This window comes from Psychrobacter sp. ASPA161_6, from assembly GCF_051970285.1.
Lineage (GTDB): Bacteria > Pseudomonadota > Gammaproteobacteria > Pseudomonadales > Moraxellaceae > Psychrobacter > Psychrobacter glaciei.
Genome location: NZ_JBEFNJ010000002.1, coordinates 519,042 through 634,384, shown reverse-complemented (window position 1 = coordinate 634,384; position 115,343 = coordinate 519,042). Strand labels below are relative to the sequence as shown.

The following is a 115,343-nucleotide window of genomic DNA, read 5'->3' as shown; positions in this document are numbered from 1 at the left end:
TTCTTTTTACGAGAAACATCACCACCATAACACTTGGCCAATACATCTTTACGCATGGCTTTGACAGTGCTACGTCCAATGATTTGACTGCCAATAGCAGCCTGAATCGCAACGTCAAACATTTGGCGTGGTATCAATTCTTTCATTTTAGTAACAAGCGCATTACCACGGTAACGAGACTGGGTTTCGTGCACAATCATGGCTAGGGCGTCGACTTTGTCGCCGTTAATCAACACATCTATTTTAACCAGTTTGTCGACTTGGTAACGTTCAAAATTATAATCAAGCGAGGCAAATCCACGTGATACAGACTTTAGGCGATCAAAGAAATCCATCACCACCTCGCCCATCGGAATATCAAATATCAGCTGAACTTGACGTCCCATAAAGCGCATATCAACTTGGACGCCGCGACGCTCAATACATAGCGTCATAACGTTACCCAAATAATCTTGCGGTACTAAAATCTGACAGCGGGCGATCGGCTCGCGAAACTCTTCAATGTTATTAGGTTCAGGCAGTCTTGATGGGTTATCGACATAAATAATACTGCCATCTTTTTTTACAATCTCATAAATAACCGACGGTGCCGTGGTGATGAGATCCAAGTCATACTCACGCTCTAGGCGCTCTTGGATAATTTCCATGTGTAGCATACCCAAAAAGCCACAACGGAAACCAAAACCAAGCGCATCTGAGGTATCTGGCTCAAAAAACAACGAGGCATCGTTAATTTGCAATTTTTGCAACGCTTCACGAAATTTTTCGAAGTCAGTAGATTCGACAGGGAACATACCAGCATAGACTTGCGGCGTTACCTGCTTAAATCCAGGAATACGATCGACATCAGGCGTTTTGGCGTGGGTAATCGTATCACCAACGGGCGCACCAGCAATATCTTTAATACCAGCAATAATAAAGCCAACTTCACCGGCTTCCAAAACACCCGTATCTAGAGGTTTCGGTGTGAAAACACCAATAGAGCCGACCAAGTGCGCCTCTTTGGTGGACTTGATATAGAGCTTGTCACCTTTACGTATGGTTCCTTGACGTACGCGTACTAAAGAGACCACACCCAAATAATTGTCAAACCATGAGTCAATAATCAACGCTTGTAGCGGGGCTTCACGGTCGCCAGTGGGTGCAGGAATAAAAGCAACCAAAGCCTCTAGTAATTTATCCACACCAAGACCGGATTTCGCTGACACACGTGGGGCATCGACAGCATCGATACCAATGATGTCTTCAATCTCTTGAATAACACGCTCAGGCTCAACTTGTGGTAGGTCAATTTTGTTTAAAACTGCCATCACCTCTAAGCCTTGATCGACTGCGGTATAGCAGTTAGCGACCGATTGTGCTTCCACGCCTTGCGCCGCATCTACGACCAATAGCGCCCCTTCACAGGCAGCCAATGAACGCGAGACTTCGTAAGAGAAATCAACGTGGCCTGGCGTATCAATAAAGTTGAGCTGATAGCGCTCGCCATTTGGGTGGTCATAGAACAAAGTCACTGACTGCGCTTTGATGGTGATACCGCGCTCACGCTCAATATCCATTGAGTCGAGTACTTGCGCCTGCATTTCACGGTCTTGCAAGGCACCGCACATTTGAATGAAACGATCGGCAAGGGTCGATTTGCCATGATCAATGTGGGCAATGATAGAAAAGTTACGAATATTGGCTAATGCAGTCACAAAGCGCCTACTAAATTAAGGGTGATAGAATAATGATCGGTTCGCAAAAAGGGCAATAACATCCATTGCTGCGACGTACCGATATATGCAGGTATTCTAGCAGTTTTCCACTGTAAAGTAAGGCGATTTTATTAGTAGGAATTAGAATGGCTGCTGACACTAACGACTGAATAGCGTTAATGGTTAAATAAGCGCTTAATTTAGCATTTTATAATGCAACGTTAAACGCTGTAATGAATCAAAGAACATTGATAGCCAACTCCTGCTTGATGAGCTATTTAGCCGTATCAGAGATTGCGCTGGTGTCTCTATTTGTTTGCTTTAGATATTTGTACATCCATGGCGATCGACCATAAAAAGCCCCATTGATTTGTGTCTGCTCGATCAGATACTCACGGAATCTTAAATAGAACTCATTATCTGGGTCTTTAGGATGCTGCCAAAAATCATCAAGCGGCTTTGGGTCGGTCAGTTTTGGGGTGTCGTAAATCGCCCGACCCATCACCTTAGTAGGTTTTTTGTGGTATACCGACTGCAATCCTGTTGTACTGTTAATCGTCACCATGCCGATACTATGCTTCATCAAGGTTGGTAGATGCATATCGCAGCCATAAAAGACGCGGTGACTGACCTGATAGCGTGTGGCTAAACTGGAGACCAATTCACGATAGTCTCGATGACCACGATCTAAGGGATGGTGTTTAAATACCAATAGCTGTGTTTGATTCGCATGACCTGCAAAGCTTGCAATGGCTTCATCAATAAACTGTACTATGTCATGATAATCACTATGATGGGTAATCTGCGAGTCATTATGGACTTGTAAGCTGATCAAGAAATAATTATCACTTTCTTGTTTGGTCAGCCTCTTTTGTAGTTGTTTATCAGGTAAATACCCTCGCAATTTACGCCATGGCGCTTTGAGCCACGCGATTGCCTCTTGCCATGCCGTCATGCCACGGTAATGTGAATAATGCGGATAGCGGCTTTTGTATAGCCAAGCGATAACATAATAAACAATAGCGGCAATACTTAGCCGATAAAAGCGATTGTGCGTATAGATTGGATGGTCATTGGCCTTTTTGAGCGCTTTAATATCTTCAGTATTTAGGCGTGAATAGCCATTAATACCATACTCTTGCAAGGTAATATAATCGGGTCGTAAATAGCCTTCTTCGAACACGAAAAATGAGGTGCCTAATTTTTCACTGATACAGGACGCTTGCGTATGATGTGGGCGACAGTCACCAAAACATACAATCGCATCAATATTATGCTCAGTAATAAAAACCTGCAACCAAGATGAAAAGTGCGCCAAAGTACCCGTATATTCATGCGTATTGGGGTGGCTATAAAAAAAAGCATCGCCTGCATTAAAGTTTACTTTACTCACTTGAATATTTTGAGTTTGCAAAAATGTAGAAAAACGGTCAAAAAATCCGCCCATCTTTCCCTGTAACAGCAAAACGTGTCGATGAGTAAGCAAATGAGACATCGAAGCTGCCATAGTATTGAATTACCATTAATTGAAGGATAAAAGATCAAAGCAAGAGTGGTCGTTAGACCGCGTGAATAGACATTAATTATCAATGATTATACCGAAAAAGCCCATACTTGTCGCAGTGGTTTTACATCACGCGTTCAAAGAAAACTAACGAAGCACGCTACGTAGACGCTGCTGCCATTGATGACGCTGCTGCATAAAACGGGTGGCAGCTTGGCGCTTCAACTGACTGGGTACGGCTGAAAGTTTTTTGGAAATAGAGATTGTTTTGACCGAATTATTATTTATTTCATTTTGAGTTGTGGCAAAAGCGTTATTTTTTGGCGGGTACAAGTAATCAATGACTTGCTCAACTTGCGCCAGCCCATAACCATTGGGAAGTCGATATAAAGGATAGTCTATCAACGTGCAATGCAGCAGTTGTTCAAGTGTCAATGCTGTTTCTCGTTTACGCCTGCTTAGATACTCAGCTTTTAATGGTAGCTGTGCATCAATATCAGTCGTTAGGCCCCAGCCTGCATAAAATGGTAAACCGTAGCAAGTCACTTTTAGACCACGCAACAAGGCTTCAAATCCCGTCAATGAACTCATGGTATGCACCTCGTCGACACCCTCTAAACAGTCCGGCATCGCTGTATCATAAGCGACCGCTTGAACTTGTTTTAGATGCGCCTCTCCTACCTTACCTACACGCAATCCCGCCTCAACATCTGGATGAGGTTTATAAATCAGATAAGCATCTGGATTGTCTCGCTGTACACGCTCAATCAAGCCGCTATTGGTCTTAATTTCTGAACCACAATATTGCACCGATAAATCATCTTCGACTTGTCCAACGATAAGAATGCGGCGTTTTCCAGATACCTTTGCATTATGTACCCAAGAAGTATGCTGGCTATCAGCACTGCCGATATCGGTCCCAACATTGTATTTACTTACCCGCTGATTAAGCAACTTATCTTGAAGTTGTTTTATACGCCTACTTTGCTGTGGGCTCATCGCCTGACAATGACGTAATAACGTTTCCAAATCTGACGGCTGCGTCGCGTCATAGTAGATACCTTGCTTGTCTATAACCACTGACAATGGCGCCAGCAAGGTCGCACCCAAACCGTTTGAGCGAATAAACCCATCTTCCATACAGTAAATAGATGGCATCTGTAAATGCTGCTTGGAAATCTTGGTCTGTAGTTTTTTTTGTACCTGTTGACGCTTGGCTAGACCCCATACCAATAGCGGCTGCTGATAATTGACGCGTAAGTGATCAGGATGCAGCAAATTCTTGAGGCGTGGTTTGGGTTTTATAAACAGAGTGGTACGGGGCAGATGAACGAAAGCCTTCACAAACGGCAGCTTCCAGCGGCTAAACTCATATACCGTCAAATTACCCTCAAGGCGTCCTTGCCAATAGCGATTAGTCACTAGCCATTCTATCGCTGTATCAATGTCACAGGTTTGCTTGGTGGCTGGATCTACATAGCGGCTGTAATCGATATAGCCGCTATAAAATAACGTTTCTAACGTCGCAGATGTTTTTTTAGCAAATGATGTAGGAAACAACGCAGGATTTGAATGTTCCCGAGCCTCTAGCAGTTTGCTGACAAGTTTTTGACGACGTTTCTCGACCGCTTTAAGCAGATTTTTGGGTGCACCGCTGTCATCGGTCAGTCCCCAGCCACTATACCAATTAACACCAAAGCAATGCACTGTTTTACCGAGCATCAATGCTTCAAAGCCCATATGCGAGCTAACGGTATAAACATCGCTAACTTGCGTTAATAATTCGATAGGGTTGAGCGTTTGAATTAATAGTCGGACGTTTTTTGGCAGCTTTAAATTGGTTAGATATCCTGATTTTGAGGCAGGGTGAGCCTTGATCCAAATATGAGCATTTGGATGACTGCGGCATGCAGATTTTAACATCTTCTTAAACTGACGTTTGTTCGCACCAGCACCTTTAATAGACGCGTCGCCAACCACTTGGTCAATCAATAAAATATGCGATGTTGAAGCGCTTTCTTTTGGATTTGTATTTTCTTCATCAGCCAACTTGTCCAATGATGGACAATCGATAACTGAGTTGTACTTGCTAAGCTTTTCGTCGCATATACGTACCATCAGTTGTCGAGCGCGTTCTTCATCTATACTTTTATTATTGGTCGTAATAGCATATTTAGTACGCTCAATAATCAGTTGCTCAAGGCGTGAGTGCTGCGTTAAATCAAAGTAAATACCAATATGATCAGTGACGACGCTCAGCCCATAGCGGCTACTGAGCCCTGAATCTAACGACCGTAAAAAACCATCCTCGATACTTAATGTAGGAATATCTTGGCGTTTGGCAGCATGCTTTGCTCGTTGATAGCTTTTTTTATGACCCCAACCGATAAAGGCATCAGGGGTTTCAATGCCTATATTAAGACGTTGTTGCAAGCTTGACCAAGGATACCATCGCTGAATGTCTGCTCGTAGGACGCTCGATAATAAAAGGTTATTACGGCGCATACCTTTACCGACTACCGCCAGACGTTTTGGTACTTTGGGTTTTAATGCCTCAGGTTCCAATACCTCAGGCTTCAATAATGGCGAAAATAGTGCGTCATCAAAGGTAGACATTCCTTGCATCTCATCCTTATGCTTTACACTTTTTGCCATTCTCGATACCTTTATTAGTCATTGATGTCTCAATCTACCTAGCCAGTATGAACCGTTATAGATCTAATACAACCTTAGCCGCAATTGCCAATTGATAGATAATTTGCGATAAGCCACGAGCAATTTCCACACGCTTGGTTTTGACTTTCGGGAGCACCATAATCTCATCACCCTGCTGAATACGGTAGGCAGTGTTGACCACTTCGCTGGCGCCATTTTGATGAATAATCAAAATTTCTTTAACGTCGGCATTATCAGAGAAACCACCAGAATTGGCAACATAATCACCAACGGTATAATCAGGATTAAAGGTAAGTGCGCCTTGTGCTCGTACTTGACCATTAACTGTAATGACTGATGTTTGCGCTGGTATCTCAATAATATCGCCTTGTTGCAGAATAATATCCTGCCACGAGTTTGGCACAACAACAATCTGACCATCAGTCTGTACATTACGAGCCTTAGCGACGAACTGCTTAACCAGTGCAGCATCATCTTGGCGTAGTGCCGCTTCTTCACGAGTCGTTGACTGAGTGGCTAGTGTTAACTCTTCCAAACGATCAAGCGATTCATTAATCATGCGTTTTTGTTGTTCAGCAACAGATTGACGATATATGGTGAGATGCGTCAGTTTCGCCAGTGGACTCGGCTGCAATTGCGGGACGATATCTTTTAGGCGAGCACCGTATGGTACAACCATTGCGCCATTACCCGTATGCGCACCTTTCACCTGTACAGCAATTGTGCCTGCATAGCGATCTGAGGTCACTACCATTTGATCGCCATTATAGACAGGGACATTCTGCGCTTCTGCAAGAGAATAATACTCTGCCGTTTGCGCTCGTCCTGCACTGCGAGTAATACTAACGTTGGTAGCATTCGCTGCTGGACTGGCCACTTGCAATACGTCACCAATGGTCAAATCATTCACATCAAATTCAAAGGTGTATTCATTCTGAACTTGTCCACCCACTACAAACGTTTTTTTCTGCGGCGCAACCGTAATCACATCGCCGTCACGAAACGCAAATGATTGTAATTTGCCCGCTAATAAAAAATCATATAAATTGACTTGCTGTAGCATCTGACCATTGCGTTTGATTTGGATATCAATGTAACTACCACGTGTTGGGTCGACACCACCTGCACGATCTAAATAAGACAACACCGAATCTGCGGCAAGCCCACCGTAGTAACCAGGTTGTTTGACAAAGCCAGTCACGAAAACTTTAACCGGTTGTGCTTGCTCTAAAGATGCATAAACACCAACGTTCGAGCGGTAAATGCGACTGACAGCACTCTTGACCACGTTTTGTAGACTGCCATTTTGCACACCAGAAATACGGACTGGACCAACATTAGGCAAAAAGATATTGCCTTGCGGATCAACAGTTGTCGTTGCCGCATATTGATAGGCACCCCACATCCGCACCTGTACATTATCACCAGGGTTGATCACATAGCTGTCGTTAAAGGTAGAGCCAGAAGTCGTCGAGAACGCACCACGAAATAACTGTTCGCCAAACATCAAATCTTGGGTATTGATGTCTTGATAAGGGCGTGTGGTGTTAATAACCGACTGACTCGGTAAGCTTGCTGCAGCGACTGCCTCTTGAGTCGTTGCTTGACCTGGCACACCGCCAGCAAAAGCTTGCGTGGAGACATTGATATTGCTGCGGTTTTGGTCTTGACTCATGCTATTGCTACTAGTGCCAAAGCTAGATCCTGATATTTGATCCGCATAACTGGTCGCTGCGAGTGCTGAGATGCTGGTCGCAGCCATCGTCAAGCTCATTACCTTAATCATCGTCACGATAGGACGTGGTTTCATGTTCATGCGTTGTATTCCTTTGCAGATCTGTCGATCATTACTGGTATCTGGTTTGTCAAAACTGCCTTGATCAAATCTAGCTACGATGGTCACGAACCACTGCCATCACTAAACGTACGAAGCCATAAAGCATCAAAAGCAATGCAAGCGATGTCCAAATGATATAAATGTGACGTGGATATGATGACTCTTCAGCTTCATAAGGGGTTGAAATCACAATCAAGTTTTTCATCTTTTTAAAGGCTTCTAAACGTGCCTTTTCAAGCGATGATAGTGACAACTTGTATAGTTCAGTGGCAAACTCAACGTCGGCTTTAATCGTCTCAAACTGTACCGCTTGACGGTTCAATTTGGTAGTGTTTGGTGACGTCAATTTAGTTTGCTCTTGATTGATTTGTTCTTCAACCGCTTTTATCTGACTTCTTAATGACACCACTTGCGGTGCATCTGGATTCAAATAGCTGAGCAGTTGTCGCTCTTCTGTGCGCAATGAGCTAAGCTGCGCTTGTAAGCTACCAATCAGCTGATTGACAATTTGCGCATTGGCTTGCGGATCATAAATCTCATTTTCGTTTTGATAGTTAAGTAGCTGCTCTTTGGCATCATTCAAGCGATCTTGTGACTCATCGAGTTGCGTCTCTGCAAATACTAGCTGATCACGAGCAACTTCTTGTGAGATACGGTTTACGAACTGCTCAGACTCACTCAAAATCGCTTTATTAAGCTCAAAAGCATAATCCGAATCAAAGGCTTCTGTCGATACCGAAAGCACATAGCTTTGTTCGTCAAGATTGATATGGACACGACTTTTAAAATATTCGAGTAAATCTTCTTGCGAGGCGTCAGGGTCAATTTCATTGAGCGGATCTGAGCCATCAACATGATAAGCTTCTCGGAACTTGAACTTGTTATCGAGGCGCTTCACCATATCGTTAGACAAGATATATTCAGTCAGATAGGTGGCATCTTCTTTACTGGTGCTATTCACACCCAATAAGGCCGATAAACCGCCACCAGAGGGCACACTAGACTCGCTTACTTGTTTCACAACCACGTCAGCGGTCGAGATGAAGCGCGGATGTGCAAGTGTCATGACATAAAATATCACTAGCACCCAAGGAATGATCACTAAGCCGATAAATAACGAGATGTTAGCTATCTTACTTTTTTGCTTTGTGGATATGCTTTTCATAAACCTCAATCGCTTCTGTTGTATCGTCAAACACGTGTGCTGTCTGATCCATTAAAACAATGCCAATATCGCAATTACGCTTAATATCACCAATATTGTGTGACACTATTAAAAACCCTGCTTGTGCGCGTCGCGCTGCCAAAATCTCTTCACTACGCTTACGAAAAGCCGCATCACCAACCGCACCTGCCTCATCGAGCATATAGTAATCAAAATCAAACGCTAAGCTTAAGCCGAACGTTAGACGTGACTTCATTCCTGACGAATAACTCTTAACTGGCATATCAAAATAGCTGCCAATATCAGCAAACTCTTCTACGAAACGAATTTTTTCATCAATATAAGATCCACTTGAATAAAGACGACAAACGAAACGGACATTTTGACGACCGGTCAAGCTACCCTGAAAACCACCTGCCACACCTACGGGCCATGAAATCGTCGAGTCAGTTATGATTTCTCCGTGATCAGGCTGATCTAGTCCACATATAATACGTAATAAAGTTGACTTTCCCGCACCGTTGCGACCGAGCAATCCGACATTCTGTTTATCACCAATAGTCAGGTTCAAATCTTTAAATAGATAATGCCGACCTTGCTTGGTCATAAATGACTTAGAAACATTCTTAATTTCAATCACTTATTTACCTTTTCTTCTGTCTTACATAGCCATATTTAACGCGAACGAATCATGTCACGCTCAGCATACTTATAGAGTAAAAGTCCTAAAAAATTCACAACAAACATCCACTCTAAAAAATACCAAATATTTATATGAGTGTCCGGATAATTGGGCGCGAAGGCGTGTCTTATAAGTTCAATGTTATGAATAAAAGGATTATATAATAAATAACTAAAGTATGGTTCGGGCACTACGTGAATAGGAAAAACAATACCCGATGCAAAGTATAATATGGTAAAAAATATAGTTATTACCTTGCTAATTTCGCCACCATAATAGCCAACAACCATCATGATTAAAGCAACACCAAAGCTAAATATAAAAAGCGTAATCCAACAAAATAGCACAATATGTAAATTTTCTAAGCTGGCATAAATGTCAAAGAAAGCTAAGCCAAGCAATAATAATATTGACGTAAAAAAATAAATAACCAACTCTAAAAATGAGCGCGCAATAATCACATCGATATGCTTGATTGAACGATACATCAACAAGCCTTTATTGGCCTCAACAGCCCCTAATGCTCTCGTCGCTATTTTCTGAAACATGCGAAAGGGAACCATCCCAGCTACTAAGAACAAGGAAAAATCCATTCCAGGCACTAAACGCTCACGAATAGCACCAAAAATCACTAAAAATATCAATACTTGAAAAAGAACTTCAAGCGGTGCCCACAGATAACCCAAACGGTAGCCACCAAAGCGAGTTTGTAGCTCACGCATCAATAATGCATGAAATGCTGCACCCATGACTTTAAGGCCACTGCGATGCTTAATCGGACGATAAGGAGGTAATTGTACAGACATGGCGTTACAGGACTTTACCGAAAACAGCCCCTATGATAAGTAAGCGCGACATAAGTTACAACAATTAATCTGTGTCTAGACAGATAAACCTATGATTTAGCAAGAAAACAGTAAGTAAATATAATTAAGCATTCTATTTACATTCGTGCAAATTACCGTTTTCACTGATTTATTTTAGGCAAAAAAAAACCAATCACAAAGGATTGGCTTTTTTAATGTTACTAGTTTTGCTATAAATGGTGGCGATGAAGAGACTTGAACTCTTGACCTCACGATTATGAGTCATGCGCTCTAACCAGCTGAGCTACATCGCCATTTTAGGCTCGGTATTATGCCCAAGTTGACTAACCTCGTCAACCCCCAAAAGGCATTTTTTCGAAAAAACATGGCTTTTTCTGCAAATAAGTACTCACCAACACACAGTAAGCATTTTATAAATACAATTTCAGCCATTAAAAAGGTTTGGTAAACCGATAAGCCGGGTTCTGTCGTGGACAATCATTCCTCTAGGCGTACAATCGCTCGTACGCTCAAGCAACCTACCCGCATCGAACGCGGGCCGCGCCATGCCGATGCCTATTTGGTCTTGCTACGCGTGGAGTTTACCATGCCGTGAACTGTTGCCAGCCACGCGGTGCGCTCTTACCGCACCCTTTCACCCTTACCGATGACATGAATATCTTGCGATACCCATATAAGCCAAAGGCGGTCTACTCTCTGCTGCACTGGTCGTCAAGTTACCCTGCCCAGCCGTTAGCTGGCACGCTGCCCTATGTAGCCCGGACTTTCCTCCCCTACTCATCTGTTGCCAGTGTGCAGCGGCGATTGCCTAGTCTACCAAGCGCGCTAGTATAGCAAATCTAATCGCCGTCTAGGAATATCTTTTACGCTTATTTGCATTCACAAAGATATTATTCATAAACTACTTAAATAAAGTCCTTTGGCAAAGACAATGTCTGATGCTTAAACGCTGTTTTAGTATCAGACATTGCATGGTTTTCTAATTGGGGTAACTGTAGCCAGTGTGTCGTTGGATAATGTTGCTGTAGATGGTTCTGTAAAAACTCAATCGTGCTATCAGCTATCTCGACGTCAGTATTATCGGTATCGTCATGAATATGATTATAGACAACAGTATGAACCTGTAAGCCGCGCTGGGTAATAGCTTCGAGACTAAGTAAGGTATGGTTGATACTACCCAAGCGACCCGAAGTAACTAAAATAATCGGATAGCCTTGAGCAGCAATGTAATCTAAGACGAATAGCTGCTCAGTAATGGGCACTAGCAGTCCGCCTGCGCCTTCTAGTAGCACTACTTCATAATCAGCTTGTAAGCTTTTTGTAGCGCTCGTAATAACCTCAGGATCGAGTGTTTGTTTGGATAGTCGACTCGCAAGATGCGGTGAAGCAGGTTTTTTATAACGATAAAGACAAGTAATAAAATCCAAATCACACGGCTGTAGCGGTATGTCCATCAACGCGCGGTGCGTGATAATATCGTCAGCAATACCCATTTCACCGGTCATTGGATTGACACTAACGCCCGTTTGGACTAACTTTTGAGTGATAACGCTTGTGCCTTGCTCCATTAAGGCTTTTGCAAGCATTCCAGTGGCATAGGTTTTGCCAATATCGGTATCGATACCAGAGATAAATAGCACGCTCATAGGATAACTCTATCGGTCGTAGAAATTTGACCCAAGTAAGCAGTGACGACGGTTAGTAATGACTGGCATAACGTTACCAGCTCATCATCAGTGATGATGTAAGGCGGCATAATATAGACCAACTTACCAAAGGGTCTGACCCAAATACCATTTTCAATCAGCAATGTTTGAAAGGTCGGCATATCAACGGCTTCTTGCAGCTCAATCACTGCTACCGCGCCTAGACAACGCACCTCGGCAACACCATTTAAACTCGCAGCTGGAGCAAGCTGTTGCTCCATGACAGATTGCATATTGGCTGTACGCGCTTCGATATCATAGGACAGTATTAAATCAATTGAGGCACAAGCAACAGCACATGCCAACGGATTACCCATAAAAGTTGGGCCATGCATCAGAGCTGGATAATCGCTTTGGCTAATGGTATCAGCAATATGGCGCGTACATAAAGTCGCGGCAAAGGTCATATAGCCGCCAGTCAAGGCTTTACCAATCGTCATGATATCAGGGCTGATACCCGCATGCTCACAAGCAAATAACTTGCCACTACGCCCAAAACCAGTGGCAATTTCATCAGCAATCAGCAGCACCTCATGCTCATCACATAGCTGACGTAACAGTTGCAGATATTCAGGACTATAGAAACGCATGCCACCAGCGCCTTGGATAATCGGCTCGATAATAAAGCCTGCCAGCTTATCGCTATACTCATCAAAAAACGTTGTCAGTGCGGTGCGTTCTTCTTTCACTAAAACACGCTCAAACCCTAATGGTGGGGCAGGAACGAAGTGCTGCATAGGTAATTGTTTGCCATACAAGCTGTGCATACCATTAATAGGGTCGCAAACACTCATCGCGTGCCACGTGTCGCCATAATAACCAGAGTGTGTTGAAGCAAACTGGCATTTTTGTGGACGCTTGGCGGCAATCTGATATTGCAATGCCATCTTAAGCGCAACTTCTACCGCAATACTGCCGCTGTCGGCATAGAAAATAGCCTCTAAACCAGTAGGCACAATATCGAGCAGTTTTTTGCCCAAATCTATCGCTGGCTGGTGCGTCAAACCACCAAACATGACATGCGCCATTTTGCCTAACTGCTCAATCATCGCCGCATTTAGTTTGGGATGATTATAGCCATGTGCACTCGCCCACCACGACGACATGCCATCGATCAGGCGCGTGCCATCTTGGGTGATGATATAAATGCCCTCAGCACGATCAATAACGATATTGGGATAGGTCGGTGGTAGGCTGGCATACGGGTGCCAAAGGTGCTGCTGGTCAAAGTCGCTCATTATCTGGCTTGCATTTATCGTCATTACATTGTCCCTAAAGCGCTTTAAATCCAGATGTTATCAATAGTATATGAGTCACTTATTGACCAGTAATGCGTTTGTATTTAGACATCAAATCACTTTCAGTTTCGACATGGTTAGGATCATGAGGAATACAGTCAACCGGACAAATAACCACGCATTGCGGCTCATCGAAATGACCGACGCATTCCGTGCATAAATCAGGATCGATGACATAGATATCATCGCCTTCTGAGATGGCTTCGTTTGGGCAGGCAGGCTCACACACATCACAATTGATGCATTCATCAGTAATTAATAGCGCCATAAACTGCTCCTTATTGTTTATTATTAGCCTATATGCTGTAGCTATGAGCTTATTAAAGGGCTAGCTGTCTTTAATAGCCAGTTTTTTTGTAAAAGCCTGTGCCACACACGGAGGGACGAATTTATTGACATCGCCGCCAAGTCTGGCAATTTCGCGAATCATCGTCGACGAGATAAATGAATAGTTCTGAGAAGGGGTCAAAAACACCGCTTCAAAGTTTTCATCGAGCTCGCGATTCATATTAGCGAGCTGAAACTCATATTCAAAATCCGACATCGCCCGTAGACCACGCAATACCGCAGTGGCGTTTTTTTCACGCATAAAATCTACCAGCAAGCCTTCGAAACCAATGACCGAGACTTGGGGTAAATCTTCAAACACGGTCTCTACTAAAGTGACGCGTTCTTCGAAATTAAATAACGGTTTTTTATGATGCCCTGAGGCAACGGCGATGACGACCTCATCAAACAGCTTGGTTGCGCGCTTGACCAAGTCCACATGACCATTGGTAATCGGGTCAAAGGTGCCAGGATATAAAATTTTTGTGTGCAGCTTTGAAGAATTAGAAGTAATAGAGTGGCTCATAACATGGCTAATATAGTCGGTAATATTACGCCATATGCTAGCAAATTTTGCCCGAACTTAATACTTATCTGCTACATTTGTCCTAACAGCTGACTTACATTTTTGTGAGGTGCTTTGCTACAATAGGCGGTTCGACTCATCCGTCTTATCATTCAAATGTAAGATAATCCAATTAAACGGGTTAGGATGAGGAATTAGTAGGACTGGTCAGATAAGAACACGATACTTTTGAGTGATTCTTATGGAGAAATTATGTCAAAAAAATCAAAAAAACCGGAAAATCAAATTTGTGCGAACAAAAAAGCTCGACACGAGTACTTCATTGAAGAAACGTTTGAGGCAGGATTGTCGTTACAAGGTTGGGAAGTAAAAGCCATTCGCGCGGGCAAAATGACCATTACCGAAGCTTATATCATCTTCCGTAATAACGAGGCTTTTATATTTGGTGCGCATATTCAGCCGCTACTATCCAGCTCGACGCATGTCAGCCCTGATAGTATCCGTACCCGTAAACTGCTGCTCAATCGCCGCGAAATCGAAAAATTGATGGGTGCAGTCAACCAAAAAGGCTATGCCTGTGTGCCCTTATCCTGCTATTGGAAAAACTCGCTGGTGAAATGTCAAATTGGCTTAGCATTGGGTAAAAAGCAGCACGACAAACGCAAAACGCTTAAAGATCGTGATTGGGAACGTGATAAGCAACGTGGCTTTAAACAGCATTTAGATTAATGAGCGAATGAAACGATTCACTTTAATCTAAGGTAAAAAGGACGGCTCAGTAAATTGAGCCGTCCTTTTTTATCGCTTATCCATATTGTCAATCGTAACTCCTACGCAACTTGTTTTTTGACCGAAGATGATAGGTTTTTACGAGCGCGGCGCAGTTGGCGAATGCCATGAGTGACCAAACAAGCAATACCCAGCCAAATCAAACCATAGCTATAAATCATCGCTGATTCAAACGGGTTGCCCAATACGGTGATTGCCAATATGAATAATAATGCAGGCTCCAAATAACTCATCATACCGTAGACATTTACCGGCAGCATTTGACTGGCATCCACGTTGGTTTTCATGGCTAACACACTCATGACACCGAGTCCCGCCAGCATAATGATAAAAAATCCAGAGCCGCTAACGAGCATTAAACTACTAGGTGCTACCAAAAACAAATAAGCCAAAGCAAATGGTGCGAATATCGTCAAATCGACCAAGAGTCCAGTCACTGCACCAATTCCTTGCAGACGACGCAAGATATAATAAATAGGATACGTGCCGCAGACCCAAAGCGTTGCCCAAGAGATACTTTGCGTACGGATAATTTCACTGCCGACCCCTAATGCGGCAAAGCCAACCGCCAGCCATTGCAGACGGCTTAACTTTTCGCCAAAAAAGACACAGCCAAATATAACCATCATTAGTGGGAATAAGAAATAACCCATCGCGGTTTGTACACCTTGCCCATTCACGGGTGCCCACATAAATAACCAAAACTGGCTTAAGAATATCGGCGTTGGTAATAACAACCACACCCATTGCTTCACAGTACCTAGCGCTTTTAACTTATCAATATGAACACCTAAGCGCCCACTAATCAGCAAATATCCTATCAGTGCCGCCCACATCGCTAGCATACGCCAGATAAACACTTGCGTACCTGACAATGGCGCTAAAAAGCTGCTGTAAGCATAAAGTACACCAAATAACAAATTCGACAGCACGGCCAATGCTACGCCTAACATTAATGTGCGCTGCTGTGCGCTACCTGCTGTCCAAATAGTAGGCAGTGGCAAGCGCGAAACAGTCGTTGCGAGCGTATTTGCAAAGACAGTAGAAAGGATGGAAGTAGACATAAAAGCACCGTACATTTAAATAGATATTAGGAAACCAGCTATTAGCTTTGATTTGTCATGAATAAGCTTTTTTGAGCTCTAGGCTCTGATTGCTAAGCTTTGATTGTTGATCTTGATTAACAGCATCTATTTTACGAATTAATGATGAGATATTATTGCTATAACAACCTATTTATAAATAAATTTATCTTTTTGAGCACTCAAAACTGAATATTTTCTTATCTTTTAATTTATAGTGATAATAATGATAAAAACGGATAATGAAAGCATTTCATAGAAGGGAGAACATAATGAGCCAAATTTTAGATGATATCGATAAAGCGATTTTAAATTTGCTACAGGACGATGCGACCTTGCCATTAAAAACGGTGGCAGAACAAGTGCATGTGTCTATCGCTACTGCCCAGCGCCGTATCCAAGCATTGATAAGCAACGGCGTGATTACTAAGCAGGTCGCTATCGTTGACCCAAATAAGGTGGGTTACGGACTGACTGCCGTGGTGATGATAGAGATGGCGCGCTCAAATACTTCGATGCAACATCGATTTGAGCGCTTGATGAATACACAGCCACAGGTCATGAGCTGCTATGAAGTGTCGGGCGATGCGGATTTTATGTTGATGGTCAATGCCAAAAATATGAGTGATTACCATCGATTCACGACGGGTTTGCTGACCTATGAGAATAATGTGCGCAACTTTAAAAGCCAATTTGTGATGAATTTCACTAAAAGTGGTACAAAGATTTTATTGGATTAGCAATCTCGACAAGCATTGGTTTATTGAGTTAATTAAAAGTAGCTAAGTCGCGCTCAAACAAGGTACGATAACAACGAAAGTTTGGCAAAAAATAGATACCAAATCAATAGCCCGTCGGTATAGTCGATTCAATTTAAAAGTAGTACAAGGCAACCGAGTGTAGATGTATATGTGATACTTCAAGCGAGGTTAACGCTGTAATACTTTTATAGTGGAATGACTATAGTAGACAAGGAAGCCTTAGCATGACTAAAAATACCCGTGCCATTAAAAAAGAAGAAAGTAATAATCCAGCATTAAAAGCATTAAGCTTCAAAACAGTGATAACAGGGGCGTCACTCGCAGCATTGCTCGTCAGCTCTGGCTGTGCAACCAGTTCATTGTTAGAAAACAACAAACATGTCAGCACCACAACGACTAAGAGTGTGTTGTCTGAAGATCAAATTGTGGCTTTTGGTCGTCCTGCACAGGCATTGCCAAAAACGCCAAATGCGACAATGGTGATCGTCGGTGAAAAGAACAGCTATGTGCTGACCCAAGGCGGGACGGAAATGGTCAATTTACTCACCAATCTGACGCCAAAGAACATCCAAGTCGATAATGACATGAGCTTTTCTGTGCCCAATAATGACGGCTATTTTCAGGGAGAAATGAAGCTTTCTTACGCCAAACTAAAAGATGAGTTTAAACGTTCTGATTACCAGTTCTTTTTACAAAACAATGGTCGCGAATGCACCTCAGCAAGCGATCAACGTATCAATGCTCAGCGCTTTTGCTTTAGCGTTCCTGTCAAAGGCGCTATCTATCCGCAAGTCAGTAATTTAAGCCTAATTCAGTCGAACTATCGCGCCTTGACCAAGCCTTATATGGTTAGCTTTCATACAGAAACACAGCAAGACCAAGTCATTCGTAGTGGCGCAAATACGGCGCAAAAACTGGTATTACTACCCTTTGCCCTAGCCTTTGATGTTGTGACTTTCCCATTGCAATTGTTAGACAATTAAAGAACTTGTCAGCCAATGCATTGATCACCTCCTGACTCATACTGACTCATAATCTAAAGCAAGAATGGTTCTGCATTTCCCAAAACCATTCTTGTTGATAGGCTGATAGATTGTCTTACACTATCAATAACTTATCGCCAATTGCCCCTCATAGAATAGGTCGCATAGTGAAGGCAATTCATGTTAAAATGAGCGCTTTTAAATTCGCCTTTATTATCAGTGAGTAATAAGGGACGTATTTTTAGTGCCATTTTCTAATTAACAGGTCCGCCCATGTCTGCCGATACCATTGCCCGCACTGCCTTTAAGCAAGGCACCAAGCCACTTTATGATTATGACAAACATTGGGCGAGCTGCTACGAGCCTGCGCCTTATCTACCGATGAGCCGTAAAGAGATGGACGATCTGGGCTGGGATGCGTGTGATGTCATCATCATCTCGGGCGATGCTTATGTCGATCATCCAAGCTTTGGTATGGCGATTATTGGTCGCTTGTTAGAAGCACAAGGCTTCCGCGTCGGTATCATTGCTCAGCCAGATTGGAAGAGCAAAGATGCCTTTATGGAACTGGGCAAGCCTGTCTATGCCTATGGCGTGACCGCTGGCAACATGGACAGCATGATCAACCGCTATACGGCAGATCGCAAAATCCGTAGTGATGATGCTTACTCACCAGGTAATGTCGCTAATAAACGTCCCGACCGTGCTGCTATCGTTTATAGCCAGCGCTGCCGCGAAGCTTATCCTGATGTACCGATTATCCTAGGCGGTATTGAAGGCAGCTTACGCCGTATCGCGCATTATGACTATTGGTCAGACAAAGTCCGTCGTAGTATTTTGCTGGATGCCCGTGCTGACGTCTTATTGTATGGTAATGCTGAACGCGCTATCGTCGATGTGGTGCATGGCTTATCAAAAGGCTATAGCTTTGAGCAAATGAGTAAATTGCGTGGTACGTCATATCTATTGACACCGACACGCCGCCATTGGCAAGCTGGCATGACCGAAGTTGCCAGTAACGATGTCGATACCGTCGGCCGTGTCGATCCGATTATTAATCCATATGTCATGACCGAAGACATCGATAGCTGCTCAATTGAGCAAGACAAACCAAGCGACTCGCCAGTTGGGCAAGCGATGACTGGAATGTCTGCTCAGTATCAAGGCTTTGTCGCTGAGCCTGTCGCCAATAAAGTCATCAATGCTGAACAAGTCGATGAAGAAACGCAAGTGGTACAAATGCGTGGCTTTAATAAGCCCATGACGGCGCGTAAACATAAACTCAAAATGCCACCGCGCGAGCAAACGGTCATTCGCCTGCCTGACTATGAACATGTCAAATCTGACCCTGTGCTTTATGCCCATGCCAGCCGTATTTTGCACCTTGAGACCAATCCAGGGAACGCTCGTGCGCTGGTACAGCGTCATAGTAGCGGTGCTGGTAACTCGCACACTTCGATTGACGTGTGGCTGAATCCACCACCGATTCCACTCTCAACCGAAGAGATGGATTACGTGTTTGACTTGCCGTATGCCCGCCTGCCACATCCAAGCTATGGCGATGCGCGCATCCCTGCTTATGACATGATTAAGTTTTCGGTCAATATCATGCGCGGCTGTTTTGGTGGTTGTACATTCTGCTCGATTACTGAGCACGAAGGCCGCATTATTCAAAGCCGCTCAGAAGACTCTATCTTGCGCGAAGTGGAAGCGATTCGTGATACTGCACCTAACTTTACTGGCGTGATATCTGATCTTGGTGGCCCAACGGCTAATATGTATCGTCTCAGCTGTAAAGATGAAACGATTGAAAAGAACTGCCGCAAGCCTTCTTGCGTCTATCCTGATGTCTGCGAAAACTTGATTACCGATCACAGTAATTTAACCAAGCTATATCGCAAAGCGCGTGATATCAAAGGCGTGAAAAAAATCCTTATTGCCTCAGGTCTGCGTTATGACTTGGCAGTGAAAGACCCTGAATACGTCAAAGAATTGGTCAGTCATCATGTCGGTGGTTATCTAAAAATCGCCCCTGAGCATTCTGAAGAAGGCGTGCTATCGAAGATGATGAAGCCGGGCATGGGCAGCTATGATAAATTCAAAGCCATGTTTGAGCAGTACAGTCAAGAAGCGGGTAAAGAGCAATATCTGATTCCTTACTTTATTGCCGCGCATCCGGGCACGAAAGATGAAGATATGATGAACCTTGCGCTTTGGCTAAAAAGTCACGGCTACCGTGCTGACCAAGTGCAAGCATTTTATCCAAGCCCGATGGCGACAGCGACCACCATGTATCACACCCATAAAGATCCGCTACATAAGGTCAGTCGTGATGAAGGTGACATGGATATCGTCAAATCTGGCAAGCAGCGTAAATTGCACAAAGCTTTCTTGCGCTTCCATGACCCAAAAAACTGGGTGATGTTGCGTAAAGCATTGCAAGATATGGGTCGTAGCGATTTGATTGGTAAAAATCGTGGTTGCTTGATTCCACCATTTAACGCCAGCTTAGAAGGTCGCGATGCCGCACAAGACAGCTACCAATCGGCGCGCAAAAAGAACAGCCGCTTAGGTAATGATTCGGTGAAGCGCAGCAATGGCTCAACCAATAACAATGTCGTTAGTAAGAATACCAAAAAGAAAGTAAGCAAAGGTAATTTCCAGACACAGCATACGGGTCTGCCACCACGCAAAACTAAGTAACTAATTCCGCTGACCAAACTTATAAAGTGAACTTGGTCAGCGACAGCTTAGGTATCCTTATCAATAAAAATCGCCCATCGGCTCTCAAGCTGATGGGCGATTTTTATTTGCCTAGGTAATTGTGAGTGTCTATAGTCAGTGAAAAGTAATATCGACACATGACGCACTGGTGATATCAATTTTTCTTGCTTGCTGTACCTGTGCAGACAAAGGCTACAAAAAATTAATATCAGCAGCATCGTATTGTTTTTGGGGTATTTTGACTATGGGGCGTCCCCTAAATGACTTATTACCCGAATAAAGTCCCACTTAAATTAGAAATTACATTAGTCATCGGTTAAGTAAGAAAGCTAATAGGTAACAAACAATTTCTAACATCGCTCTGACTATATTTTCGCTACTATGGCGCCATATGCTTAACGCATTATTAAGAACAGTTAAATGAATCAAGTTAATACTTTGGAGAAAACGATGAAAACGATAACTAAAATTGTCACTACCCTACCAGCCCTTGCCCTACTGAGTGCTTGCGCCACTACCGCACCGACTACCCCAGATGCCACTGATACACCTGTTCCAGAAAAAGTGACAGCCGCTTATGATCGTATGGCACCAGCGCCTTATACTTGTACTGATGACAGCAAAATCATGGCAAAGCAGTCTATCAATAAACAACAAGTGATGCTAAACGCGACATTGCCTAAAGTAAATTGGGCAGAGCAACCAATCATCTTAAATGGTAAAGTACAAGGCGATGTAGCAAGTTACGTCAATGAATCAAACCCAGAAGCTGTCTATGCATGGCACATGAAAGGCGACAAAGGTATTTTTGCCATCAAATGGGCAAATGGTAAAGAATACCAAGTAAACTGCCAAATATAGTCAGTAGCCACAAGCAAAAGCTATTATAAATAGTGAACAAAAAAACAGTCATCCTATGGTGGCTGTTTTTTTGTTCGCATTTTTTAAGAATATGCCAGTTGCTTCGATATTTTCATATTCAATATTTTTACAACAGGCGCTTGTTTCCTCCATTTCGCTAGAGAACCGTAAAGAAAGCTGTCAAACTAGGGCATATTAATCATGACCAATAATAAAAAGGATAACTCGATGGCTAAGCGTCTAATAAGTATGATGGCAATTGCAAGTATATGGGCGCTGACAGGCTGCAATAACGCTGCCGATTCTGTTGATGCTACTGACCAAACCCCTGAGGCAGCGGCGACAGCAGCAGATTCATCGACGCCAAAAGGCGAATCAGCAGTCGGTACGATAGACTGGTCATTGGTAGACAGTGGTGAAAAGCCTGCTGACCCCACCAACTATCAGTACCCTTTTGCAATCGATAGTCAAAACGTCCGTGATTATGCGGATTACTTCAAAGTGGATGCTGCGACCGCTCAACACAACCTCACAATAAGTATGGCAAGTAACGAGGCACTATCGAAAGCCTTGGATCAGCTGAGTGAGACCTATGTCTCACACGAGGTAACCGATGGTAATGAGATGACGCTTATCATTCATACCACGCCTGATGTCGCTGCCAGTCGCTATGATTATGTGCTGTCTGATGACTTTGCCAAAGGGTTGATATTACCCATTGAAATCAAACCTGATGGTAAGAAAAGTGATGCGAAGGCGCATGGTGAGATGGTGGAGTAGAGACTAGGATTTATACTAATGTGACGTTCCTAGTCTTTTATTATTTACAATGTAAATCCACATTAATTAGCTAATTTGATGATGCCAATTCCTAAGTGCTCTATCCGCCGAACTCCGATCAATGGCAATATGCCGCTGAATTACATCAATATTTTCATTTATTGAAATACTTGGATTGCAAACGCTGTCTAATACCGCATATAAACTCTGAAAAGGTATTTCTTTAAGTGAATATAAATTGTACTTTCTAAACCAACCTTCTTTTTTAGTATATAGTCGAGCTATAGAGGCATAAAAATATTTAGAGTAACTACTCGAAAACATATAGTTTAGTTCATTTCTAAATATTGAAGGTTCTACAGGCTTATTATATTTTTGTAACAACTTATTAATACCACCTATATATTTATTTAAATCAATATTTGCGTATGCTAGTTCTGGCAATGTATAGAGCATTCTATCTACTTGAACAACTGTACCAGAGTTAATCATTTCATCTAGATAAAACCCTGCATGATTCAGACTTTTACTTTTCAGTAAATTAGCTATTTCTGGCTTAGTTAAAGGCTTCTCATTCCGTCTCATCGTCTCTATGATGACATCTCTTTGAGTAATACTCTTAAAGTCTTTTTTCAACCCTACTGAGTCCGTTTGCGAACGGCCATCAAAGTAGAACCCATAGTCCTCTCCAAAATGCTTTACAAAATGGCGAATTTCATAATAATCATATTTCTGTAGACTATTGGAAGAACGATAACACTCACTTAAATGAAATACATCTCTTGAGACTGCCTCTCCATATTCCATTATTTTAAGAAAAATATCATCTAACACAATATTATCCGTATCAATAAAGTTCGTATGCTTGTAAATGCCTTTACCACTTAAAAATATATAATCTGGTAGCTCAAAAGCTGTTTGTTCTAAGCGTGCTTCTTGTATTGATGTTTTCGAATAGCTATTGCTATTCACAATTTTTGCAACATCTAACCAAGGCAAACCTTTTTCATGGTCAACTAAAACACATGCTGTAGCTTCTGCCTTACCAAGCTGCTTCGGCCATACATACTGGCCTTCAATCATAATCGAATCTTGATTTTGCAAAGTAGCTATAGCATTATCTATATTTCTAATTTCTACTAATTTTAGGTCATCTAAATACTCTCTAATATCATTAATAAGAGCCGGAGCCCCATTTTCTACAAAATAGATATTTAATATAGCTCTATCTATTTCAGGATATACATATTCAATTAACTTTTCTTGACCACAGACCAAGCTCAAAAAGTCATAAAACTCTTTTTCTGAATAAAAACAAAGAAATAAGTCTTTGAAATTAATGCTAATATCTGGATTTAGTTTTGGTTCCAGAAGCTGCCATAGCATTGATTGACCTAAACGCATATTTCGAATAAAGTTATTATTAATTTTAGTTTCTTTTTGACGAATCCTTTCTCTAGTAAGGCCAAATTTTTCAGAAATCTCTTCAAGAGTTTGTTTATCCTCTACGAAACCCCAACGTTTCTGAGCAATCTCTGCTTCTTCAAACGTTAACTTATCGATATACGTATCTATATCTTCTAATAATATTCTTTCTATCTGTGTAAATGGAAGTTGGTCCAATTTCCTAGGTACAATTAAAGTAGACTCAAACTCTTTATAGTTAATACTTTCTAATATAATAGCCTGAAGTTCATCTTGAATTAATCCTCGAAATTCAATTAATTTGTCTACTACACTAGTACCAAAATGAGGTAACGTAATTAAAGTATGTCGATCAAACTTCAAGATCTCATTTATATGTTCACTTAGATCATTAACATTAATGTATCTAGCATATTTTTCCAATGGCTTCGTAAACTTAGAGTCTATACCTAAGAGACTTATACGCATATTGCTAGTATCGCATGATTGCAAACTAGTGCTATTAATAGAAGTTGTATATTCTAGTTTTTCATTTTCAGGTGATAATTGTGTTAATAACTTTAAATCTTCGAAAATTTTAACATAAGATGAACCAACTCCTGGCAGATTCGATATTCTAGAAGTGGGTAAACTCAAAAGTTCACCTAAAGTCTCTCCGAGGCTAAAGTTTTCATTAGATAGACTGACATTTCTAAGCCTTTTAATCAACTTTGAATAACTGTCAGAGAGATGCAAATCATCTAATCTCGTTGACATACTAGGAGCTTTATTCCTATTTATTGTTGAAATTGTAGAATCTTCGTCTTTTACATGTTCGAAGATACCTTCAATATTTTTGTCTTGAGGAATCTCTAGGTTGCAATGTTCTGGTTCTGGTTCTGGTTCTGGTTCTGGTTCTGGTTCTGGTTCTGGTTCTGGTTCTATGATATTAGTATGTAAATTAACATCGTTGACAATATTTATAGAAAATAATCTAAGAAAGTCAGCAAAATAAACATTTTGCTTTAGAGAAATAAAATCCTCGATACTCATTTTTTCACATAAATCCCAAAGACTTAACTGCTGATGAATATCTGTATTCGTGTTTGCAGAAATATTATTTATTAGCTTTTCGATAACAATATCTACATTTTCAAATTGAGCATCAATTTTTAAATATTTCACCTTACTGTACATCCTTCAATTTTTTGAGGAAAACTGAGATCGAACGATACTTATTCTTAATTTCTTCTTGTTCTGACATAGAAAGTTTTTTAATGTCAGATCTAGAAAATATCTTCATTTTAAGGCTATCGATCAAAACACACTCAGTCGTAATAATTTCCGCTCGCTCACTAACTCTTGAGCTATCAGAGGATCCTACTTGCAAATCTTCTATAATCTCATTAAAACTAGGCAACAGTATTTGAACTTCCTTCTCAGTAAACTCATATAATTGTGATTCCATAAAATGATGTGAGATCGCTCTCAAACTAGGCACTAATTTATACTGCTGGAAATACGAATTGACAAAATCACTTATCTTTTTAGTCATTGGTTCTGTGTCAAAATTATTATCCAATGCAGCGTATAAGAAATTATAATACGATCCAAAATGGGTAGAAATTTGATCTAAACTTACATCCATTAGAACTTTATCTAAATCAAAAATAAATGGGATATTTCCATTTACTTGAAAATAACTACGTAATTTTTTTAATAGAATTTCGCGGCTATTAAGCTGCAGATTCATATTTTCAATCAATTCAAGTACTTTTGCAGCTTCTGTACTATACTTAACTTCAAGAGAGCCATCATGGAAGACATCTTGTGTTGAGAGTCCTTCCACATCATCAATTAGACTTTCTCTATCAACTGGCATATTTCTAACTGCCCTTGAAAGTTCTTTAACTTCATTTAGCCGCTCTAAAGAGCCAACAAAATCTAAGACATGAACATATTCTTTATTAGGCGTCTTTCTTAAACCACGACCTAACTGTTGAAGCCATATTGTTCGAGAGCCTGTATAACGCATAAAAATAAGAACATTAGTTTCGGGTATATCAATACCTTCATTAAAAAGATCGCAAACTAGAATATACTTGTACTCACCTTCTCTGAAGTTTCGAATATTTTCTCGTCGTTCTTGGTCTGACATTTTAGAATGAACCAATGTAGCTGTACCAAGTTCGAAAAAGCCTATTAAATGATTCATATGCCGAATACTTCGACAGAAAATTATTCCTTTAATATTTTCAATTTCCTGTTCAGCTACTGTCCTTTCAATAATCCGAACTACTTCTTGATCTTTTTTATGTAGGAATAGTCTTTTATCTAAATCAGCAATAGAAAGGCCACTATCTAACTGGTCAATTTTGTCTTGATCCAGATCATCTAATAAAACTAAATATTTAGGAAATGCAAGTTTTCTATGTTTAAGCGCCCAAACTAAATCAAACTTACCAATATGTCCTTCATCACCCCCAAAAAATCTAATGACATCTTTATTATCAGCACGATATGGTGTCGCAGTCAATCCAATTAAAAGCCTCGGCTTAAAATTTGTGACAACTTCAGAGTAGGTTCTGGCTGGTGTATGATGTGCTTCATCTACAATTACAAAATCAAAAGATTTTTTGTGGAGCTGAGCTATTTGTCCATAGAGAGTATCAAATGATGCAAATACAAAATCTGTATCCTCTGGGTGTGACCCAGAGATACAAGCGGAGAAACTGTAATTTCCTATACCTAGGACATTTTTAAAGGCTGTGACAGATTGGAGTAATATTTCTACTTGATGTGCTAGAAATAACACTCTTGGTATTCGACCGTTTTGTTGAATTAACCTTTTGATTATATGAGCTACCGTATAAGTTTTACCTAGCCCTGTAGCCATCTCGATTAATAACTTTGATTTTCCATTCTCATATTGCGTCAAAGCCTCATCAATAACACTCTGTTGATATTTACGAGGTTTAATATCACGTCCAATTTCTGAATGTTTCACTACCCACAAGTTTTGCAATTCGTCACGATCTATAAGTTCAACACCAAGCCTTAGTGCTCGAACCTTTACTTCAGATGTGAAATATGAGTTTGTAACTAAAATCTTATTTGTTACGTTGGCTAACTTTGCTCCAGTAACTAGTTGATTAAGAGCTTTTACATCTACTGTAGCTTTCAGATTCCTTTGTTTAACTTCAATAGCAAACTTACGCTTGCCTTTATAGGCAAAAATATCAACACCACCATCACCATATTTAAATTCTTTACCTACTTCTGTAATTACAGCATCTGTCCAGCCAGATGCTACAAATAGATCCCTAATAAATATTTCAAAGTCGGTGGGTGAAAGACTATCAATATCTTTAAATTCGTTGATCATGTTTCAATTTACACTCAAATACTTAAAAGTATTACATAATAATTAAACATTTGTTACTTATAAATCCCTGAGACTAAATATTCATTGTTTCAACATAACCAAAAACTCTTCTTCACCCACGATTTTAACACCCAGTTTCTCCGCTTTGGTCAGTTTAGAGCCAGCCTTATCCCCTGCTAGTAGCGCAGTGGTTTTTGCCGAGATACTTCCCGATACTTTTGCACCGAGCGCTTGCAGTTTGGCCTTAGCTTCATCACGTGCCATTTTCTCTAGCGCACCCGTAATCACCCACGTCTGCCCATCAAGTGGCAAGTCTCCAGCAGCTTTTTGCTCGACCTTATCCCAATGCACACCTGCTTCAAGCAGCGAATTGATCACTTCGATATTATGCGGTGCACGGAAGAACTCATAAGCCAGCTCGGCAGTGATAGTACCAACGTCAGGGGTTTTAATCAGGGTTTCGATACTGGCTGCCATTAGGCTATCGAGGTCACCAAATTGCTGTGCAAAGTTTTGCGCCGTGCCCTCACCCACACCGCGAATACCAAGTGCGTAAATAAAGCGAGCCAGTGTTGTGTGCTTGCTAGCTTCGATAGCACTGATAATATTCTGTACAGATTTTTCACCCAATTTTTCTAGCGTAATTAGCTCGTCTTGATGATTGTGCAATTGATAGATATCAGCGACGGTTTTGACCAACCCATGCTCAAAGAAGCTAATGAGCCAACTCGCGCCAAGCCCATCGATATCCATGGCACGACGCGAGACAAAGTGAATCAGCGCTTCTTGCTGCTGTGCGGGACAAAATAGGCCGCCCGTACAACGTGCCAATGCTTCGTCTTCAGGCAGCACCACAGGCGAGTCGCAGACAGGACAGGTAGACGGCAGCGTCACTGGCTTTGAGTCTGCTGAGCGCTGGTCATGCCAAACGCGAGTGACTTTAGGAATGACATCCCCTGCCCGGTGGACGCTGACCATATCGCCTGCACGCACGTCTAAGCGCTGAATCTCACCAAAATTGTGTAGAGTGACATTACTAACCGTGACGCCGCCGACTTTGACGGGTTCGAGCTTACCGACTGGGGTAATAGCGCCGGTGCGTCCGACTTGCCATTCGATATCATTTAGACGTGTCATCACCGTTTCGGCAGGGAATTTATAAGCGGTGGCCCAGCGTGGCTCACGCGATAAAAAACCAAGCTGCTGCTGCAATGACAGGTTATTTACTTTAATCACCATTCCATCGATTTCAAACGGCAAATCAGCACGACCTTCAATCACTGACTCATAGTAAGTCTGTGCCGCGCGTGGGTTTGCGACCACTTCTACCGCACTGACGGTAAAGCCAATGGTTTTTAGCCACGCCAAGCCTGCTGATTGGGTTTCGATGGTTTCAGGCAATCCCTGATTGATGGAGTAAGCATAGAATGCCAGTGGGCGACTGGCTGCTATAGCTGGATCTAACTGACGTAAGCTACCCGCAGCAGCATTACGTGGATTGGCAAAGGTTTTATTTTCACTCTCTTCTGCTAGGCGATTGAGACGATCAAAACCTGCCTTGGGCATCAGCACTTCACCGCGCACTTCTAGCAACTCGATATCAGCAGCATCGGCAAGCCAAAGTGGCAAATTACGAATGGTTTTAGCATTTTGGGTAATATCTTCACCCGTTTGCCCATCACCGCGCGTGACAGCTTGTACAAACTTACCATGCTTATATTTTAGTGACACAGCCAATCCATCGAGCTTTAGCTCCATTTCATACTCGGGATTTTTTTGTGCGTCATTTAGACGGTCGTTGACGCGGCGCATAAACGTATGTAACTCATCATAGTCAAAAACATTTCCCAGTGACAACATAGGGATGTCATGAGTGACTTGGGTAAAGGCAGATAGCGGCATGTCACCGACTTGATTAATCGGACTATCAGGCTGTACCAACTCAGGATGCGACTCTTCTAACGTGACCAAGGAACGACGCAACTGATCGTATTCGCTGTCTTCTAAGATGGGATTGTCGAGCACATAATAGGCATAATTGTGCTGCTTAAGAGCATCTATAAACGTGCGCATTCGGGTGACGATATTATCGCCAGTATCATGAGCCGCATTTTTATTGGTTTCAGTTTGAGCAGCGCTCGGTAAGATAGGGTCAGTCATAGTCGGCGTCTTTTATTTGCAATTCAAGATGTCGATATAATAACAAGTTTGCAGGATACTCGGTATAGCCAATCCTATATAAATCAGATACTGTGTCAGGCTCGCTCAGTCTACTATGTGTAGTACTTTCACTCACCTTCCTTGTATCTAAATTATCTTGAAGCGACTCTAGCATTTTGCAGAAACTAAAGCCCATTAAAAAAGGCAAATAACGTTAATCGCTATTTGCCTTTTTTAATGCTACTCATTTAATGCTACTCACTCATTGTATAAAATGGCGTTTAGCCCTCATAGTCGCGGACTTGATTGCGTAGTTGCTGCTTGTATTCAGAGGTGATTGGTTCGTTCTCTTCATCCAGCATAATGGCGTCCAAATCGCTTGCCATCATATAAGCAATGCTCATCATACTATCGAAGCTGCGCAATGCTTGTGGGTGTGGCAACGATAAAAATACCACCACACCAGTATAGGTATTGGTCGCCACGCTATGCGGATCAAATGGTGCGATACCACTATCGGTGATACCCATCATGCTAAACCAAAGCATACCGGTGCCGTCTTTTTGCTCGTAGCGATGGAACATATTCATCGCGCCATAGCGCAGACCATATTTATCAATCAGCCCCAATAAATCACGGCCACGGATAGTCGCTGTTGGACGGTCACGATATTGGTGCGGCAAGATGGTGATATTGATATTGTCTTTGGCATTGATCAATGGACCGTTTTGCGCGTCGTCGCCTGACTCTGATAGATGCTGATCAAGTATCGGACTGTTGTCATCGAAGCTAGGCTCTTCTGCCGTGTCAATCGATGGCATCAGATTATCCGTTGCCGACATGAGGCTTGAAAACGCATCAGGCTCTTGCTCGATATGCATCTGATCAGCGGCTTCTACAAACTCAGCACTATCGGCACGGCGTTGCTCATCTTGCCAGCGCGCATAGTCAGCTTCATCGATGACGTCATGGTCGTCAGTTACGGTACTGCTATGCTCAGCTGTTAGCTGGGCATCGACATTGGTATGCGCTTGCGTCAAAGGCTCTTCTTCAACGACGGCATCCAAGTAGCTACGATCTGGACCGATGCTCGTCTCGCCAGCGACCGTATCATCAAGGTCTGGCTGATCGACGATATTACGCTCGTGACGCGGTATGATGGGAATACCATTTTTGTCATAATTGACCGCAGCAGCTTCGGTAGCAGCGCGGCGCTTAAAGCTACGAATGACCATAAACAGCCCTGCGAGCACGATAAACGCGGCAATGGCAATCAATATAAACTGAATAACGGTCATGATAAATACATCCTAGTATATATAACAAAAGGGAATACACAAACGAGCATAAATGGCAATATTCTAGCATGGCTGACCTATGTCGTCACCACATTGTGTACTTTATAACCAGTATGCTGGACTGAGGTCAAGCTTATTTGCATTTATGCCAATTGATTGATTATATTTGCATCTCGCTGATTCTCATAGTACTTTTAGTATCAGATTTTTGAGTCTTAGCTCTCTACATAACGCGCGGCTTCATCTAGCGAGACGCTGACTAATGTAGAAATACCTGCGCTTGGCATAGTAATGCCTTTTAGCTCGTCAGCAATCTGCATCGTCAGTTTGTTATGACTGATAAAAATAAACTGTAAATCATCTGCCAGCTCATGAATCAAACTGGTAAAGCGTTCGACGTTGGCATCATCGAGCGGCGCATCGACTTCATCGAGCACACAAAATGGCGCGGGATGCTGCTTAAATATCGCAAAAATCAAGCTCAGCGCGGTGAGCGTTTTTTCACCACCTGACAGCACAGCTAGGCGACTATTACGCTTGCCCTTAGGCTGTGCCATTAAAGTAAGCCCTGCCCGCCACTGCTCTGACTTGTATTTGTCAGCGGGGATATTGGCTGGCATATCGTCTGTGTTCAATGTCAAACTGGCTTGACCACCGCCGAAGACTTTGGCAAATAAATTGGCAAGCTCAGTATTAACAGCATCGAGCGTCTGCATAAACAACGTCTTGGTGGTCTCATCAATAGACTCAATCGCTGCCGTCAACGTCTGCATACTAGCCGCGATATCTGCCGTCTGCTGCGCCAATGGCTCTAGACGTTCATTGACCTCAGCCAACTCTGCCACTGCGGCGAGATTGACTGGGCCGATTTTGCCTAGCTGCTGCTCAAGCGTGGCGTGTTCAGACTCTAATTCAGCGATTTTATCTGGACGCACACGGCGATCATGCGCGATAAAGTCCGCGAGCAAGTTTGAGACGCTCATCACTTGTTGCTGATGCTGCGGGTGCTGTGTTAAATGCGACTCCGATTTATATTTATGGCTCACCTTATAGTACGCTTCTAAAGCGTCATGGGTATGAGTACTCGCATCGTCCAAACGCGCCATGCTTAGTGCCAACTCGGTGGCATGATTCGCAAGCTTACCCTGCTGAACTTGTAGCGTATTTTGCACGCTATCCAACGCCGTCTGCTGCTGAGCATAGTCTTGCTTAAGCATCGACAAAGCCGTATCACGCTCGGTCAGTAGCACCTGCTGCTTATCTCGTGCTGTTTGCGCCGTCTGTAATGCTGCTTGCAAGTCTGGTAGCTTATCCTTCTGCTTCTGATGACTTGCTTTTAGCTGCTGCTCGCTCTGTAGCGATTGGTCATATTGCACAGTTGCTCGTGCAAGGCTGCTAACACTATGCTCTAGGCGCATCTCGCTCTGTTGGATACGCAGCTGCAATGCTTGCCATGCATCATCATCGGCTTGGCGTGTGCGATTTAGCTCACTGCGCTCAGCCTGTAACTGCTGACTGGTCGCACGGGCATCAGATATTTGCGGCGTTAACACTACTATCTGACTTTGAATATCTTGCTGCTCATGAGTGAGCGCTTGTCCCTCTTGAGCTAACTCTTGTTGCTCTTGCTCAAGGGCAGATTTTTCCGCCATAAGACGCTGGCTGTCTGCTTGCAGGCGCTCAGCATTGGCACGCTGAGTCGTTAGCTGCTGCTGATATTTATGTTTATCACGGGTGAGCTGATCTGCTTGTGCGCGGGTTTCTTCTAGATTGACCGTTAACGCATCATAGTCGCGTTGATTCTTTGCAATGGTCTTTTGCGTTTCTTGTATTTTGGTTTCAAACTCATCTAGCAAGTCTTCTAATGCTTGCAAACGGCTGCGCTGCTGCAAACGCTGTGTTAAAAACTGGCTATTACTCTCACCTTGACTATCTTGCTCACCTGTAAACTTACTCAAATTAATCGTACCCTGACGACTGATGAGCCAACCGTCTGCGGTTAACAAAATAGCTGACGATGGCAATGCTTTTAAGATACTAGCAAAGTCTTCAAGAGTCTGCTGATTGCTCGCTTCTGATTGCGCAATATACAAGTAGCACTGCTGCCAGAGCGCCAATGCAGGCTGCTTAATCAGTTGTGATAACGGCAAGACTTTATCAGCAAAGTGGTCTGGTAAACTACTAATCAACGGCTTTGTAGCTGCCGGATTCTTGGCAGCTAACCACAAGCTATGACCACTCTCTATTGAAGACTGACCTTCTGTATTAGCCTGCTCATTCTGCGCTGTTTGATAAGTAACAATATCCGTTAGATCATGCTCAAGCACGTGCCATAAGCTGTTCGCTTCCTGAGAAGCATCGTTCGTATTATCAACGTTTAATTGATTAGATTGGTTAGAGAACAGTACATGACTATCTAGCCATAATGCCAAGACACTATCGAGTAGCGCGGCATGCTGCTGCCCTTTTTCACTCAGCTCAATCTGCTCACGTAAGGTGGTAATAGCCAACTCGTTATAGCGATTGACGACATTGCTTTCCGAGCTATCGTCTAAATTATCCGCTGTAGAGACAGAAGCTTGCTGTTGATTTTGCGGTGTAGGTTTTGGATGCAATATCTGATGCAGGGTATCATATTCACTGGCCAATACCGCGTGACGCTTTTCATGCTCACTCAACTCACGTTGCTGCGTATTCAAGCGCTGCTGTAAATCATGCGCTTGCGGTTGTAGTTCCGACAGACGCTCATCGACGCTGTCTTGTTGGCGTTCTATCTGCTGCAACTGTTTGTTTAGCTCTGCAACTTGCGTCTCTAACGTCTGCTGTAGGTTTTGTGCATCCGTTGGCGCTTGTCCATCAGAGCGCTTATCAGATTCCTTATCAAAACCATCATTATTGCTAGATGCTGATAATGACTGCTGTAATTGCTGCCATAGATTTTGCCAGTTTTGTTGGCGGCGCTGCCATTTGTCATGGTTCTGTTGATGACGTTTTTGCGCTTGGCTATTAATGGCTTGCTGCTGCTCAAGCATGCGCGCATTATCTTGCAAGCGTGATAGTTGGTTTTGCGCATCATGCCATGCGCGTTGTAACGGTTGCTCATTGCGTTTATGCATGTCACGTATACCCGTCAACTCAGTGAGCTGTGGACGTAACGCCTCTAATATATTCTGCTGCTCGGCTTGCTCGGCTTTTAATCGATTAATCTCATCCACTGCTTGCGCGCGCTGCTGATCCAAGCTCGCGAGTTGCTGCTCAATCACGGTCAATTGCGACTTGGCATCGCTCAGCGCGTGCTCAGCTTGTTGATAGCCAAGCTGCTGCTGATAATGAGCGCTTTGGGCATCGTCCTTGAGCCATTGCTCTTGATTAATGTGCGTGGCGAGCTTATCTTGTTGGGCTTTTAGCGTCTCATAGTCGGCTTGCAATGTAGCAACTTCGGCAGTGCTGCGCTCATGGGCGATTTTTTGCTGTTGCTGCGTATGCTTGGCTTGATACAACTGCTGAATAGCCAGTTGCTGCTTGATATCAGCAAGGGTCAAGGCCAGCTCTTCATAACGCTGCGCACTGGCAGCTTGTTTAGACAAGCGTTTTTGTTGGCTGACTAGCTCACTTTGCATGTCATGCAGACGTGCTAGGTTTTCTTGTGTTTTCTCTAGTTTCTTTTGCGTTTCTTCGCGGCGCGCTTGATAACGAGACACCCCTGCGGCCTCTTCAATAAATTCACGCAGCTGCATGGGACTAGATTCGACAATACGTCCAATCATGCCTTGTTCAATCACCGCATAACTACGCGCACCAAGTCCCGTACCCAAAAAAACATCGACCACATCACGGCGACGACAGCGCGTGCCATTGATGAAGTAATCCGAGCGGCCTTCTTTATTGACCTGACGACGTACAGATAGCTCTTGGTACAGGTTAAACTCATGACGAATGCCGGTATGCTCATCTTGCGTATGCTCAAATGTCAGCTCCACACTGGCGACACTTTTGGCAGCCTTATCTTGCGTACCAGCAAAAATGACATCACTCATCGCGCCACCACGCAACTGCTTGGCAGAGGTCTCACCCAGCACCCAGCGAATGGCATCAATCACGTTAGATTTGCCACAGCCGTTCGGCCCGACAATGGCGGTGATGCCATGACGGAAGGTAAAAGTCGTTGGATTGGCAAAGGATTTGAAGCCTGCCAGCTTTAGGGATTTTAGACGCATGAAGAATCAGTAAACTTAGCAAAAACAGGCGGCTATTCTACCTGAAATTGTAGTGGGTTTTTAGGGTTAAACGGCTAACTGCATAAACGATTTTGATTCAAGGCTTTGATGAAACCCCTGCAGCAGTTTTTGTTCCACTTGGCAAGTGTCATTTTCTGCTAAATATCGATTGTTAAACTCAATAAGAGCGGACCAAGAGATACTTGCCACTTCTAAATGCTCGACTATTTCTAACAGCTCTGTTCTTAGTAGATGCTGATACTTCCTCGGTCTTTTATGACATAACGCCAGCTCTCGGTCTACGAGCGTTTGCTTGTTTTGCTTTAACGCGTCACCACCGATAAATAACAGCAAAAACTTTGCCCCTTTCTCGATAAAGCCTTTCTCTAATAAATGCTCATACATCAAACAGTATTTTAGGATTTGGTCTGGGTTTTTCCGACCAGCGAGCTTTAACTCATTTGCTACTAGCACGTTCGCTTGATGGTTATAGGCTAAGTTATCCATATACATCGCTTTTAGCTCTGTACTGTTTTCAAACATGCCACTGTTACCATGTGTCGACCATGATCTATTTGGCTCAAAGCTAATAAACTGCTGATAAAATAAGTCGAGATAAACATCACTACACAAGCTCAAAAATATATCGAACTCTTTATTCAGGTAATCTTCAGAAAAGAATTTTACTCGGCGAACGGCTTCTCTTGCATTACAGATGCCTGACGTTTGCGTTGAATAGGTCTCTAGCTGCTCAGATTCACTCATTTTTGTATTGAGCTTTTTGATGATTGATTGCTCAATCTCTTCTATATTTTTGCCCGTAAGCTCAGGATGGGTTGCCCATTCAATGATTTGGCGTACATATTGCTTTTTAGTAATGCCTAAAATACACTGCGGCTCCCACGCCAAAAACTCTACCATATTAGATAGGCCAGCCGTCCATGATAACTGCTCTTTCAGATGATTCATTGAGCCGAAAACACGGCGGTATTTTTCTGCAGCTTTCATACTAATCATGTCTCATGGTTTACATACTAGTTTTATTCAATTTAACGTTTCTTCTGCTTTGACTAAAAACACAATCGTAGATGCTGTCATATGTAGTACATACTGCAAGAGGGGCTCAGGAACCTCTACAGTTTTATTACCTTTACCATGACCGCTCAACTTATTTCTAGGTGTAGGTATGCTAGAAGTCAATATATTATTCAACGAAGTAAAATGATCAGTCCAAAATTTTGGTATTAGCTCGTTACGTATACAGCAGTTTATAAGTTTGCTCGCAGTATCTCGATTTTTATCATACTCCCAACCATGTTTATCTAATATAATTTTCATAGTACTTTCAAAAGCTTTGAGACAATCTGTCAGTGCTGAATCGTAACGACCATGACGATAATGTTCGTGAGCTTTTAAGAATTCTTCTTGTGCGCCTTTATACATTGGATTACTTAATAACTGTAAAGCTGGCTTAACTGCTTCAGAATGAATAAATTCAGAATCTACTCTAATGATTTGACCATTCTCGTATTGATAACCTACGCCATGTTCGCGGAAATGCTGGTTTAGCTCATTAACAACTTCGTTAATATCAATTTTTCCTACCTCACTATCTTCTTTAGAAAAATTTTCGGTATATTGAGTCATAAGCTCAATTACGCTTAACATCTCATCAATATTAGTTTGGTATAGAAAGTGCTCAGTAATAACGTCTAAATAAATAATATCATATTCATCATTGCTAATATTTGTACCAAGATTTAATACGCCAAACCCTTTACATAGAGCTATATAACAAGATTTTAAATACTCACGATTTGGCTTAATAGTCCTCTGACTATACGCCACTCTATCTCTGCCTATTGTTTCCCTCCAAATATTAACTATTTTATTTTTTAGTTGCTCTGGTATATCTTCGTATTGGTAAACGTCAGGGTATTCACCTCTAATCCTCTTTTGTCTTATATGGAATAGATCAACAATAGCCATATTAAATCCTCAATTTATTTATTAATAACTACTTTACCAAACCAAAACTAAATCACCCCAATCCCACTCAACAACAACTGCCCACCAGCAAACACTAACAACACGCCAAACGCACGTTTAAGCATCAGCGCAGGCAACACATGAGCTAGCTTGGCACCGACTTTTGCCATCGCAAAGCTAGCGACTGAAATGCATAAAAATCCCGTGATATGCACAAATCCTATCGTGCCCTCAGGTAGGTTGACCACATCTTGACCGAACCATGCAAACCCTGCCGCGCCAGCCAATGCAATCGGTAGACCGCAAGCCGCTGACGTACCGACCGATTGTTTCATCGGGAGTCCCGCCCAATTTAAAAAAGGCACGGTCAAACTACCACCGCCGATACCAAAAATAGACGATGCCATACCAATACCTGTACCCGCACCGAACTGGATACCAGCAGATGGCAACGGCTTGCCTAACTGTTCTTTATTAGAGAAAAATAGCATTTTTATCGCGACTAAAAGCGCGCCTATACCGATAATGGCTTGTAGTACCTTGCCGTCAATCATGTCCGCAACACCCGCGCCCACCAGACTACCAACGACCAAACCCAATGCCATTTTTCGCCACACTTCCCAGCGTACACCGCCGCGCTTATTATGAGCAGTGAGTGAGCTAATCGAGGTCACAACGATGGTCGCCAGTGACGTACCAATCGCCAAATGAGTGATCACTTCCGGCGAAAAATCATATGCGGTAAAGATCCATACCAATGCTGGTACGATAATCATGCCGCCGCCAACACCAAACAATCCAGCACTCACGCCAGCAAATGCCCCTGCAATCACAAACCACACATATAGCATCATCGAATTAGCCTTTTATCTTGCTTGTATTTTGAACGGTATTTTTATCTTACTGATTTGCCTGTTTATACACTTAGTGGCATCTTCTTAATTGCATTTGCCAAATCACACCCCAATCTTTATGCTGTCTGTTCGCGAAAACCGTCCAGTATATCAAAGATTATCCCAGCGACATTACTCAAGTAGAATAAACTTATGCCGATACTTAATCAATCATCTCACTCTGTGTCTGAGTCATTAACACTTGAGCATTTACCTGATCTGAATCATCGCCATCTTACCAGTAGCGCCTCTACCAATAGCGAGCTAATAGCGGATGTACAGAATGGCACATTGAATGCGACCGAGATGCACCTGCTAACCGCTGAAACCCAAAGCGCTGGTCGCGGACAACACGGGCGCTCATGGCAATCACCGCGCGGCAATGTCTATCTGTCTCTCTATCATCCTGTTCACATACCGGTTAGTGGCTTACTGTCATTAATCATCGGTGTAGAGCTAGCAAAAATGCCTGTCATCCAAATGCTAAATGAGCAATTGCACACGGATGGACTAACGCCAATCGGCGTGAAGTGGGCAAATGATTTGGGCTTTTACCAAAGCCAGAATCAGCCTCAAAGCCAATCTGCCTTAGATAGCGCTGATGTGCATCATACGGAATTAAATCATCAGACACTGCCGTTTAATAAACTTGCTGGGATTCTGATTGAACCCGTATCGCAAGCAGGCAAACTGGTTGGCGTGGTCATAGGTGTCGGTCTCAATGTCCAAGCCACTCCCACGCTAACTGCGCAAACCTCTGAAGGCATGAGTTATCAAGCCATCAGCTTACAAGATATTGCTGAGACACTACAGCCAAAAGCGCAGGCTGCCAGTCTACCGAGCTTACGTGTGCTTTATCAGCAAATGAGTAAAGCGCTAATGGCTGCGATGACGCGCTTTGAGCACTTAAGTATAGAAAAACCAACGGGACATCGTTATTATCTGGACAGCTTTTTAAAGCAGTTTGACGCGATGGATGCACTGAGCGAACTGCGATTACGTGTGACCCAAGAGCATAACGGTCAAACGAATATACTCACGGGCCACGCTTGTGGTATCGATACACATGGATGTTTGCAATTGCGCCAAGATAACGGTAAGATTTCTGCACTTTTCACCGGACGCATCGACGTTATTCAAACGACTTAATCGTTTAATAAACGAGCACTAAAGTGCAGTAGCTATCAGGATAGGATGTTGATAATTACTGCGCTATATAAAGGGAATTTTATGCTCTGGCTTGATCTTGGAAATACCCGCCTGAAATACTGGCTCACCGATGATATCGGTCAGATAGTCACACATGATGCCAAACAACATTTGCAGGCACCAGCCGAATTGCTGATGGGTCTGACGGATCGCTTTGAGCGTTTTGCTCCTGACTTTATTGGTATCTCATCTGTACTAGGTAATGAGCTGAATACCAAGGTATCAGAGACCTTAAGCCGTCTTAATATTCCGTTTGAATTCGTCCATGTCGATGCCGCTCACACACTCATGAAGAGTCAATATAATGATGAGCAGCTCGGCTGTGATCGCTGGCTACAAATGCTGGGCGCAGTCGATAAGAAAAAGCGTCAATGTGTGATTGGTTGCGGTACCGCCGTGACCATTGATTTGATCGATCATGCTGAACATTTGGGTGGTTATATTTTCCCTAGCATCTATCTGCAACGTGAGTCGTTGTTTTCTGGTACCAAGCAAATCACCATCTCTAATGGGACTTTCGACAGTGTCAGTCAAGGTGTGACCACACAAGATGCGGTACATCGCGGCATCCTATTATCAATCGTTGGTGCCATCAATGAAATTAGCCATCGCCATCCCAACTTTGAAGTCATCATGACGGGTGGTGATGCAGCCATTATCGCCCAACACGTCAACCGTCCTGTACGTTTGCGTGATGATTTATTATTAAATGGTCTGGCACGATACTTTGATCATAGTAAATAATTGACGTGTGTTGTCGTATTTTACAAAGTTAGAAGAGAAAAAGCAGTACGTCTGAGGCGTACTGCTTTTTTTGGTTTAAATACGACGGTTATGGTGCTGTAAATACAATCGGTACATTAACGTTTCCCATTACTGCTTGCCCTTTTATCAAAAAAGGCTTAAGTCGAGCTTTGTACAGTTCCCTAATAGTCATTTTATCTATACTTTCCACACCGCTACTCTCAATCACTTTTATATTTTTAATGCTGCCTTGCTTATCAACGCGTAATGACAAAACTATTTTTAAATCCGTTCTATCACAAGGCTTGATAGCAGCCCCATTTTCATCATAGGAACAATGAATTAAATATCTACCTATGGGGTTATGACGAATAGCACGATCGAATGTCGGCGGTTTCAGCCAGCTTGCCTCTTGACTAGCAAACTGAATAACGGGTTCAGGATTCGATAAATCAACCAGCGCTGCTTGTGCAGGCGTGACACTGGCTGTCATCGTAAAAAATGTAAACAAAGCGACTAACAGACTGTAAGTACTGATAGATTTTATGTTGGTTAGAAAATGAGAAGCTGTCTTGTTGTAAGCTATGTTATTAAAGGCTAGCTTGGTATGTGATGTATGGGTCATTGTAAAATTCTTTTATTTCAGTCATTAAAAAGTGCCACGCTATGAGACATAACGTAGCACATTTTTAAATTTTAAAATAAATTTATTCGATAAAAGTTAACTTTTAAACAATTATTATGCTTTATTTGGTCTCGTTAAATAACTCACGACCAACTAGCATACGGCGGATTTCACTGGTACCTGCGCCAATCTCATACAGCTTAGCATCGCGCCAGTAGCGACCAAGTGGATACTCATTGGTATAGCCGTTTCCGCCAAATATTTGAATACCTTCGCCTGCCATCCATGTGGCCTTTTCGGCACACCATAAAATCACACTGGCGCAATCTTTACGTACTTCTCGACTATGACCGGCACCGCGCGCGTCCAACATATCGAGGTTTTTCCCGACCGTATATAAGAAGCTACGACCTGCTTGCAATATCGTATACATATCCGCAACTTTGCCTTGGATAAGCTGAAACTCACCGATGGCTTGACCAAACTGCTTACGATCATGGATATAAGGCACGACATTGTCCATCACTGCTTGCATGATACCGATAGGACCTGCGGCCAATACGGCACGCTCATAATCTAGGCCACTCATCAATACCTTAACGCCCTCATTGAGACCGCCCAAGATATTTTCGCTTGGTACGGTCACATTGTTAAAGGTCATCTCACCCGTATGGCTACCACGCATGCCTAATTTATCAAGCTTTTGCGCCGTACCAAAACCTTCCATACCTTTTTCAACGATAAAGGCTGTCATGCCTTTGCCGCCTAGCTCCGGATTGGTCTTCGCATAGACCACCATCACATCTGCATCGGGACCATTGGTGATCCACATTTTGCTACCGTTTAACACATAGCTGCCGTCTTTTTCTTCGGCTCTAAGCTTCATACTGACGACGTCTGAGCCAGCGCCTGTCTCACTCATTGCCAATGCACCGATGAACTCACCGCTGACCAGCTTTGGTAGATATTTTTGCTTTTGCGCCTCAGAGCCATTACGTTTGATTTGGTTGATACACAGATTAGAGTGTGCGCCATAGCTCAGCGCTACCGAGGCCGAAGCACGGCTAATCTCTTCCATCGCGACCATATGTGCAACGTAACCCATATTAGAGCCGCCGTATTCTTCAGGAACGGTAATACCGTGTAGGCCAATATCCCCCATCTTTTGCCACAAATCCATTGGGAATTCATCGCTACTATCAATCTCGGCAGCACGTGGGGCGATTTCATTGGCCGCAAACTGCTGTACCATATCGCGTAATGCATCAATATCTTCGCCAAGCTGAAAATTCAATCCAGGTAAACTCATAACTATTCCTTGTATATAAATATTTTTAAATTTCGAATTTGAATCTGTTTTTTAAAACCACTGTAACTGTATTTTTAATGCCATTTTTGAAGTCGTAGTCAACTCAATGTGAAAGTATGACAAAGCAACCGAGTGTAGATGTAATACTTCAAACGAGGTTAACGCTGTCAGACTTTTATAGTGGATTGACGATACTAATTAAGACTGACGTTTATTAATGGCGTTTGTTGATTAAAGCACGTGCCACATTTGAGCCATTCGGACGCTTTAAGAACGCACTGATACGCTCGCCTGCCACGACCAATTTATCTAAATCGATACCGGTGCTGATACCCATACCACGCAGCATATACACCACATCTTCGGTTGCCACATTACCTGTTGCGCCTTTTGCATAAGGACAGCCGCCTAGTCCAGCCACCGAGGTATCAAACTCACTGACACCCATTTGTAGTGCAGCTAGAGTATTGCTTAGTGCTTGACCATAAGTGTCATGAAAATGACCTGATAGCATAGAGATATCAGCATATTCTAATGCGGCTTGTAATGCTCGTTGCACTTTGAGCGGCGTACCAACACCAATGGTATCGGCAATACCAATTTGCTCAGCACCAATCTCAACCAGACGCTTGGTCACATACGCTACTTGGCTTGGGTCAATGTCACCTTCATAAGGACAACCGACCGTACAAGAGATAACACCTCGTACTTTGATACCCTGCGCTTTTGCCGCAGCAGCCACTGGTGCAAAACGCTCAATACTCTCATCAATACTACAATTGATGTTTTTTTGACTAAAGGTTTCGCTGGCCGAACCAAAGATAACGATCTCATCAGGACGATGCAAGATAGCATTTTCAAAGCCGCGCATATTGGGCACCAGTACCGAGTAGCAAACGTCCGTCTGCCGTGTCGATGCAAGCGCATCAAGTAGCGCGCTATTATCGCCCATTTGTGGCACCCACTTTGGCGAAACAAAACTGGTCGCTTCTAGCTTTTTGACACCTGCCGCAATCAAATCATTGATAAGCGCTTGCTTAACCTCAGTCGGTACCGTCATCGATTCGTTTTGTAGTCCATCACGCGGACTGACATCAACGATGGTGACATGGCTTGGATACGAATAGCTCATACTTATCATCCTTTTTAATGCTGGGCTTTCTATAGTCGATTCAATTTAAAAATAATACCGTATTGCTGGGATAGATTTTGCGAAGCCTCTGGAGCGCGAAGCGCACAGCAAGCGAGGAAAATGTATACCAGCAGAAAGCTATGTTGAACGTACTTCTTTTATATTGCACTGACTATATTAGGCTTCGTCAGCTATGCGCTCTCACTATCGATACGCAATAGCTCATCACCATCAGCGACCAAGTCACCCGCGCCAAATAACAATTCTGCCACCACACCATCCGTTGGTGCAGTAATCGTGTGTTCGATTTTCATGGCTTCGATAACGGCAAGTGGCTCGCCTTTTTTCACGGTATCGCCAACCGCCACTTTAAAGGCCACTACTTGTCCTGGCATCGGTGACTTTAAACTACCGACCGCTGCGGACTCTTCACCCACATGTGCCATAATATCAACAAGCGTAATCTCGTCACGGCCACTGTCTGTGAACACATAAACGGTCTCATTATGCACCCAGCTTTGCGCACTAGTACGTGCACCATCCAACCATAACGTATGATTATTTTCGTCACTGCTAACATAGCTCACTTGACCTTCATAAACCGTTTCGGTCTGAGCAGCTACGTTAATATTGCTATTATCCTGCGTGTTAGCGATTTCTTTTTCAATAACGAGCGTAAAGCTGCTGAGATTTTCAGTGCCTTTTTTACTATCAGAACAATTCGCATTATGCCAATTGCTCAGGCGAGCCGTATAAGCATTCTCATCATAAACCAAGCTGAATGAGCGAGTGTAATCGTTATAAGCACGGAAGCCAGTAGGTTTGCTAAATGGATCGATATCTGACGCTTGCGTCGCCATCTCGCTCGCAAGCTGACGAGCAATGGCGGTCACAACGAGCGTCGATAATGCTAAAGGCTGCTGATTAAAAATCGCATCACGCTCGTGCTCAATCAATGCAGTATCGAGATTGGCTTTGCTAAAAGATTCCGTATTTAAAATATAGCGCAAAAATGCCGCGTTATTTGGTAAACCCACAATACGCGTTTGGGCAAGTGCGCGATCGAGCTTGGCTAACGCTTGCTCTCGCGTGGGCGCATGAACGATCAATTTGGCAATCATAGAGTCATAGAATGGGCTAATCACATCGCCTTCGCGCACGCCATCATCGATACGCACGCCAGTACCGTCTTTATCAATCATAAAGGTGCTGTGTTCAGGTTTTTGATACGTAAACAACGTACCGGTCGCTGGCAAGAAGCTATTGTCAGGGTTTTCGGCACAGATGCGTGCCTCAATTGCATGACCGTTGATAGTTAGGTCCGCTTGGGTTTTTGGCAATGGCTGACCTGCCGCGACTAAGAGCTGCCACTCGACCAAATCGACACCGGTAATCGCTTCACTGACTGGATGCTCAACCTGCAACCGCGTATTCATCTCCATGAAATAAAAATTCATAGAATCTTCGCGCTGCTCAACGATAAACTCAACCGTACCTGCGCCAACATAATTGACCGCACGAGCCGCTTCGATAGCAGCTGTGCCCATCGCTTCACGCATCGCAATATCAACACCCGGTGCAGGCGCTTCTTCTAATACTTTTTGGTGGCGACGCTGTACGGAACAATCACGCTCAAACAAATGTACATAGTTGCCATGCGTATCACCAAATACTTGGATTTCGATATGACGTGGTTTCAGCGCGTATTTCTCAACCAGCACTTTATCATCACCAAAGCTGGTAATGGCTTCACGGCGACATGAGTCTAATAAATCTACAAAGTCGCGGCTTTGCTCCACGATACGCATGCCTTTACCGCCGCCACCTGCACTCGCTTTAATCAAAACAGGATAGCCAATAGCGTCTGCCTGCTGCTGCAAAAATTCTGCGTCTTGATTGTCACCATGATATCCCGGTATCAGTGGTACGCCCGCTATCTCCATCAATCGCTTGGATTCAGATTTGCCGCCCATGGCGCGGATAGCATCAGCCGATGGACCGATAAATACCAGTCCAGCATCCTGACAAGCTTGCGCAAAGTCAGCATTTTCACTCAAAAACCCATAACCCGGATGAATCGCTTGTGCGCCAGTCTCCAGCGCTATCGCGATAATCGCATCGCCTTTTAGATAGCTGTCTTTTGGTGCTGAACCGCCCAAATAGATAGCCTCATCACAGACAGCCACATGCTTAGCTTCACGATCCGCATCAGAATAAACAGCGACGGTGCTGACACCCAGACGCTTGGCAGTCGCGGCTACTCGGCAGGCAATTTCACCACGGTTGGCGATTAGAATTTTAGAAAACATAACTATCCCTGTGTGTTATCGTTTTTATTTGATGTCTTGTCTATTTACTCATTTATCTCTCGTGTATTATTCATCTGCTGTCAGCCAATCAGGCTTACGTTTTTGCAAAAACGCTTGTACACCCTCTTTGCCTTGCTTTGATGAGCGAATATCAGCGATGCCTTTTACCGTATCAGCAATCAGCTCATTCGTGATGGGCGCACCAGCGACGTCGTGTAATAGCTGCTTGCAGGTTTTGACCGCATCAGGGCTGTTTTTGACGACCTTATTACAGAACGCAGCTACTTCATCACTTAGCCACTCTTCGCTAACACGCTCATGGATAAAGCCAAGCTGACGTGCTTTTTTGGCATCAAATACTTCAGCACTTAAGAAGTAACGCTGTGACGCTCTAGCGCCTAGCGCTCGCATGACATAAGGGCTGATAGTGGCAGGGGCTAACCCTAAACGCACTTCACTTAAGCAAAAGTTAGCAATTTTGACAGCGATGGCAACATCACAAACGGCTACCAAGCCCATACCGCCTGCATAAACATCACCTTGAATAGCAGCAACTGTTGGCTTCGGGCACTCGTAAATAGTCTTGAGCATTTGCGCCAATTTATCAGCATCCGCTAGGTTTTCTTCATAGCTATAATCCGCCATGGCACGCATCCAATTCAAATCGGCACCTGCACAGAATGCCTTGCCAGCAGCGGCTAGCACAATGACGCGCACCTCATTATCAGCACCAAGCGTATTGAATGCATCGGTTAGCTCAGCAATCATTTCATCATTAAAGGCATTACGTATCTCAGGACGATTCAATGTCACCGTCGCCACATGCTGTTCGACTTTAACCAGTAGGCTTTTATAATTTTTATCACTGTTTTTTTGCATTATTTTCTCTATATTTTTTATGTAAATACTTAAACAAACTCTTGGTCAATCCATAATAATATTAATACAAGGAAACCGAATATAGATGTACAAAACGTACTTCAAATGAGGTTGACGCAGTAGTAGCTTATTATGGGAAGACCTTAAAATTATTACATTCTAAAAACACCAAACGTCGTCTCTTCGATCGGCGCGTTATAGGCAGCGCTTAACCCTAATGCCAATACATGACGGGTATCAGCAGGGTCAATTACACCATCATCCCATAAACGTGCGGTGGCATAATATGGGTGACCTTGCTTTTCATACATATCGAGAATCGGGGCTTTAAATGCTGCTTCGTCCTCATCACTCCATGCCTCGCCTTTACGGTCAAAATTGTCACGCTTGACTGTTGCCAAGACCGATGCTGCTTGCTCGCCGCCCATTACCGAGATTCGCGCATTTGGCCACATCCATAAGAAGCGCGGGCTGTAAGCGCGGCCACACATGCCGTAGTTACCGGCGCCGAATGAGCCACCGACAATGACCGTGAATTTCGGTACTTTTGCATTGGCGACTGCCATGACCATTTTGGCACCATGACGCGCAATGCCTTCGTTTTCATATTTGCGACCGACCATAAAGCCAGTGATGTTTTGCAAAAACACCAATGGGATTTTGCGTTTACAGCAAAGCTCAATGAAGTGCGTGCCTTTCTGCGCCGACTCACTAAACAAGATACCATTGTTGGCGATGATACCGACTGGCATCCCTTCAATATGAGCGAATCCGCAAACCAGCGTCGTGCCAAAGCGTGATTTAAATTCATCAAAAGCACTGTCATCGACGATACGAGCAATGATTTCTTTGATATCAAATGGCTTGCGTTTATCCGTTGGAATGACGCCATATAGCTCTTTGGCATCATAGCGTGGTGGACGCGGTTTGATTTGATTGGGCACTTGCTTGGCAGGACGATTTAGATGGCTCACGATGTTGCGCGCAATCGACAACGCATGGGTATCGCTCTGTGCTAAGTGATCGACGACCCCTGACAGACGGGTATGCACATCGCCGCCACCCAAGTCTTCGGCAGTGACTTCTTCACCTGTCGCCGCTTTGACCAGTGGTGGACCACCCAAAAAGATCGTGCCTTGTTCTTTGACGATAATCGACTCGTCACTCATCGCTGGTACGTATGCCCCGCCAGCCGTACAGCTGCCCATGACCACGGCAATCTGTGGAATACCTGCCGCACTCATATTAGCTTGATTAAAAAAGATGCGACCAAAGTGCTCTTTATCGGGGAATACATCATCTTGATTGGGTAAATTAGCACCGCCTGAATCCACCAAATAGACACAAGGCAAATTGTTTTCTTGCGCGATTTCTTGCGCACGCAGATGTTTTTTGACCGTCATTGGGTAGTAAGTGCCTCCCTTTACCGTGGCATCATTACAGACGATCATACACTCAATACCATTAATACGACCGATACCCGCAATCACGCCCGCAGCGGGAATTTCTTCGCCATACATATCGTGCGCGGCCATCGGTGCCACTTCTAAAAATGGTGTACCCACATCGAGCAAACGCTCGACACGCTCACGAGGCAAGAGTTTGCCACGGGCTAAATGCTTGGCACGTGCACGCTCTGAACCGCCTTGCACGACTTTACGCAGGTGACCATATAAGTCATCGACCACCGCTTGCATTGCGGCACTGTTTTGCTGAAATTCAGCGGCGTTTGGACTCAGTTTACTGGTTATGATAGCGCTCATGACATCCCTTTTCTTTAATACGTAAATGCGAGTGGCTTTTTTATTTTATGCTTTATTTTAGCGTTTACTCATATATCTTATTCATAAAATAACAGATAAGAGTGGTTAAATTTCTACAAACCCAGCTCTTCTTTCATTTGTTCAATAATTTTATATTTCTGAATTTTTCCAGTGATGGTCATCGGGTATTCAGTGACAAAGCGATAATAGGTCGGCACCTTATAATGCGCAATATGCTCGCTACAGAACTCGCGAACTTCCTCTTCCGTCAAGCTGTCTGCTTCTTTAGGGATAATCCATGCCGCCAATACTTCGCCATACTTTTTATCAGGAATACCGACGATTTGCACATCACGAATCTTCGGATGACGATAAAGATAATTTTCGATTTCGACAGGATAAATATTTTCTCCGCCGCGAATCACCATGTCTTTACTACGACCAACGATTTTGACATAACCGTCCTCATCCATCGTAGCCAAATCGCCCGTATGCATCCAACCATCTTGGATGGCCGCGCGGGTTTTGAAGCGACTGCCCCAATAGCCTTTCATCACTGAATAACCGCGTGTGAGTAGTTCGCCTGTCTCGCCCAAGGCTACAGTCTCACCCGTTTCCGTATTGACGACTTTGACCTCAAGCGCAGGCTGCACTAGGCCAACGGTAGATACTTGCTTATCAAGCGGCGTATGTTCGTTGGTCTGACAAGATACTGGACTGGTCTCTGTCATACCATACGCAATGGTGACCTCACTCATGTGCATCTCATCGATGACGCGGCGCATTACTTCGATCGGACAACTAGAGCCTGCCATGATGCCAGTACGCAAAGTCGATAAATCAAAGTTCTTAAACTCCGGATGGTCAAGCTCAGCGATAAACATCGTTGGCACACCATGTAGACCTGTACACTTTTCTTCTTCGACTGCTTGCAATACGGTCAATGGCTCAAACCCATCATTTGGATAAACGATACAGCCGCCATGCGTGAGAATCGCTAGGTTGCCAAGCACCATACCAAAGCAATGATAGAGTGGCACTGGAATGCACAGCTTATCTTCTTCGGTAAGGTTCATAGCCTCACCGATAAAGTAACCGTTGTTAAGAATATTACGATGGCTTAAGGTTGCACCTTTTGGCGTACCAGTCGTGCCACTGGTGAACTGGACATTGATGGCATCTGTGTTTTTGAGCTGGGCTTGGCGCTCTGTAACACGTGGGTCGTTGGCATCGCCTTCCGCCATCCATGCAGAGAATTTCTGCATAAAGCCAAAGGTTTCTTCACTGTCAGGCTCATCAATCCAAATGATGCGCTCGATCGTCGGAATCTCAACCAAATCAAGCTGCGTATAGTCTTTATGATAAATCTCAGGGCACAGCTCGCGGATTAAACTGGCGTAATCACTGCTTTTGAAGTGACGCATAAGCACGAGCGCCGAGCAGCCCAATTTATTCAGAGCATATTGCAGCTCAAAAGTACGGTAGGCGGGATTGATATTGACGAGAATGACGCCAACTTTCGCGGTTGCCAATTGCATTAATAGCCATTCAGCATTGTTGTGTGACCAGATGCCGATGCGATCGCCAATCTCAAGCCCCATCTCAATCATACTACTGGCCAGCTGATTAACATGCTGCTGTAGCTCACGATATGTCCAGCGGATGTTTTGATGGCGCACGACCAGTGCTTCGCGCTCTGGATATTTAGATACGATAGCATCAAAAAAATCACCGATAGTCGCTTCAATCAGCGGCACATCAGGACCTTTGTCATAGCTTTGGGTAAGCGGTGCATTCGCTGAGCGTGCGCCCATGTTGATACTAGGAATATTATTTAAAATAGCATCGAAATCAACGTGAGTCGCATTCAAATCAGAATGTTGAGTCATAACGAGTCCTTTCGTTTTACTTTTTATAGTATTTATAGATAGTGCTTATTGATAGCCTGTGGGCAAGCTTTCTTCCTTGATCAGGTCTTACATAGCATTCAGCTACTATAACGCCATCAATGAAAGCGTGTCAACAATATCAATACAGTATGTATCATTTAATTAGTCATTAAATACTTGCACTTGGTAAAAGGTAGCATAGAATCATGGCAAATATTTGACATAAAAAAACCAACCATACAATTGGTAGTATGGTTGGCCTCTTTAGCAATCAATGGTATCAATGCTTGATAGTTGCACTGCATAAGCCTTTCACACTGGATAACGGCTACTGCCCAAAATGATGCCAAATTACTCTAGACCCAACTCCTCTATCATTTGCTCAACGATTTTGTATTTCTGAATTTTTCCAGTCACGGTCATCGGATATTCATTGACGAAGCGAAAGTAGGTCGGCACTTTATAATGAGCAATATGATCCTGACAGAACTGCTTTACCTCTTCTTCACTTAAGCTATTCGGCTCTTTTGCAATAATCCACGCTGCAAGTACTTCACCGTACTTTTTATCAGGAATGCCAACGATTTGTACATCGCGAATCTTAGGATGACGATAGAGATAGTTCTCGATTTCTACGGGATAGATGTTTTCACCGCCACGAATAACCATATCTTTACTGCGCCCAACCACAGTGATATAGCCATCTTCGTCCATCACTGCTAAATCACCAGTATGCATCCAGCCATTAGAGATCGCGTCGCGTGTTTTAAATCGGCTGCCCCAATAGCCTTTCATGACGGCATAGCCATAGGTCAGTAGCTCGCCCGTCTCGCCAATCGGGACGACATTGCCTGTTTCAGTATCGACGATTTTGACCTCAAGCGCTGGCAACACCATCCCGACGGTAGAGACTCTTTTTTCAAGTGGGGTTTGTGAGCTGGTCTGACAAGACGCTGGACTGGTTTCGGTCATACCATACGCAATAGTGACTTCGCTCATGTGCATCTTATCCATGACACGGCGCATGACTTCTATCGGACAGCTAGAGCCACCCATGACGCCTGTGCGCAAGCTGGTCAAATCAAAACTATCAAAATCTGGATGATCAAGCTCCGCGATAAACATCGTCGGCACACCAAGCAAGGCGGTACATTTCTCCTCTTCGACCGTTTGCAATACGGTCAGCGGATCAAAACCATCATTAGGATAAACGGCGCAACCACCATGGGTTAAAATGGCTAAATTACCACCCACCATGCCAAAGCAATGATAAAGCGGCAATGGAATGCATAGCCTATCATCGCAGGTCAGCTTCATTCCTTCGCCAAGAAAATAGCCATTATTGAGGATATTGCGATGGCTTAAGGTGGCACCTTTTGGCGTACCTGTCGTCCCACTGGTAAACTGCACACTGATAGCATCGGTGTTCTTAAGCTGGGCTTGACGCTTCGCTACACGTGGATCATCGGCATCACCCTCTGCCATCCATACAGAGAACTTTTGCATAAAATTAAAGTCTTCGTCAGAGTCTGGCTCATCAATCCAAATGATGCGTTCAATCGTTGGAATCTCGACCAAATCAAGCTGTTGGTAATTCTTATGATAAATTTCAGGACATAGCTCGCGAATCATTTGCGTATAGTCACTGGTTTTAAAATGACGCATCAACACCAATGCCGAGCAGCCCAATTTATTCAGCGCATATTGCAGCTCAAAAGTTCGATAAGCAGGATTGATATTGACAAGGATAACACCGACTTTTGCCGTCGCTAATTGCATCAACAGCCATTCAGCATTGTTATGCGACCAAATAGCGATACGATCACCGATCTCAAGCCCCATCTCAATCATGGCACTCGCTAACTGATTGACTTTCTGCTGTAGCTCGCGATACGTCCAGCGGATATTTTGATGGCGAGAAACCAAGGCTTCACGCTCAGGATATCTTTCAACAACGGCATCAAAAAAATCACCGATAGTCGCCTCAATCAGTGGCACATCAATGCCTTTATCATGGCTTTGGGTAAGTGGCGCATTTGCAGAACGTGCACTTATATCAACCTTGGGAACATTGTTGAGAATACTGTTATTATTAGTAGTGTCAAAGTCAGAAATTTGAATCATAACGAATCCTTTCGTTTTGCTGTTTAATATGTTTTATCAGAGCGGTAATAGACTACGAAGGCAAATGCCATATTCTTCCTTAAATACTCTTTGTCACCATAGACTATAATTGAATCACGCCCTAGCCAATATAGCGCCTTAAATGAAAGCCTGTCAATCATATAGATACAGTACGTATCGATTATGATTGACATAAAAAGCAATAGCCATAAAAAAGCCAGCGCTGCATTAAGATGGCAACACTGGCTATGATTTATAATGCTTTTACAATTATGCTTTATCCTTTAGACTTTAAGCACTGCAGGCGCTTTGACCGTTACCGTTGCGCTGACAACCTCATTGTCGTCAAGCAAATCCATAATCAGCTCATCGTCGCTTTCTGTTTTAACTTGCCAATTACCCGCTGCTTGCGGTACACCCGTCACCATCACAGAGATGGCTTTATTTTTTAGGCGAATCATCGGTGGTTTATGATCATAGCCGCTGTGTTCATGACCTAAGATATCATCAGCGATGGTCGCAGCCTGCGCTCGTAATGGCGCAACATAACGACAAGCGACACCGTTGATAGACATACAGTCACCAATCGCATAAATGTGTGCTGCATTGGTACGCAATGTCGCTGCATCAGCCACGATACCAGTACGACGATTGAACTCTACACCAGCAGCGGCAGGCAGCTTGTCATCAACTGTCAGACCTGTACTGGCAATCACATGATCTACCATTAATGGTTCGAGCGGCTGAGTATCAGTATTGTCTACACCCGATGCTAACGGTGCATAGTCTACTTGTAGTTTCTCGACATCGTTGCTGTCGTTGTCATTGCTACTAACACGAGTAACAGCAGACACTTGATACCCTCCTAAAAAGTTAATCCCTTGTGATTTGACCGCTTGGGCGATACGAGCCGTTGCTTTTGATGGTAGCATTTGTGATAGCGGTGCATCGTTTAAATCAATGAGTGTCACCTGATGACCAGCTTTGAGTAAGTCTTCTGCAATCTCCGTCCCAACCATACCTGCACCGACGATAGCAACGTGCTGACTGCCAGTGGCTAACTTTTCTTGCAGCTGTCCAAAACGCTCAATATGATTGACGTGCCAGACAAGATCCTCTGGCAAGCTTTTTGGGAAGATAGGATGCGCACCCATCGCTAACACCATTTTTGCATAGCCGATAGTCGTCAGCGCGTCATCTGACTGCGTAGCAGAGCGTAGATGTACTGTTTGGCTTACCGGATCAATATCTGTCACCTGTGTATTGGCGAGCAAGGTAATCTGCGCTGTCTTTGCTGCATCGCTACCAGATGCCCGTACCAAATCTGCCGCACTTTTCTTTTGGCTAATAGCCATCGTCAGCATCGGTTTATGATAACGATCGCCATTATCGGCTGTCACCAAAGTAATCGGAATGTCTTTATCTTTTGCACGAATGGCATCAATCACATGCCAACCTGCCAAACCTGCACCAATGATAACAATACTGTTGTTTGATACTTCTGAGTTTTCAGCGCTCATATTAGCTCCAATATAAATAAGAGATTATTTTAGTTGTTAGAATATTGACCGCTATTGTATCAGTAAACAGCTATTCACTCATCTACTCACTTATGTAACCAATCATATCGATATCACCATGAGATGCATCAAGCTATCACGCACAAAAAAGCGCCTATTCATTAATAGACGCTTGATATCATTATAGAGCTATACAATAAGAGCTGCATAAATGGTTAGTGATTCAGAATCTTTGATAAGAACTGCTGCGCACGCTCACTTTTCGCGCCTTCAAAGAATTCATCCTTACTACAGTTCTCAACGATATGACCTTCATCCATAAAGATAATACGATTGGCTACCTGACTGGCAAAACCCATTTCATGCGTCACACACATCATCGTCATACCATCACGAGTCAGCTCTACCATCACATCGAGCACTTCTTGAATCATTTCAGGATCGAGTGCTGAGGTTGGCTCATCGAACAACATCGCTATGGGATCCATCGCAAGCGCACGAGCAATTGCGACTCGCTGCTGTTGACCACCTGATAGTTCCGCAGGATATTTATTGGCTTGAACGGTTAGCCCTACGCGATCTAGATACGCCATCGCCTTTTTCTTGGCCTCGCTCTCTTTACGACCCAATACTTTAATTTGCGCGACCATTAAATTATCGATAATGGTCAAGTGAGGGAATAGCTCAAAATGCTGAAACACCATGCCGACGCGGCTACGGAGCTTCGGTAAGTTGGTTTTTGGATCACCGACAGAGATGCCGTTGACCATGATATTACCTTTTTGAAAAGGCTCTAGCCCATTCACGGTCTTGATCAAGGTTGATTTACCGCTACCTGATGGACCACAGACCACGACGACATCGCCTTTGTGGACGTGAGCGGTACAGTCAGTCAGTACCTGAAAGTCGCCGTACCACTTGCTAACGCTATCTATCTCAACGACCATCTCACTGCTAGCATGACCACTATTTGTGACCAGTCCACCAAAGTCATTTGTAAACGTTTTAGCATCATTCATCATTGGCTCCTAGCCTTATTCTTACTCTTGCCCAATTGCAGTCGTGCAAAATATATTAATAATTAACGCAGTTAAATTTTGAAAGCATTAGAGCCAATCAAATATGATCAAATAATGAGGCATTGATCGACTCTAACGCTTAACAGTCCTTTATTAAAACCTTAACCTTTTCTGTACGCGTTGTACGCCTACCGAAGCCGCCAAGCTTAAGACAAAATACACGGCACCAGCTCCTAAGATATAAGGCGTCAATAGTCCCATTAGCTCACCACGTACGTATGCCGCTCGGAAGAAGTCAGTCAGACCAATAGCGAACACTAAAGTCGTATCTTGGAATAAGATAATACATTGCTGCAATATGAGCGGCAGCATCTTGCGAAAGGCTTGTGGCAAAATCACCAGACGCATCGTCTGCCCATAAGTCATGCCTAACGCTTTAGCCGCATTAACCTGACCACTACCGATAGACTGAATACCCGCACGGACAACTTCTGAGAAGTAAGCCGCTTCGAACATCATAAAGGCGACCACACAAGAGGCAAAGGCCGCATCTAGTTGTAGATACTTACCCGCCACCCAAAAATAAATCATCGGGACGGCAAAGTAGAACCACAGTAGCACCAACAGTAACGGTACGGATCTAAAATAATTAACATATAACTTAGCGGGGATCTCTAATGCTTTGATACCTGATAAGCGCATGAGCGCCAATACAGTACCTAAGCTGATACCACCGATAATAGCCAAAAACAGGACTTTTAGCGTGGTAATCATACCACCCATTAAGCCTGGATACGCGGTCGCAAGTTCGGTCATCATACTCATTTCTGACTCCCTGCGATAAGCCCTGGTACTCTTAATTTACGCTCGATCAGACCCATAATAGCGATGAGTGAGAGATTAAAGACGAGATAAATAATCGTCGCATAAGTATAAATCTCAAGGCTATTCTGTGTGTATTCGCTGATGGTTTTGGTTTGACTTATGAGCTCCATGACGCCAACTAGTGAGGCGACAGAGGCGTTTTTAAAACAGTTGGTCAGCTCAGAGCTAAGCGGCGGTAAGATAATACGGAATGCTTGTGGTAGCAGTACTTGCTTGTAAGCTTGCGGAATAGTGAAGCCTAGCGCATACGCCGCATTTACTTGTCCTTTTGGTAGCGACTCGATACCAGTACGTACTTGCTCAACAATACGAGCTGCGGTAAACAGTCCTAAACCAATACTGGCTGAGAGCATCGCGGATGTATTCGGCGATAGATCTCTAAACCACCATTCTTGTAGCGCTGGCGTCAACCAACCAGGTGCCACATAAAACCAAAAAAATAGCTGCACAAGCAGCGGAATATTACGAAAAAAGGTCACATAAGCGGTGCCAATGTGACGAGCTGTTTTGTTAGGTAAGGTACGCATGATACCGAAGATAGTACCGACGACCATTGCGATGGTCCAAGCAATACTACCAATCAGTAATAACCAGCCAAGACCAGTAATCATCCAGTGGATATACAGCTCGTTGCCAATACCCGTATGCTCAAAGAGCACACCCCAGTTCCAGCTATAATTCATGATTGTCTCTCCGAACAGCGATTGAAAAACTTACGTGTCAGATGAACGATGAGTCCGATCTGAACACGTAAGCAAGCTAGATTGAAGGACAAATACTACTGTGCAACTGCTACTTTAGGCTGATCGCTATCATGTGGATTGGCGATAAGTGCTTTTAAGTTGTCTGACATCTCAAAGTTCAAGTTGACGTTCTTTGGTGGAATTGGGTTTAGGAACCACTTGTCATAGATGCTATTGATTTCGCCTGAGCTAAAGGTTTTGTTCAGCGCGTCGTTTACGACTGTTTTGAATTCAGGATCGTCTTTACGCATCATACAACCATAAATCTCAAACGATTGCGGCGTACCAACGATAACCCATTCATCAGGATTTTTTGCTTTGGCTTTTTCACCTGCTAGCAATACATCATCCATCATAAATGCATCAGCGCGGCCACTTTCTAACATCAAGAAGCCTTCGCCATGATCTTTAGCAGAGATGATATCGGTATCCATCTTTTTCTCGTCATTGTACTGACGAATATAACGCTCTGAAGTCGTACCAGCAGTAGTCACCAGTCGCTTACCTTTTAGGTCTTCAAAGTCTTTGATACCAGAGTCTGCTTTGGTCAATAGACGGGTGCCAATCTCAAAGAAACCATTAGAGAAAGCCACTTGCTCTTGACGCTCGACGTTATTGGTTGTTGAACCACACTCAAAGTCGACCGTGCCGTTTTGAACCAAAGGAATACGAGTTTGTGAGGTGATGAGGTTATAACGAACTTCTAGATCTGGCATGTTGAGTTTTTCTTTAATACCCTCAACCACTTTCATCTCTAGATCATGCGCATAGCCCATAGGCTGGTTAGGATCGTCAGCAACATATGAAAAAGGAATAGAAGAGTCACGATAGCCGACCACGATAGTGCCAGAATCTTTAATTTTTTGTAGCGTACCGTTCATAGTCTCTGAAGTCGCTGCATCATCTGCTGGCGCGTCAGTGCTGGTTTGGCTGCTGTTATTACAGCCTGTTAGGCCCAATGCCATTAACACAGCTAAAGTCAACGGTTTGGAAAATGAGTAGGTCATGAAATACATCCTTTTATCACAAGATTAAATGAGTGCTTGGACGACATAGGTCTGGCTGACCTGACTGCCCCGCATCCGTACGGTTGTTGCTATTGTTTAACACAATGCAACTTAATGTTACTGTACAACAAATTCACGGTAGAGGGTGATTTTTTTTTGAGGGAAGTGTTATTTTGGAATCTATTTATTTTTTGGTTAGAGTTCGATGGCTCACAGCTATTACACCACCACAGAGGTTCACAGATATCTGACGAATCTATAAGGGCACTTATCGATCACTATTACCTATAAGTGATAAAACAGTATGGTAACTGTGATTGATAAATCAGCAGTAATCCCCATAAAGCTAACAACTTCTTAATACTATAAATGACTTATGACACAAGATACTCAAGTCCCAAATACGGACAGCCAAACTGCTGGCAATCATGGTGACAACGACGTACGCCAACGTTTTTTTATTGAAGATTCGCCTGTACGCGGTGATGTGGTACGCCTATCACGCAGCTATGCGAGCACGATTGCCCAAAAGCCCTACCCTGAAGCCATCAAACGCCTATTGGGCGAGATGTTGACGGCAGCGAGTTTGCTTATCAGTACGGTCAAAATCAATGGTCGCCTGTCTATTCAGTTGCAATCATCAGACAGCGATAGCTTGCTGAATTGGGCGATGGCAGAGTGCGATCAAGACGGTATTATCCGTGCGCTTGCCAGCTGGAAGGGCGAGACTGATGAGCAAGTGCAAGCTTGGAATGATATGACCCATGCCAAAGAAGCCTTTGCTGAGCTGGGCACGACTGGACAAGGCGTGTTGTTTATCAATATCCAGCCTGAGGGCGGCGAGCCATATCAAGGTATCGTCGAGCGTAGCCATGATAATTTGGCAGACTGCTTGGCACATTATCAGAAGCAATCTGCACAGATTCCGACGTTGATTAACCTCGCATCTGACGGCTTGCAAGCGGGTGGTATATTGGTACAAATGCTACCGCGTACGGCTGAAGAAACGGCTGAAGTCGAGCAAAATGAAGATGCTGGTATTGATGATGATTTATGGACGCGTCTGTCTGTATTGACACGCACAGTCAAGCCAGAAGAGCTGACGACGCTGGATGCCAACGAGATTCTTTATCGCTTGTATCATGAAGAAAACATCGTCGCACCCGACCCTGCTCCCCTAGCATTTGGTTGCACCTGCTCGCGCGAAAAGTGTGAAACAGCCATTGAACAAATCGGCGAAGCAGAAGCTTTAGACATCGTCGAAGAGCAAAACGGTACGTTTGAGATGGATTGCGGATTTTGCGGTGAAGTCTATAAGTTCAATAAAGATGATGTAGCAGCGATATTCGCTGAGTAAGTTTTTCATCACTATGGATTAGCCTTTATAGAAATAAAAAACCCCTCAAGTGTGATGCTTGAGGGGTTTTGTTTTATACTGAGCCTTTAACTATAGGCATTCGTCATGAGTAATTTTTGGCAAGAGTTGATTATAAGTTGGGGTGGCAATGCTATTTTAGTTGGTTTAATTGCTTATATTGGAAAGATATACCTAGAAAGAATTAGTCGTGAAGAACAAGCAGCTATCGATGAGCGTATAAAGCGACTTGAACAAGATCATGAAAAATCACTCACTAAAGATGAGCATTTCCATCAAATTTCACAGCAAACCTATCAAAAACTGTTTGATAAAAAAGTAGACACATATAACAAACTACTTAATATATCTATGAAATTTAGAGAGCATAAAGACCTAGTTATACCTAATATATATGCTAACTCGGGACAAGGCATTGCTATTGCACATGGAGTTATACTTACAAAATATGGTGAGACTTATAAGGAGTTTACTGATCTTTTAGATAACAATCTTTCTCTAGTGAGCGCTGAGTTAGTCAAAAAATATTTTGAATGGCGTAAATTCTTTAAAAATGAATATGAATTAGTAGCACCAGAAATACATGCTGATAGAGATCGATTTTTAGAGAGCCTGACTACATTACAAATAGAGTTAGGCGACAGATTCCTAGAGGAAGTTACTAAAGTAGCTGCACAGATTAGTAAAGAAGAGATATTAGCAAAAGGTTTAGTGATTGATGAGAAGTTTGAAGTGTTTGAGCAACTATTAGAACAAATCATGAACGATATCAAAAAATTGAATAAGATAATAAACAATCCAAGTTTCTCTTAATTTAATATTGGTTCGAGAAGAGACTTCTTTATTCATTTAACTTTTAAATAATATTAAAAATCCTAACGACAGAATATTAGTATAGTTTACGTAGAATAAACTACGATTTATCTCAGTCAGAAAATGATATTGACACTAATCCCAACTGTAACATTTACCCTGCTGCTAGAGAAGGTGATGTGAGCTAGGTAGAACACTACCTGACACTTAAAATGAATGGAAGTCCAAACTCATAAAAATAGTGTTGGCGATGCGCAGAAAACCTACGACTGTCTACACTGCCACATCTAAACTTCTAGGGTAAGAATATATGCGCGTTCTACCAGCATAGTCACTTCGTCCATTATCTAGCAACCATTCAACGACTTGCTCGCGCACCCGTCTACTATGAATCAGGTTCATATGATTGACGCCATAAAATATTGCTTTGCGACCATCTGGTACAAATAGCGCATGCTCAGCATCATCCTCGCCCAGCGCTGATGCGACCGACACTAGACTGTCTCCTAGCAAATCTGTCACTTTAGACTCGTAATGCGTCTCGATCAAAGCACTGGCGACAAAATAGGTTTTGATACCACTTGGCAACCGTGCAGGGTGACGAAAGTCTTGCGGCAGCACATTACGACCTTCTAGAGAATTCCAGTCAGCATCACGAATACTACCATGACGCAGATCAATGATACCCGCACTACGCATATCACCAAGCTTGGCAAGCGAACCTGCAAATGGCAGCTTGGCAATGATGTCTTGCACATAATTACCGATACGCTCCAGCACGGCACCATGATGCGGCGAGCCTAGCGTGATGAGATTGCCCACTCGTTTTATCCAGTCTAGGCGCTCTTGCTCGCCATAAAACAGTGCACTACGAGAGACTAGGCCGCCCATACTGTGTCCGACCAAATCTATCTGACTGATGTTTGGGTTATTATCGACCAACTCTTGCAGCAATTGAGAGAACTTGCGACCACTGCGCGAGATACGTCTGCCTGTATTGTAGTCCAAATACAGAACCGTGGTATCAGGTTGACTGAGGCTAATGGCATCGCCTAGGCTGTTTTCCTCTTGTGCTTGCCAGCTTAGGTGACTCATACATAGACCATGGCACAAAATAGCGACACGCCCTGATAGCGTTTCGCGTTGTAGATTGCCGTCTCTGTCGTATAGCACCATCGGAACAGCAAGCGCATTGTCATTATTAACGAGGTGATCACCCATGACGCCATTGATGATATTGACCAATTTCTTTAAAGAATCCGGCAATGGTCGTGAGCTTTTTTGATCGATCGCCCTTTTATAGATGCGTAGCACTGATGCGAGATTATTACCAACCATCAGCATAATATGGCGTATCGTCCCATAGATGCGTCCAGTGATACCACGTTGCCAATTGTTAACATTGCCTTCGTTAAAACGCCCTAAAGGACGCAAAATAACCTCACGGTGGATGGCTTCTACGATGTCAGTGACTTCAACCACACCCATCGTCGCCAGTTGGGCTAAGCCCTCAAAAAAATCAGCCAGAGAGACAGGCTCACGCAGCGTCGTCACATTATTATCATCTGCCAACAATTTGACCAGCTCATCGACATCGATGGCTTCAAGTTGATCTATTTGCTCGTACAAATCACCGTGCAGCGGCGGCATGCTATCGTCTGAGACGAAATGCGCCTCAAGTTCATGACGGCTGCGGGCATTACTGTAAGCGCTATCAGGGATAACACTATCAGCATAAGATAAATTTGGACGATTCATAATATTGAAACATTCAGCAAAGGGGATAGTTTTACATACTATCCTTTAAATGAGACAAATAGAAGGGAAATGATTTGACTTTCGGGTACGTTTCTTAGCAAATAACTTAATAATTTTATAGAGATAAGCCTTAGATGATGTCATTGATCTCATAAAATAAAAAAATCCCAAGCCATTACTTGGGATTTTTTAGACTGATTAATTTTTTATAAATCTGCTATACAGTGTTAATTGTTTATATAAATGACTCGGCCAGTATGACATCGCCATCCTCGCGCGTAATCATAACCGTAGCTGAGCGTGGCGTCTTGCCACCAGCGATAGCGCCCCATGTATTGCCAGGATGTTGAATATTGATAAATAACGTTTTGAAGTCTGGGGTCATGGTAATACCCGTCACTTCGCAGCCTTCGGGACCAACGAAAAAACGTTTGATATTGTCATCACTAGCAAGCATGCCGACTGGCGTTTGTTGCCCAGCCGAGGTGGTGGTAAGCGCACCATCACTCACCTTGCCCGGTAGCGCCGCCAGTAACATGCAGTTCGTGGTATCGGTATAAGCACCATCATCGGTCTGAATCCACAACACGCCACGTGGGTCAAAGTACAGGCCATCTGGCGAAGACAAATCATTGCTGGCATTTAACTGCGATAAATTCTCTGCGGACAAACCACTAGGCGCAGCAAACAGATAAATATCCCATTCAAAGGTCGTTGCCGCATGATCGCCGCCCGCTTCTGCCCAGCGGATGATATGCCCATTGTCATTGCCACGCGCTTTGCCACCTGCTTCATAGCTGCGCGGATTGGACGCTGAAACGGGCTGGTCGTCACGCTCGCCGCGATATTTATTATTGGTCAAGGTCACGTACACTTCGCCAGTCATGGGGCTGACTGACACCCATTCAGGTCGATCCATCTTGGTTGCCCCTAGCGCGTCAGCAGCAGCACGGGCAAAGATTAAAACCTCATCCTGTCCATTGAAAGGCAAGTCGCGATTAGAAGCGTCCAGTCCATTTTGACCATGAATCAGTGCTTTCCATTCGCCTCGACCATTTTCATTAAAGGTCGCGACGTAGAGCGTGCCTTCATTCATATACTTGTCACCAGCTTTTAGGCCGCCACCGATATCCGAATTTGACCATGTGGCTTGGGATACAAACTTATAAATATACTCACCGCGAGCATCATCACCCATATAAAAGACCACGGGCTTGCCTTGCTCAACAGGTGCATAGGCACAGTTTTCATGAGCAAAACGTCCCAGTGCGGTACGTTTTTGAGGTACAGATTTTGGGTCAAATGGGTCGATTTCTGTGATATAACCAAAGGTATTAAAACCATTTCGGTAATCATCGGCAGCGCTTGCCCCAACAGCGGTCATGTCCCAACGTGAGAATTCGTCAGGGATTTTGGCGTCTTTGGCCTCTGGTGTGTGCCATAGGTATTCCCAACCCGGAAAATTCTCCATAGCCCCGTAGCGCTCGCGCCCGTAGTTGTATCCAGCGCTCAATTGACTGGCATCTTGTCCACGCGCAAATACACCTAGGAAGTTCTCTTCGGTAGTCAGATACGTGCCCCAAGGTGATAGTCCTGCACCGCAGTTATTATTGATACCACGCGTCTGAAAGCCTGTCGGATCAAATTTGGTCTTGACCAAATCAGAACCAGCGACAGGACCGGCTAACTGCGCGGTCGTACTGCTGGTAATACGGCGATTGTATTTTGAATCAGCCACCATCTCATAGCCCGCACCGTCAGCACGTCTGCTCATCTCGACCACCGCAACGCCATGGCAATTGACCTCTCGGCGCACATCGCTAGCAAGGCGACGATTTTGAAATATCGGGGCGGCAGTATCATCTTGGGTCACATAGTAGCCAAACGGACTCAATTCGTTACTATTCACGTATTCATGATTCATGACCAGCAGGCCATTGTCTGACGCTTTAGCATCATACGCGCCGCCTTTCTTACCAAAGAACCACATGCCATCATGGTTGTCACCCATGCGCCATTCGAACGACTCGGCAGACTGCTCACGATTGTCTTTCCACTCATCGATACCAGAAATCAGTGGTGTACCCAGTGGCAATATCATCTCCGCTTTGTAGCCTTCAGCGACGCTCATCGTTTCGGCAGTGGAGTGTGCCACTGCGGTAAACTTCAAAGCTTCCGGACGCTTGAGATCACCCTGTGCAGGAATAGCAGCATTGTTGCCTGCGCTATTATTGACAGTATTACCGTCATCGTCGTCACTACAGCCGACCAACGGTAACGCGCCAAAAAAAGCGGCTGCCGTCAATCCTGTGCCACCTTTTAAAATACTGCGGCGGTTCAAGCGGCGGCTAATAATGGTTTGAAAGTCGATATTATCGCTAGGGTTAGAGTCCTCAACGACTTCGTGGGCAAGCAGTTGCTTATTATTCAATACTGTCATTATCAGTCACCTTGCTGTTAGGCTGGATTGGCGTAAAAAGGCTCGTTGCGGCTGTATCTTGTCTGCCACAACAATACGAATTACGCTTAAGTCTACTGAGCATTTATGACAGTACGTTGAAAGCTAGATGACAATTTGATGACAAGCTTTCTGATGATAAAATTTTATGGCAACAGATAAAACAAAAAAATCCCAAGCGTTAACTTGGGATTTTTGATACTTGATACTTGATATTTGATAGTAATCTTAGCAAGCTTATTGAACTTGTGCCTGCCATTCATGCGCGTCCAATTTTAGCATGAGCTTATCGCCTGCGTGCAATATACCAACGCCACTTGGCGTACCCGTCATAATCACATCGCCTGCTTGTAAGCTAAAGGCATGACTGATATTTGCCAATAATTCATACACTGGAAACAACATCAAAGCGCTATCGCCGTCTTGCTTCAGCGTATCATTAATGGTCAACTGATAATGCACCTCAGTAAAATCCCCGAACGCTTGCGGATCGATCCAGTCGGCGAGTACACAAGCACCGTCGAAACACTTGGCACGCTCCCATGGATGACCTTTTTCTTTTAGCTCAGTTTGCAAGTCACGCAAGGTCAAATCCAGTCCCAATGTCACACCGCCGAGCGCTTGCTGTGCTTGCTCAATCGTCGCGGCTGATAGGTCTGCCGATAGCTGAACACATAGTTCCGCTTCATAATGCGTATCGCCAAACAGGTCTGGATTTGGGCGGATAACGCCTTGACGAATAGAAACCACCGCAGAGGCTGGCTTCATAAATAGCATGGGCGCGGCTGGCACCTCGTTACCCAACTCATGAGCATGAGCGGCATAGTTACGACCAACGCAGACGACCTTTCCGATGGGCGCGCGTAAGCTCTGATTGGCATTTTCAGCGCTGTCATCATCATTGACACTTGCGGCAATGGCATTGACTAAAGACATATGTGGTGATTGGCTCATAATAGGGCGGGTCCTCAATTCAAGTGATTGTATCTAAATGGGCTAAAAATGGCTAAATTTTGTCAAACATCGTTAAATAGCTGATTAATATCCCGATATTATTTGCGCTATTTTCCTCGTTTGACTACAAATTATCTCATTTTTGTGACCATTTTTAAAATGAGGACACGCCCCAGGCTCTCACAGAAAAATTATCAGATTTTATTAGCAAATTCAGCACTATCTAGCATAACGTTGACGATAAATCGTTTCAATAATAAGCCATCTGATGACAAATAACTAAGGAATCGTATTGGTCATCACATCTGGTGGCACATAGCTGGCATGACGGTTCATTCTTTTTTCAAACAGTCTAAAGCTAAATAAGATCACCCATGATAATAACAAATAGACGATACCAGCCGCAAAGAACAACTCCATTAAGGTATAAGTACGCGCACTAATCGTACGAGCAACACCCGTGATATCCATCAAGGCAATGGTGGATGCCAACGCACTACCCTTTAGCATAAAGATAACTTCGTTACTGTAGGCTGGAATCACAATACCAAAAGCACGTGGCAAGGTAACACGTGTCAGTTTTTGCCATTTTGACATGCCAATCGCATCGGCCGCTTCTAGCTCACCAATAGGAATATTTTGAATCGCACCGCGAATGATTTCTGCCAAATAGGCACTGGTGTTGAGCGTAAAGGCAATAATAGCGCACCAATAGGCTTTGCTCAGTACCGGCTCCCATAAGAACGAATCACGTACCGCTTCGAACTGACCAAGACCATAATAAATCAAAAATATCTGCACCAGCAGCGGTGTGCCACGGAAAAAGAAAATATACAGAAAAGGAATTATCTGTACCACCCAGCTTTTAGACAGTCTTAACAAAGCTAAAACCAAACCAAAGAGCAGCCCGATAACACCTGATATTATCACTAGTTGGACGGTCAAAACCGCGCCGCCTAGTAAGTCAGGGATATGCTCAAAAATAACCTGCCAATTCCAATCCATAGTATCTCTCCTCTACCCTATGGTCGATTGACATTGAACGGATTGACGGCTCAGCTTTTTAGCATAGCGCGCCGCTGGATTGGCACGCCATTCAAGCCACATCATAAAGCCCGTAATCAGCATGGTCAGACCCAAATAGATAATCGCCGCCGCCATATAAAAAGTAAACGGCTGCTGTGTTGACTGCGCTGCGCGCGAGGACTGATACATGATATCTTTGAGACCAACCACCGATACCAATGCCGTGTCTTTAAGCAACACCAAAAACAGATTGCCCAATCCTGGCAAAGCAATTTGCCAGACTTGCGGCAAAGTAATGCGATAAAAAGTCTGAAAAGGACGCATGCCAATCGCTTGCGCCGCTTCACGTTGCCCTATCGGAATCTCTTGAATCGACATGCGAAAAATTTCAGTCGCATAGGCACCAAAAGCAATCGACAACGCCATGACACCGCCCCAAAACGCACTAATCTCGACATAGTCGTTATAGCCGAATTTTTTGAGAATGCTCATCAGCAGTATAGAACCGCCATAATAGATAAACAGTACCAAAAGTAGCTCAGGAATCCCGCGCATCGTGGCGGTATAGACAGTCGCAAGCTTACGTAGCAGCCAAATATTCGACAGCTTCGCTGTGGCACCGAGCAGACCAAAAAACATACCGATGACCAAACTGGTCATGGCAAGTTGTATGGTGACGGTAGCGCCGCTTAATAAAAGCGCACCAAATCCTTGTAAATCAAACACAATTATCCACTCAGTCTCTTTATATTAGCAATGTTAGCAAAATATGAGTTAAAAGGATCAGCATCAATAGCTGAGCGCGGCCTAAAACCGTATCTTATATCAAATTGATACGGACAACCTAGTTAATAGCACAAAAAAATATTTACACGATTATAGACGCGGTAATTGACACAGTAAAAATGAGCGCTGATTTTATCATACTCGCTGGACGCTATGTTAATACTGACACGTAAAAGCGCGCTCTAAATAGCTACTTATCCCTGCAAGAAGAAAAAAATAAGCGAGATTTGACCAAAGTTGACAGTCGATAACCATTTAAACAACAGGAGGTCTTAATAACACTCAAATAACGGTATAAAAAACATAAGGCACTTCGCCAGTAAATAAAGCCAGCAAATAAAAAAGGACATTGCCATGATGGCGATGTCCTCGTTATTCATACTGCAATAGCGAATAGCACCATGATAGCAAATGGTTATTGCGCTGTGCTATCTGCTGCTGGTTGCTCAGTGTTTTCTACTGTAGCTGCACTAGTACTGGCGGCTGATACAGTAAAGTATTTTTGATTGATTTTGTCGTAAGTACCATTGGCTTTTAAATTGGCTAATGATTCATTGAACTTCGCTTGTAGCGGATCGCCTGGGCGTACGGCTATGGCAAAATTATCATTGATATCAATCTCTTCACCTTTTAGCACATAGTTACTGCCTGATGGTGAGCTGAGCCATTCTATGGCTGGCAGTTTGTCAGATATCATCGCATCGACGCGACCTGAACCTAAGTCTAAGAACGCATTACTCAAGGTATCATAGAGCTTCATATTGGCTTTTGGATAGGTATCCTCTAACCACTGTGATGAGATAGTCGAGCGCTGCGCGGCAATAGAGTGCGCATTGATATCATCGCTATTGCTTGGATTAAAGCTACTGTCTTTTTTAGCCAAAAAAACCAAGGCATTGCTAAAGTAAGAATCCGTAAAACTCACTTGCTGTTCACGCTCAGGTGTCACCGACATCGCCGCGACGATGGCATCATATTTACCAGCCTTGAGGCCAGGAATAATACCATCCCAATCTTGAGCGACAATCTCGCAAGTGACTTTCATATCGTCGCAGATAGCATTTGCTATATCTACATCGAAACCACCCAGTGTGCCATCTGCATTGGTATAGTTAAAAGGGGCATACGCGCCTTCAGTACCAATACGTAATACTTCTTTTGTATCAGCAGCGGTGGCCTCGGTAGCTTCTGAATTGCTATCATCAGCACTATCTTGACTATTGCTACAACCCGCTAACATAAAGACCGATACCATGCCCAGTAGCGACATTGACCAGCGGCTGGTCGTTACCAGTTTTTTGACTGGGGCACAAGTCGTACTGCTGGCTGGAACAAGATAGTTGCTCATGATCATCCTTGATTTTTATATTAGAGAAACAACTTCGTAAAACAATGCTTGCCTGATACAGGCAAGCCTCGTTTTAGTTGGTCGCGGCTTCTGTTTGCTCTTCTTCAGCAATCATCGCATTGGCATCGACATTGCCTTCGTCAACAACGACTACTTGCTCAACACTGCCAGTAGCAGTCGCTTTTTGCGCGGCAGCCGTAGTGCTGGTGCCAAAATAACTGCCAGTGATTTGATCATAGGTGCCATTGGCTTTTAGCTCGGCCAACGCTGCGTTAAACTTGGCGACTAATGGATCGCCTTTACGGAAGGCAATACCCATGGCATCATCGTTGGTGCTGATTTCTTGGCCTTTGACTTCGTAGTCTTTACCTGCTTCAGTTTTCAACCAGTCGATACCCGTTACTTTATCCGACATCATCGCGCGCACACGACCTGAGGTCAGATCCAGATAGGCATTGTCTTGAGTGTCATAAAGCTTGATATCAGCATTGTCATGTTCATCTTGTAGATATTGCGAGGCAACCGTTGAACGCTGTGAAGCGACTGGCTGACCTTCGAGACCTTCTACGCTGATATCATCACCTTTTTTACCGATTAAGATGATGCCACTGTGAAAATAAGGGTCGCTAAATTCTACGACTTCTTTGCGTTCAGGGGTGATTGACATACCAGCGATGGTCGCATCAAACTTCTGTGCGTTCAGTCCTGGAATCAGGCCATCCCAATCTTGCGAGATAACTTCGCACTCTGCTTTCATTTGTGCACATAATGCGTCAACCAACTCAATCTCATAGCCAATCAATTTGCCATCGGCATCTGTGTAACTAAAAGGCTTATAGCTTGATTCGGTCGCGATTTTGATATTCAAAGGCGTATCGCTCGCTGCATCCGCTTCGGCACTGTCTGCTGGTGCTGAGCTATTATTACACCCCGCCAGCATTAGCATTGCTGCGCTTAGCGGCGCAAGCCACAAAGCTTTCTTAGTCATTGATGATGTCATTGAAATTGTCATACCTATTGTTCCTTAATATATTTACCAGCCGTGTATTAACCCACTATTCGTTGATCGATACTGATTAATCAACGCACTTTCTTGCAAGCTCATTTATAAACGCTTACTGACCAAAGTTGATTTGCTCAAGACGTGCCAGCTCACCGTTACTACGGATTTCGCTAAGCGCTTTGTTGAAGTCGTCTCTGAGTGGGTCGTCCTTACGGACGGCAATGGCAATATTATCGTCATTGTCAATTTCGTCACCAACAACACCGAAACCTTCTGGATTGTCTGCTAACCATGATTTGGCTGAGACTTTTTCAGCCAATACTGCATCACTACGTCCAGATTTTAGATCCAAATAGGCATTGTCATAATTATCATAAAGCTTAACGGTGTTGCCATCTTTGCCTTCATAATTATCTTGTAGATACGCACCAGGCGTCGTTGAGCGTTGACCGCCCAGCGTTAGGCTTTTGATCGACGTAGGATCAAAGCTGCCTTTGGTATCGGTCAGCCATACCATGGTATTGGCGAAGTAAGGCTCACTGAAATCAACTTTTTCTTGACGCTCAGCAGTGATAGACATACCAGCGACCACAGCATCATATTTTTGTGCCAATAGACCCGGAATAATACCGTCCCAATCTTGGGCAACGATTTCGCATTTGGCCTGCATTTGGTCACATAAGGCATTAGCAACGTCGATATCAAAACCTGCCAACGTGCCATCGGCATTGGTATAGTTAAAAGGAGGGTAAGCGCCTTCAGTTGCGATACGAATGGTCTTGCCAGCCGTTTCTGCCGCGGGTGCATCAGCGTTGGCACCAGCCGTTTCATCGGCAGGCTGACTACAAGCACTCAGCATTAACGCTGCAGTGACGGTCATCGATGACCATAATAGGCGAGAATTAGACATCATACATTCCTTAAATTCTAATGGGTTTTAATGTAGGGCTCTGATATTTTGTTCTCTGACTTCCCTGCCAGACAAGAAATATAGATAGCAGAAGATACAAGCAGCCGTCATTATTGACCGCCTGTAAGCCTTTTGATAATACCTGAGTAAAATATCAAAAACAAACGTTTTGCATACCGACTGTTATTATTGGGTAATAAATAGCTAACGACAATTACCAATCAGAAAGTTGAGTGGCATGAGCGATATGTCATAAAAGATAGTCCACAATAAGCGGCTAACTGTTTTGACGATGCGATGCCATAAAGTCTTTGACACGCTCAGAGGTAGGATTGTCAAAGATTTGTTCGGGCGTACCCATCTCTTCAACGACTCCTTGATGTAAGAATACGACTTGGCTAGACACTTCGCGGGCAAAACGCATCTCATGCGTGACGATCAGCATCGTGCGCCCTTCTTCTGCCAACTCACGCATGACTGCCAGCACTTCATTCACTAGCTCAGGGTCTAAGGCAGACGTTGGCTCATCAAATAACAATACCCGTGGCTGCATAGCAAGAGCACGGGCAATGGCGACACGTTGACGCTGACCACCAGATAGATTGGCAGGGTAAGCATCTTTTTTGTCAAGTAAACCCACTTTATCAAGCAGCTGCTCGGCATCACTGATCGCTTGATCTTTTTTAATCTTTAAAACTTGCGTTGGCCCTTCGATGATGTTTTGCAAAATCGTTTTGTGCGGCCACAAGTTGAAGTTTTGAAAGACGAAGCCCACACGCGCACGCAAACTCTCCAGTTGCTTGATATCTGAGGCTTGTAGCTCACCTGATTTGCCAGGCTTTAACATCAGCTCTTCATTACCGATGATAATACGACCTTGATTGGGCTTTTCAAGCAAATTAATACAGCGCAACAAGGTGGATTTTCCAGAGCCAGAAGAGCCCAAAATAGAGATCACATCACCATCATAGGCAGTAAGCGATACCCCTTTTAGCACTGCCAATGAGCCATAGCTTTTATGGACGTCTTGTAGATCTAAGGCGATAGGACGAGTCGGGTTTTTTGCAGTATCAAGCATGGTTCAGCAGACTTCCAATAAATATGAATGAAAATACGTAAAAAATCGTGGTATGGAGGATAAGTATCAACCCTAATAAGGTCGTGATACGCTTATAACTCGTCATACAAAGAGAAAAAGTGACACATTGTCTCTTATTACACAGTAAAAAGGCAAATCCTGCGTTTAACCAGCACGCCACTCAGCATTTGTAAGCCACTGAATAACTGACATAAAAAAACCCAGCCTGCCTTTGCAGTACTGAGCCTTATTTTATCACTTTAGCGTACTAGGCGTTGTGTTATCTGTTTACCCACTTTCAATATCTAATGTCGATAAGTGATAGCTGATTAGTATGTCATAAATCAATATTCCCAAACCTAGCACGTCGAAACTTAGCACGCTAACAATCAGTATGTCGAAACATGCTCTTCGCTTTCAGTACCATCTAGCATTTCTGTATCATCTGCTGTCGCTACTGCTACGTCGTCATTACTGTCCATTGCCATACCATCATCAGCGCTAGCAACTGCAATATCATCGCCATTGCCTACACTAGCCGCATCATCCTCTACTGCCGTCTGTGCATCAGCCGCCGGCTCAGTTTCCATAGGTGCCTCGTCTTTTTTGCCACAGGCACTTAACGTCAATGCAGCTGCCACTAACCCTATCGTTAGCCAACTTTTAGCCGTGCCGTTCTTTTCGATATTATCATTTGTAGTAGTCATATCAATGCTCCGTCCGTTATAGTTCATGCTTAGCTATCGATAAAAACCATCTGATCGATCGCTTTATATGGATATTCTTAAAAACTCTAGTCTTAGCACTCACTATACTGACGATCGATCGTCGCTACCTTAGTACTTACAACGCAGTTCTGTTAAAAACATGTAACGATGCATTTGATTTTTAACCAACCTTTAACAGTACTCATGTTATGAATGTACATGCGTAAAACGATCAGCATAACACCGAGGTAATGCTCATAAACGCTTTATAAAACGGGCGCTGTTCACAAAATCATCTTTACTATCGCCTCAATCTCCTCTATGTTAAATAGCATAATGCCATATGGGCATCCAAAGCTGCTTTTTTTGCTAAATTTTCGCCTCTTTAGGCGCTTTTATCTATTTAGAACATGTATCACTATAAGGAAAAATTTATGAGTCAATCAAACATCACAGACGTTACCACCTATATGCAATCTGTTGGTAAGCAAGCACGCGCGGCATCACGTGCTCTCGCAGCAGCCAATACGAGCGACAAAAATACCGCCCTTATGTCAATCTATGACGTATTGCTAGAGGCGAAAAAAGATATTTTGTCTGCCAATAAAATCGATATGGATAACGGTCGAAAGAACGACTTAGACGCCGCCCTACTTGATCGTCTAGAGCTAAACGATGTGCGCTTCGATGGTATGCTACAAGGTCTAAAAGACGTATCGGCGCTACCTGATCCTATCGGCGAAGTCACTGACATGACTTACCAACCATCGGGGATTCATTTGGGCAAAATGCGTGTACCGCTCGGCGTTGTCGGTATGATTTATGAGTCGCGTCCTAACGTAACACTAGAAGCCGCCTCTTTAGCCTTAAAATCAGGCAATGCGATTATCTTGCGCGGTGGCTCTGAAGCTTTTGAATCCAATCAAGCAATCGCCAAATGTATCTTAGAAGGTCTAAAAAAAGTCGGACTGTCTGAGCATAGTGTGCAGGTATTGCAAACGACTGACCGCGCTGCTGTCGGCGAGCTGATTACGATGACTGATTATGTTGATGTCATCGTCCCACGCGGCGGCAAAGGACTGATTGAGCGTATCAGCCGTGATGCCAAAGTCCCTGTGATTAAGCATTTAGACGGTAACTGCCACACCTTTATTGATAGTGATGCCGATCCTGAGATTGCTATCAAAGTCAGCGTCAATGCCAAAACGCATCGCTACGGCACTTGTAATACCATGGAGACACTATTGGTCGATGAATCAGTCGCGGATGAGCTATTACCAAAAATTGCTGAAGCCATTGTTCAAGCCGATGATGCCATGCAACTGCGTCTCGATGAAAAGTCGCAAGCAATCTTGAATGATAATGCTGTGCTCAAAGGTCATCTATCTGCCGCAACTGCTGAAGACTGGGATACCGAATATTTAGCGCCCATCTTGGCGGTAAAAGTCTTGTCAGGTATTGACGAAGCCATTGAGCATATCAATACCCACGGCAGCCATCATACTGATGTTATCATTACTGATAACTATACCAAGTCGCAACGCTTTATCCGCGAAGTGGACTCGGCCAGCGTCATGATTAACGCCTCTAGCCGCTTTGCTGATGGTTTCGAATATGGTCTAGGTGCTGAGATTGGTATCTCAACGGACAAAATCCATGCGCGTGGCCCTGTTGGTCTCGAAGGTCTGACTTCACAAAAATGGATCGTTTATGGTCATGGTGAGACACGTGCTTAGCTTATCGCGTCCCACCCTATCATCTACCGTTTAACTTAACGTATAATCAAAAAAAACGTCAGCTTAATTGCTGGCGTTTTTTTATGAATGACAATATGTTATATATGCTGCATACCTGTTATTTTGTATAAAAATAATCTATAGGAAAGCCGACCCATGCAAAGTGGCAAGATTAAGCACTGGAACCAAGATAAAGGCTATGGCTTTATCGATGTGGACGATCAAAATGAGGATGTGTTTTTTCATGTCAGTAAAGTTCGATTGTCACAGCCGATAATCGTCGGTCAAAGCGTCTATTTCAATAGTGTACGTAATGATAAGGACCAATTAAGAGCCACTGAAGTCACGTCATCTTCACTGAGCATTGAAGCAGACACTGACAATGACACTGCGTCAAATGTGCCCAAGCACAGGCCTAATAATGCCAAACGAAATAGCCAGCACAGTAGTCATAACTCAAATCGCAGCACTCAAAACAGTAGTCAAAATAAGAGAAGCTTAGGCTCTACCCTGTTTAGCCTCATCGCTATTATCGCCGTCGCGTTTTATTTCTTTGGTGACTTAAAGTCCACTTTCTTTGCTAATGGTGTTGAGTCGACGACGATATCGGCATCTACAAGCTCAAGCCTAGCAACCAACTCTGGTATAACGGGTGATGCTCAGATAGATAGGACGGTAGCACTCATTCAGCAAGGTGGGCCTTTTCCTTATCCAAATAAAGATGGCACGACGTTTTATAATCGTGAGGGCAGATTACCCGCGCAGTCGCAAGGCTATTACCGTGAATACACCGTACCTACCCCTAATGTGTCACATCGCGGCGCGCGGCGTATCGTTACCGGAGGCTATCCACCTACCGTTTATTACTTGACGGTCGACCATTATGATAGTTTTATAAAATTGGAGGTGAATTAAAATGAGTGAAGCCATCCACTATGTTAATCAAAACCACATTAACCAAAACGGTACAGCACTACATGCGGTCATTCCTATTGAGGCTGTTACCATACCCGTGGGTGACGCACTGGATAAAACCACGCTATTGACGAGTCTAGCCCACGCCTGTGACTTCCCCAGTTATTTTTCGCACAACTGGGACAGCGCGTGGGACTGCTTGACAGATAGCGAGGTGGTGCATTTAACGCTTGATTTGACGGTGATAAAAAGGATAAATACCGAAGATTTCAATGTCTTTAAGAGCATCATTGAGGATGCCTATAGAGAATTTGGCAAACCACAACTGTGGCTCATTGTGCCATCTGAGGACGAACTCTAATCACTGAGCGTAGCTGATAGTCACCGATAATTAGTCGTAATCATAGAAACCTGAATTCGAGATAAAGCCATATTTATCCCGAATTCAGGTTAATTTATTTTATAGAAAGGATTAACCTATGGAGATTACCTTAAACGGTTATTACACATTGATATTAGCCACCTTGGTGCTGCTACTTGGCCGATTTTTGGTGAAGAGAGTCAAGTTTTTAGAAGATTTTAATATTCCCGAACCGGTTGCCGGTGGTTTGGTCGCTGCTATTATCGTCTATATTCTCAATATGGTTTGGGGGTATAGTTTTAATTTTCACCAAGGATTACAGACGGCGACCATGCTGATGTTCTTTGCATCTATTGGCTTAAGTGCTGATTTTGGCAGGCTAAAAGCCGGTGGTACACCCTTATTAATTTTCACTGTCGTAGTCTCCGTCTTCATCATTTTACAAGATATCGTTGGCGTGGCTATGGCAAGTGCCTTGGGGCTTGATCCTCTGCTCGGTCTAGTGACCGGCTCTATCGCCTTGACTGGTGGGCATGGTACGGCAGGTGCTTGGGGCATTACTTTAGAGGAAGACTACGGCGTGGTCGGCGCCACAACGCTTGGTATTGCTGTTGCTACTTATGGTTTGGTCGCAGGTGGTATCGTCGGTGGGCCTGTTGCCCGTCGTTTAATTAATCGACTTGGACTAAAGCCCACACCTGCCAACCCACACCCTAGTGATATTGAAAAAGTCGCGGGCGCACAGTCGTTATATAGTACCAAGCATGACGAAGATAACGCGCACAGTGATAAAGAAATCTTTGAGAGGCCAGACAGCATGCGCTTTATCACTGCGTCTTCTACTATCGAAACATTAGCGCTCTTTGCTGCGGCATTGGCTTTTGCAGAAGTGATGACACTGGTAGCAGAGGGTACATGGTTTGAGTTGCCTACTTTCGTTTGGGCATTGGCAGGCGGCGTTATCATTCGCAATGTGCTAACGATGGTTTTCAATTTTGATATGTTTGACCGTTCGATTGATGTGTTCGGTAACGCCTCTTTGAGTCTATTTTTGGCGATGGCGCTGCTGTCTTTGAAGCTATGGCAATTGACTGATCTAGCCGGCCCTGTATTGATTATCTTGTTGGTGCAGACAGTCATCATGATTATTTATGTCTATTTTATTACCTTTAAAGTCATGGGTAAAAACTATGATGCGGCTGTTTTGTCAGCGGGACATTGCGGTTTTGGTATGGGTGCAACACCCACAGCGATTGCGAATATGCAGGCAGTCACTGACCGCTATCTGCCTTCGCCTAAGGCCTTTCTAATCGTGCCAATGGTTGGTGCTTTCTTTGTTGATATCGTTAATGCGACGGTATTGCAGATATTTACGAAGTTACCGTTTATGTAGGCTGATGCTGTCACAGATCAAAATTTAATAGCTATCTAGCAAACAACGAATGCTAGACATCGAAAAGCCCGCCAAAACTAATCTTGGCGGGCTTTTTTAATTATCAAGTTATAATAGAGTGTTCAATCGAACCCATTATTTATACTTTTTAATTTCACCACTTTTCACACGAGCTATGAAAGAATTAACCTCTCTTTTCACAATTGGCATCAAGAAGTATAGACCGATGATGTTAAAGATCGCCATAGCGAACAGAGCCGCATCTGAGAAGTCGATAACGAAGCTAAACTGTACGATGGTACCGATAACAACGAAGACTAAGAAGATAAGTTTGTATATCATCTCGCCGCCTTTACCTTCACCGAAGAGGTAAGTCCAAGCTTTTAGACCATAATATGACCATGAGATCATCGTTGAAAAAGCAAACAATAATACCGCGACAGCTAGGAAATACTGGAAGATAGGCGCCGTTTCCATAAAGGCAGCACGGGTTAGATCCACACCAGTGAGCGCTTGGGTTTGCAAGTTTGCAACAGTGTTCACGCCAGAGATAGTAATAACGAGCGCCGTCATAGTACAGATAACAACCGTATCAATGAAAGGCTCTAACAGCGCTACTAAACCTTCAGTAGCAGGTTCTTTGGTTTTTACCGCTGAGTGAGCAATAGCGGCTGAACCAACACCCGCTTCGTTAGAGAAAGTCGCACGTTTTAACCCTTGGATTAACGCACCAATAAAACCACCAGCCACGCCAGCACCAGTGAAGGCACCTGTGAAAATCTCGCCAAATGCGGCGCCGATATGATTAAAGTTTGCAACCAGTACGATGACACTCATTGTGATATACAATAAAGCCATAAAAGGTACAACTTTTTCGGTAACGGTTGCAATGCGTGGCATACCACCAATAATAACCATACCGACTAAAAACGCTAAGCCAATACCAAAGAATATACTGTAATCCGTTGGAATGCTAAAAGTAGAGCTCATGACTGCAAAGGCTTGGTTACCCTGAAACATGTTACCAGCACCAAAAGTAGCCAATATACACATAAGGGCAAAACCGACGGCTAACACCTTACCCAATCCACCCATACCACGTTCAGCCATACCGCGGCTCAAGTAGTACATAGGTCCACCTGATACGGCACCAGAAGGCAGGATCGTACGGTATTTGACACCTAACGTACACTCTACAAACTTGGTCGCCATACCGAACAGACCAACCATAATCATCCAAAAGGTAGCACCAGGTCCACCAATAGCAAGTGCTGCACCCACACCTGCAATATTACCGAGACCGACTGTACCTGACAAAGCAGTAGCTAGTGCTTGAAAATGGCTAACCTCGCCTTCTTCTTTGACAGCAGGGTTTGGATCAGTATATTTGCCTCTGACAATATCTAAAGACAAGCCTATATGACGAAACTGAATAAAGCCAAAATAAAAAGTAAAGACTAATGCGGCAACTAATAACCAACCTACAATTAGCGGAAAGCTTACTTCGCCAAGAGGTACTGAAAAGAAAATAAGATCGACGAACCAGCCAAATATACTGGCCATAAAGCTATCGAGACCTGCTCCAAATGCTGCTAGACCTGATTGTTGTTCTGCTGCTTGCGCAAGAGTAGTGCTAAGTAATAGCATCGTTGCGACTAAATATTGTTTTTTCATGTAAATCCCTTTAGTGAAAATAATATTTATACAATTATTTACAGCGATACTGGTACAAAGTGTAATTATTTATTATACTTTGTATCAGTATTATTACTAAATGTTCAATGCCGACTATATACTAATACTTTTGTATAAACAAAAACATTTACACATTTTTCTCAATTAAACATCAACTTATAGTCAGTTCGGAATAAAATCGATACATTGTTAGTTATGTGCGACTGGTATAAATTTTCCTTGCTTGCTGCTATCACAGAGGCTACGAAAAATTCATTCCAGTCACACTGTATCTGTTTTAAAGTGAATCTACTATAGCGCTTTAAAGCTGATAGCCGAACTCAGTCAAGATCACTATAATTATCGAAAAATGTCGGTAGTATTTTTTAGTATAAATAACAGACTTAAATATAATTAAAAGGGCGAAATGACAATATCAACACAGGTTTGCGTTAAATGATTTAAGACTTGTAGAGAGTAATAACAAAAAAACCGCTAAGCAAAAGCTTAGCGGTTTTTTTTATTACCATTCTAAAGTTTACTGATTTTTAGCATAGACTGGCAATTCTGCACAGATCGCCTCTACTTTACCACGTACTTCAGTCGCGACGGCTTCATTACCACGGCTGTCTAGTACATCGCAAATCCAACCTGCCAAATCACCCGCTTGCGCTTCGTTGAAGCCGCGAGTGGTAATCGCTGGTGTACCGATACGAATACCAGACGTCACGAATGGTGATTTTGGATCGTTTGGTACAGCGTTTTTGTTCACAGTGATGTGAGCTTCGCCAAGCCATTTATCGGCTTCTTTACCCGTCATTTCTTGCTTAACCAAGCTGATCAGCATGAGATGATTTTCAGTACCACCAGAGATGATTTCATAGCCACGCTCTTGGATGACTTTTGCCATTGCTTGTGCGTTTTTCACGACTTGCTGCTGATAGGTTTTGAAGTTGTCTTCTAGCGCTTCTTTAAAGCAAACTGCTTTTGCCGCGATGACATGCATCAACGGGCCACCTTGGTTGCCTGGGAATACGGCTGAGTTTAGTTTCTTAGCAAGCACTTCATCACGAGCCAAAATCATACCTGAACGTGGGCCACGTAGGGTTTTGTGCGTGGTGGTCGTCACGACATCAGCGAACGGTACTGGACTTGGATAAACACCACCAGCGATAAGACCAGCAACGTGTGCCATATCGACCAATAAGTAAGCACCGACTTCATCAGCGATTTCGCGGAAACGTGCCCAATCGACCACTTGCGAATACGCTGAAAAACCAGCAATAATCATTTTTGGCTTGTGCTCACGCGCTAAGCTCTCTACTTGGTCATAATCGATAAGGCCAGTACCGTCTACCAATCCGTACTGTACGGCATTGTAGTTCAGACCTGAGAAGTTAATGTGTGCGCCATGAGTCAAGTGACCACCAGCGTCTAAGCTCATGCCCAATACCGTGTCATTGGCTTCTAGCAATGCTAAAAATACGGCAGAGTTTGCTTGACTACCTGAGTGTGGCTGGACGTTGACGTATTCAGCGCCGAACAACTCTTTTGCACGATCAATAGCCAATTGTTCAACGACATCGACATGCTCACAACCACCGTAGTAACGCTTGCCAGGATAGCCTTCTGCGTACTTGTTAGTAAGGTCAGTACCTTGCGCTTCCATCACTGCTTGTGAGCAGTAGTTTTCAGACGCAATCAATTCGATATGATTTTCTTGACGAACGCTTTCTGCAGCCATCGCTTCAGCAAGTACTGGATCAAACTCTTTGATAGAAATATCTTTAAACATAGTGATGTCCTAGGTAGTGACTTTCGTTAAAAGACGTTATTAAAAAACGTCATTGAAAATAAGCTATAGCCTACCCGCAATAAAACCATTACTGCGCCAACATCGCTTAAAGTACATTGGCACTTTTGTGCGTAGTTTACCAGTATTAGAGTTATTTTAGATTGGCTGTATTAGCGAAGATTAATAGGAGTAAGCGAGGAAATCGGTCTGTCATTGGCTTATCCAGTTCGGCAATAAATAAGATACGAGTGGGTATCGCTATCATCGCTTTAGACTAAGTGTAACATGAAATTTCATGCTGCGAGCGCAAAAAATCTCACCTTAAGATGAGTGAATTAAATGACCATATAACACAGATAAATAGCCAATAAAATAAAGGATTTACCCGCTCTAAATCAATAGAAAGCTGTCTATAATTCAAAAAACAGCCATCCGAAGATGACTGTTTTCAAATCTATTTTTTAATCTACAGCCATATGCATTTAATTAAAACATGACGCTAATGAACTATTGGATGCTGACCAATGGCTTAGAAACCCAACCTTCACCTTTATCACTTTGTACATGATAGTAGCCATTTTGTTCAGTACCCATGTAAATCATAATTTCTTGCTGAGATAAGATAGCGATTGGGTTTGAAGCTTTATTGGCCTGTGAATGCAGTTTGGTACTTTGTAATTTGCCAGACAATATAGAACCAGAAACCAGCTTTCCCGTATTACTCTGAGTGTTTTGAGCCACTGTTTCTGTAAAGCCTACTTCTTCGCCTAAGTCAGACACCGCCTGTTTGCTACCTCTGATGGTATCGGCCGTTCTACCAATTGAGCTGATGGTGTTTTGCACCTCATAAATACTATCCAAAAAACCAGCGTTTGCGTTAACAGATAAAGCAAGCAATGACGTGCTGACCGCTAGCAAGACCATAGATTTTGACGATACAGATAGCAACGGCTTTAATAAACTCATAAGAAGTTCCTGATGTTAAGAAAAGTATAAAAATGTTACCCGAATGTATTTATACCATATTCTTAAATTACCGAACAACTGTTAATTCAATAATGGTGCCAATTTATCTTTTTATTTATCATGCGTCACTCGTCATTTTCATAGCCACTCCAATTTGCTATGCGTCATTGGCTAAAAATGCTGGCAAAAAGGTTTCGCTAATCATTAGCGTGCGCCCATACCAATCATAACGCGTTTGCCGTTGCCAGCCAGCATCGGTATGACTGATAAAACGCTGATTGGGTAAAGTGCGACGCCGTTTAAATAACACGTAGCCGATGGGCGTGCCTTTTAGCTGTTGTAGCCGCCGCGCGTTGCCTTTTAGAGTCGATAAAGGAAAGATACTTTGCGCTTCTACCCACGGCTGCTCATCATTACCATATAACTGTACTTCACGTATCCACGCCAGTAATGGACGATTCAGCATTGAGCCTTGCAGCCCTAGTTGTCTTTTTTGTTGCAACGTTAAAGGTCGAAAGCCCTCAAAACTGCGTTCTACGCGTAATGGCTGCCCTGCTCTTTTTTCTAATACGGCAGTGAGAGAGCCTTCGGCATTGAGCCAAGGCAATAGCTCAGAGGGCGGGATAATAGTGGCAGGGCAAGCAAGAAAGTTACTGGGCATAAGAGTTACTGGACATAGTTAACGGCTAATAGTGAGAATTTAGAAAATAAACGGCTGCGAGTGTCTGTTAACAAAGCGACATTAATAAAAGTGACATTAATAAAAGTGACATTAATAAAAGCAGATATTAATAATAGGGTCTGTTGAACATTCAACTGTGGGACTGGCAGTCCTAATATTTGAATGTTCAACAGACCCTAATCAATATTCGTAAAATCGAGCATTAATGATTGATATCAAAGTCTGGCATATTATCGGCGTTAAATGGTAATGCTTCAAATGCCTGCTGACGATACTGTGCCATATGCTCACGATCTCTGGCACAAAAATCACCAATCGCAGGTACAAAGCGTGGATCATAGATACGATGCAGCGAGTGTGTCGTCGTTGGAATAAAACCACGTACCAGTTTATGCTCACCTTGCGTACCGGGATCAAAGGATTTTAGCCCTTGCTCAATAGCAAACTCAAGCCCTTGATAATAGCACAGCTCAAAGTGCAAGCTATCATACTCACCGAGCGCGCCCCAATAGCGACCGTATAAGGTAGCATTATTATCAGCCTTGTCGCTGTCGGCTTTATCGTATAAAAATAAGCTACTCGCGATAATTTCACCGTCGACATCCATGGCTTGCGCCAACATAATATGCTCAGGCAATCTATCGGCTAACGCCATGAAAAAATCAAGCGTCAAATAAGGCTTTTGCCCGCGTATTGCATAAGTCATCACATAACAATGATAGAACGCTTGCCAGTCTTCATCGGTGATGTCATTACCGCACTTACGCTGACAGCTAATGCCTTGCTCGGCGACCTTACGACGTTCAGCGCGGATGGTTTTACGTTTTTTGGCTCTTAGTGTCGCCAAAAATCCGTCGAAATCAGCAAATGGCTGACTGTCTTGGCTGAGGTTTTTATTTTGCCATAAAAACTGACAGCCTTGACGCTCAAGTATCGGCATCTCAATAGGAGTGGACTCTACACCACTTTCTTGGGCAGCTATCGCAAGCTCTATATCGATTTCAGTGGGCATAGACGTGGTGGCAATAGATGCAAGCTCAGGCGTGACAAACAGACCATGCCAGCTTGAGGCGCCCACTTGCTGAGCGACATCATCAACACCAGCAATGGCTGTTTTGAGAATATCATCATTCAAATGCTCACCAGCTGCCAACCAAAAACGCTGACCTGTAATCGGTGTATAGGGCACGCTGGTGACCAGCCGAGGATAGTAATCGATGCCATAGCGCGCATAAGCCTCCGCCCATGAGTGATCAAACACAAACTCACCGCGATGATGACCCTTTATGAATACTGGCATGACTGCGACAGGTTGCAGGGCTGTGTCTGCCGCACTGTCTGTTACGCTATTGGCGCTATCAGCATAATCGGCAACACGATGTACCAGAATAAATATCGGTAGCCACCCTGCCTGCTCACCAATCGCTCCCGTGTCAGTCAGTATTTGCCAAAAAGCAAATGACATAAAAGGGGTATCTGGCGTTTGCCACTGTGCTTGGTTCTGCCAGCTGGTATCATTGAGTAGCGCATATTGTAAAGTCATAGTACCTACACTGTTTTTCGTAATGGTCTAGCCTACCAAATGTGAGTGCTTTTGCTGTCACAATTTGCAAAAATAACAATATTTCTTGAAATATTACGCAGCATGCCTAACTATCAAAATAGCATAAAAAAAGCCAGCCACACGAATGTAGATGACTTTACTAAACTAGGGCATGTCCTCAATCTGAACGAAAACGCCTAAATGGGTTAAAGATGAGGACACGCCTTAACTGCCTTAACCGTTCTATTTTTATAAATAATGTGGCAAACCGTTTGTCTGTTGATTGCCTTGATATTATGACTGTCGGTATCCGCTTTAACACTTCAAAAAAACGGGTTTAAAAAACGGGTTTAAAAAACGGTAATTGTACAGAAAAGATGATATCAAAGCCCATGACTGGTAGAATAAGGCTATTATTAGCTTAATATAATTTGTATACATGAGATATGAATAAAAATAGTACAATTGGTTCATTATGCGAGATTGACATCGCATAGGATCTATAGTGGGTTAATGATAACCAGCCAGCTATTTTCAGGCAGTTTTGCACCGAGAGTCTCAAAGAGACGACTCATGATACATTTGATTCAATCACGATTCACTATCGCATAGAGTCTCTATAGAAATACCCATTTGTTTAAGCGTTAATATTAACTACAGCCTAAAGGGATACACTACTATAATGTCAAAAATTATTTATACAAAAACTGATGAAGCCCCAGCGCTAGCAACCTTGTCCTTCTTACCTATTGTCAAAGCATTTACCCAGACTGCAGGAGTTGAAGTTGAAACCACTGATATCTCTGTTGCCGCGCGTGTGTTGGCTGAATTCCCAGAATATTTAAATGAAGATCAGCGCGTTCCTGATAATCTAGCTGAGCTTGGTCGACTGACGCAAGATCCTGACACTAATATTATTAAACTGCCAAATATCAGTGCCTCTGTTCAGCAGCTAAAAGCCTGTATCAAAGAACTACAAAGCAAAGGCTACGGCATCCCTAACTTTCCAGAAGACCCAAAAACCGACGAAGAAAAAGAAATTCGTCAGCGCTATGGTAAGAGTCTAGGCAGTTCGGTTAACCCTGTATTGCGCGAAGGCAACTCAGATCGCCGTGCACCAAAAGCCGTTAAGAACTTTGCGCGCAAGCATCCGCATTCTATGGGCGAGTGGAAGCAATGGTCAAGTACCCATGTATCGCACATGCACAGCGGTGATTTTTACGATGGCGAACAGTCGATGACTTTGGATAAAGCCCGTAACGTGCGTATGGAGCTGTTACTTGATGATGGCACGACGAAAGTATTGAAGCCAAAAATTGCTTTGCTTGATAAAGAAGTCATTGATCTGATGGTCATGAGCAAAAAATCGCTGCTAGAGTTTTATGAGCAAGAAATGGAAGATTGCCGCGAAGCTGGTATCTTGTTTTCACTGCACGTAAAAGCCACCATGATGAAGGTTTCGCACCCTATCGTGTTTGGGCATGCGGTTAGAATTTATTATAAAGATGCATTTGATAAGCATGGTGCTTTTTTTGACGAGCTAGGCATTAACGTCAACAATGGTATGGCTGATCTATACGACAAAATATCTGCCCTGCCATCATCTAAACGTGAAGAGATCGAACAAGACTTGCATGCCTGCCAAGAGCATCGCCCACGTCTAGCGATGGTTGATTCTTCAAAAGGTATTACCAACTTCCATTCACCAAGCGATATTATTGTCGATGCGTCAATGCCTGCCATGATTCGTAATGGTGGTAAAATGTGGGGCGCTGATGGCAAACTATATGATTGCAAAGCTGTCATGCCAGAGTCTACCTTCGCCCGTATTTATCAAGAAATGATCAATTTCTGTAAATGGCATGGTAACTTTGATCCAACTACCATGGGTACGGTTCCTAACGTAGGCCTCATGGCACAAAAAGCAGAAGAATATGGCTCACACGACAAAACCTTTGAGTCTAGTGCTACTGGTATTGCACGTATTGTAGATATTGATACCGATGAAGTATTGCTTGAAAAGGATGTGGAAAAAGGTGACATCTGGCGCATGTGTCAAGTTAAAGACGACCCTATCCAAGATTGGGTGAAGCTTGCCGTCCGCCGTGCACGTGATTCAGATACGCCTGTCATCTTTTGGCTAGACCCGTACCGTCCACATGAGAACGAGCTAATCAAAAAAGTTAACATGTATTTGAAAGATCATGATACTGACGGTCTGCACATTGAAATCATGTCACAAGTTCGCGCCATGCGTTATACCTTGGAGCGTGTCGCTCGCGGTCTAGATACTATCTCTGCCACGGGTAATATCTTACGCGATTACCTAACAGACTTGTTCCCTATCCTAGAGCTAGGAACGAGCGCTAAGATGCTATCAGTCGTGCCACTAATGAAAGGTGGCGGTTTGTTTGAAACTGGTGCTGGTGGTTCTGCACCCAAACACGTTGAGCAGCTGGTAGAAGAAAACCATCTACGTTGGGATTCATTGGGTGAGTTTTTAGCTTTGACTGAGTCGTTGGAGCATTTGGCCAAAAACGACGACAATGCCAAAGCGCAAATCTTAGCAGATACGCTTGATAGAGCCACCGAAACACTGCTGCTAAATGACAAGTCACCGTCACGTAAAACAGGTGAGTTAGATAACCGTGGTAGTCACTTCTATCTGGCGATGTACTGGGCTGAAGAGCTTGCTGAGCAAGACCAAGATGCTGAGCTAAAAGCGCAATTTGCCCCATTTGCGCAAAAGCTTAAGAGCAATACAGACGCCATTATTAAACAATTCAATGAAGCTCAAGGCAAAGCGGTAGACATCAAAGGCTACTACTTCGCGGATGAAGCGTTGGCTGAAAAAGTCATGCGCCCAAGCACCTTATTCAATGAAGCGTTAGCATCGTTGTAATAAATTTAACTGGCTGGTCTCAAGTAACGTTACTTTTTCATACTTTTGCCGCTAGCCTCAGTTAAAAACAATAAAACACCCCATAGCTCTATAGAGTTGTGGGGTGTTTTTTATTATCCGCAGATAAAGAGATATTAGTGCTTATATAGTCAGTGAAAAGTAATATCGATACATCATGCACTGCTGATATCAATTTTTCTTGCTTGCTGTGCCTGTGTAGACAGAGGCTACAAAAAATTAATATCAGCAGTATCGTAGCGATTCTAAAATTCCTTGACCATAGTTATAACATCAGCATAGAAAAATTTACCATAAAAAAGCCACCTACATGATTGTAGATGGCTTTTTTAATAGCTTATTTTAAATTGCTTTTAGCTCATGATAAAACGATGACTATCTATGCATCCATATGCTTAATGATGGCTTTACCAAACTCAGAAGTACTGAGCAAGATAGCATCAGGCATCAAACGCTCAAAGTCATAAGTGACCGTTTTATTAGCGATAGCGCCTTGGATACCATTAATAATAAGATCGGCTGCTTCGACCCAGCCCATATCACGTAACATCATCTCAGCCGATAAAATCAACGAGCCGGGGTTTACTTTGTTCTGACCAGCATATTTAGGAGCAGTACCATGAGTTGCCTCATAGACAGCGATTGCGCCGCCTTTGTTAGCACCCGGTGCGATACCGATACCACCCACTTCAGCTGCTAGGGCATCAGAGATATAATCACCATTTAGGTTAAGCGTGGCGACGACAGAATAATCGGCAGGACGCATCAGGATTTGCTGCAAGAATGCATCAGCGATCACGTCTTTGATGATAATATCATTACCCGTTTTTGGATTTTTCATCGTCATCCAAGGGCCGCCATCTAACAACTCTGCATCGAAGCGCTCTGCGGCTAATTCATAACCCCAGTCTTTAAATGCGCCTTCGGTAAACTTCATGATGTTGCCTTTGTGCACTAAGGTCACACTCGGCAAATCGTTATCGATAGCGTGTTGAATAGCTTTACGCACTAGACGCTGCGAGCCTTCTTTTGAGACGGGTTTGATACCAATGCCGCAATCTTCAGGGAAGCGAATGCTGGTCACACCCATCTCATCTCTTAAGAAATTGATAACTTTTTTGGCATCATCGCTGCCCGCTTTCCACTCGATACCCGTGTAGATATCTTCTGTATTTTCACGGAAGATAACCATATCCGTCAGCTCAGGATGCTGCACGGGGCTTGGCACGCCTTCAAACCAGCGTACTGGACGCTGACAAACATACAGATCAAGGTTTTGGCGTACAGCCACATTTAACGAACTAAAGCCGCCGCCTACTGGCGTAGTTAATGGCCCTTTGATACTGATCACGTAATCTTTTAAAATCTCTAGCGTCTCATTTGGCAGGTAATCACCATCGTAAATTTTCGCTGCTTTTTCACCTAAATACGCTTCCATCCAAATGATGGATTTTTTGCCGTGGTAAGCTTTATCAACTGCGGCATCAACCACCTTAATCATAACTGGAGTGATATCCACCCCAATCCCATCGCCTTCAACGAAGGGAATAATTGGATGATTGGGGACATTCAACGATAAATCAGCGTTGACGGTTACTTTTTCGCCGTCTCTTGGTACGATAACTTTATCATAGGACATGGATAAAACTCCTTGGTGGTATGTTGGACGTCGCAGGTATACTGGGCACTCTGTTATTCTTTCGCTGTTCTATTATAGGTATGCGTGGTTAACGCCTGTTAGCTGAGCAAGCATAAGTGGCGCACTTACGATCTTATGTTTAATAGCCTTGTATCTAACCGTTTGACAAAACCGCTTTATACTCAAAGCTTCGAAATAAAAATTGGCAAAATAGTAAAATTAATAAGAAGAGAAAAATCCCTCTTACAAAAACACCTGAAAATATAATGCCATGGACATAAAAAAAGAGAAACGACAAAAAAGCTGAGATAAAATCAATAAATATCAATGCTCTGTAAGCTTGAGTACGCAATAAATGTCACATGTTATCCTAGCCATTGTACTAAGCTAAAGGTCTGAGCAATGATTTTTCTTGTGCATAGCTCATGTACAGATATCAATGTTATAAATACCACTATAATAACATGGTTTTATATTGAATATAAATTTTCATATCTACAGCCTACTTATGACAAGTTAATACATTATTTTTTATGTGTTTCGTTTTCATTAAAATGCCGTTAATTAAGTCATCAACCGTCTTATAATTGATCTGCAATCAGGGCATGTTGAATACCTTTTTTTTGACTATTACTTTTCATATTTCGCAATGATTCATCAATACTTTTATTTAGGAAACGCTACCTTATGTCGACCACCAGTCTCGTTCTGTTTAATAAGCCTTACGGTGTGCAAAGTCAGTTCCGTGATGACAGCAACAACGACCACACCACCCTATCAGAGTATTTTACTGACAAGTCTTTGCGCGTGGCTGGTAGGCTGGATGCGACGTCTGAAGGCTTACTGATTCTGACGAATGATGGCAGGGTTAACAAAGCCATTACCCATCCACCAAAAGCCAATGCTGGACGTAAGCAAGGTAAGACTTACTTAGTGCAAGTTGAAGGCATGCCTACTGCTGAGCAACTTGATAAGCTTCGACAGGGCGTCATTCTCAAAGATGGCAAAACCCTACCTGCCGACATCAAACAGCTTAGTGAAGAGGATTTGCCTATGCCACTCTGGCAACGTGAGCCACCTATCCGTGAGCGTAAAAGCATACCGACATCATGGTTGATGCTGACGATTTATGAAGGAAAGAATCGCCAAGTTAGACGCATGACGGCTCACGTTGGATTGCCTTGCCTGCGTCTTATTCGTTGGTCAGTGGCAGGCTTCGAATTGGAGGAACTGGCAGTTGGTGAGTTTGTGCGTATTCATTTAGACAGTACGAAACTGAGGGAGTTGGGTGTCAGTAATTAACTTGCTCTGTCATCAGGCGTATTGACTGATGATAATTTACATAAGATCATAGACACATCGAACAACGTCTAGGGTCTGTTGAACATTCAAATGTGGAACTAGCAGTGGCTGCAAAAAATTTATACCAGTCACGCTGCATCTCTTTTATATTAACCTGACTATGCCTGTTTTATGTAGATTAGGAGTTTTATATAGATTAGTAATAAAATCTAGCAAATATATTACGACCCGTTAAACATAGCGTCTCGAACTGGTAAGGTTTATCTGTTAAGATTCAGCACTTTACTGCCTTACTGTCATATTAGTGCCGTATTTCGCATTTATTTACTGTTTAGCTTGTCTCTATAAGGATATGTCATGATTGCTTCTCGTCGTTTTGCCTTGTTCGCCACCAGCATTTCTGCTGCTTTTATTCTGAGCGCCTGTCAGCCAGCAACAGAGAGTAGTGAGGTGATGCCCGCAGAAGAAGTGGCGGCACCAGCAACTGAGATGACGGCTGATCAAGAAAATATGGATGGTCATAATATGGCAGGTGGCGATGCAATGGCAGATGAGCAGCAAATGACAGACATTCTCAAAGACTACACTAAGTCGATGACAGGAATGCATGATGAGATGATGATCGGTATGGCATATAACGATCCCGATACCGCCTTTGCGAAAGGCATGTTAGGGCATCATCGCGGCGCCATCGACATGGCAAAAATCGAGCTGAAGTATGGTACTGACGCAGCCATGCGAGAACTTGCGCAAAAAATTACGGTAGCGCAGCAAGCTGAGATAGACATTCTGAATAAATGGCTTGCCGGCCATCCTGATGCTGCCAAACCTAAGCCTAATACCCAAGCCATGCAACAAGCCTATGCCAAGAGTATGGACGGGATGCATGGTGACATGATGCTCGCTATTACCGATCCGCTACCTGATATGGCTTTTGCACGCGGTATGTTGCCACATCATATTGGCGCTGTAGACATGGCAAAGATACAGCTCAAGTATGGTACGGATGAAGAGATGCACAAGTTGGCTCAAGATATCATCGACGCCCAGCAGCCTGAGATTCAAGTGATGCAAAATTGGATTGCCGCTAACAAAATCGATAAGCTCAACAATGACGCAACTAGTAATGACGCAACTGTCGAAAACGAAGTAGATGCTAAAGAATCTGCTGAGTAGCCCACTACCTAAATACGGTCAATCAATATCAATAAGTGTAAAACCCATAACGTCAAACCCCTGCTAATCATAAATGGTTAGTAGGGGTTTTTATCGAATTGATACAGCTATACTTTTGATATATTTATACTTGCTGACGCTCCATAACATTAAGCCATGTCTGCCAGCCTGCCGGTAGTGGTAAATGGTCACCATTATCATCGGGCACTGGATCTGTCTTTGCCAAGTGTAAACTTACTTTGTGCGGAAAGGTTTTCTCAGTCATGCCTTGCTGCTGTCCACTACTAAGCGCTACTTTAGGTAATACGCTGACGCACATCAGCTCGTCCCGACGAAACAGATAACATTCCACATCATGCTCTGCCGTACTAAGCGACGCTAACTGCTTAGTGTCTGCCTTGATACCATCAATGGCGACAATAACATCATGCGCCGAAATACCAGCTTTGGCAGCCACACTGTCACGTGTCACGCGATTTACCTTGAGTCCAGCTGGTGTCTCATGACAGCGCATACCCCAAGGCACATACTTGTCAGAAGTTTCCTTGGTATTGGTACGCATTTTTATACCATTTGCAGTCAATAGTGCTTCAATCGGTAATTCATCAACGCCATTGACATAGCGGCGCTCAAACTCTTGCCAATCGGCAAGCGACATAAACTGCCCGACAACCTTACCCATATCGGCACTGCTGATACCAATCCGTCGGTTGTCATTCTGCGTTGCTTGGCTATAAAAAGCTTTGACCACATCAAATAAACGATAACGACCGTTGCTTTTTTCGAGCAAGGTTAAGTCCAAACAAAGCGCCACCAATGCGCCTTTATTGTAGTAACTGATCCCAGCATTACCTGTGTTTTCATCACTGCGATATAACTTAATCCACGCATCAAAACTCGACTCAGCGATACTTTGATAGGCGCGTCCAGGCGTTTGATAATAGCGATTGACTTGCTCAGCCAGTAGCTTGAGATAGCTTGGCTTATCGATCACGCCTGATGCTTGCAACATAAAGTCATCGATATAAGACGTAAAACCTTCAAATACCCAAAGCAGTGGTGTAAAGGCTTCACGGCGCAAATCTACATCCAACATAACATCTGGGCGTACGGTTTTTACCCACCACGCGTGAAAGTACTCGTGGCTACATAAGCCTAAAAAACGCTGATAATCGCTGCTAGGTATTTTGGGTTCGTCAATACTCGGCAAGTCGCGACGCGGCGTAATCAGACTGGTCGAATTGATGTGTTCAAGACCACCATAATCTTGTCCACTGGCAAAAGTCATAAACGTATAGTCGTTGAATGGTGCATCACCCAGCCAATCTAGATACGTCTGACAAATTTGGGTGACATCTTGCTGTAGCCTGCCCATATTGGCATTATGCTTACCCGACAGATAAAAACGGTGAGGTAAGGTCTGATGCGCGTGGTCTTGGACGATAAAATCAAATGTATCCTGCTCAGCGATTTCAAAAGGATAATCAATCAGCTCGTGATAGCTGTTTGCTTGTAGCTCGTAACTGTATTGACCATCCTCTTTCTGCTCATCCGTTTGCTGTCCATCAAGGCGCAGGTGCGTAGCGTCTAAACCACAGGCTAAAAGCACATGGCTTTCTTGTTTATCCGCCAAAAATGCGGCTGGCACTATCAAGCTGACTTGTACAGGCGTCTGCTCCTGCCCATCGACTGCTAATGCTAAAGAGGTAAAATTTCCGTATAGACGCTGCTGATCGACATAAGCGGTGCGTACGGATAAATCATAACAGTAGACTTCATAATGAACATTTACTGTCTGAGCTGCCTTGACTTGTGGCAACTGCCAAGTGTGTTTGTCTGTCTTTATCGCGCGGTGCATCTCAGCGCTTTTATTATCGTCGTCCATAACTTGATAATGTACCGCAGTAATGTTTCGGGCAAACTCGCGCATCAAATAGCTACCTGGTATCCATGCTGGCAACCAAAGATTTGGAGCATCTACGTTTGTAGTAAAGGTGAGCGACACATCAACCAAATGCTCAAAAAAACGCTCAAAATCGAATCGATAGCTAATATCAGGCACAGGTCGAGCAGACTTACTGATTGAGGCAATTTCTGTTGACTCATTATTAGCAGTGTTGGCGTCAGAAGTAGGCACGTTAGCGTTATTGGTCAATGAATTCATCGTCTTTCTCATCCTCATTTTTATCGTTATGGTAGAAGTCCTTAGCCAAAAATGCAACTGGCAGACCCTTTACAAGCAACCCGCTGTACGGTAAAGCATAGAAAATAGCGCTTATTTTCATAAATTATGACATTAATTGGCATTTTTTATGGTTTTTCCCTTGAAAGTTATGTGGGCCATCGCAATTAAAGATGCTAACTGCTAAAGTTACTTTAATAAACTGATGATAACTGACTAATGACGTGGCTATCTGGCTTGCCGATTGGCTTTTTTAGGTTTATTGCAACCGTATTTAATTTTTTACACAGATATATTTAGGATAATTTATGACTACTATCGCAAAAGACACTGCCGTCAAATTCAATTACACGCTAAAAGACGACGAAGGCAACGTGCTCGACCAATCACCAGAAGGTCAGCCACTTGCTTATCTACATGGTCACAGCAACATCATCCCAGGCCTAGAACAACAACTAGAAGGCAAATCTGCTGGCGAAAAAGTTAACGCTGTCGTTGAGCCTGCTGATGGTTATGGCGAATATCAAGAACAAGCCGTACAGCATGTACCACGCGATAACTTCCAAGGCGTTGATGACATCCAGCCTGGCATGCAGTTTCAGTCAGAAGCCGGTGGCCAAGTAATGTTGGTTACGGTTACTGAAGTGAATGATGACGAAGTAGTTGTTGATGCTAATCATCCATTAGCTGGTAAGCGTTTGACTTTTGATGTTGAAATCCAAGAAGTACGTGCAGCGACTGAAGACGAACTAAGCCACGGCCATGTACATGGCGCAGGTGGCGTTGAACACTAATCTCTATTAGAGCATTAGTAAAACGCTTAAACGACAAGTAAGTAAGATGAAGCTTGTCGTTTATTCTAAAAGGTCAGTAGATACGTCTACTGACCTTTTTTTGTGTTTTATGGCTTATGGATTTTTATGGCTTATTTATAGAAAAACACGTTCTTCCAAACGTAACAAAGCCGCGTAACGACGAGCGCTATGCGGCTTTTATTACCAACCATCCATGTTAACGCTATATGATACTTAATCCCGGAGTATCTTATAACTAGCAGGCATCCAGCCTTATTGTCCTTAATCAGCAAACCATCTATCCCTGACGCGATTTTAAGATACCAATCCCTAGTATCAATGAACCGTTTCGTTCAATCGTGCCGTACAGTTATAATCGCAGATTGATGATAAGTTAGTAAGAGGTCTAAGCGTCAATCCGTGTAAGCCTATGCTTACACGGATTTTTATTTAACTGCTTTTCTAGCTCACAGTGATACGCTTGCTAGAGACTGTCTTCAGGGCTGATCATTTTTTTTGAGTCAGCGCTGAGCATAATATAAGCCGCTTCATTGATGAAAGTTTCATCTTCAGGTAGCTCTGGGCGTTCATTGGCTTTCATTTGACTACGCTCTTCAAACTTCGCATCCATCGCGGCTTGATAGGTATTCCAATTGGCATACGGACGCTCACCTGTGGCGATGAGACGTTTATTCTCCGCCTCTAATGAACGCTTTTCGATCAGCTGCATCTTGGCGCGTCGGCTATTGATATCGAGCTTGACAGGTTTTTTCTCATCATCCATATTGCGAATATCGTTCAACGTTGATAAGTAAGTAAACTGTGGGTCTTTTTGCTGACGGATTGTAGACTGCTGATTCAGCGTCGCTAACGTATCGTTGGTAAATTTGCCTTCAGGCTTATAAGGTGCGGTTTTGATGGTATCCCAAGGCAGTGCTTTTTTCTGCGCGCGCTCACCAAAGGTCGCATCATCATAGATATTGACCAATTCGACATCGGGAACAACGCCTTTATTTTGCGTACTACCGCCGGTGATGCGATAGAACTTGCGCTGAGTTAAAGTCGCAGAACCTAGCGCTAAATTGTCCAGTTGAATCTGAGCAGAGCCTTTACCCGTAGTGGTACTACCGACTACCAAGCCACGGCCATAATCTTGGATAGCAGCAGCAAAAATTTCACTAGCAGAGGCAGATGCTAGGTTAGTAATAACGACCACCTTGCCATCATAGAGTTGTTCGCCACCATCATCATCACGGTACACTTGGATATTGCCGCGATTGTCACGAATTTGCACCAGTGGTCCACTCTTGATAAAGAAGCCGAGCATTTTGGCCACTTCGTCTAATGACCCACCAGGATTATTACGCAGATCGACCACGAGACCATCGATATTTTCTTTATTCAATTCTTTGAGTGCTTTTTCGGTATCGATACTGACGCTACGATAATCTTCTCCGTTACGGCGCGCTCGATAGTTCAAATAAAAGCTTGGTATCTCAAGGACACCAATACGTTTTGGCGTTTTATCGATATTAGGACGCTGTACTTCTACAACGCGCTGGGTCACGCCTGACTCTTCTTGCTGAATGATATCCCGAACCACAGTGACGGTACGAGCGCTGGCTTCTGGGGCACTAGCCTGACGTAACTTGAGCGTAACCGAAGTACCGCGCTTACCACGAATAAGACTGACAATCTCACGTGTCGACCAACCAACCACGTCGATCATGTTTTTGCCGTCTTTGGCGATCCCGACAATCAAATCATTGGGTTTAATCTGACCAGATTTGGCTGCTGGGCCACCATCCACCAGAGTCACAATACGCGTGTAGTCCGGGTTTTTACGATCAGGACGGATAGAGACGCCAATACCTTCTAACTGTAGACTCGATTGGATTTGTAATTCGTTTGCTTGAACCGGTGCATAATAGTTACTATGCGGATCATAGGTCAGCATGGCAGTGTTCAAGATTGTCTCCATGATTTCATCATCTTTGAGACGCTTGAACTGCTCTTGTTGACGTGACAAACGATTGAGTAAAATCTCACTGGGCGTACGCTCGTCATTACGTACTAAATCCTGTCCACGAGTGATGTCTGGATTGTTCAAGAATACTTGCTCTTTAGCTTTTTCGTCTTCTTGACCTAACGTGATACTCATCAACTGAAACTTCAACTGACGCGCCCAGTAATCACGCTGCTCTTTTTTGGACTTGAAGTGACCGAGCTTTTCACGGTCAAGTACGATAGTCTCATTGCTGGTCAAATCCAGATCCGTCTTTAGCATTTTGCTTGCCATGGCAAAATATTCGTTTGAGCGTTTACGATAGCGCTCAAACACCTCTACCCCTGCAGACAAATCACCACGCTTGAGACGATCACCGAATTCGGCGGCATACTTTTTCTTTAGCTCATCGACATCAGACTGCAAAAACAAGGTATGGTTTGGATCAAGGCTATCAATATACATAGACAGAATCTCGCTGCCTGTTTTGCTATCGAGCGGCTGATTGAGATAATGGCTGCGATCCAGCAAGGCGGCTACTTGACGAGTGGTGACTTTTTGTTCAGGTGTTTGGACGAAACCTTCGGTGTTAGTATCTGCCACTGCAGTGCCGTAGCTTTGGGTGAGAATAAGACCGGCGATGCCCACTGACGCTGCACTGAGTAACCACTGTGCTGGTTGTTTTTTCATCATATATACCTAGTTATTTTAAGTTGAAAGTATTATCAATTGTCATCGAAAGTATTTGCTTGGTGAGTCTCTATCCATCAAATTTATACCAAACCAAAAAAGCACGATTAGCGGTGTCAAACTCGTTTAGTCTACAATGCGTAGCACTTACACTCGTTTTCCTTGCTACTCTAATTTTTGTGAATGGTATTAGTTATTTTTTTACGGCGCAGCCTTTTCACTATTTGGCTTTTTAACGATATTAATTATTGGAAAAATACGACTCGCGTCTTGCGAAAAATCACTCAATACTAGCATGACCATAAATGCGTCATTGTCTCAATCTGTATAAGCAATATTACACTTTACCGCGGTACATACCAAACTTTCTATCACATTTATTGCTCGTGGCTACTGATCGCTATTTAACAGTTAATAGCCATTATTTTTGACCGATTTGACCAGCAGATTATACTCAATTCATAATAGCTGTCATAATATAACACTGAACAGTCGGTTGCATTTGAATCTGATATAAATGCAACTGCTGATATAACATAATAAGGATTACGCGATGTACGGCGTCTTAATGATTGATATCGATAGTACCGCACTGACTGCTGAAGATGTGAGTTTAATCAAGCAAGCTCAAGTTGGCGGGGTCATCTTGTTTGGGCGAAATGTCAAAGATGCCGCACAAGTACGTGCACTGTGTGATGATATACGCTATCACAATGCTGATATATTGATCGGTGTTGATCAAGAAGGTGGACGCGTCGCACGGTTACGTGAAGGGTTTAGCCCACTGCCAGCTATGGGGCGACTGGGTGACTTATTTAATCAAGATCCCAGCCATGCGCTTAGCTGTGCCTACGATTGCGGCTATCTAATGGCAGCAGAAGTGCTGGCCGTGGGCATTGATCTGAGCTTTGCCCCTGTACTCGACAGAGGTGGTATCAGCCAAGTCATTGGTGATCGTAGCTTCCATAAAGACCCGCAAGCCATTACTGCTTTGGCATCCCAGTTTATGCATGGTATGAAAGCGGCTGGGATGGCAACCACTGGGAAGCATTTCCCCGGTCACGGTGCCATCGCTCCTGATTCCCATGTATCAGAAGCCATCGATAGCCGTAGTTTAGATGAGATTATGAACAGCGATATGCAGCCGTTTGCCCAAACGCTGCCATGGCTTGATGCGCTGATGCCAGCGCACGTGATTTTTTCACAAGTGGATAATAAGCCAGCGGGATTCTCTAAAATTTGGCTCAAAGACATCATCCGTGATGCGCTTAAATTTGATGGGGTTTTATTCTCTGACGATTTATCTATGGTAGGCGCGCAAGCAGCTGGAGATATTAGCGCGCGCGTCAAAGCAGCAATTGAAGCTGGTTGCGACATTGCCTTGGTATGTAATGATAGAATTGCCGCCCATGAAGCAGCTAAAGCAGCGCAAAACCTACCCTATCCCAATCAAAAACGCATCAAAACCATGTGTGGCACTATCCCCGTTTGGCAAGGTGACCTTGACGCTACTTGTCAGCAGTTTGACTACTGGCAGCAAGCAAAGAAAAACGTGACTCAGACCTTTTTTAATACGTCAACAGAGCAATCATCTACTGCTACTGCTGAATCAAAAGATCCCACTGTCTATAGATAATAGTCGCTCATTTTTTGGCAAATAAAAAACCGCACCTTTTCAGATGCGGTTTTTTATATTAATTATTTTCTTATTATCAATAACTTTCTAAGGATTACTGACTAGAGACTACTGAGTATTCACTTGTGGATCTACTGCTGTACCACGACTTGCATCATCACTATCTGGCAATAGGTCATCATTGTTGCTGTCTAATGGATTCAAGTCAGGATCGAGCGCATCGCTGCTCATAATCATACCATCATTTGCACTGGTGGTCTCATCATTGACCACGAACTCAATACGGCGGTTGCGAAAACGACCTTGTTCCGTCGAGTTATCAGCGATAGGATCTGTTTCACCCATGCCTTTAGTGCTTAGTTTACTTGCATCAATACCTTGAGATACTAAGTATTCTTTTACAGATTCGGCACGATCACGAGACAGTTTCATGTTGTAAGCGTCATCTGCTTGGCTATCAGTATGACCGATAATCATCAAATTCATATTCGGTACTTCAGTGATTATCTTAGAGGCACGGTCAAGGAATGATTTGTTGGCATCAGGAATAGACGCTGCATCTACTTCGAAGTTAATAACCTGCAAGCTCAAGGCACGCGCCACATCACGTGGTTCAGGGTTTTCACCAAGGTTGCTCATCGCGGTGTCGGCAGCAGTTAAGCTGTTGTCAATCTCACTTTGTGCGTCTAATGCACCTTCGGCTTTTACTGTCATCGCAGGCGCTGCTGCTTGCAAATCAGCGACCAGCTTGTCTAAAGTTGCCGCATCAGGAGCATTGACCGTGATGGTATCACCTTTTATAAGCATACTGGCATTCGGTACGTTTTTGACGATAGGCAAGATAGCAGCCAGCTGGGCGGCGGCAGGCATATCTATCGCAAAATTATCATCAACATCGGCACGGCAATTATTGGCTTCATCACCAAATGCACTGGTCAAGGCATTCATGACATTGGTCTGTAGCGTCTCGTTACCAACATTCATACGGCAAGCATATAATTCACCGTTTTCACCTGTGGCGATACGCAATGACGCAGGCTCAACATCAGCGGCAACCGCTGTTGCATTACCTTCGGCGGCTTGCTCTTGGGTAATAGCAGGCGTAGCAACGGGCTCAGGATTTTCTTGGCAGCCTCTAAGCAATGCCCAAGCCAAAGCGCCTAAAATAATCAGACCAATGATGGGCAGCAGCGCTTTCATAAAACTGCCTTCTGTTTCTTCTTCGCGCTGAAGCGGTGCAGTGCTGACTGTATCAGACATTCGCGCACCTGTAGGCGCAGCGGCAATCATACCTGCTGGCAAAACTGTACTCGCCCAAGCAGGAATATGATGTTGGTAGCTAGCCGAGTTATCGTTTAAAAACTGCGGCACAGGTGTCGTCCCTGCCAAGCTCTTTATTTCATGGTACGCAAGTGGTGCTGCCATCGCGATTAAACCGCGAGAAGCCGTGACATCGACATTGTGTTTACCAGCAAGCTCACGAGCTATTTGGTCACGGTGTGTGCTATCCGTCCATACGCGCTCATGAAATCCCTGATCATCACGAGCGATATTCTCGCTAGAAAAGCGATCATGAGTATCTTTGTCTGCCAAGCGAGCGGCAAAAATAGCATAAAATTGCTCAAGCAAGTTTTTCTTAGCTGGGCTACGGTCATCTCCCAATACTGCGGGGCTTACCGTTCGCGTCAAATGGCTGATAACATCCATAATATAACTCTCCTATTAATACTTATTAGTATCAATCTATATAATTAAAATACTCAAAAATTTTGCTAAGAGATAAGAGCCGTAACCGTTAAAACCATCTTGGCAATATTCAATTTTCATTATTATAAAAGTATTAAGTAAGTGTTAACAATCAACACGTTGTTGTGCAAATGATACGTTAGGTAATGTTTCAGTTGTTACGCGTAACTAGAAAGATGACAAAGTACAAATCCCTAACATATCAATAGTGCTTTCGGTAGAAACAGGACTGCTTATTGAACAACAGAAATTAATATAGTAGATTCACTTTAAAACAGATACAGTGTGACTGGAATGAATTTTTCGTAGCCTCTGTGATAGCAGCAAGCAAGGAAAATTTATACCAGTCGCACATAACTAACAATGTATCGATTTTATTCCGAACTGACTATATAGCCGGTTCAATTTAGAAGTGGTACAAGGCAACAGAGTGTAGATGTATATTTAATACCTCAAGCGAGGTTAACGCTGTAACGCTTTTATAGTGGATTGACTATAGCAATAAAACGACTTCATCTGATTGCTTATAACCATCACCTTTAGCCATCACTTTTTATAAAAGTATTGAGATGTAATATGACTCATATTACATCTTAAGGGTCGGTTTAATCAGTTTCTTACTTGCGCAGGCTCAGCCACAATAACATTGCTGGCCATATTATCTACTTCAGACAAGGAGATAGGGCCTGATGGTCTATTGTTTGTAGGTGCACGGCTATTTGAATTACTCGGTAAATTGCTAGGCACATTAGTAAGATTGCCGTTATTGCTACGCACTGGTGTATTGCGGGCTGGTGCGGGCATCATACTATCACCGGTATCGTCATCTGTTGCTTGATACTCTCCAGCACCATTATTGTTTGCATTGTCGGCAAAATTATTACCATTAACGTTATTGTTATAAGCATTGTTTGCAGCGACGGCATCGGACTCAAACTGAGGGTTCTGACCATTCATAGCCGTCATATCACCTGCTCCGTTACTATTATTGGGTAATGGTAATGGTGCTACACTGTCAATCATCAGCGCTGGCGCTAACGTACGTATGTCAGTGACTAAGCGTTGTAGGAGCATATTGTCTGGCGCTTCTAAGGTCACTCGCTCATTTTGTAAATGCAGTCGAGCAAATGGTGTTGATCTCAACATAGTCAAGATATTGGGCAGCACCCCTGCTGGTATACTATTCATACTACTGGCCACGCCTACCTGTATGGTTAACTCGCAAATACTTGCCTGCTCACCGAAACTTGTATTGAGTGCCTGTTGTAGTATGCTTTGCAACGCTTCATCCCCGACCGTTGCGCTACAAGTATATAGACTGCCACTGTCATCTACCCCAACGATTAGCTCAACTGGCGTTAAAACCTGTGCTGCTGGTTCAATGGTAGGCGGAACAACGACTGGGGCGGTGGCCACAGGTTCTACTGGAGTCATGTTAGGCTTAATTAACAGCGCCCATGCCGCAAAGCCTATCGCTACCACTGCCAGTATCAATAAAAACACCCGTACCAATAAATCATTGCGTTGATTACGGCTACGGACTTTTTCTCGCTTCATGCTGCCATTTTCTGCCAAATGATGGTCAGCAGGACTAGTATGCATAACATCAGTAAGATTGTTTAAATTGCTATTGCTATGTTTACTTAAATTCACACTAGTATTTGGATGAACACTGCTATTCTCTATGGCAGCTGCTGTCGACGGCGTTATCGCGGTTGTATCAGAAGAGCTGACTTTGTCCTTTGGCATATCTGGCACAGCTGCTATAGTAGCATCCGCTCTGACACTCGGTGCACCGGATGGTTGATGGATACTTTGAGAGGCCGTGATAAAAGGTGCTGACCATGTGGGTAAATACTGGCGCAACGCCGATTGTTCTCTTTGCAAAAACGCAGGCAAAAACTGTCCATTCGCCAGTACTTTTAGCTCACGGTAGGCCAGTGGCGCAGCATTTATAAGTAACTGTACGGTAGCAAGCTCATCGATATGATGTGTGGCGGCAAGTTCCTGCACTAGAGTTTGCCGCATACTTGGGGCTTGCCATAGCTGCTCAAAGAGAGGAGTTTCTGGCACGCTATCAGCAACCACGACTTGATCCGATCTTAGCAACTGCGAATAAACTTCTGGCAAAGCCAAGCGGGCTACCAAAATCGCATAAAACTGCTCGAGGAGGCAGATATGGGCGACGCTGCTATTATCACCCAACACAGCTGGCGTGACATGTTGTTCTAGTTGCTCAATAATACTCATAACTGACGGCCTCTACCGGCTTTAATGTTTAAATATATAAAAGAAGTAAATCGTTTTTTATCTGCTTTGCTTGATGCCTGTACTTTAAATGTCTGTACTTTAAATGCCTATACTTTATAAGTCGCGCCCTATGAAACGGCTGTGCTGTCGGTAGGTGTTGCTATGCGTCGCTCATATAAACGATTTTATCTTATCTTAGATATACATGTAGACTTAAGTTTATTTTTAAGGCGCTGTAGACTGCTTGCTACAAATACATTTAGCATTAACGTTACGGTCAGTATACGAAGCATTACTTACTCTCTTTTATACACTGTTATATTGTTAATAATAAATGATTATTAAAGCACAGTTCTCTACATAATGGGTTTTTGACTTACCTTGATCGTTGCTGAATCGATGATCAGCAATCATTATGGGCACTGTCATATCACTACTTATTATTGATTGTCTTACCCAGTGGTTATTTAGCCATCACATTTAGGCGGTTCACCCTGTTGTATATACCACAATCACACACTAGGCTCGGCCTAAGGATTATCCTTTGCTTAACCATACGACCCTTATCATTATTATCACTGTTATTGTCAGCTTGTTGGCTTGGCAAAACAAGACACTGTTCAATCGACTCATTTTTTATCCACCCGCGGTAAATAATGGTCAATGGGATCGTTTTGTGACTCATGGCTTTATTCATGCTGACAGTATGCACTTACTGTTTAATATGTTTACTTTGTATTTTTTCGGTCGTGCTATCGAAGGGTTATATCAATCATTTTTATTCGGTTATGGTTTCGTGGTGTTTTATGTGTTGGCTATCATTATCGCGATGATTCCAAGTTATATTAAAAATAAAAACAATGCCAGCTATCTCAGCCTTGGCGCATCAGGCGGTGTATCAGCGGTATTATTTGCCTTTATCTTGCTGGCACCTTGGGAAAAAATCTATTTATTTGCAGTCGTTCCTATCCCAGCGATATTATTTGCCGTCGCTTACGTGGCTTATAGCATCTACGCAGACAAACGTGGTGGTTCAAACATCAATCACATGGCGCATCTGTGGGGCGGCGCGTTTGGCATAATCGCCACTATTATTCTGGAGCCACAAGTACTCCCGCATTTTTTAAACGCGTTATTATCGCCAAGCCTTTAAAGTATGATTTTTAGAGGTCTGTTTTAAGAAAGAAGCGTCACTTGGTTAAACTACTTAAACGAATGACGCTTAAATCTAAATCAGTTAAAAAAATTTAACTCCTTTTTAATTTCGTCGCGTTGCTCGGCATGTCGAGCAATTTTATACTTTAAGATTAGACAGTGACTTATGATTATAGATATTATCGGTGATATTCACGGTTATGCAGACAAGCTAGTGGGTCTGCTTACCCAGCTAGGCTATCGCCATAACGGACAGTACTTTGTGCCGCCAGTAGGTCATCGGGCATTATTTATCGGTGATTTGATCGACCGTGGGTCGCAGCAGTTGACCACGTTAGAAATTGTTTTTGCCATGCTGGATGCGGATGTTGCCGATGCAGTGATGGGCAATCATGAATACAATGCTTTAGCCTTTGCAACGCTCGACCCTAATAATCCTCAGGAATACTTACGCTCACACAATGAGACACATACGCGCCAACACGAGGCTTTTCTCGCAGAAGTGCCCTTTGGCTCAGAAAGCCATCGCTATTGGCTTGAGCGGTTATATGAAATTCCCTTATGGCTGGAGACTGACTATGCTTGCTTTGTGCACGCCTGTTGGGATGTGGACAGCATGGCGGTATTAGCACCCTTATTGACTGCTGATAACTGCTTAACGCCTAAAGGACTTGTCGTAACTGCTCAAGAGCATAGCGAGAATTTTGAAGCATTAGAGAGAGTATTAAAAGGCGTAGAGACACCGCTACCTGATGGCATGGTGATGGTTGATAAAGAAGGTACCGAGCGCACACGAGTGCGGGTACGTTGGTGGCTTGAGAGTCTGAACGAGCGTACGCTATATGAGGTGGCACGTGCCCCCTCCTCTGCATTGGCACAAATTCCAGTGGATGCCTTAGCAGAAAATATCAATTTTTCGCTCAAAACCGATAAACCCGTATTCGTCGGTCATTATTGGCTAACTGGGACACCTGAACCATTGAGTCCACAAGTTGCTTGTACTGATTATTCGGCAGCAGTAGAGAGTGGTTATCTAACAGGCTATCAGCTCGATACTGAGCAGCCTTTGCCACTTAAAGCCAGCAATTTTGTGCAATATCGCCATGACAAAGACCCAGTGATACAGTCATAATCTAAATACCATTTCACTCGCTTTAGCATTAATCGGTAAACTTGGCTTTACGAAGGCGGCAAAACTTTTGTATGATGGTCGTTTTGAGGATATCAAAGCATGAGTACCCAATCAGCTAGTGTTAACTCTGTTGAGCAAAACAGTCCAATCGCCTCTCCTGCTGGTCAGCCAAAAGTTGGCATTATCATGGGCTCGCAGTCTGATTGGGCAACCATGAGTGCCGCTGCACAATTGCTTGCAGATTTTGATATCGCTTTTGATTGTGAAGTGGTATCAGCACACCGTACGCCTGACAGATTATTTGACTATGCCAAAAATGCTAAAGGTAATGGTTTAAAAGTTATCATCGCTGGGGCTGGTGGCGCTGCTCACTTGCCGGGTATGTGTGCCAGTCAAACGCCGTTACCAGTATTTGGTGTCCCTGTAAAATCCTCGATGCTCAGCGGTTGGGACAGCTTATTATCTATCGTACAGATGCCAAAAGGTGTTGCGGTTGGTACTTTAGCAATTGGGGCGGCAGGCGCTTATAATGCAGCACTGCTGGCGATTCAAATCTTGGCCTTGCATGACGACGCAATCGCTACTAAGCTGGATACTCTACGCCAAACACAAACCGAAACCATCCTTGCCAGCCCAACACCGGGCATTATCAACAGTTAAAAGACACAACTGAGTTGATGATAGTTTCTAAAAAACACGAAGACCCATTATCTGATTATAAATGTTCTAAACTTGATATTTATGCTTAGATGAGTTCTACTAAATACAAGGTGCATACAGTGCACCTTTTCCTATTTTAATAGATTAGATTTCAGATCTAAATAGGGTCTGTTGAACATTCAAATGTGGAACTGGCAGTGGCTATTTTTTAGACAATACGCAGTGAAATTTTTGACGCCTAGTCGTTCTAGGGTAGACAATTTCGCCATGTATTGGCAAAAAATAGCCCTGCCCTGAAAGGCTGATGCTAAAATCACCCCAAACGTTGTTGTAAACCTAGCTAAGGTCTCGACATTATCGTCGGTTTACGCCTGATTTGATAAAACGTTTGGTGCAATTTTAGCGATCAGCAGTCCTAATATTTGAATGTTCAACAGACCCTAAACCGAATACCCTTTATTCATTTTTAATTCAAAGAGCCTGCCATGACCACAGCGAACGCTTATCCTGTTACCCAAACCATTCGTACTATCGGTATTTTAGGCGGTGGTCAGCTTGGCATGATGCTTGCCGAAGCGGCCATGCCATTAGGCTATCAGTGTGTGTTTTTAGAAGACAATGCTGAATGCCCTGCCAGCCTTTACGGGCGCGTCTTTCATAGCGAGCAACTAGAAGCATTTATTGCCGCAGCCGATGTATTTACATTGGAGTTTGAAAACACACCGACGGCGACGGTTGAACAACTGGCCAATTTATCAACATCTGGTAGCAAGCAAGGTATGTTTCCGCCACCGATTGCCCTTGATATCGCCCAAGATCGCTTAAAAGAAAAGCAGATGTTTAATGCGCTTGATATCGCCACCGTCCCTTTTAAAGCAGTCAACTCTGAAGCCGAGCTACAGCAAGCTTGCAGTGAGCTTGGACTGCCCATCGTCCTCAAGACCAGCCGCGGCGGTTATGATGGCAAAGGCCAATTTGTTATTAAGCAAGACAGTGATATCAAAGCCGCCTGGCAAGACCTCAAAGACGCTGTCAGTGGTAAAGGTGAGCTGACGCCAACGCCCGCGCCATTGATTGCAGAAGGTTTTATTCATTTTAGCCGTGAGGTCTCTATTATCGCGGCACGAGGACAGAACGGTCAGGTACGCTGTTATGATTTGGTTGAAAACCATCATCATCATGGTATTTTGGCCAAGACCCAAGCACCCGCGGTTGGGACTAGCCATTTATTTAAGCAAGCGACCGATGCGATTACCACGGTCATGAATCATTTGGGCTATGTAGGCGTGATGGCGCTTGAGCTGTTCGTCACCAAAGACGCGCGTGGCAATGATGCTGTACTCGCCAATGAGATTGCGCCTCGTGTACACAATTCTGGACACTGGAGTATTGAAGGCGCTGTTACCAGTCAATTTGAAAACCATATCCGTGCCGTGGTCAATTTACCACTCGGCGATACAGACAATGTTCATCCAGCGATTATGCTCAACGTCTTAGGGCAATATCCTGATATCAGTGCCGTGCTAGCTATCGATGGCGCGCATTATCATAGTTATCATAAGGCTGAACGCGAGGATCGAAAAATTGCACACATCACATTGATGCCCAATGATGTTGCCGATTTAGAGCCTGCCTTGGCCAAACTCGTCGCGGTACTTCCCAATAAAGTTGGTCTTGATAAAAAATTAGCCTCTGGTGCCATCGATAATCAGCCAAAAGCGACAGATCATTCGGCGGTTATAGCAGCTGATAAAACGTCTAAAGACAGCAACGACACGGTTAAAAATGATAACGCTATTAAAGACAGCCAAACCAAGTCAGTTATAGAGGCTAAATCGAAAACAGAGAAGGCTAAAAAATAATGCAAATTTGGGTGGATGCTGATTCGGTGCCATTAATTGCCAAAGATTTGATTATCAAAACGGCTGAACGGACGCAGACAATGGCTATTTTTGTCGCCAATCAGCCAATTAAGCTGCGTAAGTCTCCGTTGCTTATCATGACGGTAGTGCCATCAGGGTTTGATAAAGCGGATGATTATATCGTAAAACAAATACAGCCAGGCGATCTTGCGATTACCAGTGATATTCCTTTGGCCAATGATATTTTGGACAAAGGTGGCATGGTACTGACCACACGCGGTATGGTCTATGACAAAAACAATATCAAGCAAAAGCTCAATATGCGTGATTTTATGGATACCATGCGCGGTACTGGTGTGCTAGAGCTACAAGAGATGAGCGGACAAAAACCATACGGCGACCGTGATAAAAAAGCCTTTGCCGATGGTCTAAATCGTTTGGTACGTTGATTTTAATAATGCTATTTCCCTTCCACCCACTCTAAATCTCTCATAGCCTGTGCTCTTTGCAAACCGTATACAATCATAACCAAACACTATGCAATCGGCACGCTTCATAACGAAGTGTGCCAACCATTCTTGTTACGCTACATTCAGTTTTTACAACAACAGTAACGTACATAAGAATAGGAATGACTATGAAAATTTTAGTAATTGGCGCAAGCGGTCGAGTAGGAACAGATTTGGTCAAGCAGTTATTGGCTGATAATCACCAAGTGGTAGGCACTACCCGTCAACAAGAAAAATTGTTCAATGATGACAATTATAGCCAGTTGGATTTAGACATTACGGCTCAAAAAGACGCGATTCAGAAGCAAATCGATCAAGATATCGATGCGGTTTATTTTGTAGCTGGTTCTGGTGGTAAAGATATCCTAGAAGTCGATTTACATGGTGCGATCAAAACTATGCAAGCGGTACAGGACAAAGGTATCAAACGCTACATCATGCTCAGCACAGTGTTCTCATTAGACACCAAAAAATGGGACGAGCTAGGACTTGGCGACTTAAAAGGCTATTACATCTCTAAGCACTATGCCGATCAGTGGTTGGTAAATAACAGCAGCCTTGACTACACTATCGTACAAGCAGCGGCGCTAAAAGAACGCGAAGCGACTGGTAAAATCATCGTCAATGACAACAATTCTGGTGAAAACTCGATTGCAGACGTTGCCGCTACTTTAGTGGCTGTATTAAACGCGAGCAATACGACCAAGAAAGTGTTTGGTATGCATAACGGTGAGACAGCAATTGATGAAGCTGTAGCCAGTGTATAAGCTTATTTGATAACGGCTTATAGAAATCTAACGAGATTAGATCTTTAAAAAGCTCAAAAGAAGGGTCACTTATTTATTGGCGAGCGTTCAAACAGCCAATCGATAAGTGACCCTTTTGCTTTGTACGGTATTTAAAAATACAATATTTAAACATCAGTGATAAAAGCGATTTTCTAAATTAGAGTGTCAGATCACATAATCTATATAAGAAACTTTTTTCTTAGTAATACAAGCAAATAATAAAGCGCTTAATACTCTATTTTATTGATACAGTGTCGGCTATATTACGCCAAACCACTCGGAAACGGAATGACGTCCTCTAACCTATTCGCCCCTGTTGTCACCATGAGCAATCTATCGATACCGACGGCGATACCGCTACAGGGTATCAAGTCATCGGATGCTGCCAATAGGTGCTCATCGATTGGCATGACTGGCAGGTTATGACGCTGACGCAATTGATTGTCTTGCTCAAAGCGTGCCCTTAACGCCTGCCCATCTGCCAGCTCGTCATAAGCATTGGCAATCTCAATACCATTGATATATAACTCAAAACGCTTAGCCACCTTATTACCGTCTTTATCTAAAGCCGTTTTTGCTAATGCTGCCGTTGCTGGTGGATATTCTATAATCAAAGTCGGCAAATCGTGACCCAAGTTTGGCTCGACTGCATGGCTGAACAATAGGTCCAACCAACTTTGACGAATATCTTCTTCACTATTGGTTGCGCTGCTTTCTACACTATTAAAATCAAAACCGGTCAACCCTTTATCCTCTGCCACTGCTTGTAGCGCGTCTAGACTAGCCGTCAGCGGATGTATGCCGACGAAGTCCATAAAGGCATCAACATAGCGGTAATGGTTCATCACAATCGGATAGCCATAGAGCGCTTCTAGTAGTTCGCCAAGCTCAGCCGCCATATCGGCTAAGCTATAATTCGGCTGATACCATTCCAGCATAGTGAATTCAATATTGTGACGTACGCCTATCTCATTATCTCGAAAAACGGGACAAATCTGATAAATAGGCACTTGCCAGCTAGCCAGCAAACGCTTCATGGCAAATTCAGGTGACGTATGCAGGTAATAAGTACAAGGTCGATCTTGATAGGTAACTTGCGCAGCGACGGACTGCAAAAAAGTATCTGTATTGCCAGCTTGCGACAGTAGCGGTGTTTGCACTTCTAGTACTTGCCGCTTATTAAAAAACTGACGAATATCCTGCATGAATTGCGCACGCTGCTGCGCCATACTTAGTGTCATGGTGGGTGCGTAACTGGGCTTAGCATTCGGCTTAACAGAAGAACTGATTGATTGATTCATGACTATTTACTGTGGCTAATGAATAATAAAAATAGGTTTGCAAACTGAGTGTTGGCTTTAAAACTGCCATTCACGGCGCAAATGATAATCACGGCGCAGTTGATCAAAATCAGCACCATTAACTTGTCCATCAACTGCCTGACTCCGCAGAGAAGCATCATCTTGCATAATGTCATAGAACTTAATCAATCTATCTGGATGCGCCTTCAACTCAGACCATAAAAACATATTTATTGGTAACAGTTTTTGCATAGACTGAACAGGTGCGACCGCCAGTTTTTCACATAATGCATCATAGATAATTTGCGTGCCGCGCAGCTTCCCTTCTACGGTATAGCCAGCGATGTGCGGCGTGGCGATAGCCAATTTGGCCAACAAGCCTTCAGAAATCTCTGGCTCGTGCTCAAACACATCAAGCACCACTTGCCGCTCGTTACGCTCAATATCTGCTTCTAAATCACTCGCATTAACAACAGGCCCACGCGCGCTATTAATGAGCATGGTATGCGGCGACATCATTGCTAGAGCCTCTGCATTGATTAAATGACGCGTTGGATAATCACTGCCATTACTGCTTTGAAAACTTTGTCCAGCCGCAGCCTTTTTGTCCGTGAGTGGCACATGTAAACTGACAACGTCGCTTTGGCTAAGCACTTGCTCAAAACTGGCATTATTCGTATCTGAAGGGTGTAATAATGGGTCATAGCCTAATACTTGCCAGCCCAAAGCAGTCGCATACTGAGCGAGTGTACTGCCAATATTACCAAGCCCAATGATGCCCAAGGTTAATGGTGGCATTGATGATGTCATTGATGATGTCATTGATGATGGCATTGATGATGGCATTGATGATGGCATTGATGATGGCATTGATGATGGCATTGATAGCGTCGTTGATGGCTGCCAATACTGCGGACGCAGCGTTAAGATAGCCGTCAGTACATATTGGGCGACCGAATGTTTGCTACAGCCAGCAGCATTGGCAAAGGTGATATTGCGTGCAGCCAAATAATCTTGATCAACATGATCGGTACCGATCGTTGCAGAGCCAACAAACTCCACACTTTCATTATCAGCCAGTAATGCCTCGTTTACTGACGTTACAGAGCGTATTAACAATATGGTTGGCTGTAATTCGGCAAGCAATTGCGCATTGATATCACGTCCAGCTACTTTGATAATATTTACCGTCTGCTCAGTCGCCTGACCAAGCATAGTGGCAGTAAAAAACTCATCAAGGCTGGCGATATTACTATCCGCCAAAATAGTGATTTCTGTTACTGTATCCGTCATCGCGTTAAGCCTTATTAAATATCTTTATCGATCGGTATTTTATTCTTTATGACTCAGCTGCTTTCACTTTGCTCATCAACCGCTGATTGTGTGTTTTTATCGCTCAACATGATTTCTTGTGGGGCGAATATTTCATTTTTGTGTTGCGATATCCACTCACGCCATACCGCAAGACCGATAGCCAATACCACAGGACCGATGAACAGACCAACGAAACCAAAAGCTGTTAACCCGCCCAAGACCCCGATAAAAATAATGATGAAAGGAATCTTGGTGGCACCGCTAATCACGATAGGACGGATAAGGTTGTCGACCCAGCTGATGACCAACACGCCCCACAATGCCAAACCAATACCTTCTACCGTATGACCCTGACTTAATAACCAAATCGACACCCCGCCCCACACAAATGGCGTACCAAACGGGATTAAGGCAATGATGAAGGTGATAATTGTCAGTAAAATAGGACTTGGTGCACCAGAGAAATAATAACCAATACCAGCAAGTATCGCCTGTGCCAATGCGGTCAGCCCAATACCATATACTACAGCGCGAGTGGTCGTACCCACAGAGTCAATATAACCATCGATACGATTGCCAATGATGTTACGTAAGGCTTGACGTATTTGGCGAACTAAGCTTGTGCCATCACGATAAAAGAAGAACAGGGTCATCAGCGCCATACCAAGCTTGGCAAGACTACTGAACACCACATCAAAGGCGATTTTGCCATAATATAAATGGGACTGTACCCAAATACGAAACGCTTCTAGCGTCCCTTCAGGGTTCTTATTGATGCGCCACAGCACATCTTTGACTTGTTGACCGATAATCGGTAAATCTTTGACAGAATCAGGTACGTCCAAATAACCTACTTTAATACGATAAATTAAGTTACTGATGATACTTAAGGCTTCCTGCTGCAAAATAAAGATACCGACCACGAGCGGCACGCCGATCATAAGAGAGATGTTCACGGTCATAATAGCGGCGCTAAAGTTTGAGCTGAACTTTACGCGTTGGTGAAAAAAGTTATAAATAGGAAAAGTAACGTACGCTAAAATCGCCGCCCATAGTGCCGGTACAATAAAAAACTGTACCACTTGAAAACATAATATAAACAGCACAACCAATAAAGTAATGGCCAATAAGCGCTGAATAATAAATTCTTTTGTCCAGTTTTCTATCATAGTGTATAAACCAAAAGCGGACAGCAAAACCTCATACGGCATTACTGCAAAGTTTATAAATAGGTGAACAGCAATCTACGGGCAATTTCCGTAGAGGGTATCCATTAGCGAGGGTGGTTGGCTATAAATATACAGGTCAATATTGGCTACAAGTAAGCTTGCCTCACGTCAACCGTAACACAGTTGATGTCGATAATGTCTTAGAAAATAGGACAAGAAGCAGACTACCTACCGACAGGTATTATGCAACAAAGTAGGTCAAATAAATAACTCTATGTTGTAATCTTTCCTTACAATTTTTTTGGGCTAACTTCACTCGACCGTTACGTTGTTAACCAAACCATCATACATAGAATGAATGCCGAAAAACAATAACCATTGAGTACTATTTGCTGTCACTTTATGAGTCACTATCTAGCAAGGTAAATCACTGGCGCGTTCTATTAGTATCAACAATTGATGTTATACTAGAATAATTGTTTTGAAATTTTAAGTGCCGCTACCTTAATTTGACCTTATTTATTTTCGTCATCATTAGAGCGCACCCTTTATCATAACCCTTCTTTATTCTTCCTCTCTAAACGCTGTTAATGTCTAGCTTTTTAGAGTAGTGCAGCATAATTTGGGTCTGCTATATAAGCATTACATTAATGCTTATACAAGCGTTGTACGCATCATGCGAGTTCGACATACGAACTCACGGTTAAAAACAATGTAAAAAAAACCATGACTGACGCGCAATGCTTTGATGTAATTTCGGATTAATTTTTATTTTAAACCAACACTGATCCACCAAATTTTAAATACTATATTCATAGGAACAATAACAATGTCAAAAGACAATGATAACCCTAACCTTACTGCCTCAAATGAGGCGAGTAAGACCACTAAAACCCAAGACAGCGTTACTTTTGCTTTAGCCCAGTCACACTTTTTGGTCGGTGATATTACCGCCAATGCAGCAAAAATGCGCACGCTGGCACTAGAAGCTCGCGAGCAAGGTGCTGATGTGATTGTCTTTCCAGAGCTCGCACTATTGGGCTATCCACCCCAAGACTTACTGCTGCGCCCAAGCTTGTCAGGTCGCATCAAAAGCGCTTTATCTAGCTTAAGTGATATCGATGACATCGTCATGATCGTTGGCTATCCGCACGTCGATCACCATGGTACGTTCAACTCAGCAGCCATCCTGCATAATGGGCATCAAAAAGGCTTTTATCATAAACAAATATTGCCAAACTATGGCGTGTTCGATGAGCGCCGTTACTTTGACAAAGGTCGCAATCAAGTCCTATTTGATTATAAAGGCATCACTATTGGTCTACTCATCTGTGAAGACTTGTGGGAAAAAGGCCCTATTTCTGACCTCAAAAAGCAAGGCGCGGATCTGGTCATCAGCTTAAATGCCTCACCTTTCGAAATTGAAAAACAAGACAGTCGTAAAACCATGCTGACCAAACGCAGCCGTGAGAATGGCCTCCCCATCATCTATGTCAATGCTGTTGGCGGTCAAGATGACTTGGTCTTTGACGGTGGCTCTATGGCAGTTCAAGCTGATGGCAGCGTTGCCCACGAAGCGCCACGCTTTATGAACCAATTGCTACTCGCGACCTTAGATGTCAAAACTGCCAAATTCAATGCGCAGTCTAAAGCACCTTTGACCCTCAGCCGCGAATCAGAGATGTATCAAGCACTGGTGGTTGGCTTGCGTGATTATGTCAACCTTTCAGGATTCTCTGGCATTATCGTCGGTTTATCAGGTGGTATTGATTCGGCATTAACGCTTTGTATCGCGGTCGATGCCTTGGGTGCGGATAAAGTTTATGCGGTCATGATGCCCTATGAATATACGTCACCAATCAGCTTAGAAGACGCACAAGCACAAGCCCGTCGTCTAAATGTTTCTTATACGGTTTGTCCAATTTTTGATGCGGTCGAAGGCATTCGTCATACCCTTGCCCCGCTATTTAATAAATCACCTGCGGACACCACTGAAGAAAATATCCAAGCACGTGCTCGCGGTGTTGTATTGATGGCACTGTCCAATAAATTTGGTCATTTGGTCATCACGACTGGCAATAAATCAGAGCTGGCAGTTGGTTATTCAACCTTATATGGTGATATGGCAGGTGGCTTCGATGTGCTAAAAGATGTTTATAAATCACAGGTTTATAAACTGGCCAGCTATCGCAACCGTCTAGAAGACACGCCTGTGATTCCTGAGCGCGTGATTACCCGTCCCCCATCAGCCGAGCTACGCCCTGACCAAAAAGATCAGGACAGCTTACCTGACTATGACATCTTAGATGGCATTTTGATGTCTTATATCGATGAAGACATGGGTTATCAAGATATCGTGGATAAAGGGTTCGATGCTGACTTGGTCGCCAAGGTTATTCAAATGGTCGACAATAACGAATTTAAACGCTGTCAGGCACCAATTGGCACGAAGATCAGCCATAAAGCTTTTGGTCGTGAGCGTCGTTACCCATTGGTGAATAAATGGTCGATAAAAGGCTAGGTTGCAACCATTGTCTGACTGCTACCGTAAAGAAGTCAGACAATGACGACCTCCTTGTTCAAAAATCAATCTTTAATTATTGGCTGGGTGCTTGCCCAGCTTTTTTAGTTTCTGACTAGAATGTGTTGAACATTCACAAATAAGCTTTTCGCGTCCACAAATTGAACCCTTTATTTTTAACCTAACTACCCTACCTATTTCTATCCGAGTATCTCATGAGCTTGCTAACTGCTGGTGTGTTTATCTTTTTATTAATTGCGCTCAGCGCCCTTGTCTCCAGCTCCGAGCTAGCACTAGCCTCCGCCCGAAAAATCAAACTACAAGTGATGGCCAAAGAAGGCGAAGTGCGCGCGCTTGATGTTCTCAATATGCAAGAGCATCCTGGCAGCTTTATTACTGTGGTACAGATCGCGCTCAATGCGGTGGCCATTTTGGCAGGTGTTATCGGTGAATCAGCCATCAGTCCTTATTTAGAGCGTCTATTCGGTCATGAAGCGCTCGCCTCTGTTGTGTCATTTATCATCATCACCAGTGTCTTTGTGCTGTTTGCCGACCTGATGCCCAAACGTCTCGCCATGTCCAACTCTGAACCGATTGCTATCAAAGTTGTGCGGCCAATGATTTTTTTAATTTTTATATTAAAGCCGATTATTTGGGTCTTTGATGGTGCAGCGAACCTGATTTTTAATTTATTGGGTATATCGACTGTCCGTCAGGATGAGATGACGTCAGAGGATATCTACGCAGTGATGGATGCTGGTGCAGAAGCTGGGGTGATTAAACATCAAGAGCATCATTTGATCGAGAATATCTTTGAGATGCAAGAGCGCACGGTGACCTCAGTGATGAATCCACGCGAACACATCGTCTACTTTGATACCAAGGTCAGTACGGAGCAAGTGGTTGAGGTCATGATCAAACAACCACATAATAAATTTTTGGTCTGCCATGACGATGATCTAGAGCATATCATTGGCTATGTGGAGTCACGCAGTTTTTTAGCCTTAGTGCTTAACCAACAAGAGGTCAGCTTAACCAACAAAGCCTTATTAAAACCGGCGCTGTTTGTGCCTGATACTTTATCTTTGTTTGAAGTGTTAGAGATGTTTAAATCAACCGGTGCTGACTTTGCCGTTATCATTAACGAGTATGCGTTGGTCGTTGGAGTAATTACCTTAAAAGACGTCATGAGTATTGTCATGGGCGAGCTGGTCACCCTAGAAGATCAGCCCATTGTTCAGCGTACTGATAACTCTTGGCTCATTGACGGCATGACCCCAATCGAAGATGTGATTCGCTCACTTGGCATTGTCAATCTACCGCACAGCCAGAACTACGAAACGATCAGTGGTTTTATGGTGTATATGCTACGCAAAATTCCAAAGAAAACTGACAGCATCGAATATGCCAATTATCGCTTTGAAATTCTTGCGACTAATAACCTCAAAATTAACCAGCTATTAGTGACTAAGCTCGAAGAAGTGGCTTAATCGGCTCAACATGCACTAACCTCTACTACCAAATATGGCGGTGCCGACTCGCACCATGGTCGAGCCATTGGCAATCGCCTCTGCCATATCATCACTCATGCCCATACTAAGCGTATCCCAGCCAGTTAATTCTGGATAGTCACGCTTGATGGCTTCAAATAATTGCTTGGTGCGGCTAAAAGCATCAGTGTTGGTTTTAGCAGGGATAATCATCAGTCCACGCAATTGCAGACGCGCATAACCTTTCATTGTGGTTATCAATTCTGGTAACTGCGCTGGCAAACACCCTGACTTGCTGTCTTCATTATCAATATTGAGTTGAATCAGAACGTTCAATGGCGGCAACTCGCTTGGACGTTGCTCATTCAGACGCTTCGCAATGATGTCGCGCTCAACCGTTTGTACCCAATCGAAATGCTCGGAAATATCACGCGTCTTATTACGTTGAATACTACCAATATAATGCCAAACAACAGACTCGCCTATTGCTTGAGATTTTAGAGTACTGATTTTTTCGATGGCTTCTTGCAGATAATTCTCCCCGAAGTGGCGTTGTCCTTGCTCAGCTAAAGTAGCAATCATCTCGGCAGGCTTGGTCTTAGAAACCGCAAGTAAAATAACCTCGTCTGATGCGGTATCTTTGGCTTGTTCACCTGCCTGCGTCACTTGTCGTATGACCTGCTGCCAGTTATCAATAAGGCTTAATTTATCAAAATTATTTTCAGTATCTTTCATATACAGCTCACAAGAATAAATGGTTTGATTATTTGTTTTGATTTTTATTAGGACTTCCATAAAAATTTTGCCATGAGCAAAATTTACACAATAAATAAATAAATGACTGTCTAATTTTACATTTTCTTAGCCTAGTAGATGGTTAAATGCCAAGAGTCTTGTTATGATATTGTTACATGGTTTAACATATACTACTAAAGATAATAGTAATAGTAACAACCATAGCCTAGCTCATCGCTAAATAACTGATCTAGCAGAGGATGATTGATAGGGTTATCGTTTACAGCCTGCTGCTATGCTCTTTTTGTCTTACCCTTATTCATTGATAGGAATGCCTGATTATGGCTGAAAAAAACAA

The 115,343-nt window shown here is 43.5% G+C and carries 85 protein-coding genes, 1 tRNA gene and 1 other RNA gene (2 of these 87 cut by a window edge); 28 read left to right on the top strand and 59 right to left on the bottom strand.

Features of this window, described 5'->3' with window-relative positions:
• The 13 genes from lepA to coaD form a co-directional block, all read right to left on the bottom strand.
• A protein-coding gene (gene lepA / locus ACTQ9T_RS08680; RefSeq protein ID WP_189582726.1) for a translation elongation factor 4 crosses the window boundary here: on the bottom strand, nt 1–1,697 show its 5' portion. 100 nt of this gene lie to the left of the window's left edge; only the first 1,697 of its 1,797 coding nucleotides appear in the window; it begins with the start codon at nt 1,695–1,697; its stop codon lies beyond the left edge, outside the window.
• 274 nt (nt 1,698–1,971) lie between these two features.
• Complete coding sequence (locus ACTQ9T_RS08675) at nt 1,972–3,204, bottom strand: capsule biosynthesis protein (RefSeq protein WP_440464798.1); 1,233 nt, start codon at nt 3,202–3,204, stop codon at nt 1,972–1,974.
• Nucleotides 3,205–3,348: 144 nt separating this feature from the next.
• Nucleotides 3,349–5,856: a capsular polysaccharide biosynthesis protein gene (locus ACTQ9T_RS08670; protein ID WP_440464797.1), complete on the bottom strand. Its 2,508-nt coding sequence runs from the start codon at nt 5,854–5,856 to the stop codon at nt 3,349–3,351.
• 55 nt (nt 5,857–5,911) lie between these two features.
• Nucleotides 5,912–7,693, bottom strand: coding sequence for a polysaccharide biosynthesis/export family protein (locus tag ACTQ9T_RS08665; protein WP_201592707.1), 1,782 nt, complete (start codon nt 7,691–7,693; stop codon nt 5,912–5,914).
• Nucleotides 7,694–7,763: 70 nt separating this feature from the next.
• Complete coding sequence (locus ACTQ9T_RS08660; RefSeq protein WP_440464796.1) at nt 7,764–8,879, bottom strand: capsule biosynthesis protein; 1,116 nt, start codon at nt 8,877–8,879, stop codon at nt 7,764–7,766.
• Nucleotides 8,848–9,519 carry an ABC transporter ATP-binding protein gene (locus ACTQ9T_RS08655; RefSeq protein WP_201592710.1) on the bottom strand — a complete coding sequence of 224 codons (672 nt, stop codon included), beginning with the start codon at nt 9,517–9,519 and terminating at the stop codon, nt 8,848–8,850. The genes ACTQ9T_RS08660 and ACTQ9T_RS08655 overlap by 32 nt, the downstream gene beginning before the upstream one ends.
• A gap of 35 nt (nt 9,520–9,554) precedes the next feature.
• Nucleotides 9,555–10,367, bottom strand: a complete 813-nt coding sequence (locus ACTQ9T_RS08650; protein WP_440464795.1) for an ABC transporter permease — start codon at nt 10,365–10,367, stop codon at nt 9,555–9,557.
• A gap of 237 nt (nt 10,368–10,604) precedes the next feature.
• A tRNA-Met gene (locus ACTQ9T_RS08645) sits at nt 10,605–10,681 on the bottom strand.
• 144 nt (nt 10,682–10,825) lie between these two features.
• Nucleotides 10,826–11,208: RNase P RNA component class A (gene rnpB / locus ACTQ9T_RS08640), an RNA gene on the bottom strand.
• 85 nt (nt 11,209–11,293) lie between these two features.
• Nucleotides 11,294–12,034 (bottom strand): dethiobiotin synthase, encoded by a 741-nt coding sequence (gene bioD, locus ACTQ9T_RS08635; RefSeq protein ID WP_440464794.1) that lies wholly within the window; start codon nt 12,032–12,034, stop codon nt 11,294–11,296.
• Nucleotides 12,031–13,356: an adenosylmethionine--8-amino-7-oxononanoate transaminase gene (gene bioA, locus ACTQ9T_RS08630; protein WP_440464793.1), complete on the bottom strand. Its 1,326-nt coding sequence runs from the start codon at nt 13,354–13,356 to the stop codon at nt 12,031–12,033. Before bioA ends, bioD begins: the two co-directional genes overlap by 4 nt.
• A 55-nt stretch (nt 13,357–13,411) precedes the next feature.
• Nucleotides 13,412–13,660: a YfhL family 4Fe-4S dicluster ferredoxin gene (locus ACTQ9T_RS08625; RefSeq protein ID WP_025651626.1), complete on the bottom strand. Its 249-nt coding sequence runs from the start codon at nt 13,658–13,660 to the stop codon at nt 13,412–13,414.
• Between the two features lie 60 nt (nt 13,661–13,720).
• A complete protein-coding gene (gene coaD / locus ACTQ9T_RS08620) occupies nt 13,721–14,245 on the bottom strand; it encodes a pantetheine-phosphate adenylyltransferase (protein ID WP_010201795.1) in 525 nt (174 codons plus the stop codon).
• 252 nt (nt 14,246–14,497) lie between these two features.
• On the opposite strand from coaD, the gene smpB reads away from it, so the two are divergent.
• Nucleotides 14,498–14,974: an SsrA-binding protein SmpB gene (gene smpB / locus ACTQ9T_RS08615; protein WP_010201796.1), complete on the top strand. Its 477-nt coding sequence runs from the start codon at nt 14,498–14,500 to the stop codon at nt 14,972–14,974.
• Nucleotides 14,975–15,075: 101 nt separating this feature from the next.
• On the opposite strand, the gene rarD is transcribed toward smpB, so the two are convergent.
• On the bottom strand, nt 15,076–16,098 hold the full coding sequence (gene rarD, locus ACTQ9T_RS08610; protein WP_440464792.1) for an EamA family transporter RarD: 1,023 nt from the start codon (nt 16,096–16,098) through the stop codon (nt 15,076–15,078).
• 290 nt (nt 16,099–16,388) lie between these two features.
• Between rarD and ACTQ9T_RS08605 the strand changes: the two genes are divergently transcribed.
• From ACTQ9T_RS08605 to ACTQ9T_RS08585, 5 genes are all read left to right on the top strand, one after another.
• Complete coding sequence (locus tag ACTQ9T_RS08605) at nt 16,389–16,856, top strand: Lrp/AsnC family transcriptional regulator (protein ID WP_189582755.1); 468 nt, start codon at nt 16,389–16,391, stop codon at nt 16,854–16,856.
• Between the two features lie 245 nt (nt 16,857–17,101).
• Nucleotides 17,102–17,860 carry a hypothetical protein gene (locus tag ACTQ9T_RS08600; RefSeq protein ID WP_440464791.1) on the top strand — a complete coding sequence of 253 codons (759 nt, stop codon included), beginning with the start codon at nt 17,102–17,104 and terminating at the stop codon, nt 17,858–17,860.
• A 273-nt stretch (nt 17,861–18,133) separates the two neighbouring features.
• Nucleotides 18,134–20,563 (top strand): YgiQ family radical SAM protein, encoded by a 2,430-nt coding sequence (locus tag ACTQ9T_RS08595; protein WP_440464790.1) that lies wholly within the window; start codon nt 18,134–18,136, stop codon nt 20,561–20,563.
• 471 nt (nt 20,564–21,034) lie between these two features.
• Nucleotides 21,035–21,445 carry a hypothetical protein gene (locus ACTQ9T_RS08590; protein WP_440464789.1) on the top strand — a complete coding sequence of 137 codons (411 nt, stop codon included), beginning with the start codon at nt 21,035–21,037 and terminating at the stop codon, nt 21,443–21,445.
• Nucleotides 21,446–21,646: 201 nt separating this feature from the next.
• Nucleotides 21,647–22,225: a hypothetical protein gene (locus ACTQ9T_RS08585; protein WP_440464788.1), complete on the top strand. Its 579-nt coding sequence runs from the start codon at nt 21,647–21,649 to the stop codon at nt 22,223–22,225.
• 66 nt (nt 22,226–22,291) lie between these two features.
• Here ACTQ9T_RS08585 and ACTQ9T_RS08580 read toward each other — a convergent pair whose 3' ends face one another.
• From ACTQ9T_RS08580 to ACTQ9T_RS08545, 8 genes are all read right to left on the bottom strand, one after another.
• Nucleotides 22,292–24,814, bottom strand: a complete 2,523-nt coding sequence (locus ACTQ9T_RS08580) for a sigma factor-like helix-turn-helix DNA-binding protein (protein WP_440464787.1) — start codon at nt 24,812–24,814, stop codon at nt 22,292–22,294.
• 1 nt (nt 24,815) lies between these two features.
• Complete coding sequence (locus ACTQ9T_RS08575; RefSeq protein WP_440464786.1) at nt 24,816–27,014, bottom strand: DEAD/DEAH box helicase family protein; 2,199 nt, start codon at nt 27,012–27,014, stop codon at nt 24,816–24,818.
• Nucleotides 27,015–27,095: 81 nt separating this feature from the next.
• Nucleotides 27,096–29,174, bottom strand: a complete 2,079-nt coding sequence (gene ligA, locus ACTQ9T_RS08570; RefSeq protein WP_440464785.1) for an NAD-dependent DNA ligase LigA — start codon at nt 29,172–29,174, stop codon at nt 27,096–27,098.
• Between the two features lie 281 nt (nt 29,175–29,455).
• Nucleotides 29,456–30,472, bottom strand: a complete 1,017-nt coding sequence (locus ACTQ9T_RS08565; protein ID WP_440464784.1) for a cell division protein ZipA C-terminal FtsZ-binding domain-containing protein — start codon at nt 30,470–30,472, stop codon at nt 29,456–29,458.
• A gap of 215 nt (nt 30,473–30,687) precedes the next feature.
• Nucleotides 30,688–34,689, bottom strand: coding sequence for an AAA family ATPase (locus ACTQ9T_RS08560; RefSeq protein ID WP_440464783.1), 4,002 nt, complete (start codon nt 34,687–34,689; stop codon nt 30,688–30,690).
• 66 nt (nt 34,690–34,755) lie between these two features.
• Entirely contained in the window at nt 34,756–35,697 is a 942-nt protein-coding gene (locus ACTQ9T_RS08555; RefSeq protein WP_440464782.1) for a hypothetical protein, read from the bottom strand.
• Between the two features lie 36 nt (nt 35,698–35,733).
• Nucleotides 35,734–36,678: an STM4504/CBY_0614 family protein gene (locus ACTQ9T_RS08550; protein WP_440464781.1), complete on the bottom strand. Its 945-nt coding sequence runs from the start codon at nt 36,676–36,678 to the stop codon at nt 35,734–35,736.
• Nucleotides 36,679–36,725: 47 nt separating this feature from the next.
• On the bottom strand, nt 36,726–37,529 hold the full coding sequence (locus ACTQ9T_RS08545; RefSeq protein WP_440464869.1) for a sulfite exporter TauE/SafE family protein: 804 nt from the start codon (nt 37,527–37,529) through the stop codon (nt 36,726–36,728).
• A gap of 195 nt (nt 37,530–37,724) precedes the next feature.
• Here ACTQ9T_RS08545 and ACTQ9T_RS08540 point away from each other — a divergent pair, with 195 nt between their 5' ends.
• Nucleotides 37,725–38,720, top strand: a complete 996-nt coding sequence (locus ACTQ9T_RS08540) for a biotin--[acetyl-CoA-carboxylase] ligase (protein ID WP_440464780.1) — start codon at nt 37,725–37,727, stop codon at nt 38,718–38,720.
• A gap of 81 nt (nt 38,721–38,801) precedes the next feature.
• Nucleotides 38,802–39,524: a pantothenate kinase gene (locus ACTQ9T_RS08535; protein ID WP_440464779.1), complete on the top strand. Its 723-nt coding sequence runs from the start codon at nt 38,802–38,804 to the stop codon at nt 39,522–39,524.
• An 88-nt stretch (nt 39,525–39,612) separates the two neighbouring features.
• On the opposite strand, the gene ACTQ9T_RS08530 is transcribed toward ACTQ9T_RS08535, so the two are convergent.
• From ACTQ9T_RS08530 to ACTQ9T_RS08470, 13 genes are all read right to left on the bottom strand, one after another.
• Nucleotides 39,613–40,149, bottom strand: a complete 537-nt coding sequence (locus ACTQ9T_RS08530) for an energy transducer TonB (RefSeq protein ID WP_440464778.1) — start codon at nt 40,147–40,149, stop codon at nt 39,613–39,615.
• Between the two features lie 121 nt (nt 40,150–40,270).
• Nucleotides 40,271–41,458 (bottom strand): isovaleryl-CoA dehydrogenase, encoded by a 1,188-nt coding sequence (locus ACTQ9T_RS08525; RefSeq protein WP_440464777.1) that lies wholly within the window; start codon nt 41,456–41,458, stop codon nt 40,271–40,273.
• 214 nt (nt 41,459–41,672) lie between these two features.
• On the bottom strand, nt 41,673–42,590 hold the full coding sequence (locus ACTQ9T_RS08520; protein WP_440464776.1) for a hydroxymethylglutaryl-CoA lyase: 918 nt from the start codon (nt 42,588–42,590) through the stop codon (nt 41,673–41,675).
• Nucleotides 42,591–42,781: 191 nt separating this feature from the next.
• Nucleotides 42,782–44,899 carry an acetyl/propionyl/methylcrotonyl-CoA carboxylase subunit alpha gene (locus ACTQ9T_RS08515; RefSeq protein ID WP_440464775.1) on the bottom strand — a complete coding sequence of 706 codons (2,118 nt, stop codon included), beginning with the start codon at nt 44,897–44,899 and terminating at the stop codon, nt 42,782–42,784.
• Between the two features lie 66 nt (nt 44,900–44,965).
• Nucleotides 44,966–45,778: an enoyl-CoA hydratase/isomerase family protein gene (locus tag ACTQ9T_RS08510; RefSeq protein WP_440464774.1), complete on the bottom strand. Its 813-nt coding sequence runs from the start codon at nt 45,776–45,778 to the stop codon at nt 44,966–44,968.
• A 152-nt stretch (nt 45,779–45,930) separates the two neighbouring features.
• Nucleotides 45,931–47,541 (bottom strand): carboxyl transferase domain-containing protein, encoded by a 1,611-nt coding sequence (locus tag ACTQ9T_RS08505; RefSeq protein WP_198326379.1) that lies wholly within the window; start codon nt 47,539–47,541, stop codon nt 45,931–45,933.
• A gap of 113 nt (nt 47,542–47,654) precedes the next feature.
• Nucleotides 47,655–49,430: an AMP-binding protein gene (locus tag ACTQ9T_RS08500; RefSeq protein WP_440464773.1), complete on the bottom strand. Its 1,776-nt coding sequence runs from the start codon at nt 49,428–49,430 to the stop codon at nt 47,655–47,657.
• Nucleotides 49,431–49,781: 351 nt separating this feature from the next.
• Nucleotides 49,782–51,554, bottom strand: a complete 1,773-nt coding sequence (locus ACTQ9T_RS08495) for an AMP-binding protein (protein WP_440464772.1) — start codon at nt 51,552–51,554, stop codon at nt 49,782–49,784.
• A 284-nt stretch (nt 51,555–51,838) separates the two neighbouring features.
• Nucleotides 51,839–53,074, bottom strand: coding sequence for an FAD-dependent oxidoreductase (locus tag ACTQ9T_RS08490; RefSeq protein WP_440464771.1), 1,236 nt, complete (start codon nt 53,072–53,074; stop codon nt 51,839–51,841).
• A 215-nt stretch (nt 53,075–53,289) separates the two neighbouring features.
• On the bottom strand, nt 53,290–54,021 hold the full coding sequence (locus tag ACTQ9T_RS08485; RefSeq protein ID WP_037033768.1) for an amino acid ABC transporter ATP-binding protein: 732 nt from the start codon (nt 54,019–54,021) through the stop codon (nt 53,290–53,292).
• 225 nt (nt 54,022–54,246) lie between these two features.
• Nucleotides 54,247–54,918, bottom strand: coding sequence for an ABC transporter permease subunit (locus tag ACTQ9T_RS08480; protein ID WP_194620797.1), 672 nt, complete (start codon nt 54,916–54,918; stop codon nt 54,247–54,249).
• Entirely contained in the window at nt 54,915–55,661 is a 747-nt protein-coding gene (locus tag ACTQ9T_RS08475; RefSeq protein WP_440464770.1) for an amino acid ABC transporter permease, read from the bottom strand. Before ACTQ9T_RS08475 ends, ACTQ9T_RS08480 begins: the two co-directional genes overlap by 4 nt.
• Nucleotides 55,662–55,756: 95 nt before the next feature.
• Nucleotides 55,757–56,728 carry a glutamate/aspartate ABC transporter substrate-binding protein gene (locus tag ACTQ9T_RS08470; RefSeq protein WP_194620796.1) on the bottom strand — a complete coding sequence of 324 codons (972 nt, stop codon included), beginning with the start codon at nt 56,726–56,728 and terminating at the stop codon, nt 55,757–55,759.
• A gap of 376 nt (nt 56,729–57,104) precedes the next feature.
• Here ACTQ9T_RS08470 and hslO point away from each other — a divergent pair, with 376 nt between their 5' ends.
• Entirely contained in the window at nt 57,105–58,085 is a 981-nt protein-coding gene (hslO, locus tag ACTQ9T_RS08465; RefSeq protein WP_440464769.1) for an Hsp33 family molecular chaperone HslO, read from the top strand.
• Nucleotides 58,086–58,190: 105 nt separating this feature from the next.
• Nucleotides 58,191–58,916 (top strand): hypothetical protein, encoded by a 726-nt coding sequence (locus ACTQ9T_RS08460; protein WP_440464768.1) that lies wholly within the window; start codon nt 58,191–58,193, stop codon nt 58,914–58,916.
• A gap of 273 nt (nt 58,917–59,189) precedes the next feature.
• On the opposite strand, the gene ACTQ9T_RS08455 is transcribed toward ACTQ9T_RS08460, so the two are convergent.
• The 10 genes from ACTQ9T_RS08455 to ACTQ9T_RS08410 all read right to left on the bottom strand — a co-directional run bounded on the left by ACTQ9T_RS08455 (nt 59,190) and on the right by ACTQ9T_RS08410 (nt 70,944).
• A complete protein-coding gene (locus ACTQ9T_RS08455; protein WP_440464767.1) occupies nt 59,190–60,674 on the bottom strand; it encodes an esterase/lipase family protein in 1,485 nt (494 codons plus the stop codon).
• Nucleotides 60,675–60,909: 235 nt separating this feature from the next.
• Nucleotides 60,910–63,114: a PhoX family protein gene (locus ACTQ9T_RS08450; protein ID WP_440464766.1), complete on the bottom strand. Its 2,205-nt coding sequence runs from the start codon at nt 63,112–63,114 to the stop codon at nt 60,910–60,912.
• Nucleotides 63,115–63,369: 255 nt separating this feature from the next.
• Nucleotides 63,370–64,086: a fumarylacetoacetate hydrolase family protein gene (locus ACTQ9T_RS08445; RefSeq protein WP_440464765.1), complete on the bottom strand. Its 717-nt coding sequence runs from the start codon at nt 64,084–64,086 to the stop codon at nt 63,370–63,372.
• A gap of 279 nt (nt 64,087–64,365) precedes the next feature.
• A complete protein-coding gene (locus tag ACTQ9T_RS08440) occupies nt 64,366–65,091 on the bottom strand; it encodes an ABC transporter permease (protein WP_189582836.1) in 726 nt (241 codons plus the stop codon).
• 12 nt (nt 65,092–65,103) lie between these two features.
• Nucleotides 65,104–65,838 carry an ABC transporter permease gene (locus ACTQ9T_RS08435; RefSeq protein WP_440464764.1) on the bottom strand — a complete coding sequence of 245 codons (735 nt, stop codon included), beginning with the start codon at nt 65,836–65,838 and terminating at the stop codon, nt 65,104–65,106.
• A 475-nt stretch (nt 65,839–66,313) separates the two neighbouring features.
• On the bottom strand, nt 66,314–67,246 hold the full coding sequence (locus ACTQ9T_RS08430) for an ABC transporter substrate-binding protein (RefSeq protein ID WP_440464763.1): 933 nt from the start codon (nt 67,244–67,246) through the stop codon (nt 66,314–66,316).
• A 73-nt stretch (nt 67,247–67,319) separates the two neighbouring features.
• Nucleotides 67,320–68,258, bottom strand: coding sequence for a transporter substrate-binding domain-containing protein (locus ACTQ9T_RS08425; RefSeq protein WP_210541116.1), 939 nt, complete (start codon nt 68,256–68,258; stop codon nt 67,320–67,322).
• Nucleotides 68,259–68,361: 103 nt separating this feature from the next.
• On the bottom strand, nt 68,362–69,162 hold the full coding sequence (locus ACTQ9T_RS08420; protein WP_189582843.1) for a transporter substrate-binding domain-containing protein: 801 nt from the start codon (nt 69,160–69,162) through the stop codon (nt 68,362–68,364).
• 274 nt (nt 69,163–69,436) lie between these two features.
• Nucleotides 69,437–70,237, bottom strand: a complete 801-nt coding sequence (locus ACTQ9T_RS08415) for an ABC transporter ATP-binding protein (protein WP_010201862.1) — start codon at nt 70,235–70,237, stop codon at nt 69,437–69,439.
• 389 nt (nt 70,238–70,626) lie between these two features.
• Complete coding sequence (locus ACTQ9T_RS08410; RefSeq protein WP_194195961.1) at nt 70,627–70,944, bottom strand: hypothetical protein; 318 nt, start codon at nt 70,942–70,944, stop codon at nt 70,627–70,629.
• Between the two features lie 434 nt (nt 70,945–71,378).
• Here ACTQ9T_RS08410 and ACTQ9T_RS08405 point away from each other — a divergent pair, with 434 nt between their 5' ends.
• The 4 genes from ACTQ9T_RS08405 (at nt 71,379) to gltS (ending at nt 75,349) form a co-directional block, all read left to right on the top strand.
• The gene (locus tag ACTQ9T_RS08405) at nt 71,379–72,680 is read left to right on the top strand and encodes a glutamate-5-semialdehyde dehydrogenase (RefSeq protein WP_440464762.1); all 1,302 of its coding nucleotides are present in this window, start codon (nt 71,379–71,381) and stop codon (nt 72,678–72,680) included.
• A gap of 156 nt (nt 72,681–72,836) precedes the next feature.
• Nucleotides 72,837–73,595, top strand: coding sequence for a ribonuclease domain-containing protein (locus ACTQ9T_RS08400; RefSeq protein WP_440464761.1), 759 nt, complete (start codon nt 72,837–72,839; stop codon nt 73,593–73,595).
• A gap of 1 nt (nt 73,596) precedes the next feature.
• Nucleotides 73,597–73,956, top strand: coding sequence for a barstar family protein (locus ACTQ9T_RS08395; RefSeq protein ID WP_440464760.1), 360 nt, complete (start codon nt 73,597–73,599; stop codon nt 73,954–73,956).
• Nucleotides 73,957–74,074: 118 nt separating this feature from the next.
• Nucleotides 74,075–75,349: a sodium/glutamate symporter gene (gene gltS, locus ACTQ9T_RS08390; RefSeq protein WP_194620786.1), complete on the top strand. Its 1,275-nt coding sequence runs from the start codon at nt 74,075–74,077 to the stop codon at nt 75,347–75,349.
• Nucleotides 75,350–75,484: 135 nt separating this feature from the next.
• Here gltS and ACTQ9T_RS08385 read toward each other — a convergent pair whose 3' ends face one another.
• From ACTQ9T_RS08385 to ACTQ9T_RS08365, 5 genes are all read right to left on the bottom strand, one after another.
• The gene (locus ACTQ9T_RS08385) at nt 75,485–77,023 is read right to left on the bottom strand and encodes an alanine/glycine:cation symporter family protein (protein ID WP_440464759.1); all 1,539 of its coding nucleotides are present in this window, start codon (nt 77,021–77,023) and stop codon (nt 75,485–75,487) included.
• Nucleotides 77,024–77,561: 538 nt separating this feature from the next.
• Nucleotides 77,562–78,818, bottom strand: a complete 1,257-nt coding sequence (glyA, locus tag ACTQ9T_RS08380) for a serine hydroxymethyltransferase (protein ID WP_440464758.1) — start codon at nt 78,816–78,818, stop codon at nt 77,562–77,564.
• Nucleotides 78,819–79,325: 507 nt separating this feature from the next.
• The gene (locus tag ACTQ9T_RS08375; RefSeq protein WP_189582879.1) at nt 79,326–79,784 is read right to left on the bottom strand and encodes an SH3 domain-containing protein; all 459 of its coding nucleotides are present in this window, start codon (nt 79,782–79,784) and stop codon (nt 79,326–79,328) included.
• Nucleotides 79,785–79,941: 157 nt separating this feature from the next.
• On the bottom strand, nt 79,942–80,445 hold the full coding sequence (locus tag ACTQ9T_RS08370; protein WP_440464757.1) for a chorismate--pyruvate lyase family protein: 504 nt from the start codon (nt 80,443–80,445) through the stop codon (nt 79,942–79,944).
• Between the two features lie 223 nt (nt 80,446–80,668).
• Nucleotides 80,669–82,009, bottom strand: a complete 1,341-nt coding sequence (locus ACTQ9T_RS08365; RefSeq protein ID WP_440464756.1) for a GNAT family N-acetyltransferase — start codon at nt 82,007–82,009, stop codon at nt 80,669–80,671.
• A gap of 682 nt (nt 82,010–82,691) precedes the next feature.
• On the opposite strand from ACTQ9T_RS08365, the gene ACTQ9T_RS08360 reads away from it, so the two are divergent.
• Nucleotides 82,692–84,911: an NADP-dependent isocitrate dehydrogenase gene (locus tag ACTQ9T_RS08360; RefSeq protein ID WP_440464755.1), complete on the top strand. Its 2,220-nt coding sequence runs from the start codon at nt 82,692–82,694 to the stop codon at nt 84,909–84,911.
• Nucleotides 84,912–85,308: 397 nt separating this feature from the next.
• Here the strand turns inward: ACTQ9T_RS08360 and icd are convergent, their stop codons facing one another.
• Nucleotides 85,309–86,568, bottom strand: a complete 1,260-nt coding sequence (icd, locus tag ACTQ9T_RS08355) for an NADP-dependent isocitrate dehydrogenase (protein WP_440464754.1) — start codon at nt 86,566–86,568, stop codon at nt 85,309–85,311.
• Nucleotides 86,569–87,255: 687 nt separating this feature from the next.
• On the opposite strand from icd, the gene ACTQ9T_RS08350 reads away from it, so the two are divergent.
• Together ACTQ9T_RS08350 and copM are read left to right on the top strand one after the other, a co-directional pair.
• A complete protein-coding gene (locus ACTQ9T_RS08350) occupies nt 87,256–87,870 on the top strand; it encodes a pseudouridine synthase (protein ID WP_440464753.1) in 615 nt (204 codons plus the stop codon).
• Between the two features lie 357 nt (nt 87,871–88,227).
• Entirely contained in the window at nt 88,228–89,046 is an 819-nt protein-coding gene (copM, locus tag ACTQ9T_RS08345; RefSeq protein WP_440464752.1) for a CopM family metallochaperone, read from the top strand.
• Nucleotides 89,047–89,170: 124 nt separating this feature from the next.
• Here copM and ACTQ9T_RS08340 read toward each other — a convergent pair whose 3' ends face one another.
• Nucleotides 89,171–91,210, bottom strand: coding sequence for a M61 family metallopeptidase (locus ACTQ9T_RS08340; protein ID WP_440464751.1), 2,040 nt, complete (start codon nt 91,208–91,210; stop codon nt 89,171–89,173).
• A gap of 326 nt (nt 91,211–91,536) precedes the next feature.
• Between ACTQ9T_RS08340 and ACTQ9T_RS08335 the strand changes: the two genes are divergently transcribed.
• On the top strand, nt 91,537–92,022 hold the full coding sequence (locus ACTQ9T_RS08335) for an FKBP-type peptidyl-prolyl cis-trans isomerase (protein WP_010201899.1): 486 nt from the start codon (nt 91,537–91,539) through the stop codon (nt 92,020–92,022).
• Between the two features lie 484 nt (nt 92,023–92,506).
• On the opposite strand, the gene ACTQ9T_RS08330 is transcribed toward ACTQ9T_RS08335, so the two are convergent.
• Nucleotides 92,507–94,717: a carboxy terminal-processing peptidase gene (locus ACTQ9T_RS08330; RefSeq protein ID WP_201592677.1), complete on the bottom strand. Its 2,211-nt coding sequence runs from the start codon at nt 94,715–94,717 to the stop codon at nt 92,507–92,509.
• 553 nt (nt 94,718–95,270) lie between these two features.
• Here ACTQ9T_RS08330 and nagZ point away from each other — a divergent pair.
• Entirely contained in the window at nt 95,271–96,353 is a 1,083-nt protein-coding gene (gene nagZ, locus ACTQ9T_RS08325; protein ID WP_440464750.1) for a beta-N-acetylhexosaminidase, read from the top strand.
• Between the two features lie 108 nt (nt 96,354–96,461).
• Here the strand turns inward: nagZ and ACTQ9T_RS08320 are convergent, their stop codons facing one another.
• Together ACTQ9T_RS08320 and ACTQ9T_RS08315 are read right to left on the bottom strand one after the other, a co-directional pair.
• Nucleotides 96,462–98,060, bottom strand: a complete 1,599-nt coding sequence (locus ACTQ9T_RS08320) for an OmpA family protein (protein ID WP_440464749.1) — start codon at nt 98,058–98,060, stop codon at nt 96,462–96,464.
• Between the two features lie 648 nt (nt 98,061–98,708).
• Nucleotides 98,709–100,349: a hypothetical protein gene (locus ACTQ9T_RS08315; protein ID WP_440464748.1), complete on the bottom strand. Its 1,641-nt coding sequence runs from the start codon at nt 100,347–100,349 to the stop codon at nt 98,709–98,711.
• 544 nt (nt 100,350–100,893) lie between these two features.
• On the opposite strand from ACTQ9T_RS08315, the gene ACTQ9T_RS08310 reads away from it, so the two are divergent.
• The 6 genes from ACTQ9T_RS08310 (at nt 100,894) to ACTQ9T_RS08285 (ending at nt 106,434) form a co-directional block, all read left to right on the top strand.
• Nucleotides 100,894–101,502: a rhomboid family intramembrane serine protease gene (locus ACTQ9T_RS08310; RefSeq protein ID WP_010201910.1), complete on the top strand. Its 609-nt coding sequence runs from the start codon at nt 100,894–100,896 to the stop codon at nt 101,500–101,502.
• A gap of 168 nt (nt 101,503–101,670) precedes the next feature.
• Nucleotides 101,671–102,636 carry a metallophosphoesterase gene (locus tag ACTQ9T_RS08305; protein WP_440464747.1) on the top strand — a complete coding sequence of 322 codons (966 nt, stop codon included), beginning with the start codon at nt 101,671–101,673 and terminating at the stop codon, nt 102,634–102,636.
• Nucleotides 102,637–102,735: 99 nt separating this feature from the next.
• The gene (purE, locus tag ACTQ9T_RS08300; RefSeq protein WP_440464746.1) at nt 102,736–103,296 is read left to right on the top strand and encodes a 5-(carboxyamino)imidazole ribonucleotide mutase; all 561 of its coding nucleotides are present in this window, start codon (nt 102,736–102,738) and stop codon (nt 103,294–103,296) included.
• A 485-nt stretch (nt 103,297–103,781) separates the two neighbouring features.
• Nucleotides 103,782–105,158 (top strand): 5-(carboxyamino)imidazole ribonucleotide synthase, encoded by a 1,377-nt coding sequence (locus tag ACTQ9T_RS08295; RefSeq protein ID WP_440464745.1) that lies wholly within the window; start codon nt 103,782–103,784, stop codon nt 105,156–105,158.
• A complete protein-coding gene (locus ACTQ9T_RS08290; RefSeq protein ID WP_440464744.1) occupies nt 105,158–105,607 on the top strand; it encodes a YaiI/YqxD family protein in 450 nt (149 codons plus the stop codon). The genes ACTQ9T_RS08295 and ACTQ9T_RS08290 overlap by 1 nt, the downstream gene beginning before the upstream one ends.
• Before the next feature lie 188 nt (nt 105,608–105,795).
• A complete protein-coding gene (locus ACTQ9T_RS08285; RefSeq protein WP_194620774.1) occupies nt 105,796–106,434 on the top strand; it encodes an NAD(P)H-binding protein in 639 nt (212 codons plus the stop codon).
• A 284-nt stretch (nt 106,435–106,718) separates the two neighbouring features.
• On the opposite strand, the gene epmA is transcribed toward ACTQ9T_RS08285, so the two are convergent.
• The 3 genes from epmA to ACTQ9T_RS08270 are packed head-to-tail and all read right to left on the bottom strand — an operon-like array spanning nt 106,719 to nt 110,239.
• Nucleotides 106,719–107,756 carry an EF-P lysine aminoacylase EpmA gene (gene epmA, locus ACTQ9T_RS08280; RefSeq protein WP_440464743.1) on the bottom strand — a complete coding sequence of 346 codons (1,038 nt, stop codon included), beginning with the start codon at nt 107,754–107,756 and terminating at the stop codon, nt 106,719–106,721.
• A 57-nt stretch (nt 107,757–107,813) separates the two neighbouring features.
• Entirely contained in the window at nt 107,814–109,049 is a 1,236-nt protein-coding gene (locus tag ACTQ9T_RS08275; RefSeq protein WP_440464742.1) for a 4-phosphoerythronate dehydrogenase, read from the bottom strand.
• Nucleotides 109,050–109,102: 53 nt separating this feature from the next.
• Nucleotides 109,103–110,239 (bottom strand): AI-2E family transporter, encoded by a 1,137-nt coding sequence (locus tag ACTQ9T_RS08270; protein ID WP_440464741.1) that lies wholly within the window; start codon nt 110,237–110,239, stop codon nt 109,103–109,105.
• 829 nt (nt 110,240–111,068) lie between these two features.
• Between ACTQ9T_RS08270 and ACTQ9T_RS08265 the strand changes: the two genes are divergently transcribed.
• Together ACTQ9T_RS08265 and ACTQ9T_RS08260 are read left to right on the top strand one after the other, a co-directional pair.
• Nucleotides 111,069–112,760 carry an NAD+ synthase gene (locus ACTQ9T_RS08265; protein ID WP_201592660.1) on the top strand — a complete coding sequence of 564 codons (1,692 nt, stop codon included), beginning with the start codon at nt 111,069–111,071 and terminating at the stop codon, nt 112,758–112,760.
• 215 nt (nt 112,761–112,975) lie between these two features.
• A complete protein-coding gene (locus tag ACTQ9T_RS08260) occupies nt 112,976–114,250 on the top strand; it encodes a hemolysin family protein (RefSeq protein WP_010195738.1) in 1,275 nt (424 codons plus the stop codon).
• Nucleotides 114,251–114,265: 15 nt separating this feature from the next.
• Here the strand turns inward: ACTQ9T_RS08260 and ACTQ9T_RS08255 are convergent, their stop codons facing one another.
• Complete coding sequence (locus tag ACTQ9T_RS08255; protein WP_440464740.1) at nt 114,266–114,985, bottom strand: YggS family pyridoxal phosphate-dependent enzyme; 720 nt, start codon at nt 114,983–114,985, stop codon at nt 114,266–114,268.
• Between the two features lie 341 nt (nt 114,986–115,326).
• On the opposite strand from ACTQ9T_RS08255, the gene ACTQ9T_RS08250 reads away from it, so the two are divergent.
• Nucleotides 115,327–115,343, top strand: partial view of a type IV pilus twitching motility protein PilT gene (locus ACTQ9T_RS08250; protein WP_010195743.1) — the start only. Its footprint extends 1,039 nt past the window's final position; 17 of the gene's 1,056 nt are visible here — the first part of the coding sequence; the start codon lies at nt 115,327–115,329; its stop codon lies off the right edge, out of view.

Coding starts and splice junctions, on each gene's coding strand:
- ACTQ9T_RS08600 (WP_440464791.1), top strand. CDS start 17,102: ATGACTAAAAATACCCGTGCCATTAAAAAAGAAGAAAGTAATAATCCA.
- ACTQ9T_RS08260 (WP_010195738.1), top strand. CDS start 112,976: ATGAGCTTGCTAACTGCTGGTGTGTTTATCTTTTTATTAATTGCGCTC.
- ACTQ9T_RS08535 (WP_440464779.1), top strand. CDS start 38,802: ATGCTCTGGCTTGATCTTGGAAATACCCGCCTGAAATACTGGCTCACC.
- ACTQ9T_RS08335 (WP_010201899.1), top strand. CDS start 91,537: ATGACTACTATCGCAAAAGACACTGCCGTCAAATTCAATTACACGCTA.
- ACTQ9T_RS08255 (WP_440464740.1), bottom strand. CDS start 114,985: ATGAAAGATACTGAAAATAATTTTGATAAATTAAGCCTTATTGATAAC.
- ACTQ9T_RS08560 (WP_440464783.1), bottom strand. CDS start 34,689: ATGCGTCTAAAATCCCTAAAGCTGGCAGGCTTCAAATCCTTTGCCAAT.
- ACTQ9T_RS08505 (WP_198326379.1), bottom strand. CDS start 47,541: ATGAGCGCTATCATAACCAGTAAACTGAGTCCAAACGCCGCTGAATTT.
- epmA (WP_440464743.1), bottom strand. CDS start 107,756: ATGAATCAATCAATCAGTTCTTCTGTTAAGCCGAATGCTAAGCCCAGT.
- ACTQ9T_RS08555 (WP_440464782.1), bottom strand. CDS start 35,697: ATGAAAGCTGCAGAAAAATACCGCCGTGTTTTCGGCTCAATGAATCAT.
- ACTQ9T_RS08370 (WP_440464757.1), bottom strand. CDS start 80,445: ATGCCCAGTAACTTTCTTGCTTGCCCTGCCACTATTATCCCGCCCTCT.
- ACTQ9T_RS08660 (WP_440464796.1), bottom strand. CDS start 8,879: ATGAAAAGCATATCCACAAAGCAAAAAAGTAAGATAGCTAACATCTCG.
- ACTQ9T_RS08565 (WP_440464784.1), bottom strand. CDS start 30,472: ATGACCGTTATTCAGTTTATATTGATTGCCATTGCCGCGTTTATCGTG.
- ACTQ9T_RS08365 (WP_440464756.1), bottom strand. CDS start 82,009: ATGACTTTACAATATGCGCTACTCAATGATACCAGCTGGCAGAACCAA.
- ACTQ9T_RS08485 (WP_037033768.1), bottom strand. CDS start 54,021: ATGGTCGTTGAGATAGATAGCGTTAGCAAGTGGTACGGCGACTTTCAG.
- ACTQ9T_RS08500 (WP_440464773.1), bottom strand. CDS start 49,430: ATGACTCAACATTCTGATTTGAATGCGACTCACGTTGATTTCGATGCT.
- ligA (WP_440464785.1), bottom strand. CDS start 29,174: ATGACTGACCCTATCTTACCGAGCGCTGCTCAAACTGAAACCAATAAA.
- ACTQ9T_RS08515 (WP_440464775.1), bottom strand. CDS start 44,899: ATGTTTTCTAAAATTCTAATCGCCAACCGTGGTGAAATTGCCTGCCGA.
- ACTQ9T_RS08340 (WP_440464751.1), bottom strand. CDS start 91,210: ATGAATTCATTGACCAATAACGCTAACGTGCCTACTTCTGACGCCAAC.
- ACTQ9T_RS08305 (WP_440464747.1), top strand. CDS start 101,671: ATGATTATAGATATTATCGGTGATATTCACGGTTATGCAGACAAGCTA.
- ACTQ9T_RS08395 (WP_440464760.1), top strand. CDS start 73,597: ATGAGTGAAGCCATCCACTATGTTAATCAAAACCACATTAACCAAAAC.
- ACTQ9T_RS08480 (WP_194620797.1), bottom strand. CDS start 54,918: ATGAGTATGATGACCGAACTTGCGACCGCGTATCCAGGCTTAATGGGT.
- copM (WP_440464752.1), top strand. CDS start 88,228: ATGATTGCTTCTCGTCGTTTTGCCTTGTTCGCCACCAGCATTTCTGCT.
- ACTQ9T_RS08650 (WP_440464795.1), bottom strand. CDS start 10,367: ATGTCTGTACAATTACCTCCTTATCGTCCGATTAAGCATCGCAGTGGC.
- ACTQ9T_RS08455 (WP_440464767.1), bottom strand. CDS start 60,674: ATGAATCGTCCAAATTTATCTTATGCTGATAGTGTTATCCCTGATAGC.
- ACTQ9T_RS08420 (WP_189582843.1), bottom strand. CDS start 69,162: ATGATGTCTAATTCTCGCCTATTATGGTCATCGATGACCGTCACTGCA.
- ACTQ9T_RS08295 (WP_440464745.1), top strand. CDS start 103,782: ATGACCACAGCGAACGCTTATCCTGTTACCCAAACCATTCGTACTATC.
- ACTQ9T_RS08665 (WP_201592707.1), bottom strand. CDS start 7,693: ATGAACATGAAACCACGTCCTATCGTGACGATGATTAAGGTAATGAGC.
- ACTQ9T_RS08460 (WP_440464768.1), top strand. CDS start 58,191: ATGAGTAATTTTTGGCAAGAGTTGATTATAAGTTGGGGTGGCAATGCT.
- ACTQ9T_RS08575 (WP_440464786.1), bottom strand. CDS start 27,014: ATGATCAACGAATTTAAAGATATTGATAGTCTTTCACCCACCGACTTT.
- ACTQ9T_RS08285 (WP_194620774.1), top strand. CDS start 105,796: ATGAAAATTTTAGTAATTGGCGCAAGCGGTCGAGTAGGAACAGATTTG.
- ACTQ9T_RS08270 (WP_440464741.1), bottom strand. CDS start 110,239: ATGATAGAAAACTGGACAAAAGAATTTATTATTCAGCGCTTATTGGCC.
- bioD (WP_440464794.1), bottom strand. CDS start 12,034: ATGAGCGTGCTATTTATCTCTGGTATCGATACCGATATTGGCAAAACC.
- ACTQ9T_RS08595 (WP_440464790.1), top strand. CDS start 18,134: ATGTCTGCCGATACCATTGCCCGCACTGCCTTTAAGCAAGGCACCAAG.
- ACTQ9T_RS08375 (WP_189582879.1), bottom strand. CDS start 79,784: ATGAGTTTATTAAAGCCGTTGCTATCTGTATCGTCAAAATCTATGGTC.
- glyA (WP_440464758.1), bottom strand. CDS start 78,818: ATGTTTAAAGATATTTCTATCAAAGAGTTTGATCCAGTACTTGCTGAA.
- ACTQ9T_RS08605 (WP_189582755.1), top strand. CDS start 16,389: ATGAGCCAAATTTTAGATGATATCGATAAAGCGATTTTAAATTTGCTA.
- ACTQ9T_RS08585 (WP_440464788.1), top strand. CDS start 21,647: ATGACCAATAATAAAAAGGATAACTCGATGGCTAAGCGTCTAATAAGT.
- coaD (WP_010201795.1), bottom strand. CDS start 14,245: ATGAGCCACTCTATTACTTCTAATTCTTCAAAGCTGCACACAAAAATT.
- ACTQ9T_RS08360 (WP_440464755.1), top strand. CDS start 82,692: ATGTCAAAAATTATTTATACAAAAACTGATGAAGCCCCAGCGCTAGCA.
- ACTQ9T_RS08475 (WP_440464770.1), bottom strand. CDS start 55,661: ATGAATTATAGCTGGAACTGGGGTGTGCTCTTTGAGCATACGGGTATT.
- ACTQ9T_RS08445 (WP_440464765.1), bottom strand. CDS start 64,086: ATGAGCCAATCACCACATATGTCTTTAGTCAATGCCATTGCCGCAAGT.
- ACTQ9T_RS08440 (WP_189582836.1), bottom strand. CDS start 65,091: ATGGATTGGAATTGGCAGGTTATTTTTGAGCATATCCCTGACTTACTA.
- ACTQ9T_RS08450 (WP_440464766.1), bottom strand. CDS start 63,114: ATGACAGTATTGAATAATAAGCAACTGCTTGCCCACGAAGTCGTTGAG.
- rarD (WP_440464792.1), bottom strand. CDS start 16,098: ATGTCTACTTCCATCCTTTCTACTGTCTTTGCAAATACGCTCGCAACG.
- ACTQ9T_RS08315 (WP_440464748.1), bottom strand. CDS start 100,349: ATGAGTATTATTGAGCAACTAGAACAACATGTCACGCCAGCTGTGTTG.
- ACTQ9T_RS08415 (WP_010201862.1), bottom strand. CDS start 70,237: ATGCTTGATACTGCAAAAAACCCGACTCGTCCTATCGCCTTAGATCTA.
- ACTQ9T_RS08550 (WP_440464781.1), bottom strand. CDS start 36,678: ATGGCTATTGTTGATCTATTCCATATAAGACAAAAGAGGATTAGAGGT.
- ACTQ9T_RS08510 (WP_440464774.1), bottom strand. CDS start 45,778: ATGCAAAAAAACAGTGATAAAAATTATAAAAGCCTACTGGTTAAAGTC.
- hslO (WP_440464769.1), top strand. CDS start 57,105: ATGACACAAGATACTCAAGTCCCAAATACGGACAGCCAAACTGCTGGC.
- ACTQ9T_RS08520 (WP_440464776.1), bottom strand. CDS start 42,590: ATGAGCTATTCGTATCCAAGCCATGTCACCATCGTTGATGTCAGTCCG.
- ACTQ9T_RS08330 (WP_201592677.1), bottom strand. CDS start 94,717: ATGAAAAAACAACCAGCACAGTGGTTACTCAGTGCAGCGTCAGTGGGC.
- nagZ (WP_440464750.1), top strand. CDS start 95,271: ATGTACGGCGTCTTAATGATTGATATCGATAGTACCGCACTGACTGCT.
- ACTQ9T_RS08670 (WP_440464797.1), bottom strand. CDS start 5,856: ATGGCAAAAAGTGTAAAGCATAAGGATGAGATGCAAGGAATGTCTACC.
- icd (WP_440464754.1), bottom strand. CDS start 86,568: ATGTCCTATGATAAAGTTATCGTACCAAGAGACGGCGAAAAAGTAACC.
- ACTQ9T_RS08525 (WP_440464777.1), bottom strand. CDS start 41,458: ATGAGTTTACCTGGATTGAATTTTCAGCTTGGCGAAGATATTGATGCA.
- ACTQ9T_RS08320 (WP_440464749.1), bottom strand. CDS start 98,060: ATGGATGTTATCAGCCATTTGACGCGAACGGTAAGCCCCGCAGTATTG.
- bioA (WP_440464793.1), bottom strand. CDS start 13,356: ATGACGATAAATGCAAGCCAGATAATGAGCGACTTTGACCAGCAGCAC.
- ACTQ9T_RS08405 (WP_440464762.1), top strand. CDS start 71,379: ATGAGTCAATCAAACATCACAGACGTTACCACCTATATGCAATCTGTT.
- ACTQ9T_RS08675 (WP_440464798.1), bottom strand. CDS start 3,204: ATGGCAGCTTCGATGTCTCATTTGCTTACTCATCGACACGTTTTGCTG.
- purE (WP_440464746.1), top strand. CDS start 102,736: ATGAGTACCCAATCAGCTAGTGTTAACTCTGTTGAGCAAAACAGTCCA.
- ACTQ9T_RS08495 (WP_440464772.1), bottom strand. CDS start 51,554: ATGATTCAAATTTCTGACTTTGACACTACTAATAATAACAGTATTCTC.
- ACTQ9T_RS08530 (WP_440464778.1), bottom strand. CDS start 40,149: ATGACCCATACATCACATACCAAGCTAGCCTTTAATAACATAGCTTAC.
- ACTQ9T_RS08350 (WP_440464753.1), top strand. CDS start 87,256: ATGTCGACCACCAGTCTCGTTCTGTTTAATAAGCCTTACGGTGTGCAA.
- ACTQ9T_RS08425 (WP_210541116.1), bottom strand. CDS start 68,258: ATGACAATTTCAATGACATCATCAATGACTAAGAAAGCTTTGTGGCTT.
- ACTQ9T_RS08490 (WP_440464771.1), bottom strand. CDS start 53,074: ATGAGCGCTGAAAACTCAGAAGTATCAAACAACAGTATTGTTATCATT.
- ACTQ9T_RS08265 (WP_201592660.1), top strand. CDS start 111,069: ATGTCAAAAGACAATGATAACCCTAACCTTACTGCCTCAAATGAGGCG.
- ACTQ9T_RS08430 (WP_440464763.1), bottom strand. CDS start 67,246: ATGAGCAACTATCTTGTTCCAGCCAGCAGTACGACTTGTGCCCCAGTC.
- ACTQ9T_RS08625 (WP_025651626.1), bottom strand. CDS start 13,660: ATGGCGCTATTAATTACTGATGAATGCATCAATTGTGATGTGTGTGAG.
- ACTQ9T_RS08470 (WP_194620796.1), bottom strand. CDS start 56,728: ATGACCTACTCATTTTCCAAACCGTTGACTTTAGCTGTGTTAATGGCA.
- ACTQ9T_RS08410 (WP_194195961.1), bottom strand. CDS start 70,944: ATGACTACTACAAATGATAATATCGAAAAGAACGGCACGGCTAAAAGT.
- ACTQ9T_RS08385 (WP_440464759.1), bottom strand. CDS start 77,023: ATGAAAAAACAATATTTAGTCGCAACGATGCTATTACTTAGCACTACT.
- smpB (WP_010201796.1), top strand. CDS start 14,498: ATGTCAAAAAAATCAAAAAAACCGGAAAATCAAATTTGTGCGAACAAA.
- gltS (WP_194620786.1), top strand. CDS start 74,075: ATGGAGATTACCTTAAACGGTTATTACACATTGATATTAGCCACCTTG.
- ACTQ9T_RS08290 (WP_440464744.1), top strand. CDS start 105,158: ATGCAAATTTGGGTGGATGCTGATTCGGTGCCATTAATTGCCAAAGAT.
- ACTQ9T_RS08590 (WP_440464789.1), top strand. CDS start 21,035: ATGAAAACGATAACTAAAATTGTCACTACCCTACCAGCCCTTGCCCTA.
- ACTQ9T_RS08275 (WP_440464742.1), bottom strand. CDS start 109,049: ATGACGGATACAGTAACAGAAATCACTATTTTGGCGGATAGTAATATC.
- ACTQ9T_RS08540 (WP_440464780.1), top strand. CDS start 37,725: ATGCCGATACTTAATCAATCATCTCACTCTGTGTCTGAGTCATTAACA.
- ACTQ9T_RS08400 (WP_440464761.1), top strand. CDS start 72,837: ATGCAAAGTGGCAAGATTAAGCACTGGAACCAAGATAAAGGCTATGGC.
- ACTQ9T_RS08545 (WP_440464869.1), bottom strand. CDS start 37,529: ATGCTATATGTGTGGTTTGTGATTGCAGGGGCATTTGCTGGCGTGAGT.